Genomic DNA, 115,343 nt, shown 5'->3' with positions numbered 1-115,343 from the left:
CGCTGAGCACCAGGTATCCCTGCTGCGCTCGGTGCTGGATGAGAAGCTGCCGTACTTCGGTATCTGCTTCGGCAACCAGATCCTGGGCCGCGCCCTGGGCTTTGGCACCTACAAACTCCGCTACGGCCACCGTGGCATCAACCAGCCCGTCATGGACCGTCGCACCGGCAAGGTGGAAATTACCTCGCAAAACCACGGCTTTGCCGTTGATGCTCCGATGAACGGTGCCACGGTCGCCCCTGAAGAGCGTTACGGCCGGGTTGAAGTCAGCCACGTGTCGTTGAACGACGACGTCGTTGAAGGACTCGCCTGCCTCGACATCCCCGCGTTCTCGGTCCAGTACCACCCCGAGGCTGCAGCGGGCCCGCACGATGCCGCCTACCTCTTTGACCGTTTCATCGACCTCATGGCCGACACCAAGTCCAAGGCTAAAGCCGCCACGTCCACCGACTCCAAGACTGAGGACAAGAAGTAATGCCCAAGCGTACAGATCTCAAGAGTGTCCTCGTCATTGGTTCCGGCCCGATCGTCATCGGCCAAGCTGCCGAGTTCGACTACTCCGGTACCCAGGCCTTGCGGGTCCTCAAGGAGGAAGGCCTCCGCGTCATCCTGGTGAACTCCAACCCGGCCACCATCATGACGGACCCCGAGTTCGCTGATGCCACCTACGTGGAACCCATCACGCCTGAGGTGGTGGAGAAGATCATCGCCAAGGAGCGTCCGGACGCCATCCTGCCCACCCTTGGTGGCCAGACTGCCCTGAACACCGCCATTGCGTTGGACAAGAACGGTGTCCTGGAGAAGTACAACGTGGAACTCATTGGTGCGAACATTGCCGCCATTGAGCTCGGCGAAGACCGTGAGAAGTTCAAGGGTGTGGTGGAGCGTTGTGGCGCAGAGTCCGCCCGCAGCCACATTATCCACACCATGGACGAGGCCTTCGCTGCTGCCGAGGACCTCGGCTACCCCATGGTGGTCCGGCCTTCCTTCACCATGGGTGGCCTTGGTTCAGGTCTGGCCTACAACGAGGACGACCTCCGCCGCATCGTCGGCCAGGGCCTCCAGTACAGCCCCACCACGGAGGTATTGCTTGAAGAGAGCATCCTCGGTTGGAAGGAATACGAGCTTGAGATGATGCGCGACAAGAACGACAACGTCGTTGTTGTGTGTTCCATCGAGAACTTCGATCCCGTGGGCGTCCACACCGGCGACTCCATCACCGTTGCTCCCGCCCTGACGCTGACCGACCGTGAATACCAGAAGCTGCGCGACGTCTCCATTGCTGTCATCCGTGAAGTTGGCGTGGACACCGGTGGTTGCAACATCCAGTTCGCCATCGACCCCGCCACGGGCCGTGTAGTGGTCATCGAGATGAACCCGCGCGTCTCGCGTTCGTCCGCACTGGCATCCAAGGCCACCGGCTTCGCCATCGCCAAGATCGCCACCAAGCTGTCCCTCGGCTACACGCTGGATGAGATCCCCAACGACATCACCCAGAAGACCCCGGCCTCCTTCGAGCCGACCCTGGACTACGTAGTGGTCAAGGTCCCGCGTTTCGCTTTCGAGAAATTCCCGGCAGCCGACAACACGCTGACCACCACCATGAAGTCCGTCGGTGAAGCAATGGCCATGGGCCGCAACTTCACCGAGGCACTGCAGAAGGCCCTCCGCTCCCTGGAGCAGAAGGGCTCTCAGCTGGACTTCAGCTCCGTGCCGGAGTACGAAGTGGCTGAGCTGATCGAGAAGGCCAAGCGTCCCACCACGGACCGCCTGCACCAGGTGCAGCGTGCGCTCCTCGGCGGGGCCAGCGTCGAGGACGTCTTCGAAGCAACCAAGATCGACCCCTGGTTCCTTGACCAGCTGCAGCTGCTCAATGAGACGGCCCAGGAGATCCGCAAGGCAGGCGTGCTGACGGAGGAAATGCTGCGCAACGCCAAGCGCCACGGGTTCTCCGATGAGCAAATCGGTGCCCTGACGCACAACAACGAGGCCGTGGTCCGCGGAGTCCGTCAGGCTTTGGGTATCCGTCCGGTCTACAAGACGGTGGACACCTGCGCCGCGGAGTTCGCCGCCTACACCCCTTACCACTACTCTTCCTACGACGAAGAGGACGAGGTAGGCCTGCACGCCAAGCCGTCCGTCATCATCCTCGGCTCGGGTCCCAACCGCATCGGCCAGGGCATCGAGTTCGACTACTCCTGCGTGCACGCTTCCATGGCACTGCGCAAGGCCGGCTACGAGACCGTCATGGTCAACTGCAACCCTGAGACTGTGTCCACGGACTACGACGTCTCCACGCGCCTCTACTTTGAACCGCTGACCCTTGAGGACGTCCTGGAGGTCATCGCGGCCGAGGAACGCACCGGCGGCGTCATGGGCGTCTTCGTGCAGCTCGGTGGCCAGACCCCGCTGAAGCTGGCACAGCAGCTCGCCGACGCCGGCGTGCCCATCCTGGGTACTTCGCCGGAAGCAATCGACCTCGCCGAACACCGTGGTGCTTTCGCCCGCGTGCTGGACGAAGCCGGACTGACCTCCCCGAAGAACGGCACCGCCGTGTCCTTCGAGGACGCCAAGAAGATCGCCGACGAAATCGGCTACCCCGTGCTGGTACGTCCGTCGTACGTCCTGGGCGGCCGCGGCATGGAAATCGTCTATGACGAAGCCAACCTCTCGCGCTACATCGCCAACGCTACGGAAATCACCCCGGACCACCCGGTGCTGATCGACCGCTTCCTCGAGGACGCCGTCGAAATCGACGTCGACGCACTCTTCGACGGCACTGACATGTACCTTGGCGGCATCATGGAACACATCGAAGAAGCCGGCATCCATTCCGGTGACTCCGCGTGCGTCCTGCCCCCGATCACCCTGGGCAACAACGTGATCGAGCGTGTCCGCACCGCTACCCGTGCCATCGCGGAGGGTGTGGGCGTTCGCGGCCTCATCAACATCCAGTTCGCCCTGGCCTCGGACGTCCTGTACGTCCTTGAAGCCAACCCGCGCGCCTCCCGCACGGTTCCGTTTGTCTCCAAGGCAACGGGCGTGCAGATGGCCAAGGCCGCAGCCCTGATCGGTACCGGTGTCACCATCAACCAGCTCCGCGGCGCCTACAAGATGCTGCCGGAGACCGGCGATGGGTCCACGCTGCCCTTGGACGCCCCGGTTGCCGTCAAGGAAGCCGTGCTTCCGTTCAGCCGCTTCCGCACCCCTGAAGGCAAGGTAGTTGACTCCCTGCTCGGCCCGGAAATGCGCTCCACGGGTGAAGTCATGGGTATCGACAAGCACTTCGATACCGCTTTCGCCAAGAGCCAGGCTGCCGCGAACAACGCGCTGCCCACCGAAGGCAAGATCTTCGTTTCGGTGGCCAACCGTGACAAGCGTTCGGTGATCATGGGCGTCAAGCGCCTCTCGGACCTCGGTTTCGAGATTGTTTCCACCGGCGGAACGGCCGACGTCCTGCGCCGCAACGGCATCCAGGCGACTCCTGTGCGCAAGGTGGCCGAGGGCAGCAGCGCCGAAGGTGAAGGCACCATCGCGGACCTCGTGATCGCCGGTGAAATCGACATGGTCTTCAACACGCCGTCCGGCGGCGAAGCACGCAGCGACGGCTACGAACTCCGTGCCGCCGCCACGTCCATCGGCATTCCCTGCATCACCACGGTCGCAGAATTCAACGCAGCGGTGCAGGCCATCGAGGCTCTGCGCACCTACGAGTGGTCCGTGACCAGCCTGCAGGAGCACGCGGCCAACCTGGCAGCAGCAGTGGAAGCAGCCAATGCCTGAGTCTGCTGCACCACGGCAAGAGCAGCAGCCGGCCCGGGAGTCCTTTGGCTCCCGGCTGGCTGCGGCCATGGCCGCGCGCGGTCCGCTCTGCGTCGGGATCGATCCCCACCCGCAGCTCTTGGCTGAATGGGGATTGAACGACGACGTCGCCGGACTGGAACGCTTCTCCCTGACGGTGGTGGAAGCGGTGGCTTCCCTCGCTGCCGCGGTCAAGCCGCAGGTGGCGCTCTACGAGCGTCACGGCTCCGCCGGCATGGCCGTCCTGGAGCGCACGCTTGCCGCTTCCTCGGAAGCAGGCGTGCTCAGCATTGCCGACGCCAAGCGTGGGGACATTGGGTCCACCATGGCGGCGTATGCCGACGCATGGTTGCGTGATGGTTCGTCCTTGGCCGCTGACTCAGTGACCCTCAGCCCGTACCTTGGCTTTGAATCACTGCGTCCGGCGCTGGAGCTGGCTGCACAGTACGGCAGGGGAGTGTTCGTGCTTGCTTTGACGTCGAACCCTGAAGGGAAGTCGGTCCAGCACGTTGGCGGAAGCGATTCGGTGGCCCGCAGGATTGTGGCCGCCGCTGCAGCCGAGAACCAGCGGTACCAGGGCACTCTTGGTTCCGTGGGTTTGGTTGTGGGCGCCACGATTGGCTCGGCGCTTGAGGATCTGGACATCGATCTGGGCCCGGTCCGCGGCGCTGTCCTCGCCCCGGGGCTCGGCGCCCAGGGAGCTACCCCTGCAGACCTTCGTGCGACGTTTGGTGCTGCCTATCCCTCGGTCCTGGCTACCTCCAGCCGGGGCATCCTGGCCGCAGGTCCCTCGGTGGCAGGCCTTCGTGCCGCAACCGAAGAGACGTTGGCCGGGCTTCGCCAGGAGTAAGTTGCCTGGCCTCATTGCGCAACAGCGCCCCTGCCGGTAGGTTCAGGATCAGTCCGCGTGATCTGGATCACAATCGCGATCTGACAGGGGTTTGGCAGTGGGCCTTAAAGAGCTGACACCACAGGAGCGTTCCGATGCGCTGGAGAAGGCCGCCAAGGCGAGGGCAGTCCGTGCCGCCGCCAAGGAACGGCTCAAGCGCGGCGAGGTGAGTATTGCAGAGCTGATCTCGTCCGGGACCACGGACGAGGCTATTGCGCGCATGCGCGTGGTGGAACTCCTGGAGGCCCTGCCGGGCATTGGCCCCGTCAGGGCGGCCGGGATCATGGCGGAGATAGGCATCGCCGGATCCCGGCGCATCAGGGGCCTGGGAATTCACCAGGCCCGGGCGCTGGTAGATTTTATGGATACCCAGCAAAGCGTTTGACGCATCTCCCCGAAGGAATCCGTGAGCAAGAAACCCGGACTGACTGTCCTTGCAGGCCCCACTGCCGTTGGCAAGGGAACCGTATCCACCTACATCAGGGACAACTATCCGGAGGTCTGGCTCTCGGTCTCGGCAACCACCCGGGCCGCGCGTCCGGGTGAACAGGATGGCGTTCACTACTTCTTCAAGTCCGCCGAGGAGTTTGACTCCTTGGTGGCGGACGGTGAATTGCTGGAGTGGGCTGTGGTGCATGGACAGAACCGCTACGGGACGCTCCGCAGCACTGTCAACGCTGCCATCGCCGAAGGGAAGTCCGTCCTTCTGGAGATTGACCTGCAAGGCGCACGCCAGGTCAAGGAGGCTGTTCCGGACGCGAATTTTGTGTTCCTGGCGCCGCCCACGTGGGACGAAATGGTCCGCCGCCTGGTGGGTCGCGGCACGGAAACTCCCGGGGAACAGCAGCGCAGGCTGGAAACCGCTAAACTGGAACTTGCTGCTGAACCGGAGTTTGACCACACCGTCATCAATGACGACGTTCGCCGGGCAGCGGACGAGCTTGTTTCACTCATGGGGCTTACCCCGCACCAGCGCTAAGCGCTTGCATTTGTTGGCCCGCTAAAATTTGGAGAATTCGTGTCCACGAACCTTGAAGGCATCATCAACCCGCCGATCGATTCGCTGCTTGAGGCTGCTGATTCCAAGTACGGCCTGGTCATCTTCGGCGCCAAGCGTGCCCGCCAGATCAACGCCTACTACGCCCAGCTCCACGAGGGCCTGTTTGAGTACGTTGGCCCGCTGGTTGACACCAAGCTGAACGAGAAGTCGCTGTCCATCGCCCTGCGCGAGATCAACGAAGGCCTTTTGGTTTCCACGCCGATCGAGCCTGCAGAATAAGTACAGACTGCCTGTTGACGGAGGTCACGTGCGCATAGTCCTCGGAGTCGGGGGAGGGATTGCAGCCTACAAGGTTGCATCGCTCCTCCGGCTTTTTACTGAAGTCGGCCACAAGGTCACGGTCATCCCCACGGAAGCGGCCACACGGTTTGTTGGCGTCGCTACGTGGGAGGCCCTTTCGGGCAACCCCGTGAGCAACAGCGTCTTCGACGACGTCGAGAAGGTCAACCATGTGCGTTTGGGCCATGAAGCTGACCTGATCGTGGTTGCGCCCGCCACGGCGGACCTCCTTGCCAAGGCTGCAACAGGACAAGCGGGCGACCTCCTCACCAATACGCTGCTCATGGCCCACGGGCCGGTGCTCTTCGCTCCGGCCATGCACACGGAGATGTGGCAGCACGCAGCAACCCAGGCGAACGTAGAGACGTTGCGCGGCCGCGGCGTGACAGTGCTCGAGCCAGCCTCCGGCCGCCTCACCGGATCTGATTCGGGCCCTGGCCGCTTGCCGGAGCCGGAGGCGATTTTCACGGCCGCCATGGCTTTGGCTGAGGTGGCGGACGGCGCCAAGGCTACGCCCGCCGCGGAGCAGCCGCTGGCAGGCCGGATCGTGACGATCTCGGCCGGGGGCACCAGGGAGGCTCTGGACCCGGTCCGCTTCCTGGGCAACCGCTCGTCCGGCAAGCAGGGTGCTGCCCTGGCTGCCGCAGCTCTGGCTGCCGGGGCTGCCGTACGGTTCCTGGCCGCGCACATGGACGTCGAGCCGCCTGCCGGCGTCGAGCTTGTCCGCGTTGAGTCGGCGTTGGAACTGCGCGAGGCCGCGCTGAAAGCGGCAGTGGATTCCGACGTCGTCATCATGGCCGCCGCCGTGGCGGATTTCCGTCCGGCCGAGGTCTCGGACACCAAGATCAAGAAGGTCGACGGCGAGGATGCGCCAGTGGTGCGGTTGATCCGCAACCCTGACATCCTGCATGAGCTCGTGGAACGCCGCAACGCCGAGGGCGGCCGGCAACTGATTGTCGGTTTCGCTGCCGAAACAGGCGACGCCCAAGGTGACGTCCTGGAACATGCAACGGCCAAGCTCAAGCGCAAGGGCTGCGACCTCCTGGTAGTTAATCAGGTGGGCATTGGCCGCGTGTTCGGCCAGGACGACAATTCCGTGGTGATTCTCTCCGGTCACGGAGCCGAACCGCAGTCGGCCGCCGGCTCCAAGGCCGATGTCGCCGCTGCAGTGGTTGATCGTGTGGGCGCTGAGCTCACAAGGGTCTTCCCGGCGTTGTAACTGAGCCCACACCCGAATTCTTAGCATAGGGACACAGGGCAGATGCCGCCGTCCCGCAACCCAGTAAGGTGGTCGAGTGACTTTACCGCTGCACCATGAACACCATGGCACCCCGTCCAAGCTCCGGCTCTTCACTTCCGAGTCGGTCACCGAAGGGCACCCGGACAAGATCTGCGACCAAATCAGCGACGCCATCCTGGACGCGCTGCTGGCCGCTGATCCTGAGTCCCGCGTGGCCGTTGAAACCATGGCCACCACCGGCCTGGTGCACGTGGCTGGTGAGGTCACTACTGACGCCTACGTAGAGATCCCGCAGATTGTCCGTGAGACCATCCTCGGCATTGGATACGACTCTTCCGCCAACGGCTTCGACGGAGCCCGTTGTGGCGTCTCGGTGTCCATCGGCCAGCAGTCCAACGACATCGCCGGCGGAGTGTTCAACTCCCTTGAGGCCCGCGAGGGCCGCCAGGAGGACGACTACGATCTCCAGGGCGCAGGCGACCAAGGCATCATGTTCGGCTACGCCAGCGATGAGACGGCCTCGTACATGCCCACGCCCATCTGGCTTGCCCACCGCTTGTCCGAACGGCTCACCGAAGTCCGCAAGAACGGCGAATTGGCCTACCTCCGCCCTGACGGCAAGACGCAGGTCACCGTAGGTTACGACGGCGACCGCCCGGTTTCCGTTGAAACAGTGGTGATCTCCAGCCAGCACGCCGAGGAAGCAAGCCTCGAGCAGCTCCGGGCCGATCTCGCCAGCTACGTGATCGACCCCGTCCTCGCGGCGTCAAGCCTGGACCTCTCGCGCACGGCCAACATCCTGAACCCGGCCGGTGCCTTCGTCATCGGCGGCCCGGTAGGCGATGCTGGCCTCACCGGACGCAAGATCATTGTGGACACCTATGGTGGGTTCTCCCGACACGGCGGTGGCGCCTTCTCCGGCAAGGACCCATCCAAGGTTGATCGTTCAGCTGCCTACGCCGTGCGGTGGGTTGCCAAGAACGTGGTGGCCGCCGGACTTGCCAAGCGCGCCGAAATCCAGATTGCCTACGCCATTGGCCAGGCCCGCCCCGTCGGAACCTACGTTGAAACCTTCGGCACCGAGACCGTGGACCCGGCCCGTATCAGCGAAGCCATCGACGAACTCTTTGACCTGCGTCCGCGGGCCATCATCGATGCCTTGGACCTCAAGCGGCCCATCTACGCCAAGACGGCAGCCCACGGCCACTTCGGCCGGGACGAGCCTGACTTCACGTGGGAACGGCTTGATCGGGTGGCGGACCTGAAGGAATACTTCAACGCCTGATCCCACTGACGGTTGGCTTGAACCAGTCGTGTCATTCCGGACGTTGCTGTTTTGTCAGTGGCCCATGATTGGCTGGTGCCAGAGAGATGCCCGCAGCGGGTCAATCCCGCTGCGGGCATTCCAGGTTAAGAATGCGTGGTTGTTTTCCGCCGAGAGTTGGAGGTGAAGTGCATGGCAGGACACGAGGCCCAGCCGTCGTTGCTTCAACCCTCGCTGCTGCAGGGTTTTCCGGATCGTCCGCCGGTCAATGGTCCACCCCTTGCTCCTGGGAATCCCGTGGCGCGGGTGGTGCTCGAATCGTCCCTGCCGCACTTGGACCGGCCCTTCGACTACAGCGTTCCAGCCGATCTGGCCGAGGTCGCTGTGCCCGGCGTCCGGGTGAAGGTCAAGTTCAATGGTCAGGAACTCAACGGCTACGTCATTGAGCGGCGTGCAGACTCCGATGCTGCGGCGCCGCTCAGTCTCCTGCACAAAGTGGTGTCACCGGTTGCTGTCCTGACCCCGGAGGTCACGGAATTGGCCGGCACCGTCGCAGCCAGGTACGCCGGAACGTTGAGCGATGTCCTGAGGACCGCCGTGCCGCCAAGGGTTGCCAAAGTGGAGAAGGAACTGCTGGCGGGAGAACTGGATTCCGGCGTCGAGCTCAAACCGTTGACGGATGCCCACGCCTGGGGTTTGTACTCCAACGGGGCAGCGTATCTGCAGCATCTTGCCAGCGGCGGTTCGCCGAAGGCTGTCCTCACCGCCCTTCAGGGGTTTGGTCCCAGCGGCTGGCCCGCTCTGGTCGCTTCAGCTGTTGCCACGGTCAGGTCCTCGGGACGCGGCGCCGTGGTGGTGGTGCCCGACTACCGCGATCTTGAACAACTCGAGGATGCGCTGGCCAAGGTTCTGCCCTCCACTGACATTGCGCGGCTGACCGCAGATGACGGCCAGACACCCCGCTACAGAAGCTTTCTGCGCCTGCTCAGCGGCGCCGCCGGAGTGGCCATCGGTACCCGATCCGCGGCCTATGCACCCATTCGGGATCTGGGCCTGGTGGTGTGCTGGGATGACGGCGACGATCTCCACATCGACCAACGGGCCCCCTACGCGCACACCCGGGAGGTTCTGCTGCTCCGCGCTGAGCAGGAGAATGCAGCGTGCCTCATGGCCTCCCACAGCCGCAGTACAGAACTCCAGCGCCTCGTTGAGATGCAGTGGGCGGTAGCGATTGAAGCACCACGAACCGTCGTCCGATCCACGGTTCCGCGTGTCCTGAATACCGCTGACAGTTTTGAGCAGGAACGTGACCCTCTGGCGCGGATCGCCCGTTTGCCCGGTGCGGCCTGGCGTGCGGCCAAGGACGGACTGGAACGTGGCCCGGTCCTGGTCCAGGTTGCACGGGCCGGCTATGCTCCCTCGCTGGTCTGTGAGACCTGCCGGGAACTGGCTCGCTGCAACACCTGCCAAGGCCCTTTGGCGGTATCCAGTGGCACTGCCACACCTGCATGCCGTTGGTGCTCCACACCGGCTCCCCAATGGCGTTGCACGCATTGCAGTGGAACCCGGCTGCGCAGGGGAGCCACGGGTGTCATGCGGACAGCCGAGGAACTGGGGCGGGCGTTCCCGGGCAAAGCCGTGGTGACGTCCTCCGGCGAGCACATCAAGGCAAGTGTGCCGGACTCACCTGCGCTGGTCGTGGCGACTGTGGGAGCCGAGCCGGTAGCGCACAACGGCTATGCTGCGGCCCTGCTGCTGGATGGCAACTCGCTGCTCCGGCGGGAGAACCTGCGGGCGGGGGAGGATACTGTTCGCCGATGGTTCAATGCTGCCTCCCTCGTGAAGCCGGCAAGCCAAGGCGGGCTCGTGGTGATTACCGCGGACGATACCGCCGCCACAGGGGCACTGTTGCGGTGGGATGCGTCGGGGTACGCGTCACGTGAGCTGGCCCTGCGGAAGGAACTTCAGCTACCCCCGGCTGTCAGGGTGGCCTCAGTAACCGGGACCAGGGCTGACGTCGGTCATTTCGCGGATGCTTTTGAAGCCACGGCCACGTCAGCCTCGGGCACCAAACTCCGCAGGGCCGGTCCTGCCCCTGTGCAACTGTACTCAGGGGCCTCCCCACGCCCTGAAAACGAGGCCGATGGTGACGTCCGGACGTTGTATTTCATTCCCTATGGCGACGCTGCGGAGGCAACCCGTGCCCTCCGGGCAGTGAAGGCCGCCAGCGCCGCCAAGCGCACGTCAGGTCCGGTGCAGCTTCGCCTGGATGGTGTGGACGTCCTCTAAGGCAGGAGACTAGGACCCGCGCTTCCGCAGGGAAACCACTTCTTCAGCTGCGGCGAGCAGTTGCCGAGCCGATTCGTCCCAGTTGAATTCCGACGCCCGCTCTACGGACCTGCGGGAGCGCTGCTGCCACAGCTCGTCGTTGCCCAGGCCGGTGACAGCATCTGCGAATTCCGAGGGCGACTCCGGGCTGACGTAGCTGACAGCGTCGCCGCCCACCTCGCGGAAGATGGGGATGTCGCTGGCGATCACAGGAGTACCCAAGGCCATCGCTTCTACCAAGGGCAGGCCGTATCCCTCCGCACGGGAAAGGCTGATCAGCGCAGTTGCCCTCACCAAGAGGTCGTCGTACTCGGCGTCGGTGACGCCGTTGTGGAACTGTACTTTGGCTCCGGCGGGAACCAATGCCTCCAGTTCAGCCTTTCGCTGCGGTGTGATCCGGCTGAGCAGGTGCAGGGTGAAATCGGGCAAGCGGGCCATCCCGCGGATCATGGTTTCTACGTTCTTATAAGGCATGAACGAGCCCATATAGAGCAGTGTCTTGTCCGCGCCTGTTGCAGGGTCCCGGGGTATTTGTCCGGGTTGTGGGGCATTTCCCACAATCCGCACCGGCCGTTTGGTAAGCGCGTACTTGGCCATGAGGGCTTCCGTGGTACGGCTGATCGTGGCAACAATGTCCGCCCGGTTCAGCAGGAGCCGCTGGGGCCAGAAGGCCTTGTGGTACAGCCTCCAGAGCACACGGACCGGTGGCGGGAGGAATCCCGGGGGAGTCGGGTGTTCGTAGTAAATGAGGTCATGGAGGGTGAGCACAAGTCCGTACCGCCGCCCAAAGGTTCCCATGGTTTGCATGGGACAGACCACAACATCAGCATTCAGGGGGTTGACCTTGCGGGCCACGAACAGCTCCAGCGGCGACAGCGGACTGTTGACCATGACGTAGGGTACATCGGGCAATAGTGCCAGTTGGCGCTTGTCGCTGATCAGCATGGTGACATCCGCGATCTTGGATGTGGCCGCTATGAGGCTTGAACCATAGCGGCTGATGCCATCGTGGTGGTCCGTTCTGGTAAAGCGGGCGTCGATGACAATTTTCACGCGGGATGTTCCTCCAGGAAGCTGCGAATGGCTGCGGCCGCCGTCACCGGCGTTTCGTAGTGGATCAGATGTCCGACGCCGGGAATGACTTCCAGCGTTGCGTCAGGAAGGCGCTCCATGAGTTTGTGCTGGTTGGGGAGTGTGGCGATTTCGTCTTTTTCCCCCGCCACCAGGAGGACGGGGAGGCGGAGCTTTTCGGCGACGTCGGCGACGTTTCCGGAAACCGACGCCTTGAAGGATTCCAGCAGGCTTTTCCTGTCGGCGAAGGCACTGAAGTAGGCGTCGTGCTGGCCGTGGATAAAGCGGCGTAGGTCCTTGTCCTTGGTTTTGGCCATGGTGATGCTCATGATCCGGACAATTGCACGGTTGCGAAGCACCGCCAACCCCAGGCGGCGGGGGAGCTTCGCCGATACTTGGTAGTACAGCACAGCCAGCTTGGTCATGATCCCCTTAGGGCCTTCCAAAGCCGGTGCTGCAATGGGATTGACCAAAATCAAGGGGTAGATGGTGCCGGGATGCGTGGCGGCAAAGTGGCTGGCAACGATTGATCCAAAGGAATGGCCCAGCAGCACAGTCCTGGGCCCAAGCTCCAGCGCGGACATGAAGCTGGAGATGAACTTTCCGTAGTGTTCAACGCTGTGTTCACCATTCACGAACGGCTCTGAGCTTCCGAAGGCCGGCAGGTCCGGCATGATGATCCGCATTTCCGGGAGTTGGTCGGCCACCCGGAGCAACCCGTGGTGGTCCCCCCGGAATCCGTGGATTACCAGGATGGTACGGGTCTTGGGGGAGACGGTGACCGGTTCGTAGGTCCAATACGCCACGTTGCTGCCGTCAACATCAACGTCCGAAGCTGCAGTCCGCCCTGGAAGGGCTTCGCTGAAGAACTTGCCAGGGGCCTGCGTTCCTTCGGGGGAGTTCGCGGTGTCCACTTTTTCCATGCAGCTGTTCCTAATTCACGTTGTCCGGGTGCGACCCGGTTCGATGGTGCCGCTCAAGCCCTGCGATGCCGTCCATGTCGGTGGCGTCGAGGTCGAAATCGAAAACGGCGAAGTTCTCTTTGATACGGCCTGCAGAGCTTGCTTTCGGGATGACCAGGTTCCCCAACTGAAGATGCCAGCGGAGAATAACCTGCGCCGGAGTCCTGCCGTACTTCTCGGCCAGCCGGATGATGGCCGGATCTGCCAGTACCTGCCCTCTGCCCAGTGGGCTCCACGCCTCAGTGCGTATACCAAGTTGTTCGTGCAAGGTGCGCAGCCTGGTCTGCTGCAACCAGGGGTGCAGTTCTATTTGGTTGACGGCCGGGACTACTTCCGCCTTCTGCATCAAATCCTCAAGGTGGCCGGGCTGGAAGTTGGATACACCGATAGCCCGGATTTTGCCTTCCCTGTACAAGGTCTCCATGGCTTTCCACGTCTCCACCAACAGTCCTCGTCCGGGACAGGGCCAGTGAATAAGGTAAAGATCCACGTAGTCGAGGCCAAGGTTTGCCATGGAGGCGTCGAAAGCGCGGAGCGTGGCATCGTATCCATGGTCATCGTTCCAGACCTTCGTGGTCACAAACAGGTCCTCGCGGGCCAAAGCATGGACCGACTCGCCCGACCCGCCGGTAGCCCTGTTGGCTTCCGCGGCATCTCCTACAGCGCCGCCCAACGCCCGGCCAAGTCCCAGTTCGTTGCCATACATTGCGGCCGTATCAAAACGGCGGTAGCCCTCACCCAACGCCGTGGACACCAGGGCTTCAGCGTCGTGCGGGGGAACTTTGTAGAGTCCAAAACCCAGGCGTTCCATTTGTACGCCATTGTTCAATGTCTGCCGGGCAGGGGATCTCATAGCAAAGACTCTACCCATTCCTTGCACGAATGATTCAGGAGTGGCCATTGAAACTGACAAGTCGCCGGGCCGAGGCTTCATCCAAAATCAGGTCCGTGGCCAGTCCAGCGGCCAGAGCCCCTTGGAGCCCGTTGATTTTAGATGCGCCCGAGACCACGCAAATCCGGCGCCGTACCTGCCTCAATTGTTCATGGCTGGGACCCGTGGACCTTGCATTGAGGGTGATGCCGTTCGAGGAACCGTCACTCCTGAAGAAGACGGTGGCGACGTCGCCCACCACGTCATCTGCCGCCAGCATGGTGAGGTCGTGTTCATCGAGGTAGCCGCCGGCATACACATGGCTGGGATAGTCCGAATCCACTGAGCCGACGCCGAAGATGGCGATGCTCATGCGTGCCTGCAGATCAAGGATGCGTTGAACGCTGCGCTCATTCCACATGGCCGTCTTGGTGGATGCATGATCAAAGAAAGCCGGAACAGGGAACTGTTCAACCCTTGCGCCGTAGGCGCTGCCGAAGCGGCGCATGATGTCGCTGGCGTACGTGATGCCGGTGGTTTGCATGTTCCCGGCACCGTTCAGTTGGACCACGATGCTGTCATGGGTGACCTTGCGGGTGAGGTGACGGCTGACGGCGCTGAGGGTGGCGCCCCAGGCAACGCCGATGATGGCATTCGAATCAACCAACGGCCCAATGGTGCGGGCCGCCTGCATGGCTACGCGGTCCAGGGTCTCCGCCTCGTTGAGCGTGTCCAACACGGGAACCACGTGTACGTCCACCCCGTACTGGTTCCGGATCTGGCTTTCCAGTTCGGGGCCGGTGTCAAAAGGGCTCCTGATCTGGACCTGGACCAAGCCGGTTTCGCGTGCCGAGGACAGCAGCCGGGACACCGTGGACCGGGAAGTTCTCAGCTCCCGGGCGATTGCGTCCATGGTCAGGTCTTGGAGGTAATACATCTGTGCAGCCCGGAGCGCATCCGAGTGACGTGATCGTGCCATCTCATTTCCTTCCTGCACGTTTGTGCAAATAGCTTGACTCCATTTTCCACCTTCGCAAGATTAGTGGTGAACGGTGCAGCAGCGAGTGGCGCGGCGCACGAACCAAGCCCAAGGGAGCAGTTTTGGGACACAACAGGATTTCCGGTACCTCACAGCACACACAGCGCGACTCCGTCGTTGCACTGCAGGAGCGGCCCTCGGCCAAGGTACTTATCATCGGCGGCGGCATCAACGGCGTCGGAACGTTCCGCGACCTGGCCCTGCAGGGTGTGGATGTGGCACTTGTTGAACGCGGCGACTACTGCCAAGGTGCCAGTGGTGCTTCCTCGCACATGATCCACGGCGGCATCCGCTACCTCGAAAACGGCGAGTTCCGCCTCGTCCAGGAATCCGTGGTTGAGCGTAACCGGCTCCTGCGCATTGCACCGCACTACGTCAAGCCGCTGCAGACCACCATCCCCATCTTCAGCACCTTCTCCGGAATCCTCTCCGCACCCATGCGTTTCCTCACGCACAAGCAGGGCAAGCCCAAGGAACGCGGCGCATTCCTCATCAAGGTTGGCCTGAGCATGTACGACTTCTTCTCCCGTGACGGCGGAAGCGTGCCCCGCCACCAGTTCCGTGGAAGGACCCGGGCCCTGGCCGAGCTTCCCAAGCTGCACTCGGGGATCAAGTACGCGGCAACCTACTTCGATGCCTCGGTGCACAACCCCGAACGCCTGACCCTCGATGTCCTCCAGGATGGCGAGAAGGCAGGCCTTGGCGGCGGACTTCCCGGTGGAAGCGCCCGCGCCAGCAACTACGTCTCACTGGTTTCCATGGGCGCGGACGGGGTTCTCCTCCGCGATGAACTGACCGGCAAGGAGTTCGAATTCCAGGCGGACGTCATCGTCAACACCACTGGCGCCTGGGTGGATCTCACCAACCAGGCCATGGGCGCCGTCAGCAAGTACATGGGCGGAACCAAGGGCTCCCACATCGTCCTTGACCACCCGGAACTTCTTGCCGCCTGCAACGGCAGGGAAATCTTCTTCGAACACACCGACGGCCGCATCGTCCTCATCTACCCGATGGGCGACCGCGTCCTGGTAGGTACCACCGACGTCGACGCGGACATGTCCCAAGACGCCGTGTGCACGGAAGAAGAGATCGACTACTTCTTCGACCTGGTAGGTCATGTGTTCCCCACCATCAAAGTGGAGCGGGAGCAGATCGTCTACAGCTTCGCCGGCGTCCGTCCGTTGCCCCGCCACGACGAAACCCAGCCGGGCTTCGTCTCCAGGGACTACCGGATCGAGCGCAGCGTCCGCACAGGCGATGGTGCGGTAGCCACGCCAGGCGGTAAGGCCGCCGTCGTACTCAGCTTGGTAGGCGGCAAGTGGACAACGTTCCGCGCACTGGCCGAGCACATGACCAACGACGTCCTGCGTGAACTCGGCATGGAACGCAAAGTCTCGACGGCGAAGCTCGCCATCGGCGRCGGTGCCGGCTTCCCTGCCACTGAACAGGGCGAACAGGAATGGATCAAGAAGCACATGGGTCCGGGCCTGGACGCTGACCGGGTTGCCGGCCTGCTGACCAGGTACGGTACGCGGGCTGACGCGGTGATCGCGTACCTCAATGCGGGGCATGACCAGCCGTTGCGGTCCACGCGTGAACTCAGCGTCCGTGAGTTGGCATTCATGGCCGAGCATGAGCAGATCGGGCACCTGGTGGATGTCCTCATCCGCAGGACGTCCCTGGCGTTCTGTGGCTTGGTCACCGGCGAGCTGCTGAATGAGATTGCCGCCGCTTTGGCCGAACCGCTCGGGTGGGATGCTGCTGCCCGTGAAGCAGAAATCCGCCACGCCCAGGAAGTACTGCAGCGGTTCCACAAGGTTGACGTGCACAGTCTCGTAGCCTGAGCCCAAGCAGCGGAAAAAGCTTGACCGTCCCAACGTGCGGCAGGGGCGGAATGGGGTAGGTGGGCCCGACAGGGGACCACCACACCGGGACGGTTCCGGAGATCGGAACCGTCCCAAACGGCCTCTTCACCCGCGAGGGGGCTGATAACAGAAAAATGAGGAGTCAAAGATGTCTCTTGGAATTGTTTTCCTTTCCGAAGTATTCGGAACCATGATGCTGACCCTGTTGGGTTGCGGCGTCGTGGCAAACGTTGCGCTCAAAGGCACCAAGGGCAACAACGCTGGATTCTTGATGGTGACGTGGGGCTGGGGCATTGCGGTCTTCGCGGGCGTTTTCGTGGCTGCAAAGTCCGGTGCGCACCTGAACCCGGCCGTGACGTTGGGCCTGCTGGTCAATCAGAAAGCAGAATACGCCCCCGGCGTTCCCGTGGATTTCGCGTCCACCCTGACCTACTTCGGCGCTGAGCTGCTGGGCGCCTTCCTGGGCGCGGTTGTCTGCTGGCTCGCTTACAAGCAGCACTTCGATGAAGAACCCCTGGCAGCCAATAAGCTGGGTACTTTCTCCACCGGTCCCGCCATCCGTTCCACCCCGTGGAACCTCGTCACAGAGATCATCGGCACGTTCGTCCTGGTCTTCGTCATCCTGACCTTCGGCGGCACCCCCTCGGGACTCGGCCCGCTGGCCGTGGCACTGCTCGTTGTGGGTATCGGCGTTTCCCTCGGTGGCCCCACCGGTTACGCCATCAACCCTGCGCGTGACCTCGGCCCCCGCATCGCCCACGCCCTCCTCCCCATCAAGGGCAAGGGCAGCAGCGACTGGGCTTACTCCTGGATTCCCGTTGTTGGACCGCTGGTTGGCGGCGCACTTGCCGGCATCGTGGCCCTCTGGGTGCCCGACATCATGCCTGCGATCGCCGGCTGATCCTGTCCGTACTCCACCGCACACACCCTCAATCATTACTGAGTAACCACACCACCGAGACAAGGACGTCACCATGAATCAATACGTCATCGCCATTGATCAGGGCACCACCAGCTCCCGCGCCATCGTGTTCGACCACTCCGGCAACATCGTTTCCACCGGCCAGATGGAACACGAGCAGATCTTCCCGCAGGCTGGCTGGGTTGAGCACAACCCCGCCGAAATCTGGAACAACACCCGGGAAGTCATTGCCTCCGCCCTGTCCAAGGCGAACCTGACGCGGCACGACATCGCCGCCGTCGGAATCACCAACCAGCGTGAAACTGCTGTCGTTTGGGACAAGAACACCGGTGAGGCTGTCTACAACGCCATTGTCTGGCAGGACACCCGAACCCAGCCGATCGTGGACCAGTTGGCCCAGGATGGCGGGCTCGAACGCTTCAAGCAGAAGGTGGGCCTGCCATTGGCCACCTACTTCTCCGGTACCAAGATCAAGTGGATCCTGGACAACGTCGACGGCGCCCGCGAACGTGCGGAAGCCGGCGACCTCCTGTTCGGCAACACCGACGCCTGGGTTCTGTGGAACCTGACCGGCGGTGTGGACGGCGGCGTCCACGTCACCGACGTCACCAACGCCTCCCGCACCCTCTTCATGGACCTCGAGACGCTCCAATGGGACCAGGAAATCCTGGACGTCTTTGGCGTTCCGTCCTCCATGATGCCGGCCATCAAGTCCTCCTCCGAGGTCTACGGCCAGGTCCACACCTCGCAGCTCCTTCGCGAAACTCCGGTAGCAGGCATTCTGGGCGACCAGCAGGCCGCTACCTTCGGCCAGGCAGCCTTCCAGGCCGGAGAAGCAAAAAACACCTACGGCACAGGCTGCTTCCTGATCTTCAACACTGGCGAGGAAATTGTTCACTCCAAGAACGGCCTCCTCACCACGCTGGGATACAAACTGGGCGACGCCAAACCGCACTACGCCCTGGAAGGTTCCATTGCGGTCACCGGTTCCTTGATCCAGTGGCTCCGCGACAACCTGGGCATGATCAGTTCCGCTCCCGAAGTTGAGGAGTTGGCTGCGGGTGTCAAGGACAACGGTGGCGTCTACATCGTCCCCGCCTTCTCAGGCCTGTTCGCACCGTACTGGCGAGCGGACGCCCGTGGCGCCATCGTCGGCCTGACCCGTTTCGCCAACAAGGGCCACATTGCCCGCGCCGCGCTCGAAGCAACTGCCTTCCAGACCCGCGAGGTGCTGGACGCCGTCAACGCAGACTCGGGTGTCCCGCTCACCGAGCTGAAGGTCGACGGCGGCATGGTCGCCAACGAGGCTCTCATGCAGTTCCAGGCAGACATCCTGGGCGTACCGGTGGTCCGTCCCAAGGTGGTGGAAACAACGGCTCTCGGTGCTGCCTACGCAGCGGGCTTGGCTGTCGGATTCTGGAAGGACCTGGGCGAGCTCAGCGCCAACTGGAACGAAGACAAGCGCTGGGAACCGCAACTGCCGGCAGAAGAGCAGGAGCGTCAGTTGCGGCTTTGGAAGAAGGCTGTCACCAAATCCATGGATTGGGTCGACGAGGACGTTAAGTAAGACCAGCGACAAGACGCCTTAGCTGTTATGGGGGCCCCGCCCGCTACGCGGACGCCCGAAGCCGCTCCCGGGCCCCCATAACAGCACGGCGTCATTGAGCCGGTCTTCTGTAAGCCAAGCGCTGCGCCGCCAACCATGAGTTGTCGGTGAGTGGATGGATGAACGTGCGCTATTGTAGATCTATGCGTGCGATCCTTCTGCTTAGCTAGCCGCCCGGCTTTTATTAGCCGTGCGGCCGCCCCTCCATTGTTGAGGGGCTTTTGTGTGTCCGGGGCTATCCGGGACCGCAGCAGGAGGCAAAACCGCCATCGAAGAACAGAAGAGGGCAGCAGTGAGCGTTCAGCCGGAGACAGAGACCGGAACAGCACAGACAGCCGCAGCTGAAGCGCCTGAAGAGGGCGTCTACAGCTTCGCTGCGATGGAAGCCAAGTGGCCGCAGGTCTGGGAAGACCTCAAAGTCTTCACGCCTGTCGACGACGGTTCGCGGGAACGCCGCTACGTGCTGGACATGTTCCCCTACCCTTCCGGCGACCTCCACATGGGCCACGCCGAAGCATTCGCGATGGGCGACGTGGTGGCGCGCTACCTGCGCCAGAAGGGCTTCGACGTCCTGCACCCCATTGGTTGGGACTCTTTCGGCCTCCCTGCTGAGAACGCTGCGATCAAGCGCAATGCGCACCCCAGCGAGTGGACCTACGCGAACATCGACACCCAGGCGGCGTCGTTCAAGCGGTATGCCATCTCCGCCGACTGGTCCCGGCGCATTCACACCTCGGATCCCGAGTATTACCGGTGGACCCAGTGGCTGTTCAAGCGTTTCTACGAGCGTGGCCTGGCCTACCGCAAGGATTCGCCGGTCAACTGGTGCCCCAAGGACCTCACCGTCCTGGCGAACGAACAGGTTGTCAACGGCGCCTGTGAACGCTGCGGCACGCCCGTCACCAAGAAGTCGCTGAATCAGTGGTACTTCAAGATCACCGACTACGCAGACCGCTTGCTCGAAGACATGGACCAGCTGCAAGGCCACTGGCCCGAGCGTGTTCTGGCCATGCAACGGAACTGGATCGGCCGCTCTGAAGGCGCGCACGTGCGATTCGTCATCGAAGCGACCGAAGAGCGTGCCGAGCGCGAAGTCACAGTGTTCACCACGCGTCCGGACACTCTCTATGGCGCAACCTTCTTCGTTGTTGCAGCGGATGCACATCTGGCATTGGACCTGGTGACTCCGGAACAGCACGACGAACTCATGGCGTACCGCGAGAAGGTCAAGGCGCTCTCCGAAATTGAGCGCCAGTCCACCGAACGCGAGAAGACCGGCGTCTTCACCGGCCGTTACGCCATCAACCCGCTCAACGGCGAGAAACTCCCGGTATGGGCCGCTGACTACGTGCTGGCCGACTACGGCACGGGCGCCATCATGGCCGTGCCTGCGCATGACCAGCGTGACCTCGACTTCGCCAAGGCCTTCAACCTGCCCGTCCGGGAAGTGTTGGAAACAGGCGCCGAAGACCCCGCAGAGACTGGCGTGGCCACTGCCGGCGAAGGCACACTGAAGAACTCCGGTGACCTGGATGGCTTGTCCAAGTCCGAAGGAATTCCCGCCGCGATCGATATCCTCGAGAAGCTCGGTACCGGCGAGAAATTCGTCAACTTCCGGCTGCGTGACTGGTTGCTGAGCCGCCAGCGTTTCTGGGGTACGCCCATCCCCATCATCCACTGCGGCGAATGCGGCGAAGTGCCCGTCCCCGATGACCAGTTGCCCGTCAGGTTGCCCGATAACCTGCGCGGTGAGGCGTTGTCGCCTAAGGGAACCTCCCCGTTGGCCGCCGCCGTCGAGTGGGTCAACGTGGAGTGCCCCAATTGTGGCCGGGCCGCCCAGCGCGACACCGACACCATGGACACCTTTGTGGACTCGTCCTGGTACTTCCTGCGCTTCGTGTCCCCGGACTACACCGAAGGTCCTTTCGATCCCGAAAAGATCAATAACTGGATGCCCGTGGGCCAGTACGTTGGGGGCGTGGAGCATGCCATCCTGCACCTGCTCTACGCGCGCTTCTTCACCAAAGTCATCAAGGACATCGGCCTGATCGAAGCCAACGAGCCCTTCTCGGCACTGCTCAACCAGGGCCAGGTGCTCAACGGCGGCAAAGCCATGAGCAAGTCCCTCGGCAACGGCGTGGACCTCGGCGAGCAGTTGGACAAATTCGGCGTCGACGCCGTACGCCTCACCATGGTCTTTGCCTCCCCACCGGAAGACGACGTCGACTGGGCGGACGTTTCGCCGTCGGGGTCTGCCAAGTTCCTGGCCCGGGCCTGGCGGCTTGGCCAGGACGTCAGCAGCGAGCCGGGCGTGGATCCGGCTACTGGCGACCGCGCCCTGCGCACTGTCACGCACAAGACCATCGCCGATGCCGCGGGCCTGTTGGACAACAACAAGTTCAACGTTGTGGTGGCCCGCCTGATGGAGTTGGTGAACGCGACCCGCAAGACCATTGATTCTGGTGCAGGTGCCGCAGATCCCGCCGTACGCGAAGCGGTGGAAGCCGTTGCGGTCATCCTGAGCCTCTTCGCTCCGTACACAGCCGAGGACCTGTGGAACACGCTGGGCCACCCTGCCTCGGTAGCGAATGCAGGCTGGCCGAAGCACGACGAAGCATTGCTGGTGCAGGACACCGTCACCGCTGTGGTTCAGGTCCAGGGCAAGGTTCGCGATCGCTTGGAAGTCTCGCCGGACATCACTGAGGACGCTTTGCGTGAACTCGCGCTGGCCTCGGAAAACGTCCAGCGTGCCATGGACGGTCGCGGCATCCGCACCGTGATCGTGCGGGCACCTAAACTGGTGAACATCGTCCCCGCCTAGCAGGGACCGTGCGGCCGCCGGCACTGTGCCGGCGGCCGGCCATCATCTTTGGAGGTTGCGTGCCTGAGCGAGAACCACCCGCATGGATATGGCTCAAGGAAAGAGTGGCGCGCCTCAGGCAGCCCACGGCTCCGGTTCCAGCAGGTGACGTGCCGCTGGCGGCCGTCGTCAAGACAGCCGTCGTCACTGATTCGGCGGCCGCGCTTCCCACGGACTGGGTCTCGGCCTTCACCGCCGACGGACGGCTTGCAGTTGTTCCCATGCCGGTCATGGTGGGGAACGAAATTTACGGCGAAGGCGAAGACGACATCACCCAAACGTTGTCGCTGGCCCTGGCCTCGGGTGCCTCGGTGAAAACGTCCCGGCCCTCACCCGGGCAATTTGAGCAGGCCTACCTCGCGGCTCAGCGTCGCGGTTTCGAGTCGGTGGTGTCCATCCACATTTCGTCCGAGCTCTCCGGGACCGCCGATGCTGCCCGGCTGGCTGCAGCCCGCGTCGGCATTCCGGTGGAAGTGGTGGACTCCCGCACGGTGGGCATGGCGCTGGGCATGGGGGTCCAAAGTGCGGTGGTAGCCGCAGCCGATGGGCAAGAGGCTGCAGAAGTCCGCGGTTTTGCCGAGCGGCGCATGGAGCGCACCAAGGTCTACTTCTACGTGCCCAGCCTTGAACAGCTACGCCGTGGCGGGCGCATCGGTGCCGCAGCATCGCTGTTGGGTACAGTCCTGGCTATCAAGCCCATCCTGGCGGTCGACGGCGGCAAGATCGTTCCGCTGGAAAAGGTCCGGTCCGCCGTACGCGCCGTGGCTCGCTTGGAGGAGATCGTTGCAGCGGATGTTGCTTCCCGCCCGGTCGGACAGCAACGTTTGGCAGTTCACCACTTCGGCAACCAGATGGAGGCTGAAGCCCTGGCCGCCCGGCTGAACGAGAAGTGTCCGGACTGCCCGCCACCCCAAATCAGTGCCTTGCCTGCCGTTCTGGCGGCGCATGCCGGTCTGGGCGTTCTGGCAGTCATTGTGGGGGAAAGCAGCACGCCAACGGACTGATCATCCGGCCCTTTATCCACATAGCCCATCTGACATGGACTGGCCCCGCGGCGCCGGCAATAGGCTCAGTTCATGCCACGCTGGAACCGGGATGCGTCCCCAGATGCCGCAGCGCAGGCAGCACGGCAGCGCTTTACCTCCCGTTTGGCCGGAGACACCCGGACACCTCCACTGTTGGAGTTACCGGACAACTATCCCTCCGATCCAGTGGGCGAGGAGGGAGAGCCTGGTGAGTTCGTGCACGGGTCCCGGCTTCGATGGAGGGCCCCGTGGCGCGTAGCGATACTGCTGGCATTAGTAGGGGCAGGCCTCATCGCGTGGCATTTATGGCAGTCTTCCCTGGGCCAGCCAACATCAGAACCGTTGGATCCGTCCACGTCTGTTGGCCCCGTTGTTCCGGATTCGTCAGAATCGCCGCGGCCAGCGGGGTCGGAAGCTCAAGGAAGCCTGCTTGTTCATGTAGCGGGGGCCGTGCAGAAGCCCGGTGTCGTTTCGTTGCCGCTCGGTAGTCGCGTCTTTCAAGCCATTGATGCGGCAGGAGGTGCAGCGCCAAACGCTGAACTCGGCGGTCTGAACCTTGCCGAGGTGCTCAGCGATGGAGCCAAGGTGGTCGTTCCAGTAGCGGGGGAGGCCCCGCAAGCCGCCCCGTCTGCGCCTGCCGGCAGTACTGGCACTGGCAGTTCCAGCGGCGGGGCCGCGAAGGTAAACATCAACACTGCCACCTTGGAGGAGTTGGGGACGTTGCCCAGGGTGGGGCCAGTGACCGCCCAGCGAATTCTGGACTGGCGGAAAGAGCACGGACCGTTCGCATCGGTGGACGAACTGGATGCCATTGACGGGATTGGGCCCAAGCTCATGGAGTCCCTCCAAGACCTTGTGACGGTGCAGGGTGGCTGAGTCCGTCGGAGGTCCGGAAGCAGGAAGACGCATAGACCTGAGACTCGTACCTGTGGCGGTGGTGACGTGGTCTGCAGCGCTGGCAGGTGGCTTCGTTGATGGGGTCTGGTCCTCTGTGTTGGCGGTCGCACTGGGCTTGTTTGGCGGGGTGTTCCTCATTATGGGGCATCGCCAAAGGCCGTCCGGGGTACGGCCCAGAACAATGTTCGCCACCCTCGCCCTCGCTTGTGTCCTGGGGGCCGCTGTTGCGGTTCAATGCGCTGTCATCGCCGGCAACCGTGAGAACGGACCACTGGCCCCGGCGATGGCCGCCGATGAGGGGGTCGTCGTCCACATACTCATCACGGGCAGCCCGGCAGCGGCACCCTCACCCGGGCATTCAAGTGACAACAGGTGGGTAGTGGATGCGAGCCTGATCGGCCTCACGTCCAAGGGAAACGTGGTGCGTGGAACTGCCGACCTCGTTGTGACGGGCGGTGCTGCCTGGCAGAATGTGCGGGCGGGGCAGAGCGTCAGAACAACCGGAACGCTGAAACAGGTGCGGGAGGGGCAACCGGAGTCTGCGCTCCTGAGCGCTTCCTCGGACCCCGTTGTTACCGGCTCTGGTTTCGATATCCGACAAACAGCGGCCGACGTGCGGAAAGGGTTTGTCACCGCTGCCCGCTGGTTGCCTGCGGACGCATCCGGGCTGCTCCCTGGAATGGTGACAGGCGACACCAGTGCGCTGCCGGAAAGCTTGGAAACGGCAATGAAGACCACTGGAATGACTCACTTGACGGCCGTCTCGGGGGCCAATTGCAGCCTCATTCTGGGTGGCTTCATTTTGTTGGCACGGTGCTTCCGGTGGGCGCGCCCGGCAGCTGGGGCATTTGCTGCGTGCGGCCTGTTGGCGTTTGTCATCATGGTGGGGCCGGACCCAAGCGTCTTACGGGCGGCAGTAATGGGGACAGTGGGGCTGGCTGCCCTGACGGGTGGGCTGCGTGGACGGTCCTTGTCCTTCCTCTGCCTCGCCACAACCATCCTGCTGCTGTTGGACCCGGCCATGGCGGCCAACGTGGGATTTCTCCTCTCGGTTCTGGCGACGCTTGGAATTGTGCTGCTTGCGGCGCGCATTGCGTCATGGATCCCTGCCCGGGTGCCACGGTGGTTGGCTGCCGGGGTTGCCGTGCCGTTGTCTGCGCAGTTGCTGTGTGGTCCGGTGATCGTGGCACTTCAGCCACAGTTCACGACGTTCGCGCTTATTGCCAACGTGGCGGCGGGTCCTTTGGTGGCTCCGGTGACTATTTTTGGGACGATCGCCGTGCCTCTGGCCACAGCTCTGCCCTGGCTCGCGGTGGTGCCCATCGCCGTTGCGGGGATCTGCGCTGGATTGGTTGCGGGAGTGGCACGGTTTTTTTCCGGATTACCAGGAGCTGCTCTGGCGTGGGCCGAGGGGCCGGTTGGAATGGCGGCCATGGTGCTCTCCTCGGTGGTGACACTCCTGGCCGTATGGATGGCGCTGCACCCGGCGCGTGTGAGGCGACACGTCATGAGACTGCATGGCGCCGTGATGGTGCTCCTCCATCGCTGGTTGGCGCCCCGGGACCGTGGGCTATCGAGGGCGGCGCCGCAAGGGTTCATGCATTCGCGTCGGAGAGGGGCCTCGTGGAGGCTGCTACGGAGCAACAGGGCCCAGCAACTACACTGCCGCCGCTGTCCTGAGCCGGGTCGGGCCGGAACCGACTGTGGCTCTACTTCGGGGTGTCAATCGCGCTGAGTACAGTACTGAATCTCCCCCAGCCTTGTTGGGCATCGCTCGCTCACTGAACGCCACCCACTACCAAACATGGCAGACTTGAACCCTGCAACGAAACGTCCGGAAGGAACCACCAGTGGCTGCTGCCCAAAACACCCGGGCCAAGAGCGTCGCGGCGAACACTGTCAGTTGGCGGGATGCGGCACCGGCCGCCGTCGTCCTGATCATGGGACCGGAAGAGTACCTCGGTATCCGGGCAATGGACGGCATCCGTAGCCACGTGCGAAGCACTACCCCTGACGTCGAGCTCAGCCGGCTGAACGCGGGCTCCTACGAGTCCGGTTCGTTGGCGATGACGGTCACGCCATCCCTCTTCGGTGAGGGCAAGCTCATTGAGGTCGAGGGCCTCGAGGCCATGAATGATGCTTTTCTGGCCGATGGACTGGCCTACCTCCAGCATCCGGACCAGGACGTTGTGCTTGTCTTACGTCATGCCGGGGGAGTTCGTGGCAAGAAGCTGCTCGATGCCGTGAAGTCCGCCGGCTGGCCTGTCATTGATTGCCAACCGTTGAAGAAGGACTCTGACAAGACCGCGTTTGTCGTCTCCGAATTCAGGGCCGGTGGGCGCCGCATTGAGGGCGACGCTGTTCAGGCACTGGTGAACGCAGTTGGCGCGAACCTTTCCGAACTTGCAGCAGCGTGCAACCAACTCATCGCTGATGCCACTACTGCCGTGACGGCGGAAACCGTGGAACGCTACTACGGCGGCCGGGTCGAAGCTACGGCGTTCAAAGTGGCGGATGCTGCGATGGCTGGTAATGGGCCGGTTGCACTTTCCACGTTGAGGCATGCCCTGGCCACTGGGGTGGATCCGGTTCCCCTGGTTGCGGCGCTGGCGGCCAAGCTGCGGACGTTGGCCAAAGTTGCCGGGGCCAATGGTTCTCCAGCCACCATTGCCAAGAATCTGGGAATGCAGCCGTGGCTTGTTGAGCAGGCGCAGCGGGATGTCCGGCGATGGACTCCCGAGGGCCTGATCCGTTCCATCCAGGTCATCGCAGAAGCTGACGCGCAGGTGAAGGGTGAGTCGCGGGACCCTGTTTACGCTGTGGAGCACGCGGTGACTGTCATTGCCATGTCAGCCAGTCGACGCTGAAGCCAGCAGGCAGCGGCCTTGCCGCCGCCCATACCGCCGCTTAAACCCAAAGGCCGGCACCCGTTGGGTGCCGGCCTTTTGATCAGCTCAGTCGAACTGGAAAAACCTTAGAGTGCGTTGACCTTCTTGGAGATCGCCGACTTGCGGTTTGCAGCGTTGTTCTTGTGAATAACGCCCTTGCTGACAGCCTTGTCCAGCTTACGGCTGGCAGCAACAAGTGCAGTTCCAGCAGCATCCTTGTCAGCAGACTCAACGGCGGTGGCAACGGCGCGGATGGCCGTCTTCAGCTCCGACTTGACTGCGTTGTTACGCAGGCGAGCCTTCTCGTTGGTGAGGATGCGCTTCTTCTGGGACTTGATATTAGCCACGTATGAACTCTCTTTTTAATGCGGAAATGGTCTAGAGGGTTTTCAGGTTGGCCATCGACTGAGCGGCGTGGGGATGCCTATGGCAGCCAACCATGTGTGGCCGTCGACCTGCACGGACACACAGCTATAAAGGATAGCAGAAAGTCGGGGCTCTTACAGAACTGGGCTCTCGTCCGGCTATTGCCGTGCTTGGAGGGCGCGGGCTACCTCCCGGAATTTCGACTTTCCCAGGATGGCGCCTTCGCGCCGGATCGCACCAGGATCCAGCCGGATAATCCGAACAACGTTGATTTCGCTGGGCCTGCCTTGCCGATCCCAGGAGCCGGTTCCTATATCAACGAACTCGTCAGCCCGCGCACCATTGTCATGGTCTTTGGATGTCAACATGAGGCCCAAAAGCCACTCGCGGTCCCGGCCCACCAAGAGTACCGGCCGGTCCTTACCTTGTGTGTGGTCTTCTTCGTAGGGGACCCAGCTCCAGACAATCTCGCCGGGATCAGGCTGGCCATCGGGCTTGGGGGAGTAGCTGACCTTGATCGAAACGCGAAAGTCGCCCGGGTAAGCACCTGGCTGACGTACGACGTCGGGCCGCCGGGTTTGCGTCCTGCGGTCACCTGCCGGGGTGGCTGCCTTGGTGCCGTTGCCACCAAGGGCTTTGAATGATCGCAGGATGAGTTTGCCCAAAGGGCGCAAGTCGAAAGCCATGTGACAACGCTACAGCTGCGTGGAGTTGACGGCTGAGGGGCAATGTACGGCGAAGCGCCGGTTCATGGGAGACTAGAGGATCAGATGCGCGGCGTGTTCCGGCTGGCCTATGCCCGGTTCCAGGAATTGCCGTGCGAGTGTCGACAGTAAGGATCCGCGTGTCTCCCATGGCCCGCACCGCACCGGTGCCCGCCGCAACAGATCCGGCCATCATCCGGAACTTCTGCATCATTGCCCACATCGACCACGGTAAATCGACCTTGGCCGACCGCATGCTGCAGTACACCGGCGTCGTTAGCAAACGCGACATGAAAGCCCAGTATCTGGACCGCATGGATATCGAACGTGAGCGCGGTATCACCATCAAGTCCCAGGCTGTCCGCATGCCGTGGGAACTCGATGGCAACAGCTACGCACTGAACATGATCGATACTCCCGGCCACGTTGACTTCACCTATGAGGTTTCCCGCTCGCTCGCCGCTTGTGAAGGCGCTGTGCTGCTGGTCGATGCGGCCCAGGGCATTGAGGCACAAACCCTTGCCAACCTGTACCTGGCAATGGAAAACAACCTCACCATCATTCCTGTGCTGAACAAGATCGACCTCCCGGCCGCCCAGCCTGAGAAGTACGCGGCAGAGCTTGCCAACCTCATTGGCGGCGACCCCGAGGACGTGCTCAAGGTCTCCGGTAAAACCGGTGTGGGTGTTGAGGCTCTGCTGGACAAAATTGTCCGCGACCTTCCTGCCCCTGTTGGCGATCCCAATGCGCCGGCACGCGCCATGATTTTCGACTCCGTCTATGACACGTACCGCGGCGTGGTTACCTACGTCCGCGTGGTGGACGGCATGCTCCACCCCCGCGAACGCATCCAGATGATGTCCACCCGTGCAACGCACGAGCTCCTGGAGATTGGTGTCAGCTCTCCGGAGCCCACTCCTTCCAAGGGCTTGGGCGTCGGCGAGGTGGGGTACCTGATCACCGGCGTGAAGGACGTTCGTCAGTCGAAGGTTGGCGATACTGTCACCAACCTGGCCAAGCCTGCCTCGGAGTCGCTCAGCGGCTACGCCGACGCCAAGCCGATGGTCTTCTCCGGTCTCTACCCGCTGGACGGAACGGACTACCCTGTCCTCCGCGACGCCCTCGAAAAGCTGATGCTTAACGATGCCGCTCTGGTTTACGAGCCCGAGACGTCCGCAGCACTGGGCTTCGGATTCCGCGTCGGGTTCCTCGGTTTGCTGCACCTGGAAATTACCCGTGAGCGCCTCGAACGTGAGTACAACCTGGACCTGATCTCGACGGCTCCTAACGTCGAATACGAGGTGACACTGGAGGACAAGAAGGTCATCCACGTCACGAACCCCAGCGAGTACCCCACGGGCAAGATCTCCGAGGTCCGCGAGCCCATGGTTTCCGCCACCATCCTGGCTCCCAACGAGTTTGTTGGATCCATCATGGAACTGTGCCAGAGCCGCCGTGGCCAAATGCGCGGCATGGACTACCTCTCCGAGGACCGCGTGGAGCTCCGTTACTGGATCCCTTTGGCGGAAATTGTGTTCGACTTCTTCGACCTCCTGAAGTCCAAAACCCGTGGCTACGCTTCGCTGGATTGGAAAGCAGACGGCGAGCAGGTTGCAGACCTCGTCAAGGTGGACATCCTGCTGCAGGGTGAACAAGTGGATGCCTTCAGTGCCATCACCCACCGCGACAAGGCCTACGCCTACGGCGTGATGATGACCGGCAAGCTCCGTGAGCTCATCCCGAGGCAGCAGTTCGAGGTGCCCATCCAGGCAGCCATCGGATCGCGCATCATTGCCCGTGAGAGCATCCGGGCCATCCGCAAGGACGTTCTTGCCAAGTGCTACGGCGGTGACATCACCCGTAAGCGCAAACTGCTGGAAAAGCAGAAGGAAGGCAAGAAGCGCATGAAGATGGTGGGTCGCGTGGAGGTTCCCCAGGAAGCATTCATCGCAGCCCTGACCACCGACGAGTCCAAGGACAAGGCCAAGAAGTAAATGCCCAGCGTCCTACCTTTGGGCGATCCGGCACCTGCGGACGGAGTACTTCCCCCGCAGGTGCTGGACGGCGTGGAGCACCGTAACTTCGGGCTCTACGTCCATATCCCGTTTTGTGCCGTTCGCTGCGGCTACTGTGACTTCAATACCTACACGGCGACCGAGCTTGGCGGCGGGGCCTCCCAGGATGCCTACGCCACAACCGCGGTGTCCGAGCTCGACTTTGCGGCGCTGGCATTGGATGCCTCCGGGCTGCCCCGACGGCGCATGAGTACAGTCTTCTTTGGAGGCGGTACGCCCACGCTCCTCCCCGCGGAAGACCTGGCACGAATCCTGCGGGCCGCCGTGGACCACTGGGGACTTGAGCCCGGCGCCGAGGTCACCACCGAAGCCAATCCCGATTCCGTCACCCCCGAGTCCCTGAAAGTGCTGGCTGACGCCGGATTCACCAGGGTTTCCTTCGGCATGCAATCGGCCGTCCCGCACGTTCTGAAGGTCTTGGACCGCACCCACACCCCCAGTCGAGTGCCGCTTGTGGTCCAGTGGGCCCGTGAGGCCGGACTCGCGGTGAGCCTGGACCTCATTTACGGTACGCCGGGGGAGTCCATGGCGGACTGGCGGTTATCCCTTGAGACAGCACTGTCCTACGAGCCCGATCACATCAGCGCCTACGCATTGATCGTGGAAGATGGCACCAAGCTGGCGGCCCAGATCCGCCGCGGTGAAGTGCCCGGAATTGACGACGACGATCACGCGGCCAAATACGAATTGGCCGATTCGTTGATCTCCGAAGCTGGTTTGAACTGGTACGAGGTCAGCAACTGGTCCCGGACATCCGATCAAGCGTGCCGGCACAATCTGGCCTACTGGCGGGGCGATGACTGGTGGGGCGTCGGCCCCGGTGCGCACTCCCACGTAGGAGGTGTCCGGTGGTGGAACGTCAAGCACCCCACAGCGTACGCAGGACGGTTGGGCGCAGGAAGCTCACCGGCGGCGGGCCGGGAAACCCTGGACGCCGAAACCCGGGAAGTCGAGCGCATCATGCTGGAAGCACGGCTCGGTACAGGCCTTGAAGTGGATGCTTTGGACGCGTTTGGCCGCCATGCAATGGCAGGGCTGATCGCCGACCAACTGGTTGATCCTGCGCAGGCGTTCAAAGGCCGGCTGATCCTTACGCTGAAGGGCCGGCTGCTGGCTGACGCCGTAGTCCGGAGGATTCTCCCCGACTAACCACACGTCCGCTTGAAAAGCGGGGGGAGGGTTACTTGATCCAGCGCAGGTTGAGCTTGTAGCGGTGCGGCTGGCCGTGGTTGACGCGGATTCCGGCCGAGACAGAGAAGCATGTCAGGGCTACCCAGATGCCAGTGGCGATCACGGCAAAGACGTTGCCTACTACCGGCAGCAGAACCAGGATGTTGGCCAGAACCGCAGCGATGGTGGGAGGCAGCGTAAAGTTCAGTGCTTCCTTGGATTCCTGTGCCGTGAAAGGTCCGCGGTCACGGAAGATCAAGTAGATCAGGAGCGATGGCAGGCATCCCAGAATGCCGCCAAAGTGTGCCAAGGTAGCCCACTGCCTGTCCTCGCTGGCGGTCAGTGGCAGCGCATTTGCAGGCGCGCCATGGTACTGGGGCTGGCCTGCGGCGCTGCCCGGTTCTTCAGGAGCGTTCTCTGCCACGGTGTGTTCCCTTTGCTGTAAAGATGGTGCGGTGTTGCTGTCCCAGAATACCGGCCCCGGCAGGCTTCCCGGGACAAGCGCCACGATGACACGTCAGTTGCTGCTGCTTTGAGGGCAATGGTCAGGGAACTGTGAGGAAATCGATGACTTCCTCCACGCGGCCCAGCAGCGAAGCTTCGAGGTCGGCGTAGCTGCGAACCGCTCCGAGAAGCCGTTGCCAGCCCAGTCCTATGTCCTCCGCGGTCTCGTGGGGCCACCCGAAGGCGGTAAGAATCCCGGTCTTCCAGTCGGTGCCGCGGGGCACGGACGGCCAAGCCTCAATTCCCAGGACTTTGGGCCTGATGGCCTGCCAGACATCGATATAGGGGTGTCCGACGATCAGGACATTTCCCGCGGCTCCAGGCACAGTCATGGCATCAGCTGCGATGCGGGACTCTTTGGAGCCGGCCACGAGGTGGTCCACCAGGATGCCGAGGCGCCGGCCGGGACCGGGGTTGAAGGCGGATATTACCGACTTGAGGTCATCGACTCCGTGCAGGGGCTCCACCACAATGCCCTCGACGCGGAGATCGTCGCCCCAGACTTTCTCGACGAGTTCGGCGTCGTGTTTTCCTTCCACCCAAATGCGGCTGGCTTTGGCCACCTGGGCGCGTTGACCTTGAACCTTCACCGAACCTGATGCCGTGCGCCCCGCCTGAACGGCCGGCGTCGGTTGCCGTGGGGCCGGGGGCATCAACCGGATGGGCTGCCCCTCGAGCAGGAAGCCAAATCCGAGTTGGAACGACTTCGTCTTCCCCCGTCTGTCCTCAAGGGACACAATGTGCATGCCGCCGGTTTTCTCGACCCGGGTGACTTCGCCCACCCAGCCTGACTGGACGTCTTCGAGGACCATCCCGCGTTGGACGGCAACCTCCGGCAGTTGCCGTTTGGCCGGAGCTGACAGATCCTGCGGACCCCACGTGTCGAAAGCCAAGGAGTTCCTACCTTTGTGCTGGGTTGTATAGTGCAGTGCTGATTTGCGCTGGGTTGGGACGGGAAAGTTCAATGCTAGCAACGGGGTGGCTCATACTAGACTGGTTAGCACTTGGGCATGTTGAGTGCTAAGTGGACCCGGTCCCAGAGACCACGGCAGTCGTCAGGAGGTGGAGCAATGAGTGAGCCGCGCAAGTTGGAAGTGCTGCGTGCCATCGTTGAAGATTACGTGCATTCTCGGGAGCCTGTTGGATCGAAGGCCCTTGTTGAACGGCACCATCTCGGTGTTTCAAGCGCCACCATCCGTAACGACATGGCCGTTTTGGAAGAAGAAGGCCTCATTGCAGCGCCGCACACCAGTGCCGGTCGTATTCCCACCGACAAGGGCTATCGCCTGTTCGTCGATCGCATCTCCCAGGTCAAGCCCCTTTCGGCCGCCGAGCGGCGGGCCATCCATTCGTTGCTTGAAGGCCCTGATGATGTCGACGACATCCTGGAGCGCACCGTAAGGCTCCTGTCGCAACTGACCAACCAGGTCGCCGTCGTGCAGTATCCACACTCGAACCGCGCTCTGGTACGGCACGTTGAGTTCGTCCTGTTGGCGCCACAACAGGTTTTGGTGGTGCTGATTGCCGATACCGGCAGCGTCGGCCAGAAGGTCATCGATGCTGGTTCGGACGTGGGCGACGACGCTTTGATGCGACTGAGATCCCGCTTCCTGGGCAGCATCGCAGGGACACAACTGGCCCTGTTGCCGCAGGTGCTTCCGTCGGTGATTGCCCTGTGCCCGCCGGAGCTTCGGGGACTGGCCCACACATTGGCCAACGGGCTGCAGGCCCTGAGTGACAACAGCCGCGAAGAACGCATCCTCATGGCCGGTACGGCCAACCTCGCCAGGTCCAACGTGGACTTCCCCTTGAGCATTGGCCCGGTGCTGGAAGCTCTTGAGGAACAAGTTGTCATGCTCCGGTTGTTATCAGACATGGGGGATGACCCCCGTGGCGTCACCGTGAGTATCGGCCGGGAAAATCCCTACGACGGATTGGCAGAAGCTTCCGTTGTCGCCACCGGGTACGGCTCCGGCGCCAAGGTGGGGATTCTGGGGCCAACCCGCATGGATTATCCAACGACCATGGCCGCAGTCCGGGCCGTGGCCCGTTACCTTTCACGCATTCTTGGCGGCTGAAGGCCGTCCCGAAGAAACATCCGCAGTACAACAAGGAAGAGATACCGACTTTGAGCAGCCACTATGACGTTTTGGGAGTCTCGCCGGAAGCCACCGGGGAAGAGATCAAAAAGGCGTACCGCAAGTTGGCGCGGAAACTCCACCCGGACGTAAACCCAGGTGAAGATGTCGCGGAACAGTTCAAGGCCGTGACCCATGCTTATGAGGTCCTGTCCGATCCCCAGAAGCGCCGCGTCTACGATGCCACCGGCAACGAGAATGGAACGGACAACGGGTTTGGTGGCGGATATTCCGGCCAGGGCTTCGCGTTCCAGGACATTTTCGATACGTTCTTTGGTGGTGGCGGCGGTCACGGTGGGCCGGCCTCCCGTGTGCGACGCGGCCAGGACGCACTCATCAGCGTCCGCATCGACCTTAAGGACGCCGTTTTCGGTGTCAACAAGAAGCTTGAAGTGGACACGGCCGTGACCTGCCCCACCTGTGACGGCAGCTGCTGCCGCCCGGGCACCCATCCGGAACGTTGTGACATCTGTGGTGGCAGTGGCCAGGTCCAGCGGGCTGTCCGCTCCATCCTCGGCCAAGTTATGACTGCCGCCCCTTGCGGTTCCTGTGAGGGCTTCGGCACGGTCATCAAGGACCCCTGCAATGAGTGCAACGGCCAAGGCCGCATCCGCAGCCGTCGTTCGCTGACCATCAAGGTTCCTGCCGGTGTTGCCACCGGTACTCGCATCCAGTTGTCCGGCCAGGGTGAAGCAGGGCCCGCAGGCGGCCCGTCCGGCGACCTCTACGTGGAGATCCGTGTCAACAACGATTCCATGTTCATGCGCGAAGGCGACGACCTCCACGCCACCCTCAGCGTGCCCATGACGGCCGCGGCGCTGGGTACGGAGTTGCAGCTGGATACCTTCGACGGCGCACAGGACATTGACGTGAAGGCCGGAACCCAGTCAGGCGAGATCATCACCCTCCGGGGCCTGGGTGTCACGCACCTGCGTGGTTACGGCCGCGGCGACCTCAAGGTACACCTCCACGTTGAAACGCCGAGCAAGCTGGATCCGGCGCAGGAAGAATTGTTGCAGCAGCTCGCCAAGCTTCGCGGGGAGCAGTTCACCGAAGGAAAGCTCGTGGCCAGCGGCGGGATGTTCGCCAAGCTTCGGGACAAGCTCGGTAACCTGTAGCGGTGAGCAACCCCGTTTTCTTCACCTCGGCCGGCAGCCTTGGCGATGTCGGCGCCGGCGGTACCTTCGTGCTGGAAGGTCCGGAAGCGCGGCACGCGGTTACGGTCAAGCGACTTGTGGTGGGAGAGCCAGTCGACATAGCCGATGGGGCCGGCGCGCGGTTGACCGGCACGGTCGCCGAGGCCGGGCCCGCGGGCCTGATTGTCACTGCCTCCGACGTTGTCTTTGAAGACCTGCCGGACGTCCGCTTGGTGCTGGTCCAGGCCCTGGCCAAGGGCGACCGTGACGAACTTGCCATCGAGACAGCCACGGAACTCGGAATTGATGCTGTGCTTCCGTGGCAGTCGGAGCGTTCCATTGTTCGATGGAAGGGCGATCGCGCCGCAAAGGCCCACGCCAAGTGGGAGTCCGTGGTCACCGCTGCCGCCAAGCAGGCCCGGCGGGCGTGGATTCCTGAGGTGAGGTCCATGGTGGACACTGGGTCCTTGGCGAACGCTGTTGCCCAAGCTGACCTTGCCATCATCCTGCATGAAGACGCGAAGAATCCCTTGCGGACCGTCCTTGAGGAGTTGGCGGCAGCGGCAACCAACGCCAGCGCTCCCCGCGAGGTGCTGCTGATTGTGGGCCCCGAAGGCGGGATCTCACCCCGCGAAGTAACGCGGCTTAGTGATGCCGGCGCCGTGACGGCACTCTTGGGGCACCATGTCTTGAGGTCCTCGACGGCAGGACCGGCCGCCGTCGTTCTTGCCAGCGACATCCTGGGACGCTGGTAGGAGCGGCCTTGGGCCGCATCCGGCCCCGGGCAGCTACCCGACCCTGAACAGGCGGGTGTCGGTGCTGGTCGCGATGGCGTTGCCCGCGTTGTCTACTTGGGAGACGCGTACCTCGTACTGGCCGGCTTTCAACGTGGCACCAAAGGTGAACAGGCCATACTGCCCGGGTTCGCCGGTGGCTTGCGTTTGGCCCGTGAGAAGGCTGGCCTTTTCGCCCTTGCCGTTGTCCTGCAGGACCTGCCAGGCGATGGGCTTGGAGCTGTCAGTGCTTCGACCGTTGAACTTGACCAGTCCGGTGGGCAGGGTGGTGTCTTCCTGCGGATCGATGATCCAGAGCGGGGCAACCAGGGAAGCGTCGCGCGTCATTGGTTCCCCCAGCTGCACTTGCCCGAACGCCATATAGTCCTTGTGGCCATCGACCAGGATGACTACTTGGATCTGCTGGCCTGAATTGATGAGCCCTGAGGACGAGGCTGCGGCGGTCGCCGTGTAGACGAGTTGCTGCACTGCCCGCTGCGCCATGCCGGCGTCCAGGTTCGAGTTGAAAGCATCGCGGGAAATATCGACTGTGATGACGTTTTTGCCCGAAATGGAGGTGGCCAGGCTGGCGGGTTCCTGCCAGGGTGTGAAGAAGTCATGATCCAACGGCTTTTCCGCCATCATGATCCTCAGCGCTGTGGTCACAGGATTTCCGTCGCCGGAGATATCCCTGAACTCGCGGTAGAGGTAGACCTCTTCCTTGCTCCGTCCAATCCAGTAGACCGGGATCTTGGTGGAGGCCTGGGTGGTTTCGAGCGGGGCGTTGCTGGCCGGGGCTTCCTGGACGGTCAGCGGCGGCGGAGTGGAGGTGGCCTGGGTGCCACCGCCGTTGGCGATGCAACCGGTCAGGAGGAGGACAGCGAGCATAGCCGGCACGGCAACAGCGGACTTGGTCCGCTTGTTCGCGCCATGAACGTTGCTGGCTGTTTTCTTGATGGTTTTCCTGTCCTGCCCTGCATGGTTTGGCAGCCATTTGTTGGCTGGCGTGCGGGGTTCAGTTTCCACCCGCTATGCCAGCTTGGCACATCGTCGACGGCGGTCGGCCGGGTTTCCGGGGGAGGCCGCCAACTGAAACATGATTGATACCGGCTTGATGCCGAGTTGAGACAAAATGTCCGTACCGGCCCCGGGTGCCCAATGAGGCTGCCGGGAGAGGTCCATCAAAGGCCGGGCTGGCGTAGGATTGAAGACATTCCGGCATGAACGCGGGCAGTGTAAGCCCGCAGCTAATGTCGAATCGATGGCGTTATTATCGACCAACCGGAGGAGAAAAGGCCTGAGGGCCAGCACTATGAGTGAATCTTTGAACGGGCGGCTCAGGACCGGAAACGGCAACCAGCCGCCCAACGAGTTCCCGCACACTTTACCGGGCACGCGCACGGAAGTCGTCACCTTCGACAACTCCGACCAGATGGTTCACTCGTTGGGCAGCCATGACGAAGCCTTGAGGTACATCGAGGAACAGTTCCAGGACGTCAACTTCCATGTCCGCGGCAACGAGCTCTCCATGACCGGGCCATCCACCGTCATCCCCCGCGTCATGCGCCTCCTCGAGGAAGTCCGCGGGTTGGTGGCAAAGGGGACTGTGGTGACGCCGGACGTCCTCCAGCAGCTGGTCTCCCTGCTCAGGGCCCAGTCGGTGCAGAATCCTGCTGATGTGCTGACCCACAACATCCTGTCCAGCCGTGGCAAGACCATCCGTCCGAAGACACTTAACCAGAAGAACTACGTGGATGCCATCGACGCAAACACGGTGATTTTCGGTATCGGTCCAGCTGGCACGGGCAAGACCTACCTGGCCATGGCCAAGGCCGTGCAGGCACTGCAGATGAAGGAAGTCAGCAGGATTATTCTGACGCGGCCTGCTGTGGAGGCAGGGGAGCGGCTGGGGTTCCTGCCCGGTACATTGAGCGACAAGATCGATCCGTACCTTCGACCGCTCTATGACGCCCTCCACGACATGATGGATCCGGAATCCATCCCACGGCTGATGGCTGCGGGCACCATTGAGGTGGCGCCTTTGGCATACATGCGCGGACGCACGCTCAATGACGCCTTCATCATTCTTGATGAAGCGCAGAACACCACACCCGAACAGATGAAGATGTTCCTGACCCGCCTCGGCTTTGGTTCAAAAATGGTGGTCACCGGCGACGTCACCCAGATCGACCTTCCGCTGGGCGCGACGTCGGGCCTTCGGATTGTCCGGGAAATCCTGACCGGCATAGACGACGTCAATTTCTCTATTCTTGAGGCGGCCGACGTCGTTCGGCATCGCCTGGTGGCCGACATCGTATCCGCCTACAGCACTTGGGATGACGCGCATCGCAAAGACGCGTCAGGCACACATTACAAACGTGGAGAACGTCAATGAGTATTGAAGTCAACAACGAGTCCGGTGTGGCGGTGGACGAAGCCCAGCTGGTGACGTTGTCCCGCTTCATCTTCGAACGGCTCTACATCCATCCGCAGGCGGAGCTTTCCATTCTCCTGGTCGATGAACCCGCCATGGAGAAGCTCCACATCGAACTGATGGATGAGCCCGGGGCCACTGACGTCCTGTCTGTTCCCATGGACGAGCTCACGCCAGGCACCCCGGGCAAGCCAACCCCGCAGGGAATGCTGGGCGACATCGCCATCTGCCCCCAGGTAGCCGAAGTGCAGGCCCGCAACGCAGGTCACCCCACCCAGGATGAGATGCTGCTCCTGACAACCCATGGCATCCTCCACCTTCTGGGATTCGACCACGCCGAACCCGAGGAAAAAGAAGAGATGTTCGGTTTGCAGCGCGAACTGCTGTCTGAATTCCTGGGCAAGGATGCCCCCATGGAGACCATGCAGTGACCTGGATCATCCTGGTCGGCATGGCGCTGGTTTTCCTCAGCTTTGTCGCCTTGTTGACGGCTGCTGAGGCCGCGTTCAATTTCCTTCCCCGGCATGAGGCCGAACAATCCATTGTCCGCAGCAAGGGCAAAGCCCTGAGCGGGATCCTCAAAGCTCCCATTGCCCACATGCGCGCCCTGCGTTTCTGGCGTGTGTGGTTCGAGATGGCCGCTGCAGTAGCTGTGGCGGTGGTGCTGCACAGTTTGCTCGACAACGTCTGGCTCGCCGGGCTTGCTGCTACAGGCATCATGGCCGTCATCGGATTCGTCCTGGTGGGTGTGTCGCCGCGGCAGCTGGGGAGGGCGCATTCCGGCCCCGTTGTTCGCTTCACGGCTCCGCTGATCCGCTTCCTCTGCTGGGTTCTCGGCCCCATCCCCGGGTGGCTCGTGGCCCTTGGCCAGGCAGTGGCTCCTGGCGCCCCCAGCGGTGACGATGCATTCGTCAGCGAGGAAGAGTTCCGGGAATTCGTGGACCGCGCCGCCGAGTCGGACATGATCGAGGACAATGAGGCTGAACTCATCCATTCGGTCTTCGACTTCGGCGACACGTTGGTCCGTTCCGTCATGGTTCCCCGCACAGACATTGTCAGCATCGGTACCGGCTCGGACCTCGAGACGGCCATGGGCCTCTTCCTGCGGTCGGGCTATTCCAGGATTCCGGTCATCGGGGAGAACACGGACCAGATCCGTGGAATCCTTTATTTGAAGGATGTCGCCGCCGCCATGCATCGAGGCGAACCCGGACTGCAGGCACACGACGTCGACTCCCTCGCCCGGGACGTCCGGTACGTCCCTGAATCCAAGCTCGTAAGTGACCTTCTCAGGGAACTGCAGCAGGAATCCACCCACGTGGCGATCGTGATCGATGAGTACGGTGGTACTGCCGGACTGGTGACCCTTGAGGACCTGATCGAGGAGATCGTGGGCGAGATCGTGGATGAATACGATGCCGCCGCAGAAGAAGCAGTGGACCTTGGCGACGGCACTTTCCGGGTCAGCGCCCGTATGAGCATCGACGACCTCGGTGAATTGTTCGACATTGACCTCGACGACGACGAGGTGGACACCGTGGGCGGCCTCCTCGCCAAAGCCCTGGGCCAGGTCCCGATTGTCGGCAGCTCAGTTGACGTGGATGGAATATCACTCAGGGCGGATAGGCTTGAGGGTCGCCGAAACAGGGTCAGCCACATCATTGCGGCAGCCATGCCAAAGGAAGACACTGACTTTGAAGACCTACTCGATGACGCCGACTCAACGCAACAGGGAGTTCCACGTGAGCAAGCAAAATAAGAAATTCGATGCCGATAATGACTTCGGTGGCTTCCACGCAGGCTTCTCTGTGCTGGTGGGTCGGCCCAATGCGGGCAAGTCGACACTGACCAATGCCTTGGTTGGCCAGAAGGTGGCCATCACCTCGGCCAAGCCGCAGACCACGCGGCACACGATCCGTGGCATCGTCCACCGCGAGGATGCGCAACTGATCCTCGTGGACACTCCTGGTTTGCACAGGCCGCGTACGTTGCTGGGTAAGCGGCTCAATGATCTCGTAGCCGATACCTTGTCCGAAGTGGACGCCATTGGATTCTGCTTGCCGGCGAACGAGAAGATCGGCCCCGGCGACAAATACATCGCAGCTCAACTGGCGGCCGTGGGTAGAAAGCCGATCGTTGCCCTCGTGACCAAAACCGACCTTGTTGACCGCCAGGCCCTGACCGAGCAATTGCTCGCTGTCGCTGCCTTGGGACGCGATGTCCTGGGCGAGCAGGGCTGGGCCGACATCGTCCCCGTTTCAGCGGCCGACGGCTTCCAGGTCTCCACTGTCGCGGACGTATTGATAAGCCACATGCCGTCCTCGCCCCCGCTGTACCCGGACGGTGAACTGACGGACGAGCCCGAGGCCGTCATGATTGCGGAACTTATCCGGGAGGCTGCCCTGGAAGGTGTCCGCGACGAACTTCCCCACTCGCTGGCCGTGGTGGTCGAAGAAATCGTTCCCCGTGAAGGTCGAACCGAGGACAACCCTCTCCTGGACGTTCGGGTCAACCTTTATGTCGAGCGACCCTCACAGAAGGCCATCATCATCGGCAAGGGTGGAAGCCGGCTGCGTGAAGTCGGTACCAACGCACGGAAGGGCATCGAGACCCTCCTGGGCACTCGAATCTACCTGGATCTGCACGTCAAGGTGGCCAAGGACTGGCAGCGGGATCCCAAACAATTGGTCAAACTCGGGTTCTAACGGGCAAGACACGTCCCGGCATCGTAGAGGTGCGATAAGGAACTTCCCAGATTCGGCAACTATGATGGCGGGAATCCACGTGTTTGAGGAAAGGTAAACCGAATAGTGCGACGTCGTGACGCCCGCCCGCAGGGCACCGGCACCGCTGGCCCCGTTGCGGGTCGCCATGGAGAGGATGCCGACGGCACTCCCCGCCACATGAAGGCACGCAAGGGACTCCCGCTGTGGCTGAAGATTGTTACCGGCGTTGTCTCCGTTGCCCTGGTTGCAGGCGTTGCCTTTGCCGCCTTTTGGTTCATCCGGCTGCAAAACAACATCACCAAGGCTCCGTTGAGTGCAGGGGAAAACCGTGACAGCGGTGAAGCCCTGGCCAATGACAAGTCCGACCGCCTGCAAATCCTCATCCTTGGTTCTGACACCCGTGACGGAAAAAACTCGGACTACGGCAGCACGGAAGACTCCACTGGCTACGGTCATTCGGACGTCATGATGCTGCTGGATATTTCCGCAGACAACAAGCGTGTGAGTGTCATGAGCTTCCCGCGTGACCTGCTGGTGGACGTGCCGCAATGCACCGACCGGACCAACAACCAGACGTTCCCCGCCCGCAGCGGTGTCATGATCAACGAGGCCATGGCTGAGGCGGGTATTGGCTGCGCTGTCGACACTGTCAACAAATTGACCGGCCTGGAAATCGACCACTTCATGATGGCGGACTTCAATGCCGTCAAGGAGTTGTCACACGCTGTTGGCGGCGTAAACGTGTGTGTCAGTGATCCCGTCTTTGACCCGGACTCCCGTCTTCGCCTGCCCAAGGGTGATTCCCTGGTTGAAGGCGAACAAGCCTTGGCCTTCCTGCGGACGCGCCACGCATTCGGTGATGGCGGCGATCTCGGCCGCATCAAGGGACAACAGGCTTTCCTCTCGTCCCTGACCAGGAAGCTCAAAGACGAAGGAACGTTGGGCAACCCGCAGAGGCTCCTGCAGATCGCCGACGTCGTCACCCAGAACCTCACCGTTGATGAGGGTCTGGCGTCCGTTCCATCGCTGTTGACCATCGGCGGGCGATTGAAGGACATTGACGTTTCCAAGGTGGCGTTCGTGGCCGTTCCTACCCAGGCAGCAGCAGTTGATCCGAACAGGCTGGAGCTTGTGGAGCCGCAGTCCTCACAGCTTTTTGCAGCTTTGCGGGCCGACCTTGACCTGACAACACCCGGGGCCACGTCGTCGCCCGGGGCCACTGAAACTCCTGCACCCCAACCCACAGCATCGACTCCTGCGGTCCCCGCCTACGACAAAGCGATCCAGCCGGTGGCAGTCGCGAATGGGAGCGGAGTAGCAGCGCGGGCCCAAGAGATCATGACGGTTCTGACAGGCGGTGGCTTCACCCAGGCGGTTTCCTATTTGGCGAACCCTGTTGACCAGACGGTGATCTACTACGGGGCCGGCTTCGCCGACGTCGCTGCGGACGTCGCTGCGCTCTACGGTATTCCGGCGGCCCAGGTGCAGCAGGCTCCCGGCGTGGCGGGTGTTCAGCTGTATGTTGGTACTGATTTTGGCACCGGCACTTCCTACGGAGCCACCTCTGTGCCCTCGGACGTCGTCAACCAGACCGCCAAAGACGCCGTCTGCCAACAAGTGAATCCGTTGTACATCGACCAATAGTCGGTACCTAGACCAGCAGCGGGCTGCGAGGCAGCCATGCACGGAAGGGGCCGGGCCAGTTCTTCATGAACTGACCCGGCCTCATCTTTCCGGTACTACCAGATGCTGACGCGGTCTCCGGATTCCATCCACATTCCATCCGCTGCGCTGATAGCAAATGCTTCATGGAAAGCATCAAGGTTGCGGGCAATGGCGTTGGTGCGGAACTCGTTGGGGGAGTGCGGATCGGTGGCCAGCCGTCGGATCGCCTCTTCGCGGCGGATCACTTGGCGCCAGCCGGCCGCCCACGACATGAAGAAGCGTTGCTGGCCAGTGAAGCCGTCGATCTCCTCAGGCTCCGTGCCATCCAGGCTGAGGAGGTAGGCCTTGTAGGCGATGGTCAGGCCGCCGAGGTCGCCGATGTTCTCGCCGAGGGTGAGTTTGCCGTTCACCTTGTGGTCGGGCGCCGCGTAGGGGGAGAGGGCGTCGTATTGTGCCACCAACTTGGCCGTGAGGGTTTCGAACGCGGTCCGGTCCTCTTCAGTCCACCAGTTGCGCAATGCCCCGCTTCCGTCGAACTGCGATCCTTGGTCGTCGAAGCCGTGGCCGATCTCGTGGCCGATGACGGCACCGATTCCGCCATAATTCACAGCGTCATCAGCATCTGCAGTGAAGAAGGGTGGCTGGAGAATTGCGGCCGGAAAGACGATCTCATTCAGCATGGGGTGATAGTAGGCATTGACCGTCTGGGGTGTCATGAGCCATTTGTTGAGGTCAACCGGTTTGCCGATCTCGTCCAGGTGACGATCGACATCAGCGTCATGCGCGCGCTCCACGTTGCCCAACAGATCTGATGGATCGATGTCCACGGCGGAGTAGTCGATCCATTTTTCCGGGAAGCCAATCTTGGGGCGGAAGGCCTCCAGCTTCTTGAGCGCTTCCTTCTTGGTTTCCTCACCCATCCACTCCAGGGAGGAGATGCTGTCACGGTATGCCTCGATCAGATTGGCGACGAGCGTCTCCATCCTTTCTTTGTGGCCCGCGGGGAAGTGTCGCTCCACGTAGATTTGTCCGACGGCTTCGCCAAGTGCCGCTTCGACAACGGCAACTCCACGCTTCCAGCGCTCCTTGTTCTGTGGCGTGCCGCTGAGTCTAGTGCCGTAGAAATCGAAGTTGGTGGTCACGAAATCAGACGAGAGGTACGGGGCAGCAGAGCTCAGGACCCTGAGTGTCAACCATTCCTTCCACGTTCCCAACGGCTCGGACTCCAGCAGGCCTGCAGCGCCGGCGAAGAAGTCCGGGGTGCTGACCACGATCTCGTTTCGCTTTGCAGGGTCCACGCGGGCGGCCTGGAACCAGGTGTCCAGCAGGGGGAACAGCTCCGATGCTTCCTCTGCCGACTTGAGGTTGTAGGTCTTCTGGGGATTCCGCAGCGTGACGTTGTCCCAGTGGTGCGCAGCCAAAGCAGTTTCGAGAGCGACGATGCGCGTTGAAGCTGCTTCGGCGTCCTGGATGCCGGCGAGGGCGAGCAGCTTGGCAATGTACTGGCTGTAGGCCGTCACGGTGCCGGCAAACTTTTCTTCCCTGTAGTAGGACTCGTCCGGTAGTCCAAGTCCGCCCTGCCCGATGTACAGGAGGATGCGCTCGGGGTTACCGGCATCAGGGGCCGGATAGATGGAGAAGAGCCCGGACACATCGGAGCGGAACAGGCGGCCGATCAGGGCAGCCAGTTCCTGGGTTGATCCCACCGCGTGGACTTCCCCGAGCCGGCCTCGGATGGGGTCGGCTCCTTTGGCCTCTGCTGCGGCCTCATCCATGAAGCTCGCGTAGAGTCCACCTACCTGCTGCTCGACGCCGGTTGCCGACTCTCCTTTGCCTGCAGCTTCTTCGATAATCGCTTTGACGGCCAACTCCGCTCCGTCCCGCAAAGCGGTGAACGTGCCTTCCAGCGGCCTGTCGTCAGGAATGGTTGTGCTGTTGAGCCACGCGCCGTTGACGTGTTGGTAGAGGTCGTCCTGGGGCCGGACGCTGTGATCGATGTTCGAAAGAGTGATCCCCGACTGTGGCACTGTGGCTCCTTGTGTGGCCGCAGCAGCCGGCGTTGCCACCGTCGCTGCGTCTGCATAGTGGACGTTGCATGAGGTGTTGCACTGTCATCATACGCATCGTGTTACTGTGATTTTGTGCGTACGGCGATGCTTCTTCTTAGCTGCCGCGGCGGGGCCTGAAAGCTATCTGAAGCTGGGCCATCCTCGCCGCGGAGTTCCGTTGTGTCCGGCTAAGCTTTCATATAGTTCTTAGAGAAAAGGCCACACGTCATGCGTAATGCACAAAAGCCCTCCGGTATGCCGATTCACCGCTACCTGCCGTTCCAGGACCAGATCACCGTAGAAGTTCCTGACCGCACGTGGCCGGACAAGGTCATCACCAAGGCCCCGCGTTGGTGCGCGGTTGACCTGCGCGATGGAAACCAGGCCCTGATCGACCCCATGAGCCCGGCACGTAAGCTGAAGATGTTCCAGTTGCTCGTGAAAATGGGGTACAAGGAAATTGAAGTCGGATTCCCTTCGGCATCCCAGACCGACTTCGACTTCGTCCGCCAGCTCATTGAGGGCGGCCACATCCCTGACGACGTCAGCATCCAGGTCCTGACCCAGGCACGTGAGCACCTGATCGAGCGAACGTACGAGTCCCTGGTGGGTGCCAAGCAGGCGATCGTCCACCTGTACAACTCCACCTCTGTGTTGCAAAGGCGTGTGGTCTTCAACCAGGACGAAGACGGAATCCTGGATATCGCGTTGCAGGGTGCCCGCCTGTGCAAGAAGTACGAAGAGACACTCGAAGATACCCACATCACCTATGAATACTCGCCGGAGTCCTTCACGGGAACCGAGCTCGAGTACGCGGCCCGCGTCTGCAACGCCATTGCCGATGTCTTTGAGGCATCTGCCGACAACCAGGTCATCATCAACCTGCCGGCCACTGTGGAGATGGCAACTCCGAACGTCTACGCCGACTCCATCGAGTGGATGCACCGTAACCTGCACCCCCGCGAGGGCATCATCATTTCCCTGCACCCACACAACGACCGCGGCACGGGCGTGGCTGCTGCCGAACTCGGTTACCTGGCCGGTGCTGACCGGATTGAAGGTTGCTTGTTCGGCAACGGAGAGCGCACCGGCAATGTGGACCTCGTAACGCTGGGGTTGAACATGTTCGTGCAGGGCGTGGACCCCATGATCGACTTCTCCGATATCGATGAAGTCCGCCGCACGGTGGAGTACTGCAACCAGTTGCCGGTTCCGGAGCGTTCGCCGTACGGTGGCGACCTCGTTTTCACGGCGTTTTCCGGTTCGCACCAGGACGCCATCAAGAAGGGTTTCGAAGCCCTGGAAAAGGACGCTGCTGCGGCCGGCACCTCGGTGGACGACTTCACCTGGCAGGTTCCTTACCTGCCCGTCGATCCAAAGGACCTCGGCCGCAGCTATGAAGCCGTGATCCGGGTCAACTCGCAATCAGGCAAGGGCGGGGTTGCCTACCTGCTGAAGAACGAGCACAATTTGGACCTGCCCCGCCGGGCACAGATTGAGTTTTCCGGAGTCATCCAGCGTCGCACCGACGCTGTGGGCGGCGAGGTCAGCGGTGCCCAGCTGTGGCAGGTCTTCCAGGATGAGTACCTGCCGTCCGACGAAGAGCAGGCACAGTGGGGTCGCTACGCGCTGGGCAGTGTAAGCACTGAGACTGACGAGTCCGGCGCCATGACCATGAATGCCAACCTGCGGATCGACGGCGTGGAGGTTCGGCGGACCGGGCACGGCAACGGTCCCATCGCTGCACTGTTGGACATCCTGCACCACGACGGCGTTGACGTCCGTGTGCTTGATTACAGCGAGCATGCCCTGTCCGAGGGCGGCAGTGCCAGCGCTGCAGCCTACGTCGAATGTGCCGTCGGCGAGCGGGTCCTGTGGGGCGTGGGGATTGACCCCAGCACCACCACATCATCCCTCAAGGCCCTGATTTCGGCCGTGAACCGTGCCGTGCGGGACGCCCGGGCCTAAGGTATCTGCCGTGTGGTGACGGGAAATACCGTCACCACACGGTCCGGCGGTCACCGCGCGGTCCAGTCATAGTGCGAAGATTAGTTGTGGCCAATCCGTCGTTTGCAGCACGGTCCTACAGGGACGATGCCGTGGTGCTCCGTACCCACAAGCTGGGCGAAGCGGATCGCATCATCACTCTCCTGACCAAGCACCACGGTCAAGTTCGGGCCGTCGCCAAGGGCGTGCGCAGGACCAGCAGCCGTTTCGGCGCTCGTCTGGAGCCGTTCATGGTGGCGGATTTGCAGCTTGTATCCGGGCGGACGCTGGACATCGTGACACAGGCTGTGGCCAAGGGCGCCTATGGAAGCAGCATTGCCGCAGACTATGGCAGGTTCACCGTGGCCGCTGCCATGACGGAGACCGCCGAAAAACTGACGGACGCCGATACCGAGTCCGGGACCGCCCACTACAACCTGCTGGTGGGCGCCTTGGCCGCCTTGAGCCGTTCAGACCATCCACCGGAACTTATCCTGGACTCCTATTTGCTGCGGGCTTTGGCCACCGGAGGTTGGGCCCCGAGTTTCACCGATTGCGCCCGGTGTGGCCGTCCGGGGCCCCACACGGCCTTTGCCGCTCCTGTTGGCGGCATGGTGTGCAGCGACTGCCGTCCTCCGGGTTCACCAGCGCCGGCCGCGGAGACAGTGGTTCTTCTCGGTGCATTACTGACAGGCAATTGGGGCGTGGCGGATGCATCGGATGCCCGGCATCGGCGTGAAGCCGCAGGACTGGTTGCCACCTACCTGCAATGGCATTTGGAACGGGCGCTGAAATCACTCAAACACGTGGAGCGAAGCTGACAGTGGCACTTGGTAAGAAAAGCAAGACAACACCGGCCAGGACGGCGCCGGTCATAGCGCCCTACGGGCACCCCTCCGGTGCAGTGCCGCCTGGTATTCCCAGTGAACTTATTCCGCAGCACGTGGCAATCGTCATGGACGGGAACGGGCGATGGGCAAACCAGCGGGGACTTCCCCGCATCGAGGGGCATAAGGCCGGCGAGCCTGCCTTGCTTGATGTGATGGCGGGGGCGATTGAACTGGGAATCAAGTACGTCAGCGTCTATGCCTTTTCAACGGAGAACTGGCGCCGATCGCCCGAAGAGATCCGCTTTCTCATGGGATTTAACAAGGATGTACTACGACGCCAGCGGAACCAATTGGATGAGTGGGGCGTGCGCATCCGCTGGGCAGGAAGGCGCCCGCGGCTTTGGGGTTCTGTCATCAAGGAACTTGAAGAAGCCGAGGAATACACGAAAGCCAACGACACGTGCACGTTGACCATGTGTGTTAACTACGGCGGCCGAGCCGAGATCGCCGACGCAGTCTCTGCCATTGCCCACGATGTCGCCGAAGGGCGTTTGAAACCCGGAGCGGTATCCGAGAAAACCATCCAGAGGTACCTGGATGAGCCAGACCTCCCGGATGTAGACCTTTTTCTTCGCAGTTCGGGTGAGCAGCGGCTCTCCAATTTCCTGCTGTGGCAGTCCGCGTATGCGGAGTTCGTCTTCATGGACACGCTGTGGCCGGATGTCGACAGGCGGACGCTGTGGGACGCCGTCGAGATCTATGCCAAGCGCGACAGGCGCTACGGAGGGGCCGTGGACGCGGCTGCCACCGGCAAATAGCACGCCCCGGCTACATCAGTAAGGGTAGGCAGCGAGCCATACCGCTACATCGCGATACGCCTGTTGACGGACGGTGCGCCGTGAGAGAAAGACATCATGAAGCGCACCTGGATACCGGAAGACGGCGGTGCGGCGGGCTAATCCAAGGGCCCTCCGCGAGGTTTCCTCAACGTCGATGACCGCGTCGGCCCGCATCAGGTCAGCGGTCCACTCCGCCTGGATCCGTGTCCTCCCGGACAACAGCACAAGGACGGGCGCATCGATGGTGAGCTTGCGTTCCACCGCAGCGTGCCCGGCCAGGACGGCTTTGGTCCACCCTGCGCGGATGGGGAATGAAGCCCGCGGACGCCATAGGGGATCCAGCATCCACTCGCCATGTGCCGCATTGCTGACGCTCTCCCAGTAGGCCGGCATCTCAGGAAAGCGGAAGGGGCGCTTGGGGTCCGTACGTGCAAAGGGTTCCACCAGGTGCATGGCGATGCTGCGGACGAGGCTGCTGCCCTGAAGCTCCAGCCATGGGGAATTCAGGACCAACGTGCCCAACCGGCCCGGGTTGCGATCGGCCCAGAGCGCCGCGATCAAACCTCCCAGGGAATGGGCCAGCATGTGGATGGTCGGCGCAGTGGTGTTGCCGGTCCGTGCAGCCACGTCCCGTTCAATCTCCACCAGCGAAGCTGCCAGGTCTTCGTCGTAGGCGTTGAGGTCCGTAATGTAGCCGGGTGTCTGTCCAGGCAGCAGGCTGCGGCCGAATTTCCGGAGGTCCACTGCGTAGAAGTGAAAACCCGACGCCGTGAGGTACTCAGCCAATTCGGTCTGCAGGAAGTAGTCGGCCCAACCATGCAGGTAGAGGACAACCCTGGGCGCCCCACCTGGATCGGCCGGGACCGCACGGCGTCTTCTCTTGGTGAAGGACGACAGGAAGTCAAGAATGCCATTCTGGGTGGCTTGCGGCGCAGGTGGAGCGTACCGGATGAGTGTGGCGTGGACAGGACCTTCTTCGTCAGGCTTGAGCGGCAGGTCCATGCATTCGTAGCCATGACCCAGGACGTCGCGTCGCCACTCGGTTCCAAGTCCCTCCGTGGTGTTCATATGTCCCCCTCCTGCCGCTCTGCCGGCACATCGTTGTGCATGAACCCCTTGATCCACCGCGCAAGCCGCGCATAGGCGTCTTTGCGCACTGCCGGTGCGGAGAGGAAGACGTCGTGGAGGCCGCCGTCGATGCGTTCCAGAGTGACGCTCCGGCCCAGCGCCATGGCTCGGAGGGCAATAACTCCAACATCCAGCACGGCATCCGAACGGCGCATGGACTCCTGCCACACCATGCCATTGGCGCTGGCCGAAGACATCAGGACGAGGACAGGCACATCGAGGTTCAGCCCGCGGGCAACCTGGGAATGCCCGGCAAATACGGCACTGAGCCACCCGGCCCGGACCGGGAAAGCCAGCGGTGGACGATAATTTTCGTCCAACGCCCATTCACCCTCCGCAGTACTGCTGATGCTGCGGAAGTAGAAACCCCGCTCCGGCAGTTTCAGGACGGTTTCCGGCCTGAACTTTGCGATGGGAGCCACCATGGCCTGCGCAGCCCGCCGCACCAATGAACTGCCGTGCATTTCCAACCACGGGCTGTCGAGAATGAGGAATTGGATGGATTCGGGGTGGCGGCTCGCCCATAGTGCGGCCACCAGCCCACCGGTGGAGTGGCCCATCAGGGTCACGCTGCCTTCCGGCGACGGCGCTGTGTGGTTCCGGATGATGCCCAGCGCCTGGTTGATCTCGGCGTCATAATCCGTCAGGTTTGCCACGTAGCCGCCGGGCATGTCCGTCTTCAGGCTTCGTCCGTGGTTGTGCATATCCAGGGCGTAAAAATCGTAGCCCTGCCCTGCCCAGAACCTGGCAAGTTCGGTGTTGAAGAAGTAGTCGCTCCACCCGTGCAGAAACAGGACGGCGCCGTAGCGCCTGGGAGCACCCCGGGGATCGTTTTGCTCTGCCCGATGGCGGATCAGGGTGGCGTGGCGGGTCACGCCGTCGGGTCCTGTGGCATCTACGCCGCAGGATTGGAAGTCAGTACCCAGGATGTCAGCCGTCCACTCCATGGCCCTAGCTTAGACACTGGCGGCGGCGTCCCGCCCGGCGGCCCTCCCGGTGAAAAGGCAGCCCCCAAGGAACGTCCCTTCCAAGGCCCTGTAACCGTGGATGCCACCACCGCCGAATCCGGCGGCCTCGCCAGCGGCAAAAAGGCCGGAGATGGGCTGGCCATCGGTGTCCAGGACCCGTGACCGCAGATCAGTTGCGAGCCCGCCCAGGCTTTTCCGGGTCAGCACGGAAAGCCGAATGGCTATCAAAGGGCCGTGGGCTGGGTCTGTGAGGCGATGCGGCGGGGCCACACGCATCAGCTTGTCGGTGGCGAACCGACGGGCAGCCCTGATGGCGGCAAGCTGGGGGTCCTTCCCAAGGCCGCTTTCCACCTGCCGGTCGCGGGCCTGGATCAGTGATTCAAGTGCTCCGGCCTCGATCAAAGAGGTGCCAACCAAATGGTTCATCCGGGCAGCGAGCTCACCAGGCGAGGATGCCTGGAGGAAGTCCACGCCCTGATCCAGGAAGCGTTGGACGGGCGTGTCGCCTGTGGGACGCAGGCGCGAAGCGAGCAGCCGGACATCCTTTCCCGTGAGATCCGGGTTCTGCTCGGAGCCGGAGAGGGCGAGTTCCTTCAGTGCGATGGTTCGATTCAAGACAAACCACGAGTAGCCATGTCCCGTCCCCACGATGTGGCGCAGTGCGCCCAACGAATCAAAGCCGGGGAAGAGCGGCGCCGGCAGCTGGCGGCCTTGGGCATCGAGCCACAGGGACGAAGGCCCCGGGAGGATGCGGATTCCATGGGCGGGCCAGACGGGATCGTAGTTGTGGATTCCTTCGGGGTAATGCCACATGCGGTCACCATTGACCACTGCAGCTCCCACAGCCTCAACTGCCGGAAGGAACTCGCCGTCAACGGATGCCGGCACGCCGCTGAGCATGCTCTCAGGTGCTGTACCGCCAGGCCATTGGCGGCGCACCTTTTCGTGATTGCCGCCTATGCCGCCCGTGGTCACCACCACAGCGCCGGCGTTGGCCGTGAAAGTACCAGCCGGCCGCCGTGCGGAGGGCTGGCCCCGCACCGCCGTCGACTCTTCAAGAATCTCGCCCGTGACGCCCGTGACGTGCCCCGCCGTCATGTCCAGGGACAGGGCCTTGTGCCTGAAGTGCAGGCTGACGCGGCCGGCGCGGACGCCTTCCATGACCTTGGCGAGGAACGGTTCCACCAATGCCGGCCCCGTTCCCCAGGCGACATGGAAGCGGGGGACGGTGTTGCCATGTCCCTGGGCTCCGTAACCGCCGCGTTCTGCCCACTGAACCAAGGGAAAGATCCCCACGCCAAGGCTCTTCAGCCAAGCCCGCTTCTCTCCGGACGCGAAATGGACATAGGCCTCGGCCCACTCACGGGCGTTGCTGTCATGGGATCTATCAAACGCAGCCGAGGCGAGCCAATCGGACAAGGCAAGGTCAGCACTGTCCCTGACCCCAAGCCGCCGTTGCTCAGGAGTGTCCACCATGAAAAGGCCGCCGAAGGACCAATGCGCCTGGCCGCCCACTGAAGCTTCGGGCTCCTGGTCCAGCACGGCCACCGGACTTACCTGCGGCATATGCCGTAGCTGCGGACACCAGGCCTGCTAGACCCGCGCCCACCACCACGACGTCGGCGGTGACGTCGTTATGGACCCGGCCCCCATGATCTGCATCACTATTTGTCCGCGGCATGCGTACATGCTGGCGGCATGACTGGTCACGGGTTTGGCGAGTCGTCCCTCAACCGCAAAACTAGGACTATGCGTGTTTACCCCACATTCTTCAAGCTGGCCTTCTCCTGGATGGATGCCGAAAAGGCACACAAGATCGGCTTCCAGGGGATCCGGGCGGCCCATCGCTCGGGTGCCGGCCGGGTCCTGGCCCGCCTGACGGCCCCTGACGCTTCGCTTCGGACTGAGGCGTTGGGCCTGACCTTCCCGTCGCCGTTCGGCCTGGCAGCAGGCTTCGATAAGGAAGGCCACGGCATCGAGGCCCTGGCCGAACTCGGCTTTGGCCACGTAGAGGTTGGTACCATCACCGGCCAGGCGCAGCCAGGCAACGAGAAGCCCCGGTTGTTCCGTCTGATTGAGGACCGTGCGGTGGTTAACCGTATGGGATTCAACAACGACGGCGCAGCAGCCGTTGCACCCCGGCTCAAGTCAGCGCGGGCTGCTCTGCAGAGGAAGCACCCGGACGTCCGACCCGTCATCGGCGTCAACATCGGCAAGACCAAAGTGGTTGAGCTCGACGACGCCACTGAGGATTACCTCGTGAGTGCACGAAGCCTGGCCCCCGCGGCAGACTACCTTGTGGTCAACGTCAGCTCTCCCAACACGCCCGGTCTTCGCTTGCTGCAGAACGTGGAAACCCTGCGGCCGCTGTTGCGGGCAGTGGGTGACGCCGCGGATGAAGCCGCCGGACGGCATATTCCGCTGCTGGTCAAGATTGCGCCGGACCTGTCCAACGACGACATCGACGACGTCGCCCGGCTGGCGCTGGACCTGAAGCTTGACGGGATCATCGCCACCAACACCACCATTTCCCGGGAGGGACTCGTTTCGGACGCCACCAAGGTGGCCTCGTTGGGTGCCGGTGGATTGTCAGGAGCACCCCTCAAGCAGCGGTCGCTGGAAGTCTTGCGCAGGCTCAAGGACGCCGTGGGTGACCAGTTGGTGCTCATCGCGGTAGGAGGAGTGGAGACTGCCTCGGATGTCCACGAGCGCCTGGAAGCGGGCGCAACACTGGTCCAGGGCTACACAGCTTTCCTGTACGAGGGCCCCTTCTGGGCTTCCAATATCAACAAGGGCCTCGCGAAGATCCGTAAGAAGGCGCGCTAAGCCCAGCCGCCCTGAAGATCAGGCATCCACAAAGAAGACCCCGGACCAATGGTCCGGGGTCTTCCCGTCGATGAAGGGGTGGGAGCGCTTAGGACGGGTACTGTCCGCGCTTCACCTGCGGCTTGGGCAGGCGGAGCTTCCGGAACTGAAGGGCGCGCATGCAGCCGTACCAAATGGAGCCGCGTTCTACCTCGCCGAATTTCTCGGTGAGGCGTTTCCTGAGCTTGCGGGAAAGGATGAAGACGTCAACGAAGACAGCCAGGAACATGATCCAGAATCCAATGAGGACGTAGCTGATGCCGGCGCTTGTGGGCGGAATGATCAGGGAAATCACCACGAACAGCAAGGCGCCGAACATGAGGTATTCACCCAAGCTGAACCGTGCGTCCACGTAATCACGGGTGTAGCGCTTCTGGGGGCCCTTGTCACGGAGGGGCAGGAATTTTTCGTCACCCGTATCCAACGCCTGCCGCATTTTCTGCCGCTGGTCCTGGATGGCTACCCGCTCCGCAGCCTTGGAGGCTTTGCGGTCATTGGGAACCAGCGGGCGCTTGCGGGCTGCTTCCTGGTCTTTCCGCTTGGGAGTGGGGGTGCCCTTTCCAGCACCGGGCTCCGTGGCGGTGGCGTAGGCCTGGTCTACTACTGATTGAGCGCTGGGCTCTTCCTTTTTGCGTCCGAACACCCCTACAGAATACCCCTCGCTGAGGTGGCGTACGTTACGTGGACCGCAGGCGGGGACCGACGACGGGTGGCCGTGCCTGCCGAGGACGCCCAAACCCCGGCGGTAAAGTGTGGCCATGACTTCAGCACATGCGGAGATCCCGCAGAACAAGCAAGGGCACGCCGGCAATACTCCCGTGGAGGCACTTTCCGGAGCAGTCAACGATTCCTTCGACACCACCTTGGAATCCCTTAAGAACCTCGTCGGCATTCCGGGCATAGCGTGGGCAAGTTTCGACCCCAACGAACTGGACCGCAGCGCCGAAGCGGTCGCTGCACTGGTCAAGGCCACAGGTATGGAAGACGTCCGGATATTGCGGTGCGACAAAGCCGACGGTACTCCCGGTGGTCCTGCCGTCGTCGCGCGCCGTCCTGCCGAGGACGGCAAGCCGACCATTTTGCTGTACGCCCACCACGATGTTCAGCCGCCGGGGGACAGGAGCCTCTGGAACTCCGAGCCTTTCGTGGCTGAGGAACGCGACGGCCGACTGTACGGCCGCGGCGCGGCCGACGACAAGGCAGGAATCATGGCGCACCTGGCCGCCTACAGCGCCGTGACGAAAGTTCTGGGTGACGGGTTCGGGCTCGGCGTCACCTTCTTCTTCGAAGGTGAGGAAGAAGCAGGCTCGCCCACATTCCGGACCTTCCTGGAGGAACATCAGGAGCTCTTGCGGGCGGACGTCATTGTGGTTGCCGACTCCAGCAACTGGAAAGTCGGCGTTCCGGCCCTGACCACCAGCCTTCGGGGACTCGTTGACGGGACCTTCGAGGTGCGTGTCCTGGACCATGCGGTCCACTCCGGCATGTTTGGTGGACCTGTGCTGGATGCTCCCACCCTGCTGTCACGGCTTATCGCGACGCTGCATGACGACGACGGCAACGTCGCGGTTGCGGGCCTGGTGGCCCGCGACGACGTGGCCGTGGACCTGGCCGAAGAGGACTACCGCGCAGACGCTTCAGTACTGGACGGCGTGAAGCTCGCCGGCAGCGGGACCATCGCCTCCCGGCTCTGGACCAAGCCTGCACTGTCCATCATCGGCATGGATGTCCCGTCCGTCGATGTTGCATCCAACACGCTGATTCCGGCCGCCAGGGCTAAGTTCAGCATGCGGTTGGCCCCTGGCCAGGACCCCGGGGCCGCAATGGATGCCCTCAAGGCACACGTCGAATCACATGCACCGTTTGGCGCCCGAGTGACGTTTACGCCGGGGGAGCGCGGCAACGCTTTTTCCACCGATACGTCCTCGGCGGCTGCAAAGGTAGCTCTTTGGGCGCTTGGTGAATCATGGGGCGTACAACCCGTGGAAATGGGAATCGGCGGTTCGATTCCGTTCATCGCGGACCTCATGGAGGTGTATCCGGACGTTCACATCCTGGTGACCGGAGTGGAAGACCCTGATTCCCGCGCCCACAGTGCCAACGAATCACTGCACATCGGAGACTTCCGGCATGCGGTGCTTGCCGAAGCGCTGATGCTGGCCCGGCTCAATGGTGAAGGACTCAACGGCTAGCAGCAGTTTGTTCCTTGGGGGCGCGCCTCGTTCCTTGGGGCGCGCCGGGAACAACCAAATGCTGTCCGTGGTTACGTAGGGAGTTATAGCTAAGCGTCTGCGCGACGTAGCATTAGGTATAACCCGTATGTAATTGGGTAAGGGCAGGCAGCGTTCCGGCGCCGCCGCCAGGAGCTTCATAAGAAGGTAGGCCAATGAGCACTGCAACCAACGAAAACAGCACCGGAGAACAGCTCGTCGCCAACGACGAACTGGCCACGCACGAGGTCAATCTGACCGACGTCGCCGCAGGCAAGGTCCGCAGCCTCCTGGAACAGGAAGGGCGCACCGACCTTCGGCTGCGCGTTGCAGTCCAGCCTGGAGGTTGCTCCGGACTGATCTACCAGCTCTACTTCGACGAGCGACTGCTTGATGGGGATGCTGTACGCGACTATGACGGCGTTGAAGTCGTCGTCGACAAGATGAGCGTTCCCTACCTCAGCGGTGCCAGCATCGACTTCGAGGACACCATTTCGAAGCAGGGCTTCACCATCGACAACCCGAATGCCGGCGGGTCTTGCGCCTGCGGCGATTCGTTCCACTGATGTGAGCCATCGCCGCATGTCGGCGCCACTTCGGGTGGGTTTAAAACCATTCGGAGCCACGGCGCTGACATGTGCGCGAAAACCGCTTGATAGCGGTAAGCTCTACATCGGGTAGTAAAACTTTTAGTGTGCCCGGTGAGCCTTCGGCCTGCCGGGAGACAGCAACAAGAGGAAGGGCCGTCTGTGAGTTCGCAGAACCGAACCGGCAGCCGACGCATAAAGATCACATCGATCACTGGCTTGGCACTAGCCGGCGCGTTGGTTTTGACCGGATGTTCACCAGAGGTAGAGAAGGGTTGGCTGCCAACAGAGCGCGGCACGACCAACCACACTGACCGGATCATGGACCTCTGGGTCAACTCATGGATCGCCGCCTTGGCAGTCGGTATCATCACGTGGGGCCTTCTGGTCTGGTGCATCATCGCTTACCGTCGCCGCAAGGGCACCACGGGATTCCCCAAGCAGCTCAGCTACAACCTGCCGCTTGAGGTCTTCTACTTGACCATTCCGCTGTTCATGGTGCTGGTGTTCTTCTACTTCACCGACCAGGACCAGCGTGCGATCGATGACCGCTCGCAGCCGGCCGACGTCGTTGTTGACGTCCGCGGCAAGCAGTGGGCCTGGGACTTCAACTACAAAAAGGGCGAGGTCATCAATGAAGACCTCCACGAGGCCGGCGTTCAGGCCCACCTGACTGGCAATGAAGTCAACAAGGAACTGCTTCCCACCCTGTACTTGCCGGTTGGCAAGTCCGTGGACCTGGAGCTGAACTCCCGCGACGTCATCCACTCATTCTGGGTTCCCGCCTTCCTCCAGAAGCGCGACATGATCCCCGGCAAGACGAACTACATCAGGTTCACCCCCACGAAGGAGGGCACCTTCGATGGCAAGTGTGCCGAACTCTGCGGTGAATACCACTCCGAAATGCTTTTCCGCGTCAAGGTTGTCTCCGAGTCTGAATTCCAGGCCCACATGGACAAGCTTCGCCAGGAAGGCAACACGGGCCTCCTCGGTGCGGAATACGACCGCAACCCGAACCTGAACGAAACCAAGTAAGGGGAGCGACGTGGCTACGTACACTCAATCCGCACCGGGGGTCCTAGAAGCTCCCGTAGTTCCTAAATCCAAGGGGCGCATCGTCGTCAACTGGATTACCTCCACCGACCACAAGACCATCGGGTACATGTACCTGATCGCGTCCTTCGTGTTCTTCTGCCTCGGTGGCGTCATGGCGCTGCTCATCCGCGCTGAATTGTTCGAACCCGGTATGCAGATTCTGCAGACCAAAGAGCAGTACAACCAGATGTTCACGATGCACGGCACCGTGATGCTCCTGATGTTCGCTACTCCGCTGTTTGCCGGCTTCGCGAACGTCATCATGCCGTTGCAGATCGGCGCCCCCGATGTCGCGTTCCCGCGTCTGAACGCCTTGGCTTTCTGGTTCTTCCTCTTCGGTTCAACCATCGCCGTCTCGGGCTTCATCACCCCGCAGGGTGCTGCTTCCTTCGGCTGGTTCGCCTACGCGCCGTTGTCGAACACGACATTCAGTCCTGGTGTCGGTGGTGACCTATGGGTCTTCGGCCTTGCCCTCTCCGGGTTCGGAACCATCCTTGGCGCCGTCAACTTCATCACCACCATCATCTGCATGCGTGCACCGGGCATGACCATGTGGCGTATGCCGATCTTCACCTGGAACACGCTGGTCACGGCAATCCTTGTCCTGATGGCCTTCCCGCCGCTGGCAGCTGCCCTGTTCGCCCTTGGTGCCGACCGACGCTTTGGTGCCCACATCTTCGACCCCGAGAACGGCGGTGCAGTCCTGTGGCAGCACCTGTTCTGGTTCTTCGGACACCCCGAGGTGTACATCATTGCGCTGCCGTTCTTCGGCATTGTCTCGGAGATCTTCCCGGTCTTCAGCCGCAAGCCGATCTTCGGTTACAAGGGTCTGGTCTACGCAACCATCGCCATCGCTGCGTTGTCCGTCACCGTGTGGGCGCACCACATGTACGTGACCGGTTCGGTGCTGCTGCCGTTCTTCGCCTTCATGACCATGTTGATCGCAGTGCCCACCGGTGTGAAGTTCTTCAACTGGATCGGCACCCTGTGGCAGGGGTCCATTACGTTCGAAACGCCCATGCTGTGGAGCATCGGCTTCCTGGTGACGTTCCTCTTCGGTGGTCTTACTGGCATCATCCTGGCCTCACCGCCGCTTGACTTCCACGTTTCCGACTCCTACTTCGTGGTGGCACACTTCCACTACGTGGTGTTCGGTACCGTCGTGTTCGCTATGTTCGCGGGATTCTACTTCTGGTGGCCCAAGTGGACAGGCAAGATGCTCAACGAGCGCCTGGGCAAGATTCACTTCTGGCTCCTGTTCCTCGGCTTCCACGGCACCTTCCTGATCCAGCACTGGTTGGGTGTCGAGGGTATGCCGCGTCGTTACGCCGACTACATGCCGCAGGATAACTTCACGTGGATGAACCAGTTCTCCACTATCTCTTCCTTCGTCCTGGGTGCTTCACTGCTGCCGTTCTTCTGGAACGTCTACATCACGTGGCGCAGCAACAAGAAGGTAGAAGTAGATGACCCGTGGGGCTTCGGCGCTTCGCTGGAATGGGCAACATCCTGCCCGCCGCCACGTCACAACTTCACTTCCTTGCCGCGTATCCGTTCGGAGCGCCCGGCGCTGGACCTGCACCACCCTGAGTTGGCCCAGGTCCACACTGCCGAGGCCCCGTCGCCTGCAGCAGCTGTTTTGGGTAACGCCGACCAGAAGGACGTCAGCAAGTGAAAATCGAATCGTGGCTCTTTGGAGCCGGAGTCTTCTTCTTCGTCCCCGTGGCCATTGCCTACGGATTCCTGACTGAATGGTCGGAGTGGGTTGGTGTCCTGGGCATCCTCCTGGTCGGTGGCTTGGCCGGCATGATCGGCGCATACCTGGGGTTCACTGGCAAACGGATTGGTCTTCGTCCCGAGGACCGTCCGGATGCCGAGGTCCACGAGGGCGCCGGCGAGCAGGGGCACTTCAGCCCTTGGAGCTGGTGGCCGCTGGTTCTCGGGCTGGCCTGTGCCGGTGGATTCCTTGGTCTCGCCATTGGCTTCTGGGTGACCTACGTCGCCGGCGGCCTCGCCCTCGTGGCGTTGGTTGGCTGGGTCTTTGAGTACAGCCGTGGCGACCACGCGCACTAGCAACTAGCACCTAACATGCGAAATGGGCCCCACCTTCTGGTGGGGCCCATTTCTTTTGCCTGATAACAGACTCAGCGGGCTTCTGTGGCCCCCAGGAGGGCCGAAAGAGCGGCCAAGGCAGTCTCGGCTCCGGAAACGGTTTGTCCGCCGAGCAGCGCGTCCGGAGCCACTTCCAGGAACACTTCGCAGCCGTGTCCGAAATCCTCGGTCATTACTTCCAGCAGGGAACGCGCATCTACAGGTTGTCCGTCCTGCTTGCGGATGGTGACCGGCAGACCGGTGTCTGTGACGGCTCGGACGAACACTGCTGCCGCCCGTGCGTGCAACCCGATTTCCGCGGCAACGACGGCTCTCTGCTCCGGCAACCCAGCTCCCTTGGTAGTCGACGGATCAACCGTCGGAAAATAGTCCATACAAGCGTAGCTTCCAAGGCCTTACTGCTCCACATGAACCCCTAGTGGTCTAGACCTGAAGGGCCACTGAATTATCCTTGAAGCATGAATCAATTGCTGGAACGCCGCAGTGCCTGAGGCGGCAAGCATTGCCGGCGAGATCGACCGCGCCAGTGGCACGCCGATTTACGTCCAACTCCGGGAGATCCTAAGGGCCTTCATTGCCCAATCCTGCCCGCCAGGTTCGGCGCTCCCCTCGGAGCGGGATTTGTCGGACCGCTTCGGTCTGGCCCGGATGACAGTGCGCCAGGCCATAGACGCCTTGGTTGGCGAGGAGGTCATTGAGCGTGTTGTAGGGCTGGGGACTTTTGTGAGGAAGCCCAAGTTGGATCTTCAAGTGAAACTCACGTCCTACAGCGAAGAGATGCAGCGCCGAGGCATGGTCCCGGCCGCAAAGGTCCTCAGCTTCGAACAGATTGCGGCGAGTGCATTCCTGGCCAGGGAGCTCCAGCTGGAGGAAGGCACGCCCTTGGTCCGGTTCAGGCGGCTGTTGCTGGCCGACAATGAGCCCATGAGCGTTGATGAGAACTTCATCCCGGCCCACCGCGTCCCCGGCCTGTTGGATGAAGCGCCGCCCACATCCCTCTACAACGTCCTTAGCGAACGCTTCGGCTTGGTGATGGAGTGGGGCGAGGACATGATTGAGGCCACCGCAGCGTCTCCCTCCACAGCCCGGCTGCTCAACGTCGACGTCGGTGCCCCATTGCTTAAGATCCAACGCCACGCCTTCGTGGCACGTGCCATGGTGGACTACTCCGTTTCCTACTATCGAGCTGACCGCTACAAGCTGTGGGTGCCTCTGCAACGTCCAGGAGTGAGGCCCACCCGCAACTACTCTTCGGGGTACCGCACTCAGCCGTAGCACCCGCTGACGGGCACCCCGGTACCCCGGTACGTCGAGTGCGTCAGTGCAGTGGAATGCTCAGGTGGTAATGGTTCTGGCACCTGAAGGGCGCTGGAACATAAAGTAGGGGCCCGGTCCAATGGACCGGGCCCCTACTTTATGAGAGTTCTAAGCGCTAGTGGCTCAGGCTCTTCTGGTCTTCGCCTGCTTCAATGGCTTCATGGTGGCCATGTGCGTGGGCGGCTTCGAGTTCGGCAGGTGTTGCCGGAGCAACACGGTCCTCGAAGAACCACCTGGAAAGTGCCGCGCGGCGCTTTTCCTTGCCGGTGACAACACCGTGTTCGTTCGGCTCGGCCGGCAGGGGAGCCGGTGATTCGAAGCCAACGAGCTTGTAGCGCTTGTACTCATCCAGCGGAGCGTGGACCTCGATGAACTCACCGTGGGGGAGACGGACAATACGTCCCGTTTCCCGGCCGTGCAGGGCAATCTCGCGGTCCTTGCGCTGGAGGGCGAGTGCTATGCGCTTGGTCACGATGAATGCGATGACCGGGCCGATGAAGAACAGCGTGCGCAGCCAGTAGGTCACATCGTTGAGTGAGACGTGGAAGTGGGTGGCGATGAGGTCGGAGCCGGCGGCTGCCCACATCACGCAGTACCAAGTAAATCCTGCTACACCGATTGCTGTGCGGGTTGGCACGTTGCGGGGACGGTCGAGAACGTGGTGTTCGCGGTTGTCCTTGGTGATCCAGCGTTCGATCCACGGGTACATGAACAGGACTGTAAAGATGATGCCTGCGGGTACCAGGGCCGGCAGCAGGACATTCAGCGTCAGCACACGGCCGAAGATGACCCATTCAAAGTGGAAGTCATTGATGACACCCGGCATGAGACGCAATGCGCCATCCACGAAGCCGATGTACCAGTCAGGCTGGGTACCAGCGGACACCGGCGAGGGATCGTAGGGGCCGTAGTTCCAGATCGGGTTGATCGTGAACGCAGCCGCCATGAGAGCCAGGACGCCGAAGACGATGAAGAAGAATCCGCCGGCTTTGGCAGCATAAACCGGGCCGAGCGGGTAGCCGACAACGTTTCCGTCGTTACGTCCCGGGCCGGGGTACTGGGTGTGCTTGTGCACGACCACCATGAAGAGGTGGATCACGATCATCAGAAGAATGAGCGCGGGGACCAGCAGGATGTGCAGCACATACAGGCGGCCGATGATGGCTGTACCCGGGAATTCTCCTCCGAAGAGGAAGAACGAGATGTAGGTTCCGATCACCGGGATGGACTTGATAACGCCGTCGATGATGCGCAGGCCGTTGCCGGAGAGCAGGTCATCGGGGAGTGAGTATCCAGTGAAGCCGGCCGCCATCGCCAGGATGAGCAGCACGCCGCCCACTACCCAGTTCATTTCGCGCGGCTTGCGGAAAGCACCCGTGAAGAAGACACGCAGCATGTGGACGCCCAAGGAGGCCACGAAGAGCAGGGCTGCCCAGTGGTGAACCTGGCGCATGAACAGACCGCCACGAACATCAAAGGAGATGTTCAGCGACGAGCTGTAGGCAACGGACATTTCGACGTTGTACAGCGGTGTGTACGAACCCTGGTAGTGGGTTTCCGCCATCGACGGATCGAAGAAGAAGGTCAGGAAGGTGCCTGACATCAGCAAGATGACGAAGGAGTAAAGCGCCACCTCACCGAACATGAACGACCAGTGGTCGGGGAAGACCTTCCGGCCGAACTCACGCAGGATGCCGGAGCCACCCACGCGCTCGTCCACGAAGTTGGTGAAACTACCAACCTTTGTCTTCGGAACGAAGGGGGCTTCAGCTGTTGATGAGGCGCTCATGCTCGTCACGCTCCCAGTAACTCGGTCCTACAGGTTCTCTGAAGTCGCTGGTCGCGACGAGGTAGCCCTCTGCATCAACTGCAATCGGCAGCTGGGGGAGCGGACGGCTGGCCGGTCCAAAGATGACCTTGCACTCCTGCGTAAGGTCAAACGTGGACTGGTGGCACGGGCACAGAAGGTGGTGCGTCTGCTGCTCGTAAAGAGCAACGGGGCAGCCAACGTGCGTGCAGATCTTGGAGTAAGCAACGATTCCGTTGTAGCTCCAGTTTTCACGGCCCTCTGAGGGGTGCAGCGAGTTTGGATCCAGGCGCATGAGCAGGACGACGGCTTTGGCCTTTTCGTTCAGCTTGCCTTCGTGGAGCTCGTTGAGACCTTCGGGAATGACGTGGAAGGCGGAACCGATGGTGACATCGGAGGCCTTGATGGGAGTGCCATCGGGGTCGCGGGTCAAGCGCTTGAGCTTGCCGCCCTCAGGAGCCCACATGGTGTGTGCCAGAGCATCGTCAGGACGCGGGCCCAAATCGCCGAAGATGGCGAGAGCGGGGAGCGGGGCAAGCGCAACGGCACCAAGAAGGGTGTTGCGGATCAACGGGCGGCGCTTGATGCCGGTTTCTTCGACGATGTCGTCGACGATCCGGACAGCAGCCTGGCGATCCTCTTCGGTACGGATGGCGTGGCGCTCTTCAGACACTTCGTGATCGGGCATCAGGGCCTTGGCCCAGTGCACGATGCCGGTGCCGATGCCAAGCATTGCGAAAGCCGTGCCGAGCCCCAGAAGGAGGTTCTGCGTGCGGATTGTCGCAATGGTGGTGTCGTCGCCCAGGTCGATGGCGAAGTACGCCACCAGGAAGACCAGCGTGCCAATGACGGAGGTGCCAAACAGAATGGCTACCTGACGCTCGGCTCGCTTTGCGGCTACCGGGTCCGTGTCAGCCAGGCGCAAACGATGCGGAGGGAGTCCAGGATCCTGGAACTTCTCCACCTCATTCTGACCAGCCGTAGCTACGGTGCCCGAGTGGTTCGGACTGCCGTCACTATGGTTGCCCATAATTCGCCTCATCCTTCTCTCGTTGTCTCGGCCGGGGCCGAGTTATTTGCAGTTTCAAACTGCTGACTGTGCAGCAGAAGTTTTGTTGTGTCCGGATCAGGACGTGCGGGACGTCAACCAGATGGTGAATGCGATGATGACACCCAAGCCGGCTACCCAGACAAAGAGGCCTTCAGACACCGGGCCGAGTGCTCCCAAGTCCGCGCCACCGGGTGAACCGTTGGCTTCGATGGTCTTCAGGAAGGTGATGATGTCGCGCTTGTCTTCAGGAGTGACGTTGGAATCACTGAAGACAGGCATGTTCTGCGGTCCAGTCACCATGGCCTCGTAGATGTGCTCGGCGCTGACACCGGCCAGTGCGGGAGCAAACTTGCCGCGGGTCAGTGCGCCGCCGGCAGCGGCTGCGTTGTGGCACATGGCGCAGTTGACTCGGAAGAGTTCGCCACCGTTGGCGGCATCTCCCTTGCCGTCGAGGAGGTGTTCCTCGGGGATGGCCGGGCCTGCTCCGAGGGAAGCAACGTAAGCGGACAGTTGCTTGGTCTGCTCTGCGTTGAACTGGGCGGGCTTCTGCTGGGCCTGCGGTCCGCTCATCTGCATGGGCATACGACCGGTACCAACCTGGAAGTCAACAGCTGCAGCGCCCACGCCGACCAGCGAGGGGCCGTCCTGGGTTCCGGACGCACCCATGCCGTGGCAGGTGGCGCAGTTGGCGGCAAAGAGCTTGCCGCCTTCTTCTACGTCACTGGCGCTGAAGCTGGTGGTGTCGGCCTTGGCCTGGTTGACAGTTGTGGCAACGGCGTACAGCCCACCAGTGAGGAGGAGGCCCATCAACAGCAGCGCAATGGCTGCCAGTGGGTGACGTCGCTTCTGCGATAGTGCCTTCACGTGGTGGTTCCTTTATTCGATCCTGCGTCGGCTCCGCGAGCCGCTTCTTGAAATTCTGCCTCTTGTAGAAAAAGAGTCAAAGCCGGGCTTACTTGAGGACGTAGATGACCAGGAAAAGGCCGATCCACACAACGTCGACAAAGTGCCAGTAGTACGAGGTGACGATCGCCGACGTCGCTTCAAAGTGCCCGAACTTCTTGGCAGCGAAAGCGCGGCCGATGATGAACAGGAAGGCGATCAGACCGCCAATGACGTGCAGGCCGTGGAAGCCGGTGGTCATGTAGAAGGCGGAGCCGTAGGCGTTGGAGGACAGGGACACGTGCTCGGAGACGAGCATGGCGTATTCCGTGGTCTGTCCGGCTACGAAGAAGGCACCCATGATGAAGGTGAGGACAAACCATTCGGACATGCCCCAGCGGGTGAATTGGAGCGGGCGGCCGGTACGGCGCGGTTCGAGCCGCTCGGCGGCAAAAACGCCCATCTGGCAAGTAAACGAACTTGCCACAAGGACGATCGTGTTGACGAGCGCAAACGGGAAGTTGAGCTTGGCCGTCTCCTCGGCCCACATCAGTCCGGATGTGGAGCGCAGGGTGAAGTACATGGCAAAGAGGCCGGCGAAGAACATCAACTCACTGGACAGCCAAACAACGGTTCCAACAGAAACCAGGTTGGGGCGGTTCAGCGTCGGGTGCGCCGGGGTACTGGGGGCATGGGTCGCAGATGTCACAAGGACATTATGTCTGTAAAAGTCCAGAGTTCCCAATGCAAACCACCGATTCGGGAGACTTTTTCTACAAAGACGCGAAATCGCGCGGAAAAGTTCCCGGCTCCGTTCACATTGGTCATCGGCGTGGCAGGGTCGATAGCATCAGTGGGTGACTTCTCCGGCATCGGCACCTGCAGCCAGCAATACCTGGCCAGGGCTCATCTCAGCACTGATCAATGGCGACGACCTTGCGGTGGGCAATACAGAGTGGGCCATGAACACCATCATGTCCGGCGAAGCCACTCCTGCGCAGATTGCCGGGTTCCTGGTTGCCCTCCGGGCCAAGGGCGAAACGGTGGAAGAGTTGGCCGGCTTGGTTCAAGCCATGGTCCAGCACGCCAATCCGATCGGCATCTCCGGGGAGAAGCTCGACATCGTAGGGACAGGTGGGGACCGGCTCAACACCGTGAATATCTCCACCATGGCGGCGCTTGTTGCGGCCGGCGCCGGCGCCAAAGTTGTCAAGCACGGAAACAGGGCAGCTTCATCGACCTCCGGTTCGGCGGACGTTTTGGAGGCCTTGGGCGTGCGCCTGGACCTCTCGATCGAGCAAGTGGCCCGGAACGCTGAAGAGGCAGGTATCACCTTCTGCTTCGCGCAGGTTTTCCACCCATCGTTCCGGCATACGGCCGTACCCCGCCGGGAATTGGCCGTTCCCACGGCCTTCAACTTCCTGGGCCCCCTGACCAATCCGGCTCACGTACAGTCCTCGGCTGTGGGCGTCGCCAATGTCCGGATGGCGCCCTTGGTGGCCGGCGTGCTGGCCCATCGTGGCAGCCGCGGCCTGGTGTTCCGTGGAGACGACGGACTCGATGAGCTCACGCCCACGGGACCGTCCACAGTCTGGGAAATCAGGAACGGCGCAGTCTCCGAGCAGGTGTTTTCTCCGGCCGAGCTTGGTATCGGGCCCTCTACGGTGGCGGATCTCCGCGGAGGTGACGCTGCGGCCAACGCACGGGTTGTCCGCGAGATTCTCGAGGGAAAGACCGGCCCGGTGCGGGACGCCGTCCTCCTCAATGCCGCTGCAGGTCTGGTGTCCTTTGACCTGGCCGCCGAGGGAAGCCTGACCGAGCGCATGCGCGCAGCGTTCGCCCGGGCGGCCGAGTCGGTTGACTCGGGGAAAGCCGCCGAAGTCCTCGCTAAATGGACGGATCTCAGCCGGAGCGAAGCGTAGGAAAGGTGCTCGTTTACTCGAAGCCGAGCGCGAACGCCGCATCAAGGTCGTGCTGCGAATAGGCCCGGAAGGCAATGTGGGTGGTGGTATGGACCACTGAACCCACCTTCGACAACTTGTCGGCGATGACGTCGGCCAACTCTTCGTGCTTGGTCACCCTGGCTACCGCTATGAGGTCCCATTCACCGGTGACCGAATAGACCTCACTGATGCCTTGAATAGCAGAGATCTGCTCTGCGGTCTCCGGGATGCGTGACGCATCTGTCTTGATCAGGACGAAAGCGGTGATCACGTGGGGCCTTTCCGAAAAAAGCATCATTGCGGACTGTTTCAGCCTAGTGCATCGGCAGGGGACAGGCCCTGTTCAAACGCGGCGTTGCCGCCTCCGGGACGCGTGTAACCAGAGCGTGGCTACGGCCCGGTAGCCGAGCAGGAAAATTCCGAGGGTGATCAACGCGACCACCACGAATGGCAGGACCACCGTTTGGCCTGTGACACCGCGGAGCAGCATTCCCACCAGTACTGCGCCGATCCAGACGAGGACCCCCGTTGGCCATACAGCAAAGGGTGCGCGCCAGGCGCGCGTTGCCAGCCAGGCAAGGGCTGCTCCGGTCAGGAAGGGCCACGCCGTGATGAAGGCGCCGGAGACTATGTCTCCGCGGGCGTGCGCGTCCCTGCCAATGGCAGCGAACACAAGAATCAACAGAACGTCCGCGATGGCTATGGGTATCCACAGTCGTGATGGTGAAGGCATGCATCTGACACTATCGGGGGTGTCACTCCGACGCGAAGTCGCTTTCGCATGAGTGGAGCGTTGTGTGTGGCGGCTCACAGTACTAGCGTCTGTCTGGGGAGCAGGGCTTCCCCCGATCGCTGAGGAGTGCTTCATGCAGAGGATTTCCACCTGTTTATGGTTCGACGGCCAGGCGGCCGAGGCAGCAGAGTTCTACACATCGATTTTTGATAAATCCTCCATAGGACAAATTATGCCCGGGCCTGACGGCCAAGCACTGACCGTTGAATTCGAGATCGATGGCCGGCCGTTCATGGGCCTCAATGGTGGACCGGCCCACAAGTTCAATGAGGCCGTCTCCCTGATGGTGAACTGCGGTTCCCAGGATGAGGTGGACCGTTACTGGGAGGCTCTCCTCGCCGGGGGTGAGGAGAGCATGTGCGGGTGGCTGAGGGACAAGTTTGGGTTGTCGTGGCAGATTGTCCCCACAGCCATGTCTGCCCTTTTGGGTGGCCCGGATCCCGACGGGTCACGGCGAGCCATGGAGGCCATGATGCAGATGCGGAAACTGGACATCAACGTACTTCAAAGGGCGTACGACGGCGGCTGATGACTTGAGGAGCAGGCGCCAACTGCCGCTGTTGGCCCGGCCCCTCAGTGACGAACGCAACACAGCGACGAACCAAACACCATCCAGAAGGAGACCGACCAATGACCACCCGCCTCAATCCGTACATCTCATTTCGGGACAATGCCCGCGATGCCATGACCTTTTATGAATCTGTTTTTGGCGGTGACCTGAACATCAGCACTTTCGGCGACTACCAGGCGGGCGAGGACCAGGCGGAGGCCGGGAAGGTCATGCATGCCATGCTGGAAACGCCGGGTGGATTGACGCTCATGGCTGCTGACACCCCCAACGGCATGCCGTACAACCCCGGCGATAACGTATCTGTCTCTCTCAGCGGCGAAGCCGCGGACGAAAGTGAACTCCGTGGCTACTGGGACAAGCTGGTGGACGGCGGTACCGTTACCGTACCGCTTGAAACGGCACCTTGGGGCGATACCTTCGGAATGTGCGTTGACAGGTTCGGCATTGCGTGGCTCGTGAACATCGCCGGCGCGCAACAAGGGGAGCAGCCCTCGGAATAGCGCCACAAGATGTTGATGAATGCCCCGCCCCTTCAGCGGGGGTGGGGCATTCGCTGGTTAAGTCAGCTCGTCCGCTTGCCGCTGGGATCAAGCCGATGACCCATGTGTTTCGGGGTGCGCAGGACTATGGATCGATCCATGATCTCGGCAAAAGGCAGTCTCTCGCCCAGTTGCCGCTCCAGCACCGTCATGTCCTCGACCCGGCGCAGCCATACGGACATGATGATGGAGTACATGCCTCCAGTGGTCGTGACCAGGCGGACCTCCTCCAGGCCCGACAATCTCCGCGCCACCACTTCCACCTTGGTGGCCGGTACCCGCATGAAGTACCAGACGCACACCGGCCACGGCGTGTAGGACCGGGCAACCTCCAGCCGCAAAACCAGGCGCTCCTCGGCGATCACCGTCGACACGGCGTTCCTTGCTTTCGCCGGACTGATGTCCAGCACCCCGGAAATCTTCGCTATCGAGGCCCGGCCATCCGCCCTGAGCAGAGAGGCAAGGTGTTTCTCGTGCTCGGCGGTTATACCGCGGCCTGTCGACGCGGGCTGCGGCAGGTTGCGTTCCAGCAGCCGTGCTTCGTCACCTTGAAGTGACCGCAGCCGCCACTGTTTTGCGTCGGTCAACAGTTTGATGGACCGGTGCGTGCGCGTGCTCCGAATTCCTTCCACGGTGCAAAGCCGCTCAAGAAGGAAGTGGCCCAAGTCAGCCTCTGTGCGGCACAAGACGGTGACCACCAGATCCCTGCCACCTGCCGTCTGGTCGATGGACAAGACTTCCTGGTCACCAGCAAGTTCTTCAGTCGCTCTAAGGATGCTTGCCGGTGCGCAGTCGATTTCCACGATGGCTCCGGAATATCTGGTCCCCGTGCCCTGATAGGACGTGACCCACGCCAAGCCGGCCTCTCTCAGAACTTTCCATCGCCGGGCAAGAGTCACGGCGTCGGCGCCGACAATAGGCGCCAGCGCAGCCCATGGTGCCCGGGGGCGTATCTGGAGGGCATGGAGCAGGCGAAGGTCCCGCTCGTCAAGGTCGTAATCCTGCATGGATCCCTTACTTCTATTCACAAACCTGCATTGTGAGCGTATTCAATCATTGACTGCCTAGTTTTTGGGGCGCCCCACACCCAATTTCGAAAGGCAGAAATGTCGCATCAATCCACAACACCGGCAGTCCAACCCCCCACATCGGGTGTTGGGACTCCCGCCGGGCGGGGTGGGCGGTTAAAGGCGACAGCAGCGAAGCCACACCGCGGTGATCCGAATGATGTCCTGTTGGTTGACCTGGTTCGCCAGGGGGACCTGGCGGCCTTCAGTGAGCTGTACCGAAGCCATTTAACGGTGGCGGGCTACGTAGCGCGTGCTGAAATGGACAACTCCAGCGACGCGGAAGATGTGGTCGCGGAGGCTTTCGCCTCGGTGTTGGAGGCCTTACTGGCAGGCAAGGGGCCCCGGGAGTCCTTTCAGGCGTATCTGACCACTACCGTCCGGCGGATGGCGCATCGCAGGAACATCCGAAGCCGACGGACTGCCACCTTGGGCTATGGCAGCGTTATGGATGCTCTGGTCCTCGATGAAAACTCAACGATCAAGGCCTTTGAGGCAACGATATTGATGCGTGCCTTCCGTTCGTTGCCGGTGCGGTGGCAGGCCGTGCTGTGGTGTGTCGAAGTTGAGGGTCTGAAGCCGGCGGCCACAGGGCGTGTCATGGAACTGAGCCCTAACGGAGTTTCCTCATTGCTTATCAGGGCGAGGGAGGGCCTGCGTCAGGCATACCTCCAGGAACATGTGGGCCGGACGCCCGACAGTCCGTGCACTGACTTCTCCCGGCATTTCGGCAAGTTCGTTCGAGACGCAGTGCGGAAGGCTGCGCGGCAACGCATTGCCCACCATCTGGCCGGCTGCCCCCGTTGTGCCGACGCGGTTGCTTACCTCAAAGAGATCGATGAAGCCATGACTGAGCGGCCCAGAAGCGATGCTGCGTCGGTGACCTGAGGCAGGGGACTGACCGGTACCTTGCACGCATTCAACCCAGTTTGTTAGTATGTCAGGACAAACTATTGAAGGGTTCGATATGCCACTGGTTCGAATTGATGTTATCGCTGGCAGGAGCCCGGAAGTTCTGGGCGGTATCAGCCGAAGCATCCATGATGCGATTCTTGCTGAGTACGGTATCCCTGAGCGCGACTACTTCCATATCGTTACGGAGCATGCCGCGGGCCAGATTTTCGCCCAGGACGCCGGGCTGGGTTTTGAGCGGACGTCGAACGTCGTCATGATTCAGATCTTCACCCAGGGAGGGCGGAGCCAGGAGGCGAAGCAGTCCCTTTATGCCGCGATTGCCGCCCGGCTGGGTGAGGTCGGGATCGCTGGCGAGGATGTGTTCCTTGGGTATGTGGAGAACACTGCAAGCGACTGGTCTTTTGGCTTTGGCCGCGCCCAGTATGTGACGGGCGAATTGTCGGTTCCCCGAAAGTAGCCCCTGCCGCCACTCTCAGCGGCGTCGCGCCCAAACCCCGCGGCGCGCGTCTTCCCGAAAGCCTTTCATGGCGACTAGGTTTCGTTGTAAATATGTCAGTACAAACCTTTGACAGGACATTGATTCTGGTGCAGAGTAGTCATGTGGCCCCGCTCACTGAGGGGTGGCAAGGCATTGGGGCCCAGCGCTCAAAGGTTCAGAGTTCACAAGAGAAAGGTCAACGATCATCGTGACCCACGAACTGCTTACGATCGGGCGCATCAGCGTTGATATCTACCCGAACGACATTGGGGTGGACCTGGAGGACGTGACGTCGTTCGGCAAATACCTTGGAGGTTCGCCCTCCAACGTGGCCGTTTCTGCCGCTCGTCATGGTCGCCGCACGGGAATCATTACCCGCACCGGGGACGACGCGTTCGGCAACTACCTCCACCGGGAACTGCGCAAGTTCAACGTGGACGATTCTTTTGTCTCCCCGGTCAAGGAGTACCCCACGGCCGTGACTTTCTGCGCGATCAAGCCGCCGGAAGACTTCCCCCTGTACTTTTATGGTCGTTTTCCCACCGCCCCGGATCTGCAGATCAGGGCTGAAGACCTCGATCTTGTGGCCATCCGTGACGCAGGGATCTTCTGGTCCACGGTCACCGGCCTTTGCCAGGAACCGAGCCGCAGCGCCCACATCAAAGCGCACGAAGCCCGTCCCCGTACCGAACTCAAGGATGGCCAATTCACCATCCTGGATCTGGACTACCGTCCTATGTTTTGGGCTTCCGAAGAGGAGGCGCGTGGGGAGATTGCGAAAGTTCTCCCGCACGTGACTGTGGCGATCGGCAACGACAAGGAATGCGCTGTCGCTGTGGGGGAGGGAACTCCTGATGAGCAGGCGGACCGCCTGCTGGCTGCCGGCGTCGAAATTGCTGTCGTGAAGCTCGGGCCCGAAGGTGTCATGGCCAAGACCCGTACCGAACGCGTGGTTTCCGCCCCGGTCCCCGTGGAAACCGTCAATGGCCTGGGTGCCGGCGATTCCTTCGGCGGCGCTTTCTGTCACGGTTTGTTGTCGGGGTGGCCGCTTTCCGAGGTGCTGGACTACGCCAACGCCTCCGGTGCGATCGTCGCTTCCCGCCTATCCTGCGCCGATGCAATGCCGACGCCGGATGAGGTCACCTCGCTGCTGGCAGAGCGTGGCAGGCCTGTGCCCGGTGCTGCACTTACGGCGTCCACTCTTGCTGAAGGAGCAGTGCGATGAGCCTGAATGATGACCCCCGCCGGTATGAGCACTTGAGCCGGGTCCGGTTGGAAGATCCGGAGGCGGTAGCACGGGCAGCCGCCACCCGGCGCAGGCATCCAGGACTGAAGCATGGTACGCAGAACTTTATCGTTGCAGCGGACCACCCGGCCCGCGGCGCACTGTCCGTTGGTTCGCAGCCGATGGCCATGGCTGATCGCAGGGACCTTCTGGATCGTTTGCAGATTGCTTTGTCGAATCCGGCCGTTGACGGCATTCTGGCCTCGCCGGACATCATGGATGACCTCCTGCTCCTGGGTGCCCTCGAAGGCAAGCTCGTCTTCGGTTCCATGAACCGCGGCGGCCTGGCCGGACTGGTCAATGAATTCGACGACCGCTTCACCGGACACACCGCGGCCGCCTTGGATGCGCTCGGTGCGGACGGCGGAAAAATGCTGACGCGCATCTGCTTGGGCGATCCGGACACCGTGGCCACCCTGGAGTCAACGGCCAAGGCCATCGACTCCTTGGCTGAACGCAAACTCATTGCCATGGTGGAGCCCTTCCTCTCGGTGCGTGACTCGCATGGCAAAGTGCGCAACGACCTCCGCGCGGACGCGGTTATCAAATCGGTTGGCATCGCCGAAGGCTTGGGTTCGACCAGCGCTTATACCTGGATGAAACTGCCTGTGGTGGAAGAGATGGAACGTGTCATGGCCTCCACCACGCTTCCCACCGTATTGCTGGGCGGAGACCCTGCCGGGACGCAGGACGAGATCTTCGCCAGCTGGCAGGCAGCCCTGGCACTGCCCGGCGTTCAGGGACTCACCGTTGGGCGGACACTTCTTTACCCGGCCGACGGCGACGTGGCCGGTGCCGTGGCGACGGCCGCCTCGCTGCTGAACCATACGGCGCCTACGGCGACCGTTTCAGGAGATCGAGGCTTGTCAGAACGTATTCCAGTGAAAGTATCGGAGTAGCTAGCAATGGGTACAGCAACCCGTCGGATGACCGTGGCGCAGGCCGTGGTCGAGTTCCTTTCCAAGCAGTACACCGTGGACTCCATCAATGGGGTGGAGTACCGTGAGCGGTTGATTCCGGGTACCTTCGGCATTTTCGGTCACGGCAATGTGGCCGGCGTCGGCCAGGCGCTCAAGCAATACCAGGCCGTGGACCCTACGATCATGCCGTACTACCAGGGCCGCAATGAGCAAGCCCAGGTACATCAGGCCGTTGGGTACGCCCGGCACACACGCCGTCGCCAGACGTTCGCCATCAGCACCTCCATCGGTCCGGGCTCCTCGAACCTGCTCACCGGTGCGGCCCTGGCCACCACCAACCGCTTGCCCGTGTTGCTGTTGCCAAGCGACACGTTCGCCACCCGCGCCGCTGACCCCGTGCTCCAGCAGCTGGAACTCCCGTACGCGTATGACATCACCGTCAACGATGCGTTCCGCCCGTTGTCCAGGTTCTTCGACCGGGTGTCCCGTCCGGAGCAGCTGTTCTCCGCGTTCCACCACGGACTGCGGGTCCTGACGGACCCGGCCGAGACCGGCGCTGTGACCATTTCGCTGCCGCAGGATGTCCAGGCCGAGGCCCTCGACGTTCCCGAAGAGTTCCTGGCCGAGCGGGAGTGGCGGATCCGCCGACCCGAGGCCGAGGACGACGACATTCGCCGCGCCGTGGAGGCCATCCGCGCCGCCAAGCGCCCGCTGATCATCGCGGGCGGTGGCGTCCTCTACGCCTACGCCAACGACGAGCTCGCCAGGTTCGCTGAGCTGACAGGCATCCCGGTAGGCAACACGCAGGCAGGCGTCGGCGTCCTGCCGTGGGACCACAAGTTCTCCCTCGGTGCCGTCGGTTCAACCGGTACGACGGCGGCCAACGCCATCGCTGCGGAAGCGGACCTCATCATCGGGATCGGCACGCGGTACGAGGACTTCACCACCGCGTCCCGCACGGCGTTCCAGAACCCCGACGTGCGCTTCGTGAACATCAACGTCGCCCCTATCGATGCTTACAAGCACGGCACCACACTGCCGATCGTCGCCGACGCCCGCAAGGCACTGGTGAAGCTCAACCAGGCGCTGGGCGGTTACCGCGTCGGCGCTGACCTCGAACAGAAGGTCGAAGCCGAGAAGAAGCGCTGGAACGCGATCGTAAACGAGGCTTTCGAGACCCGCTACACTCCGCTGCCGGCCCAGAACGAGATCATCGGCGCGACCAACAAGGCCATGGATGACCAGGATGTGGTGATCTGCGCCGCGGGATCGCTCCCCGGTGACCTGCACAAGATGTGGCGCGTCCGCGACCCCTTCGGATACCACGTGGAATACGCCTACTCCTGCATGGGCTACGAAATCCCCGGCGGCCTGGGCGTCAAGCGCGCAGCCCTGGCCGAAGCCGCCGGTGGCGGCGTCGACAGGGATGTCGTTGTCATGGTGGGGGACGGCTCCTACCTGATGATGCACACCGAACTGGTCACCGCCGTCGCCGAACGCATCAAGCTGATTGTGGTCCTCATCCAGAATCACGGCTACGCCTCCATCGGTTCGCTCTCCGAATCCCTCGGTTCGCAGCGCTTCGGCACGCAGTACCGTGTGCTGGACAAGGAGCAGCACAGCTTCGACGCCGGCGAGAACCTTCCCATCGACCTCGCCACCAACGCCGAATCCCTCGGTGCGAGAGTCATCCGGATCGAACCGGGGGAGCACGTCATCGAAGCCCTCGGCGCTGCCATCAAGGAAGCCAAAGCCGCTCCGGAAACCGGGCCGATCGTCATCCACGTCGAGTCCGATCCTCTGCTGGACGCACCGAGCTCCGAGTCCTGGTGGGACGTTCCCGTCTCGCAGGTCTCCGACCTCGAATCCACCCAGCAGGCATACAAGACGTATACCGACCATAAGAACCGCCAGCGCAAACTGCTCGGCTAGAAACCCAAAGACCAAAAAGGAAGTCCGCACATGTCGACGACGACCACACTGACCACCATTCACCACTTCATCAACGGTGCTGAAACCACCGGCGAGGGCCACCGCACCCAGCCCGTGTACAACCCCGCCACCGGCCAGGTTTCGGCTGAACTTCGCCTGGCCAATGAGGCTGACCTGAACACCACCGTCGCTGCCGCGAAGGAGGCGGCCGTGTCCTGGGGTGATTTTTCCCTGGCCAAGCGCACTGCGGTGTTGTTCAAGTTCCGTGAGCTCGTCGCAGCTCACGTGGACGACCTCGCCGAGCTGATCACCGCCGAGCACGGCAAGGTCCTCTCCGACGCCAAGGGCGAGATCGGCCGCGGCCTGGAAGTCATCGAGTTCGCCTGCGGAATCCCGCAGCTGCTCAAGGGCGACTACTCCGACCAGGTGTCCACCGGCATCGATGTCTTCTCGTTCCGCGAACCCCTGGGCGTCGTGGCAGGTATCACCCCGTTCAACTTCCCGGTCATGGTGCCCCTGTGGATGGCGCCAATGGCCATCGCCACGGGCAACGCCTTCATCCTTAAGCCCTCCGAGCGTGACCCGTCCGCGCCGATGCTCCTGGCCAAGCTCTGGAAGCAGGCCGGCCTGCCCGACGGCGTGTTCCAAGTCCTGCACGGCGGCAAGGAAACCGTCGACGGGCTCCTGACCCACCCCGACGTGGACGGCATCTCCTTCGTCGGGTCCACCCCGATCGCCCAGTACGTCCACGAGACCGCCACCAAGCACGGCAAACGCGTCCAAGCCCTGGGCGGGGCAAAGAACCACGCCATCGTGATGCCCGACGCCGACCTGGACAACGCAGCAGACCACCTCGCTGCTGCCGCTTTCGGCTCTGCGGGAGAGCGCTGCATGGCCATCTCCGTCGCCGTTGCCGTGGGGGACGCTGCGGACCTGATCGTGAAGAAGGTTCAAGAACGCGCCTTGGCTGTGAAGGTCAAGAACGGGACCGAACCCGACGCCGAAATGGGTCCGGTCATCACCCCGGCCTCCAAGGAACGGATCGTCAAGATCGTCACGGAAGCTGAAACCGCCGGCGCGGCCATGGTGGTTGACGGCCGCGACCTCGTGGTCCCCGGCCACGAGGACGGCTTCTGGGTAGGCCCCACGGTGATCGACCACGTCAAGACCGAAATGACCGCCTACACCGAAGAAATCTTCGGCCCCGTCCTGGTCGTCGTCCGCGTCGCCGACCTCGAAGAAGGCATCGCGTTGATCAACTCCAACCCCTACGGCAACGGCACCGCGATCTTCACCTCCTCAGGTGCCGCGGCACGGAAGTTCCAGCGCTCGGTCACTGTGGGCATGGTCGGCATCAATGTGCCCCTGCCCGTCCCGGTGGCGTACCACTCCTTCGGCGGCTGGAAGAACTCCCTCTTCGGCGACAAGCACATCTATGGCCCCGAGGGCGTCTCCTTCTACACCCGCGGCAAAGTCATCACCTCACGCTGGCCCGAACCCACCCACGCCTCCGGCGCCTCCTACAACTTCCCCTCCAACTAAATCCGTCCCCACCGCCGCAAAGGAAGACAACGCCGTCATGACTGATGTCGAGAACAAGCTGATCATCGGCACCGCCCCCGATTCCTGGGGCGTCTGGTTCGCAGATGACCCCCAGCAGACCCCATGGGAGCGATTCCTGGATGAAGTAGCGGAGTCCGGCTACAAGTGGATTGAACTGGGGCCGTATGGCTACTTGCCCAATGACCCCACCCGGCTGGCTGAGGAACTGAAGCAGCGCGACCTCAAAGTCACGGCGGGTACGGTATTCACGGCGTTCCACCGCGGTGCGAGGCAGTACGACGAAGCGTGGGAGCCGGCCCGCAAGGTGGCCGAACTCACTGCTGCCATGGGCGGTGAACACATCGTGGTCATCCCCGCGATGTGGCGCGACGATGTTACTGGCGAAGCTGTGGAGAACGGCGAACTCACGGACGAGCAATGGGCTGACCTGTTCGCAGGCCACAACCGCATGGGCAAGGTCCTCTTGGAGGACTTCGGGCTGCACCAACAGTTCCACTCGCACGCGGACTCCCACGTTGGTGCCCAGCAGGACATCGAGACCCTTCTTGCTGCCACGGATCCGCGGTACCTGAACCTCTGCCTGGACACTGGGCACGCGGAGTACTGCGGCGCGTCCAGCCTGGAACTCATCAAGAACTACCCGGACCGCATCGGATACCTGCATTTGAAACAGATCAATCCTGAGGTCCTGGCCGAGGTCAACGAAAAGAACATGACCTGGGCAGCCGCCAACTTGGCCGGTGTCATGACAGAGCCGCCGAACGGCCTCCCTGATTTGCGCGCCGTCATCGAAGCCGTCGAAGCCCTCGACCGGCCGATCTTCGGCATCGTGGAACAAGACATGTACCCGGTAGCCTTCGACGTACCCATGCCGATCGCCAAGCGAACCCGCAATTATTTGCTGTCCTGCGGATCCCGTACCAGGGTCCAGTAACACTGCCAGCAACAGCCATCCAGAAGAACTTCACGAAGGACAAAAACAGTGACCAAGATTCTCCGCGTTGCCGTCGTCGGTGCGGGCCGCATGGGTGCGGACCACATCAAGCGCCTCAGCACCCGCATCCACGGGGCTGAAGTTGCCGCCGTCGTCGATGTTGACCTTGCCCGGGCGCAGGCCGCCATCGAGGGCATCGATGGCGCCGTCGCGCTGTCCAGCGCCGATGAGGCGCTGAACAACGGCGACGTGAACGCCGTCCTGATCGCGACCCCCGGCTTCCTCCACGAGGAAATCCTGTACAAGGCCCTGGAGAAAGACTTCCCGATTCTCTGTGAGAAGCCCCTGACGCCGGACGCCGAAAGTGCGTGGAAGGTTGTCCAGGCTGAGCAGGCTTTGGGCCACAAGCGCATCCAAGTGGGTTTCATGCGCCGCTTCGACGCCGAGTACTCGGCATTGGGCGCCATCATCCGCAACAGCGAATTGGGGGAACTGTTGATGCTGCACCACCAGCATCGCAACCCGAGCACACCTGCGGGCTTCACCAACGAGATGCTGATCAACGACTCCGTGGTCCACGAGTTCGACGCGATCCGCTACTTCACTGGTGAGGAAATCACCTCCGTGCAGGTCCGTCTGGGTAAGCCGACCCGCAATGCACCGAACGGCCAGCATGACCCCCAGCATGTACTGCTTGAAACCGAGACCGGGGTGTTGGCCGACGTCGAAATCTATGTCAACGCAAAGTTCGGCTACCAGGTGGCCACCCAGGCGTCCTTCGAAGACGGGATCGTCAGCATCGGTGGCGACAACGGCCCCTACGTTCAAAGCGCGGGCAAGTGGGGCGGCAACGTCACGCCCGGCTTTGAGGACCGGTTTGGGGCAGCGTACGACGTCGAGGTGCAGGCTTGGGTGGACGCCGCCCTTCGCGGTGACATCGGCGGTCCGACCGCCTGGGACGGTTATGCCACCGCTGCCTGCTGCGAGGCAGGCGTCGAGGCCCAGAAGTCCGGCGAAAAGGTCAAAGTCCAGCTGAACACCAAACCGGATCTTTACAAGTAGGGGGATGGGCCATGAAAATCGCACTTGATCCCACGCCGTTCCACCACAGCCACAGCTTGTTGGAGTTCCCCCGGGTAGCTGCAGACCTTGGCTACAAGTACCTGCAGATGACACCGCACGCGGACCTCATCCCGTTCTTCAACCACCCCAAGGCGGATGACGAACTGGTGGCCAAGCTGAAAGCAGCGTGTAAGGACGCCGGCGTCGAAATCGCCTCTGTCCTGCCCGTTCTTCGTTGGTCGGGGCCGGACGAGGATGCCCGGGAGGCAGCCGTTCGCTATTGGAAGCGTGCCATCCAGATCGCGGTTGACTTGGGCGTCCAGACCATGAACACCGAGTTCAGCGGCCGTCCGGAGAAGGCCGAGGAATCAGAGCGCGCGTTCTACCGCTCCATGGAAGAGCTGTTGCCGATCATTGAACGCGAAGACATGGACGTGCTCATAGATCCGCACCCTGATGACTTCGTGGAAGACGGGCTGGCGGCCCTGCGCGTCATCCGGGGCGTCAACTCGCCGAACATCGGGATGGTTTACGTTGCTTCGCACAGTTTCCACATGGGAAACAAGCCGTTGGAGATCATGCGGGCGGCAGGGGACAAGCTTCGCCTGGTGCACGTCTCCGACACCATGAACCACCACGCCTCCCACGGCCTCCGCTACATCACCAACCCGCCCGGCAATGCCGTCCGTGTCCACCAGCACCTCAAGATCGGCGATGGTGACGTGAACTGGGAGGAGTTCTTTGGTGGTCTGAAGGAGATCGGATTCCTGGACAAGGAGAACACCGTGATGGTCTCGTCAGTCTTCGCCGAGGATGAGAACGCGGAAGATGTTTCCCGCTACCAGCTCAAGACAATGGTGGACTATGTTGCCCGGACAAACTAAGGGGCGGTAGCGAGAAAAGGAAACCATGACCAAGTCTTCTTCCATCGAGACCGAAACTGGTCGGCCAGCTGTCCCTCCCACCTTTCCCGGGAAGACCAGCAAGCCTTCTGATCCAAAGAAATTCCTCCGCAAGGTAGCGCTGTTCTCCACGTTCGGCGGACTGCTGTTCGGCTATGACACCGGCGTGATCAATGGTGCCTTACCGTTCATGCAGAAGGACCTCGGCCTGACTCCGCTGACCGAGGGTCTTGTCACCTCAACGCTGCTGTTCGGCGCAGCATTCGGGGCGATCAGCGCCGGACGGCTGTCTGACCGGTTTGGACGGCGCAAGACGATCATGGGCCTGGCCCTGATCTTCGCCTTTGCCACCGTGGGTTGCTCCCTGGCGCCAAGCACAGAGCTCCTGGTCCTTGCCCGTACAGTCCTGGGTCTCGCCGTCGGCGGTGCCTCGGTCATCGTTCCCGTATATCTGGCCGAGATGTCGCCGGCTGCCCAGCGCGGCAGGATCGTCACCCAGAACGAACTCATGATCGTCACCGGCCAGTTCCTGGCCTTTACCTCCAATGCGGTGCTGGGAAACCTGTTCCCTGAAGAGATGCACGTGTGGCGCTGGATGCTGGTGATTGCCACGGTTCCCGCCGTGATTCTGTGGTTCGGTATGCTCGTCCTGCCGGAGAGCCCACGCTGGCTGGCGTCAGCCGGTCGATTCGGCGAAGTCCTGGAAGTGCTGCGCTCCACACGGAGTGCAGGGGATGTCGGGGCTGAGTTTGACGAAGTACGCCAAGCGGCCAGGGAGGACTATCAGTCCAAGCTCGGCACGTTCAAGGATCTCGCCGTGCCTTGGATACGCAGGATCTTCGTGGTCGGCCTTGGCATGGCCATCATCAACCAGATCAGCGGCGTCAATGCCATCATGTATTACGGGACCACCATTTTGTCCTCCTCAGGTTTCGGGGACCAAGGGGCCCTGATTGCCAACGTCCTCAACGGCATGACGTCCGTGGCAGCCGTCATCGTAGGCATGTACTTGATGACGCGGGTGCGCCGGAAACCCATGCTCATTGTGGGGTTGATTGGGACCGCGTCATCACTGACGGCCATTGCGCTCATTTCCCTTGCCTTGCCGGAGAGTACATTGCGTGGCTACCTGGTGTTGCTGTTCATGGTGACGTTCCTTGCTTCCATGCAGGGATGTATTGGAACCGTGACATGGCTGACCATGTCCGAGATCTTCCCCATGCACGTCCGTGGCATCGGCATGGGTATCTGCGTCTTTGTGTTGTGGATGATCAACTTCCTGATCGGATTCTTCTTCCCGCAGTTGGTCTCGCTGATGGGAGTCTCCGCGACATTCTTCATCTTTGTGGCGCTGCAGCTGTGTGCCATTGTGTGGGTCAAGCGCACTGTTCCGGAGACCAAAGGCAAGTCTCTTGAGGAACTGGAGCACCTTTTCAAAGAGAAGGCCGGAGCCACCGGCTGACTGGCAGAATCACTTCCCTCCGAGGCTGTGCTTGTTGATAACCATGCAGAAAACGCCCGACGCCGGCAGGCATCGGGCGTTTTCTGCGCCTGGAGCAGGGCCCCTTCAGAGTGCAATGACAACATTCTCCAGCGCGCTGCGGCGGGCCGCGTCCAGGACTTCGAGGGTATGGATCCCTTCAGACGCCGGAACGGGTTGGGGGCCTTCGCCCCGGATTGCCCTCGCGAACTCTGTGTAGAAGCCGGCGTAGTTTCCCTGCGCGGACGGGACAAGCCCACGCCGGCCCCTGCGGGACAGTGTTCCCCAATTCTCCTGTGCGTCGATGCCCCACGATCCGGGATCCGTTGCCGGCCTGAGTCCCTGCATCAAGGCATCGGCTTGAACATCGGATCCCGAGGCGATGTAGTTGCCCTCGCTGCCGTAGGCGCGTAGTTCCCGAGTGGTGGAGTGGTTCAGCTTACTGGCGGACACGGTGGAGACTGCTCCCGAGGCATGGGTCATGGTGACAAAGAAGCCGCAGTCCGTTCGCTCCCCGAACCGGTCAGTCCAGTCGAGGGTCGCGTGCACGTGGCCCACCGGCCCCAGCAGCCACAGCATCTGGTCCACCAAATGGCTGCCCAGGTCCCTGAGAAGTCCGCCGCTGGTACCAACTTCCAAGCTGTCTGCGTTGTCCTGGTCCATGATGGAATGCACGCGCCATAGCTCTCCCAGCTCGCCTGATGCCAACACCTTGGCGAGCGTCAGGATGTCCGAATCCCGGCGGCGGTTATGGAAAACGTTCAAGACGACGTCTGCTTGCGTTGCCGCTTCTGCCAGTTCGCGCGCGGCGTCGGCGGTAGGGGCGAATGGCTTGTCAGCCACAACATGGACGCCCGAACGAATGGCCTCCATCACCAGGTCATAGCGGGTGTGCGGTGGGGTGGTGATGGTGACGGCATCCACGCCGGCGGCGAGGAGCCCGCTAAGGCTCGCGTAGGTGGGCAGCCCCGGAAAGTCCGACTCGACAGATGCCTGGGTTGCCTCCGAACGGGCTACAACCCCCACCAGCTCGATGCCTTCGGCTGCTTCAATGAACGGAGCGTGGAAGTACTTGCCCCCTGCTCCGTATCCGACGATGCCAATGCGCATATCTTTCCTCCTGATGATGTAGTGGGTAAAAGAGAGGGGGACGGCGCGTTGGCGCCGTCCCCTCAGAGTCGGGATGTCATACCCGACGATTCATTGTTGTTTAGGCTTGGGCAGGCTTCAAAGATGCTGAAAGAGCCGAATCTGCGTCCAGCAGGACCTGGGCTGCCACCTGCAATCCTTCGATCCGGCCGAGGGAGACGTCTTCATGCTCGATGTTGACCAGCATCTCCGGGTCCACCTCATGCAGTGCGCGGAGGAACTCTGTCCAGAACCCAGTGTCGTGTCCCCGGCCCAGGGCCACGAAGTCCCAGGCGGAGTTCTTCGGCCATTCGTTGGCCCACTCGTCCCCGCCGAGGTTGGTGCGGTTTTCGTCTGCGGAAAGCCGGCGGAAGCTGTTGTCCAGTACGCCATAGAGTGCAGCATTCTCCGTGTTGACCCGGACATCCTTGGCGGCTGCCTGGAACACCAGCGTGCCGAGTTCGCGGACTACAGCGACCGGGTCCATCTGCTGCCAGAACAGGTGGGAAGCGTCCAGCTCAACACCTACGTGCGTGGCGCCCGTGAGCTCGATCAGTTTGTAGACGTCCGCGGTGTTGAAGACGATGTTCTGCGGGTGAAGCTCCAATGCCACCTTCACCCCATGGTCCGCAGCAAGGCGGTCGGTTTCCTTCCAGAATTCCGCGGCTACCCCCCACTGATAGTCCAGCACGTCCAGTGCTGCGGAATTCCAAGCATTGACCACCCAGTTGACCGTCGTGGCTCCGGGCTCGCCACCGGGCAGACCGGACATGGTCACCACACGGTTCTGTCCCAGGCGTTGGGCCAAGCGGATGGAGCGGCGGATGTCTTCGGCATGCTTCTCACCGATTTCGCGCTTGGGGTGCAGCGGGTTGCCGTTGCAATTCAAGCCTGCAATGGAAACGCCGGTACCCTCGAAAATTCCGAGGTAATCGTCGCGGGCGGCATCGCTCTGGAGGATCTCGTCAAAAGTTGGGACGTGCACGGCAGGCAGGAAGCCGCCGGTGTTGATCTCAATTCCCGTGAGACCCAGATCCGCAATGACCTTCAAAGCCTCCGGCAGCGGACGGTCGTGGAGAATCGCGTTGTAGACGCCGAGCTTCATAGCTGGATCTTCTTTCCGTTGTTCAGGGCCGATTCGGTGACGGCGCCGAGGAGTTCCATGTTGCGTACGCCGTCGTCGAACGTGGCGCAGCGGGGCAGTGATTCTTCATCGCTCAGACCTGCCACTTCTTCGAGGAACGCGCGGGCCTGGTAACCGAACGCGTCGTTCTGGCCGAAGCCGACCTCCGGAGCGTCCATGGCCAGTCCGCCAGTGATGTAGGGGTGGCCAGGACCGAGGATGACCTGGCGATAGCCATTCTCGCTGCCGGACCCGTCGTTGAGGAACAGTTGGATTTCGCTGGGGCGGCGCTGGTCGAACTTTGCTGCGCCGTTTTCGCAGAAGACCTCAAACTGGAGGCTGTTGGCGTGGCCTGCGGCGACGCGGGAGACTTCGAAGCTGCCGGCGCCGTTGGCGAACTCTGCGTTGAAGGCTGCGTAGTCGTCGTTCTCGACAGCCTCGAAGGTGTCGCTGACGGCTACGTGGTCATGACCCATGACGGCGCTCAGCGGTAGGGGCCGCTTGTCGATCGCGGTGGTCAGGCGGCCGCCGCTGATGGATTTGATGTCGCCGCACAGGAATTCGGAGACATAGGTCAGGTGGCTTCCGACGTCGGCCAGCGCGCCGGAACCGGGGCCGCCCTTATAGCGCCAGCTCATGGGGGCGGACGGGCTGAAGCCGTAATCGGTCCAGTACCGGCCGCTGAAGTGCAGGACGTTGCCAAGAACGCCGTTCTGAATGAGGTCCCGGATGTAGGCAATGCCCGGGGTGCGGCGGAAGGTGAAGCCGATTCGGGCCAGGTTTCCGCGGCCTTCGGCAGCGTGCGCAGCTTCGGCCATGGCGCGTGCGTCCTCCAACGAATCGCTAAGGGGCTTCTCGCACAACACATGCTTGCCAGCGGCCAGGAGGCCTTCAACTACCTCGCGGTGGAGTGAGTTGGCAATGACCACGCTGACTACGTCGATATCGTCGGCTTCGGCGATAGCCTGCCACGAGGTGTCATGCCGCTCGTAGCCAAAGCGGCGCGCAGCGAGCGAGCCGAATTCGGCGTTGACGTCACCAATGGAAACCAATCGGATCTGCGGCAGCACCGGGCTGTAGAGGGTAGACGCTGTCCGGTAGGCCGCCGCGTGGGCCTTACCGGCCATACCTGCGCCGATAACCGCGACACCAAGGCTGTCAGCCATGATTTCTCCTTTGAAATTCAGCCGCGGCGGGGAGGCTCAACGGCATTTTGTAGCGCTACAATTTTGTATGCTGACTTTGAGCGTAGCTATGTCTATATGTCCTGTCAATCATCGTCTGATCGACGACCACGCCCGTGGGGGGTATGCCTCATGAATCCACGCATTCCCCAGGCGCGACGACCAACTATTTACGATGTCGCAAAGTCGGCAGGCGTCTCGCCGTCGTTGGTTTCGCTGGTCCTGCAGAATCCTGACCGGGTCAGTGACAAGCGCCGCGAGGCGGTCCGGAATGCCATTGCGGAGCTGGGATACCGCCCCAGTCGGGCGGCGACCACGCTCGCGAGCAACCGGACCAAAAGTATCGGGCTCGTCATCGATGACTATCGCAACCTCTGGTTCGTTGACCTGCTGCGCGGTATGGAATCCATCCTGACGGAGCCGGGCTTCCAAGTCATGCTCGCTGACTCGCGTCCGGGTGAAGACCGCATCAAGGAGGCTGCCGATGGCTTGCTTGCGATGCACGTTGATGGGTTGGTCATCGCGGCGGAACCTGGGGCAGGCGTGCTGGGCGGCACGGTGGTTCCCACGGTCGTGGCCGGGTGGCGTCATGGCGTGCCGGCGGAGGTAAGCCTGATAACCAACGACGACGACGGTGGCGGCGCCATGGCCGCGGACCACCTTCTGCGCCTCGGGCACCGCAGCGTCGGACACCTTTCGGGATCGGGTGGTGCCGCTGCCCACAGAAGGGCAGGTTTTCAGGGGCGCGCCCGGCAGGCCGGTATGGATCTGGTGGTTGCGGGGGAGGAGGGAGGTACTTCGGAAGAGGACGGCTACGCTTCCGCGTGCTGGCTTTTAGACCATCATCCTGGCATTACGGCGATTTTCGCTGCCAACGACACTATGGCGCTGGGCGCCCTCGGCGCCATAAAGTCCCGCGGCCTGGCGGTGCCGGAGGATATTTCGTTGGTCGGTTACGACAATTCATCCTTGGCAAAGTCGCGCTTTTTGGAGCTGACGTCCGTGGATAACCGCAGCGACCTGGTGGGCATGGAGGTGGCGCGGGTGCTGCTGGATCGAATCCAGGGCCACGCCCCGGGCCCCCACAGAAAATTGATCGATCCTGCCTTGGTTGTCAGGGGAACAACTGCTGTACCGTCCGTCAGGCATTGAGATTTGGGTCCGCCACGTCCAAACATACTAATGTCAGGACAAACTATTGACATTCGTGAGCCAAGTCACCATGATCAAACGTAGACGGTGCTCCGGAGGCTGCAAGGTGGCGGCCCGGGCCTGGGATCAAAGGAGATTATGGTGACTGGTTTTTCGTGGCGCAAAGCAGCACTGGTAGCGGCAGTTGTGCCGATGGTGGCTCTGAGTGCTTGTTCGAGTGGCGGCGGGAGGGCTCCCGAGGCTGGTTCCGCCGGTGGGGGAGGCCAGGTGGCCACCACGGAGCGGATGAAGATTGCGTTGATTGCCCACGCACCCGCGGGTGACACTTTCTGGGACACCGTACGGAAGGGTGCCGAGGAAGCCGCGGCGAAGGACAATGTGGAGCTGCTGTACACCTCCGATCCGGAGGCCGGCCGGCAGGCGCAGCTCATTGAACAGGCCGTGGATCAAAAGGTGGACGGCATCGCCGTAACGCTTGCCACCCCGGATGCACTCAAAGATGCACTGAAGAAGGCAACGGACGCCGGCATTCCGATCGTCAGTTTCAATGCCGGCGAGGCGGCCTCCGCGCAGCTTGGGGCGTTTACGCACTTCGGTTCAAATGAAAAGCTCGCCGGCGAGGCAGTGGGTACGCGCCTGGCAGAGGGCGGCTACAAACACCCGGTATGCGTGATCCAGGCGCAAGGGCACGTCGGACTGGAAGCCCGGTGCGCAGGTGTTAAGGCTAAAGTCCCAGGGACGGAGATCCTCTACGTCAACGGAGCCGATATGACATCGGTGGAGTCTACGGCCACCGCAAAACTGCAGGCCTCCAAGGATGCCGACGTCATCATCGGCCTCGGTGCTCCCATCACACTGACGCTGTTGAAATCAGTCAGCACGGCCGGGAGTTCGGCAAAGGTGGCGAGCTTCGATCTCAATAAGGAACTCGCCCAAAAGGTTGCCGATGGCAGTGTCCTGTTCACTGTCGACCAGCAGCCGTGGCTCCAGGGCTACGGAGCCGTGGATGCTCTGTGGCAGAACAAGCGCGGCGGCTTCAAGGTCGGTGGCGGCCAGTCAGTGCTCACCGGGCCGGCCATCGTTGATCAGTCCAACGCTGCCGACGTCTTGAAGTTCGCTGAACAGGGTATCCGCTAACAGCCAGTTGGCCGGGCCGGCCCCGCGGCCGGCCCGGCAACAAGGAGAATTATTATGACCATCACTCAAAAGCTCACTCCTCCCGCCCTTGATGAGCGGGTCGCACGCCGCAGCCCATTGCAAAAGATGCTCGGGCGGCCCGAGGTTGGTGCCCTCGTCGGCGCCATCGTACTTTTTATCTTCTTTGCTTTGGTCTCCCCGACGTTCACCCAACCCAACGCCCTCGCCACCGTGCTGTATGGAAGCTCAACCATCGGAATCATGGCGGTTGGAGTCTCACTTCTGATGATCGGTGGAGAGTTCGACCTCTCCACAGGTGTCGCTGTGATCTCTTCGGCCCTGACTGCCTCGATGTTCAGCTGGTACTTCAGCACTAACGTCTGGGTCGGTGTGATCCTGGCCTTGCTGGTTTCACTGGCCATCGGTTTCATCAACGGGTGGATCCTCATGAAGACCAAGCTCCCGAGCTTCATCGTCACCCTCGCAACGTTCCTGATGCTGACCGGCCTGAACCTGGGTTTGACCCGGCTGATAGGTGGCTCCGTCTCCTCACCATCCATCTCGAACATGGACGGCTTCGACACCGCACGTGGGGTCTTCGCCTCGTCGGTGAACATCGCGGGCATCGACGTCAAGATCACAGTTTTCATCTGGATCGCCCTCGTAGCGGTCGCCACCTGGGTTCTCATGCGGACCCGGGTAGGGAACTGGATCTTCGCAGTTGGAGGTGACGCGAATGCCGCCCGGGCTGTTGGTGTCCCGGTCAAGGCCACCAAGATTGGTCTGTTCATGGGCGTTGGCTTCTGCGGTTGGATCCTGGGCATGCACAACCTCTTCGCCTTCGACACGGTGCAGTCCGGCGAAGGCGTGGGCAATGAGTTTCTCTACATCATCGCCGCAGTCATCGGAGGGTGCCTTCTCACAGGTGGCTACGGTTCAGCGGTGGGTGGCGCTATCGGCGCGTTTATCTTCGGCATGGCCAACAAGGGGATTGTGTACGCACAGTGGAACCCGGACTGGTTCAAGTTCTTCCTGGGCCTGATGCTGTTGCTCGCCACCATCGTCAACCTCATCGTCAAGCGCCGCGCGGAACTCAAGTAAGGGGCCAAGGAAATGAATGCCAAAGCAATCGACCAGGAAACACTGCTTAAGAACGAAAGCGACCCCCTGACCCACACACCCGTGCACCTTCTCTCCCTGGAAGGAGTGGGCAAACATTACGGCAACATCATCGCGCTGAGCGACGTCACCATGGCCGTGGACAACGGCCGTGTGACCTGCGTACTGGGCGATAACGGCGCGGGCAAGTCAACGCTGATCAAAATCATCGCCGGCCTCCACCAGCATGACGAAGGCCAGCTCAACATCATGGGGGAGGAACGAAAGTTTGGTTCCCCCCGTGATGCCTTGGATGCGGGTATCGCAACGGTGTACCAAGACCTTGCAGTGGTTCCGTTGATGCCGATCTGGCGGAACTTCTTTCTTGGCTCGGAGCTCACCAAGGGCTTCGGACCGTTCAAGAGCATGGATGTTGAACAGATGAAGGCCATCACGCTCAAGGAACTGGCCGAGATGGGCATTGACCTGCGCGATGTGGAGCAGCCTATTGGTCAGCTTTCCGGCGGTGAACGCCAGTGTGTCGCGATTGCCCGTGCCGTGTACTTTGGCGCGAAAGTCCTCATTCTGGACGAGCCCACTGCGGCGTTGGGCGTCAAACAGTCAGGTGTGGTGCTGCGCTACATCCTCCAGGCCCGCGACCGCGGCCTCGGCGTCATCTTCATCACCCACAACCCGCACCACGCCTTCCCCGTGGGTGATCGGTTCCTGCTGCTCAAACGCGGCAAATCGATTGGCTACTACGACAAGAAGGACATCACCCTGGACGAGTTGACTGCTCAGATGGCCGGCGGTGCAGAGCTTGCCGAACTCGCCCACGAGCTGGAGCAGTTGGGTGGCCATGGCGACGTCGTCGAAGCGGTCAAGGCCGAGGTAGCCGACGTCGACGATACCGTGAACGCCGGTGGCCCGAAACACGCCTGACGCGAGCCGGTGGCGGGGTGTTCCGGAGCTTGTTCCGGAGCACCCCGCGTCGCTGTGCACTCCATCCAGGCGGGTCTCACGTCACACATCAGAAGGGAAAACCATGCCGATCCGGGTAGGCGTCATCGGCGCCGGAATCATGGGCGCGGACCATATCAGGAACCTCTCCACCACCATCGGCGGAGCCGAAGTCACTTTTGTGGCAGATCTCGACGCCCAACGCGCCGCCGCGGCGGCGCCGGCTTCCGCACGCGTCACTACGGACCCGTCAGAACTGATCAACTCCAGTGTGGTGGACGCCGTGGTGGTTGCCTCGCACGATTCCACGCATGCCGGTTTGGTTTTGGAGTGCTTCGAGGCGATGACCCCGGTGCTGTGCGAGAAGCCGCTGGCACCAACAATGTTGGAAAGTCTGGAAGTCGTGGCTGCCGACGCCGACATGGTTGCCGCAACGGGAAGCTCGCTTCTTTCCCTTGGTTTCATGAGGCGCTTTGACCCGGGCTACGTGGCACTCCGGAAAACCGTGCAGGAGAGGTTGCAGGGGGAGCCCCTGGTGGTTCATTGCATCAGCCGCAATGCTTCCGCAGCACCCGGAACCACCTCGGAATCCGCCATTACCAATTCGGCCATTCACGAGCTGGATATCATTCCCTGGCTCTTGGACTCGCGCATTGCGGAAGTTTCGTGGCAGGCAGGAAAAAGCACCCGAAACGCAGGAGACGGGCTGCAGGATCCGTCGTTCATGACACTTCGTACCGCAGATGGAACACTCACCACGCTGGAGCTCTTTCTCAATGCCCGGTATGGCTACACCACCCGCTGCGAGGTGGTCTCCGAGCTGGGAACCACGGCGTTGCAGGACACCTCCCTGCTCGGAATCGAGCAGGACGGAACAAAGCAGCGGGTCATCCCGCCTGACTGGCGCCCCCGTTTCGCCGACGCGTACCGGATCCAGTTGCAGGCCTGGATCTCCGCACTTGCCAACGGAGAGAAGCCGCCATTGGCGGGCGCGCAGGAAGGACTCAACGCTGCCCTCGTTGCGCAGGCAATGATCCAATCACTGCACAGCAACGGCGCCTCGACGAAAGTCAGCTACTCATGATGCATGCTTTGCTCCCGCAGTCCCGCGTTCCGGAATCCCGGGATGCTCCGGCCCTTCGCTGGGGCATCATGGGACCGGGGTGGATCGCCGAACGGTTCGCAGAATCTGTCCTGGCGCATACCGGGCAGGTGATAACCGCCGTCGGATCCCGTTCGCTGAGCCGGTCGAAAGCCTTTGCGGAGTCATTCAACGTACCTGCCGCCTATGGCAGCTATGAGGAACTCTCCGCCGCTCCGGACGTGGACATTGTCTACGTGTGCACGCCCCACACCGCGCATTACGCATCAGCGGTGTTGGCGATCGACGCCGGAAAGCACGTACTGATCGAAAAGCCCCTTGGGCTCAATGCCCACCAGGCGAGGGACATTGCTTCGCGGGCAGGAGCCGCGGGAGTGTTTGCCGCCGAAGCCATGTGGACCTTCTTCCTGCCGAAATTCGATGTGATCAGGCAACTCCTGGAGGCAGGAACGCTCGGTACCGTCACTACCGTTGTTGCCGAGTATGGTGAGCACTTCGATCCCTCCCACCGCATCTTCAATCCCGAATTGGCCGGAGGCCCCCTTCTTGACCTCGGCACGTACCCGCTGGCGCTGGTCACGGAGGTGTTGGGCAGTCCGCTCCGGCTTCATGCACTGGGGCAGCCCCACGAGACAGGGGTTAATGCTCAATTGTCAGCCATCATGATCTTCGACGGGGGTGCGCAGGCAACCGTGAACACCCACCTGCACAATTTAACGCCCACCGCAGCATCGATTGTTGGTACGAAGGCCACTCTGGTGATTGAAGGCCCCTTCAACATGCCTGGCGCGTTCGAGGTCAGATTTCCCGAGGGGACCCGACTTCGTTACGACGAAGCAGCAGCCGGCCATTTTGAAGGCTTGCACTACGAGGCAGCAGCCGTGGCCCGCACCATTGCCGAAGGTGGCCTGCAGGCGAGCCAAAGAAGGCTCGCAGATTCCATTCGCACACTTGAAGTCGCTGACGAGATCCGCCTCCAGCTGGGAATCGTGTTCCCTGGCGAAGGCGACGTGCCGGCTCAGCCCACCCCGATCCTGTAGCAGTACTTTCCCGGAAGGAACATCATGAAAGACATCATTCTCGGCCTGGTCGGCGTGGGACGCATCGGCGTCATGCACGCGAACAACATCACTGCGTTGAACGCAGGCCTTGGCAACAAAGGTGTCACGGTCCGGCTTCGCCTCACTGACGTGGCCGCTGACCACGCGAGGGCGGTCGCGGCGGACCTCGGCGCTGAATTTGTGCCGACGGTCGCGGACCTTATCTCCTCCGGTGTGGACGGCCTGGTCATAGCAACTGGAACAGGGACACACCCCGAGCTTATTCGGGCCGGAGTGGACGCTGGCATTCCGGTCTTTTGCGAGAAGCCGGTGGCAATGAACGTCGCTGACGCGCTTCCGGTGCTGGACTACGTCAGGGACAACAACGGCGTGGTGCAGATCGGCCATCAACGCCGGTTCGACGCAGGCTACCTCGAAGCACAACGCGCCTATCAGGCCGGAGAACTGGGGTGGATCCATTCGTTGCGTGCCGTTACCTGCGATATGACGCCGCCGCCCGTGGAGTTCCTGGCGACATCCGGCGGTCTGTTCCGCGACTGCTCGGTCCACGATTTCGACATCCTCCGCTGGCTGACAGGCCGGGAAATTGTTGAGGTGTATGCGAAGGGATCAAACAACGGTGATCCGGCCATTGGCGATGTGGGCGACGTCGACACGGCACTGGCTGTTGTCACTTTCGACGACGGCACCATGGGAACGGTCTCGGCAAGCCGCTACAACGGGGCAGGCCACGACGTCCGCCTGGAGATCCAGGGTTCCAAGAATTCAGTCATGGTGGGCCTGGACCCGGAGACCGCCATGGTTTCGGCTGAACCGGGTGTCACCTTCCCGGCAGGGAATCCGCATCAGACCTTTGCCGAGCGCTTTGACCAGGCATACCGCTCCGAAATGGCGGCATTCGTTGAGTTGATTCTGGGCGAGCGGGAGAACCCGTGTACGCCGGAAGATGCCGTGGCAGCATCCCGGGTGGCAGACGCGGCCCAGGAATCGCTGGTCACCGGAGCACCGGTTAAGGTGGCTTTGACAGTCACGTTCTGACGAACAAAAAAGCCTCCTCCAGGATCCAACGGATTCAGGAGGAGGCTTTCTTTTCGCAGCGAAAGGCCACCGGCCGGATCAAACCCCGAACGGAAGCCGCGGGTCGATGTCCTGGCCGTCCCAGCTCTGCCGAACCCAGCCGTGGTGGGGGTCGTCGCTGATGAGCCATTCGCGGACCGGTCCGGGGCCAGCCATCACGTTGAGGTAGTACATGTCATAGCCCGGAGCAGCCATGGCGGGGCCATGCCAGCCGTAGGGGACCAGGACTACGTCACCTGTGCGGACTTCTGCCGAAACATCGATGGGGCGCTCATCAGAGGCATATACCCGCTGGTAGCCAATGGCATCCGCGTCGGAGGGAGCGCCGGAGCCGGCGGCAACCTGGGTCTCGAAATAGTAGATCTCCTCGAGGTGCGTTTCTCCGTCCTTCTCCTCGTCATGCTTATGCGGGGGATAGGAGGACCAGTTGCCGGCGGGGGTGATGACCTCGCAGACAATAAAACGGTCTGCTTCCAGAGCTGCGGGTGTCCCGAAATTGTGGACTTGCCGTGAGCAATTGCCGGCCCCACGCAATTCAACCGGCGTCTCAGCAGCCATAACCAGCCGCGTTGGGTAGGAGGCTTGTGCCGGGGCGGTGGCGACGGCGACGCGGCCGCCGTCGGACGAACTGATGGTGACTGCTTTGCCTATGCCTGAATACAAGACGTCACTGGGCCCGTTGAATACGGATGGTCGTCCCGCAAGGGGGTGTTCGACGCCGTCCACCGTGACAGTGAACGATCCATTGAGGGGAACCACAATCCGTTCCTCACTGTCCGCCGGAAGTTCGACGGCGGTGCCCGCGGTGAGGGTGGCGACCTTCAGGCCCGTATGGGCCCAGCCGTCCACCACCGTTGCGGAGTCGGAGGTTCCGAGTGAAATATCCCAGTCGCCGTCGGCGGCAGTGCCCAGGGGGTAGACCCAATTGGTCATGGCAGGGGAGTCCTTTGCGTTTAGCGCTGTACGAGAGTCATTTCAAAGCTGTAGGAGTCGGCGCGGTAGACGTGATGGCCGGTTTCGACCCGTCGTCCGGTGTCGTCCACTGCGGTACGTTCCATGGTGACCAAAGCAGAGTTGACGTCGGTTTCCAGAAGGGGTGCCTGATAGTCATTGGCAATCATGGCGCCGATGCGCTGCGTGGCCAGGCGGAAGTTCACTCCGCCTCTGCGCAAAATCGAGTAGAGGCCCTCTGCCGCAAGCATGGCTTCGTCCATGGTGGCGATGTCGTCGCGGACCCAGTTCTCCATCAGCGCCAACGGCTTTCCGCCCACTTTGCGCAGGCGGGTGAAGTGGTAGACCTTGGAACCGGCCGGGAGTTGCAGAGTTGCCAGAGTTGGCGCGTCAGCCTCCATGTGGGAGAAGCTCAGTACTTCCGTAGTGGGTTTCTTGCCATTGTTCGTGAGGTCGTCAAACAGGCTTGAGAGCTCCAGCGGCCGGCGGACCTGGCTGGAGACCACCTGGGTCCCTACGCCCCGTTTGCGGACCAGAAGGCCGGAACGGACCAGTTCATCCATGGCTTTACGCATGGTGGGCCGGGACAAGTTGAGCTGCGCTGCGAGATCGATTTCGTTATCCAACCGGCTTCCGGGCTCCAGGAGGCCGCTGTGGATCGCGGCTTCGATGCCTTGGACAACCTGATGGTAAAGGGGTACGGGGGAGGATCGGTCGATGTTCAGACCAAGTTGATTCGCCACTGAATGTTCCCCGCGTTCCCGGCTCACCTCCGCTCCGCCACTACGTACGACGAGCCGAGTATGTCACCCTTTGTTCTTTTGATAGGACATGCCTTCGTTTTTTCGATACTAGCAGGACTGCAGCAAGGGTCAAGTGCGGCGAAGACGGCCATTTCCTCTAACAAGGGCTGGCGCGCCATGTCCTGACGTCAGCCCAGCGCTGGCCGCATTGGTTCGAAGTTTGCTGCGAACTGAAGAGAGGTGTGGGGTCAAGCCGCGATGCTGTTGGGTGTGGACGATCGGGGAGGACCCCAAGACACTTACTTTACATAATGTAGATTATCGGCGTTATTACCAAGCGTCGGGAAGGGGGTACGTCCAAGCCTCATCGCACTCAGCTCCCCAAGCGTGCGGCCGCGTTCTTTTGGATTTCCGCGGCCTTGGCTGAGTAGTCGGCAATGATGCGCAATTCCTCGTCGCTGTAGCCCTCAAGCAAGGCTGTTAGTCCATTCATGAAGTCGACAAAATATGGCGTTGCGGCAGTAACTTGATCGCCGACCAGCTCTATCAGGACCTTCCGCTTATCCTCGTCATGTCTGACCCTGCGGGCTATTCCCTTGCTTTCCAGGCGCTGCATGAGCCCGGTCACCGAGGCTGGCGCCAGGCCCGAGTGCTGGCCGAATTCTCCAGCCGTCATGGGTCCAAGCCGCAGCAGGATGTCTATGGCTTTGCCTTCCGTTGCGGACAATCCGCGGAGTTCGGAGAGCTTTGTGTGGAACATGACGGCCGCCGTCGAGAGCTCCCTTCCGGAGGCGTAAACAGCTTCGAGCAGGGCCTTTCGGGCGTCCAGGTCGTTGTCTGACTGCATTCACCGAGGCTAGCAAGATATTTCGTGATTCCGAAAGGATTGACCACCCAGAGTCATGGCTATATATTTCGTTTGACCGAACGAAATATATCTGGAGGCCTTGATGCTGAACTGCATGATCGTTGGTGCCGGTATTGCGGGACTCTCAAGTGGGATAGCGATGCACAAGGCCGGTCATCGTCATCTTCGAGGCCTACGGAGAGCCGTCGGATGGCATCGGCGGGTTCCTGACCGTGGCCGTCAACGGTTTCGATGCCCTGGACACTCTTGGGCTCAAAGCCGCGGCGGGCCATTTGGGTTTCAGCACTCCCCTGATGTCCATGTACTTGGGAAGCAACGGTAAACACCTCGTTGACTTCGACTACGGAGGGTCTTTGCCTGACGGCACCACCGCCCGGACCATGACTCGATCCGAGCTGTACAGCATGCTGCGGCAAGAAGTGGGCCGGCGGGGCATCCGCATCGAGTACGGCAAGCGGTTGACCGAAGTGGAGGAAATGCCCGACGGCGTAAGGGCCGGTTTCCACGACGGAACCACTGCGCATGGAGACATCGTGGTTGGTGCCGATGGCCTCCACTCACGGGTCAGAACGCTGATTTACCCCGAATCACCGGAACCAAGGAACATTCCGTTGCTCAACACGGGCGGCATCGTCCCTGCGGGAGTTCTGCCGCCTGGCCTGTTGGACGTCGAAGCCGGGCGGATGAAGATGGTTTTCGGCAAGCGCTGCTTCTATTGCTACATGCAGGATCCCGACGGCCGGACCTGGTGGTTTGCCAACCCCCTGCAACGGACCTCTGAAGATCCCGCCACCTTGGACGCCGAGGCCCGAAAGGCGTGGTTGACCAAGCTCGTCGGCGGGGACCGCACCATCATGGCAGCCATCATCACCGCAACGGATGACATCATCAGGCCCTACACCACCTCGGATTTCCCCAGCATTCCGCGCTGGCAGCGCGGGAGGCTTGTTCTGGTGGGTGATGCCGCCCACGCAGCTTCGCCGTCGTCGGGGCAGGGCGCATCCATGGCAATCGAAGACGCAGTCACACTGGGTCGTTCGCTCCAAGGGCTGGAGTCGGTGTCAATACCGGAGGCGCTGGCGCGATATGAGAACGAACGCCGCACGCGGGCGGAAGCGGTCGTGGAATGGGGCCGCAGGAATGCGGCGCCGAAGATCCGCGGCCAGTTCAAGCGCGTTTTCGAGGACCTGGTCCTGCCTGCGGTCTTCCGCGGCATTGCCCGCAAGTCGGAGGACAACTTCGACTGGGTGTATCGGCATCACATTGAGTGGGACACTGCGACTTCAGGCGTCCACTGAGCGGAAAGATGTCAGGAAGATGGCCGCAACGGAACTGCGGGCCGGGCATGGACTATGCCGACCCGCAGCGCTTGGAGTTGTCAGGCGCCCACGTAAGCGGCCAAGTGCTTGCCCGTCAGCGTCGACTTCCCGGCCACAAGCTCAGCCGGCGTTCCGGCGAAAACGATCGTGCCGCCGTCGTGCCCGGCCCCTGGACCCAGGTCGATAATCCAGTCAGCGTGCGCCATCACAGCTTGGTGGTGCTCGATCACAATGACTGATTTGCCCGACTTGACCAGGCGATCCAGCATTCCCAGCAGGTTCTGTACATCGGCCAGGTGCAGACCGGTGGTCGGCTCGTCCAGGATGTAGATCTCACCCTTTTCGGACATCTGGGTGGCCAGCTTCAGCCGTTGGCGCTCACCGCCGGACAAAGTTGTCAGCGGCTGACCAAGGGTCAGATAGCCGAGGCCAACATCCGCCAAACGGTCCAGGATCTTGTGGGCCGCCGGCGTTTTGGCTTCACCTTCCTTGAAGAAGACTTCGGCTTCATCCACAGACATTGCAAGCACTTCTGCAATATTGCGGTCCCCCAGCTTGTATTCAAGAACTGAGGCCTGAAATCGCTTTCCATCGCATTCCTCGCAGGTGGACTCCACGGTCGCCATGACTCCGAGGTCCGTGTAGATGACACCGGCGCCATTACAGGTAGGGCATGCACCTTCCGAGTTTGAGCTGAACAACGCCGGCTTCACACCGTTTGCCTTCGCAAAGGCTTTACGGACGGGTTCCAGAAGTCCGGTGTAGGTGGCGGGGTTGCTCCTGCGCGAGCCGCGGATGGCGCCTTGGTCGATCACCAACACGCCCTCACGCGTCGCCACCGAACCATGGATCAGTGAGCTTTTGCCAGAACCTGCCACGCCGGTGAGGACGCAGAGAACCCCCAAGGGGATATCGACGTCGACATTTTTGAGGTTGTTCGTTGAGGCTCCCCGTATCTCCAGCCGGCCGGAAGCGGAACGCACAGAATCCTTGATCGAAGCACGATCGTCCAAGTGTCGCCCGGTGATGGTGTCGCTCCCCCGCAAACCCTCCAGATTTCCCTCGTAACAGACGGAGCCTCCGCCGGTTCCTGCGCCGGGGCCAAGGTCAACCACGTGGTCGGCGATCGCGATCGTTTCGGGCTTGTGCTCCACCACCAGCACGGTGTTGCCCTTGTCCCGCAATTGCAGCAACAGCTGGTTCATCCGTTCGATGTCGTGCGGATGGAGTCCGATGGTGGGTTCGTCAAAAACATAGGTCACGTCAGTGAGGGAGGATCCCAGGTGCCGGATCATCTTGGTACGCTGCGCCTCTCCCCCGGACAGTGTGCCGGCAGGCCGGTCGAGCGAGAGATAGCCGAGGCCGATCTCCGCGAAAGAATCCAAAAGGTGCTGGAGTCCTTTCAGGAGGGGCGCCACCGAGGGCTCATGGAGTTCACGGATCCAGCCGGCGAGGTCGCTGATCTGCATGGTGCAGACATCGGCAATGCTCTTGCCGTTGATCTTGGAAGACCGCGCTTCGGGGCTCAACCTGGTGCCCTCGCACTCCGGGCACGTAGTGAACGTGATGGCCCGCTCAACGAAGGCGCGAATGTGGGGCTGCAAGGCGTCCACGTCCTTGCTGAGCATCGACTTCTGGATCTTGGGGATGACGCCTTCGTAAGTGAGGTTGATGCCCTCCACCTTGATTTTGGTGGGCTCACGGTACAGGAGGTCGTGGAGTTCCTTCTTGGTGAACTTGGCGATGGGCTTGTCCATATTGAAGAACCCGGAACCGCTGAAGATCCGTCCATACCAACCATCCATGGTGTAACCGGGAATGGTGAGCGCGCCCTCGCTGAGCGACTTGGTGTCGTCGTAGAGTGCTGTGAGATCGAAGTCGTTGACGGACCCCATGCCTTCACAGCGTGAACACATACCGCCCAAGCGGTTGAACGTTGCTTTCTCTGTCTTGGTTTTGCCCTCGCCGCGCTCTACTGTGATGGCTCCACTGGCCTTCACCGTGGGGACGTTGAAAGAGTAGGCGTTGGGTGAACCGATGTGCGGCTGGCCGAGGCGGCTGAAGAGGATCCGCAGCATGGCGTTGGCGTCCGTGGCGGTGCCAACTGTTGAACGGGGGTTGGAGCCCATGCGCTCCTGGTCAACGATGATCGCCGTCGTGAGGCCTTCCAACACGTCCACGTCGGGGCGGGCCAGCGAGGGCATGAAGCCCTGGACGAAAGCGCTGTATGTTTCGTTGATCATGCGCTGCGACTCTGCAGCGATCGTGGCGAAAACCAAGGAGCTCTTTCCTGAGCCGGAGACACCCGTGAACACCGTGAGCCGGCGCTTGGGAATCTCGATGCTGACGTCCTTCAGGTTGTTCTCCCGCGCACCCTGGACCCTGATGAGATCGTGGGTGTCTGCGACATGCGACTCGGGAAACTCCGTGTCAGTGCTCGCGGCAATAGTCATCATTTCTCCATCTGTGGGGCGGCGCTGCCCAACAGTCCCCCGTCGGCGTCGCCTGGCTATCCGTGACCAACCTCGGTCAGTAAGTTCGATTCTGCCATTGTCTTCCACCGTTTACTCGCTAAGAATGAAGCATGCCGGTATACGTGAGGTCCCTTGAAACCGCAGTTCCGCCAACAATCCTCGTCCAGCAGCAGGCCCGCGAAGTCTTCGCCTCCCAACCAGGCCTGACACGATTGGGAACGCGCCTGGTCACCACCTGTTTCGACTCAGCAGCAATCGACACCCGCTACACGGCCGTTGCCGAACTCAGCCTTGATGCCCACCCGGAGAATCCAAAGTTTTTCGACCCCGAAACCAACAGGGTCCTCAGCCCCAGCACCAAGGTGCGCAACGAAATTTTCGCTACCGAAGCCACCAAGCTGTTTGTGGAGGCCGGAAAGACGGCGGTTGCCCAAGCTTCCGGTATCGACCTCGATGACATTACCCACGTCATCACAGTGTCCTGTACGGGCTTTTTCAACCCGGGCCCCGATTACAAGGTTGTCAGGGCCTTGGGCCTGAACCCTGCCGTTCAGCGCTACCACCTGGGTTTCATGGGTTGCTACGCCGCGTTTCCTGCCCTCAAAGCCGCCAAGCAGTTCTGTGTTGCCGATCCCGAGGCGGTAGTCCTGGTGATCTGTGTTGAACTCTGTTCCCTTCACGTCCGCACGTCCAACGATCCCGACACCATCATGGGTTCAGCCATCTTCGGTGATGGTGCCGCGGCCGCCATCGTGACGGCACGGGAACCAGAAGGCCCTGAACCGGTTATCAGGCTGGATCACTTCGAAACGGTTCTTACCCCTGTCGGCGAGGAAGCCATGGCCTGGAATATCGGCGACGAAGGATTTGAAATGGTGCTGGGCTCCTACGTTCCCCACATCATCGAGGAACACATCACGGGCGCACTTGAACCACTCCTCGCCAGGGAGCCGGAGCTGGCCGGACTCCCTTACCGGGACATCACCCATTGGGCCATTCATCCGGGCGGCCGCAGCATCCTGGACAAGGTGGAGTCCAGGCTGGAACTGACCCAGGAGCAGTTGATTCCGGCTCGGGAGACGCTGCGTGAATACGGCAACATGAGCAGCGCCACGGTGCTCTTCGTCCTGAAGTACATGCTGGGCCAGGCCGCCACCGAACGCGAGGAACGGATCTGTTCCATGGCGTTCGGGCCGGGCCTGACGGTGGAGACGGGCCTCTTCACGCTGGTCTCCCCCGATCTGTGAGTCCTTGGGGGTCCCTTCAGAAGAGGGATCTGTCGTCCGTGGAGGAGATGGACAAGGCTGACTGCGACCCCGATCGCCTCACCCGGACCTATGCCAGGTTTCTGGTGGTCAACAGGCTTCTGTCGAGGTGGCACAGTACCTACCGCCACAGGATCAGGCCGGTGTTGGCTGCCAAGGGTGCAGCGTCGCTTCTGGACATTGGATGCGGCAGCGGTGACGTGGCACGGAGTCTCGCCGGGTGGGCCCGGAAGGATGGCTTCAGCCTCGCGGTGACTGCGATCGATCCCGATGCCAGGGCTTTTGCCTTTGCCTCGAAGGTTCCCGCGATGGAGGGTGTCACGTACCGTCAAGCACACAGTTCCGAGCTCGTAGCAGAAGGGTTGGTTTTCGATTTCGTCATCTCCAACCACATCCTTCACCACCTGGATGCCGGGCAAATCGCCGGTGTCCTCCGCGATTCTGAGGCGCTCAGCGGCGGCCTCGTGCTCCACAACGACCTCAAACGCAGTAACCTCTCCTACCTGCTGTTCATGGTCGGCTTCTGGCCCTTGGGCGTGGGCTCCTACATCTGGGGTGACGGCTTGGTGTCCATCAAACGCAGCTACACAGCCCCGGAACTGGAATCCACCGTTCCGGAGGGCTGGCGGGTCGAGGCAAACGGCCCATGGCACCACCTGCTGGTCCATAAGGAGCGCACGGCCTTTGATCCAAGGGCAGAAAATGTTTGACGTTGTGATCGTCGGTGCCGGACCCGTGGGACTGTTCATGGGAGCCCTGTTGCTTCAACGGGGGCATCAGGTGCGGATCCTGGAACGGAGGTCCAGCCGGAGTGACAGTTCGCGGGCCATCGGTATCCATCCGCCGGCGTTGTCGAAACTGGCCCGCGCCGGGGTTGCCGAAGAGTTGGTTGCCGCCGGCGTCCATATCCACCGGGGCGTTGCCTACAGCCAGGGGCGCATGGTTGCCAGGCTGGCGTTCGACGGCGACCCCGAGTTCCCGTTCATCCTTGCGGTACCGCAGACGGTCACCGAAAAGGTCCTGGAGAGGACCGTCATGGATTTGGACTCCGCGGCGATCGTCCGCGGCGCGGATGTCCAGGAAGTGGTGGATGACTTCAGGTCCGTCCGTGTCGCGGCGGATTCAGCCGCCGGCAGCCTCGAGTTCCGCGCGCGGTTGGTGGTGGCCGCTGATGGGGCGCACTCCGCGATCCGCCAAAGGATTTTGCCGCATTTGCCGCCACGGAGCTATCCGGACTGCTACATCATGGGCGATTTCGCTGATGCCACCCTTCACGGCACGGATGCCGTCCTCTATCTGGAACCGGCCGGGATTGTGGAGTCGTTTCCGCTGCCGGGCGGGGTACGCAGATGGGTGGTGAGGATGGGGTCACCGGACAAGGGCACGACGGCGGCCGGGCTGGCTGAGCTGATCGGCGCCAGAACGGGCGAAGTGCCGGACGCCCGGAGCAACACCATGCTGAGTGCCTTCGAGGTGCGGTCCCGGCTTGCGGCACGAATGGTCCACGGCCGGGTGGTGTTGCTCGGCGATGCCGCCCATGAAATCAGCCCGATCGGTGGTCAAGGCATGAATCTGGGCTGGTTGGACGCTGCGGCACTCGCACCCATCATGGATGCTTCATTGGGTGGGGCCGACGTAGGGCGGCTGCTGGAGCACTTCGAGAGGTCCCGCAGAAAGGCAGCCCAACGCGCTTCGCGTCAGGCCGGGCTCAACATGGCGCTGGGCAGGCCGTTGCCATCGTCGGTCATGGAAGCCCGGAACAGGTTCTTCGCCGGCGTGCTCGGGCTTCCTTCGATAGCAGGGCTGGTGGAACGGCGCTTCACCATGCGTTAGCTATCCGGCGTCGTGTAGTAGCAGTCGTACGTATCCTGGCTGACGATCAGCCCGTCCCGCAGCTCAAAGACCGCTGTGCTCCTGGCCCTGATGGTATCGCCACGGTCCCAGTGCGGCAGGTCAAGGAGCAGCGTGGCGGACCAGTTCATCTCGAGGACCACGCGGTCACCTTCGCTGGTGCTGCGGACTACCTCGAATCGCTGATCGGCAACAATGTCCTTGCTGTGGTCGGCGCCGGCCAGAGTGTCCTGCAGGTTCCTTGTGGAACCAGTTTTGGACAAGGCGTGGGGCCACTCAGTGAGTTGAAAGTCCTCGGCAAGGTAAGGCCGCAGCTCAGCAGCTCCACCGCCGGCTTCAACAGTTCTGACGAACCCGAGTACACGGTCCAAAGAAGATGAATCGGTCATTCGTCGAGCCTAGCCCAACGCAACGCACACCCGTGGCGATAGGCTCGTGCCATGAACCATCAACCTCATCACGAGGCCGCGAGCCCAGCCACGGACTTGAACCCCACCCAGATCCGGGACGCTGTCCGCAGATTGCTCGATGCGGAAGAACTTCCCCCGATCGTCCAGGCCGGACACCCCGTGCTGCGCCAACTCGCTGCACCGTACGATGGCCAGCTGGACGATGTTGAACTGATGGCCTTGGTGGATCGGATGCGCGGGGTTATGCATGACGCTCCCGGCGTCGGGTTGGCTGCTCCCCAGCTGGGCATCCCCCTGCAGCTGGCCGTGCTGGAGGATCAGTACGATCTCGACCCCGCATCCGCCGCGGTGCGGCATCGGGAGCATATGGAGTTTTTCGCCATAGTGAACCCGCAGTGCCGTCCGCTGGGGGTGGAGACGGCCTCCTTCTATGAGGGCTGCCTGTCCGTCAACGGTTACCAGGCAGTGGTGACCCGTCACCGGAATGTAGAGCTGAGCTACGCTACAACCGCGGGTGAGCCTGTCGAGGAATGGTTCTCAGGCTGGCAGGCGCGCATTGTGCAACACGAGACGGACCACCTCCTCGGCACGCTGTACCTGGACCGTGCCGAAATCAGGTCGTTGTCCAGCAATGCGGAGCACTCAGCCCGGTGGGCTTCGCCTGAGATCGAGGATGCACGCCGGAGCCTGGGTTTCCTGCGCTGACGGCCCACCCCAGGCTAAGCGGACCCCTAAGCCTCCACGTGATTCGATGCAGTAGGCAGGTACCGGGCCCACCAGCCAAGGATGTGGTCAAAGCGCTGCCTCCGGTGGTGCGGCGTCCCGGATCTGGACAATTCGTGGTCCTCGCCCGGGAACACCAACAAAGCGGTGTCAACTCCCCGGGCCTTCAGGTGTGAGTAGTAGCGCTGCCCTTGTTCGATGGGGCATCGAAGGTCGTTTTCGCTGTGCACCACCAGCGTTGGGGTTTCGACCGCACCTACAACTGCCATGGGACTCTGGGCCGTCATCTGCTCAGGAGTGCCACCGGTGTACTCACTGCCGAAAAACCAGCCAATATCAGAGGACCCCGCGAAGCTGACCGGGTCCAGGAAGCCGCGTTCCACGATCGCAGCTTTGAAGCGGTGATCGTGGGCGATGGTCCAGGCGGTCAGGTAACCCCCGTAGGAACCACCCATGATGCCCACCCGGTCCTTGTCCAGCACCGCGCTATGGGCGGCCAGGGCCGCGTCCAGGAACGCCAGCACGTCCTGCATGTCCACAGTTCCCATGCGCTCCTTGAGGGCGCGGCCGTGCGTTTGGCCGTAACCGGCTGAGCCACGCGGATTGCACATCACCACTGCGTATCCAGCAGCAGCGTAAACCTGCGCTTCATCGAAGAATGATCCGGTGTACTGGGCGAACGGACCACCGTGGATGGACAGCAACACCGGATGCGGTCCGGGACCGTCCGGCAGGACCAGCCAGCCATGCACCGGATGCCCATCAGAGGATGTGGCCTCGAAATCCAAGGGTTCACTGACCCGCGAATTGTTCCTGAGTGCGGCTGAGAAATCGGTCAGCAAGCGCAGCTCCCCGCGTACCAAGGAAGCGACGTCGCCCACGGTTGATGCGTCGGAGAGACTCACAGCGATCTCACCGTTGGCGGCAACCGTTGCACCAATGACCACCCTGGCACCATGAACCAGCGGCATGATCTCGCCATCGGCGGGAACGTCAAGCAGTTCAACGCTGCCCAGGGCCGTGTTCAGGACAAGCACGCTGGCAGGTCCGCTCGGTTCCAAAGGCCCTGAAACGTCCAGGTGTTCTCCATCCGTCAGGGCTGCTGCTTCTCCCCCTCCAACCGGCATGACGTGGAGGACGCCGTTTCGGGCAACGAAGTCCTTGCCTGTCATCCCCAGATCCTGGGCGGTATAGAAGAGCCAGCGTCCGTCCAAGGAGGCGCGGACGCCGGTGACGGTTTGAAGACCGGCGTTGGATGGTTCGACGACGGACGGCTCACCTCCGCCGGCGTCCACCCTGTAAACAGAGGTGACAAGATCGTCGTCGTGCCCTTCATGCAGCGCAGCCACGAAATAGAGCTGCGAGCCGTCGGCAGAAAAGCACGGGGACTCATGGTCTGAATCGCCGAACGTCAATTGCTTGGCCGCTGGAATGCCGGGCGCCGCAGGTGCCGGCTGTTCGTGGGCCGCCCGCCCGCGGGGCGCTACTGCAGGCTCACCGCCCAACTCCGGAACCTCAACAACGAAGAGATGCTGGCGCTGATCGGAGGTGTAACCCAGACCGTTCATTCTGTACTGGTTCGCTGTGAGCAGTCGGGCATCCTCGCCGCCGGAGGTCACACCGTCCACCGTTCCGTAACGCCCTTGTTCCGGGACGCGGGCCAGGAAAGCAATCCGGTGCGAATCGGGTGCCCACACGAAGCCCGCCACTCCAGTGTGCTGATCCGTGATCCGTTGCGGTTCGCCGCCGGCAGCCTCCACGACGAACAGTTGCGGCTTGCCGTCGGGATCGCTCCTGAGGAAAGCCAAGACGAGGCCGTCGGGTGAGAAGGCCGGCGAACTGTCCTTGAAACCGCGCGTAATTCGGCGCGGGTGCTTGGTGATGTCCATGGGGACCGTCCACAACTGGCCAACATAAGTGTCAGCGTCAAAATCGGGCCTGGTGACAGAAACCACCGCCTTGGTCCCGTCCGGGTGGATGGCAGGGGCGGACACGGAGTTCAGCAGGGGCAGTTGCTCGGGTTTCACGAGGGTGAGCCTAGCCCGGGAGCCCGGTGCGCGGCACCTGACACTCCGTCCAGCCGTAGGATTGAAGCCATGTTGTCCGACGCCGTCGCTGCCCTCCGTTGTCCCCTGTGCCAAGGGGCGCTCCAGCTGAGGGAAGATCCGCAGAGGACGCTGGCCTGCGGGTCCGGGCACCTTTTCGACTCCGCCAAACAGGGTTACTTCAACTTATTGACGGGCAAAGGCACAGTCTTTGAAGCCGACACTGCCGACATGGTGGCTGCACGTCACCGATTCCTGGACGCAGGCCACTATTCTGCTTTGGCCGCCGCAGTCGCAGAAGAAGCGGCAGGGGCGCTCGGCTTTCCCGGCGCGGTGGTGCTGGATGCCGGCACCGGCACCGGGCACTATCTCCATTCAGTGATCGAAGAATCCGGGGCTGCGGCAATCGGCCTGGACATCTCCAAGTTCGCGCTCCGCAGGGCGGCCCGGCTTAACCCCCAGGCGGCAAACCTCGTGTGGGACATTTGGCGTCCATTGCCGGTGGCCGACAATTCGGTGGACGTGGTCATGGTGGTCTTTGCCCCGCGCAACCCAGCCGAGTTTGCGAGGGTCATCCGCCCCGGCGGCAAACTGATCGTGGTGACACCCAGACCGGGCCATCTTGCCGAGGTTGCTGCCAGGACGGGAATGCTGGGCATCGAGGAGGGCAAAGAGGAACGCTTGGTTGAGACCATGAAGGGGTATTTCAGTCCCACTGCGGTGTACGGCCTGGACGTGCCTTTGGAGCTGACCGCCCCGCAAATGGGCGACCTCGCGTACATGGGTCCCGCCGGCCACCATCTCCGGGACCAGGGACCAGTGGACGATCCCGCCGGTACCGTGGCCACCACGGCGAAATTCCGGAGCAACGTGTTTACCGTGTCCTGACGTGGGACTGCGCATCGGGCTAGGATGGAAGAACAGCGACTGTGATCCCGCACGCGGGATCCGGGACCAAGGGGGAAATGATGTTCGAATGGCTCGGCGAGAATTGGTGGGCGCTCTGGCTCACGGTCTTCCTCGCGTTCGCAGTGGTGGAAATGCTCACCCTGGACCTCTTCTTCATCATGCTGGGCGGAGGAGCCCTCGCCGGGCTGGTAGCTGATTTTGCCGGCGCGGATTTCTGGCTTCAAATCGTCATTTTCTGCGTGGTTTCCCTCCTCATGATCGCCTTCGTGCGGCCCGTCGCGCTGAAGCACCTGCACAAGGGTCCCGAAGAACAGCGGTCCAACATCGACCGGCTGATTGGCCAGCCGGCTCTCGTCATCGAAGCCGTGAGCGGCACCAGTGGACTCGTCAAAATCGGCGGCGACGTCTGGAGCGCCCGCAGCACCGCCGGAGTCATCGATGCCGGAGCCACAGTTCAGGTCACCAAAATCGACGGCGCGACGGCGGTAGTCACCTCGCCTGCCGAAAACAGCCCGCGCTGACAACGCGCCTTGAACTCACGCGGTTCGGCAACGTGGCCGGACCGCCGCATCAAACCACGCAATTGGGGAACGAAGGAGATGTATGGACGGCTTAGGAGGAACAGCAGCAGCAATTGTGCTGATTGTTCTCGTTATTTTTGTCATCATAGTGTTGGTCCGCTCGGTCAGGATCATCCCGCAGGCCCGCGCCGGCGTCGTTGAACGGCTCGGCAAATACCAACGCACGCTGAACCCGGGCCTGACCATCCTGATCCCGTTCGTTGATCGGCTCCTGCCGCTCCTCGACCTCCGCGAACAAGTGGTGTCCTTCCCGCCGCAGCCGGTCATCACTGAGGACAACCTGGTGGTCTCGATCGACACCGTGGTCTACTTCCAGGTCACTGACCCCCGGGCGGCTACGTATGAGATCGCCAACTACATCCAGGCAGTCGAGCAACTGACAACCACCACGCTCCGTAACGTGGTGGGCGGGCTGAACCTCGAAGAAGCGCTCACATCGCGCGATCAGATCAATGGTCAACTCCGTGGCGTCCTTGACGAAGCCACGGGCCGTTGGGGAATCCGTGTCTCGCGCGTGGAGTTGAAGGCGATTGATCCGCCCCACTCCATCCAGGACTCGATGGAAAAGCAGATGCGCGCAGAGCGGGATCGTCGTGCGGCCATTCTGACCGCCGAAGGTACCAAGCAGTCGCAAATCCTCACTGCCGAAGGCCAGCGCCAGGCGGCCATTCTCGCAGCTGAGGGTGATGCAAAGGCAGCCATCCTCCGCGCCGACGGTGAAGCCCAAGCCATCCAGAAGGTCTTCGATGCCATTCACAAGGGCAACCCGGACCAGAAGCTTCTTGCTTACCAGTATTTGCAGACCCTCCCGAAGATCGCCGAAGGAAGCTCGAACAAACTCTGGATCATTCCCAGCGAAGTCGGCGAGGCGCTCAAAGGCATCGGCGGCGCCCTCGGCGGGAACAACGGGGACTCCCCCGTTGGCCTCTTGGGCGGCAACGACGACAGCAAGGCTTCCGCTCCCACAGCGTCCGCGGAGCACGCAAGGCCTGCTGAATAACCAAAGGTTACGGCGCTACGAGCGGTCAGCCACTGCGGCTGGCCGCTCGTTGCGTGTCGCGGCTTTTGAGTACTAGGAGATGTTCCGCGTATAATGGGATATTTGTCCGGCTGGTTCAGCGTGGATGGAACATAAAAGCTTGGCCAGGCGTTGCAATTAGTGATGCAAGGTGTGCAGAAGTAGTCCGTAAGGATCGTGAAAACGGCTTACGGCCAGCGCGGGGTTCCTGCTCCGCGTACAGACAGAGGGAGTAATCATGAGCGATCGCAGCCTGCGGGGTATGCGTCTTGGCGCCCAAAGCATGGAAACCGAATCCGGCGTTGAACCGGCACCGCGCCAGCGGGTCGAGTACCGTTGCGAGGACGGCGAACAGGTCTTCGTGACCTTCTCCTCCGAGGCCGAGATTCCCCCGGTCTGGGTTTCCAAGACCGGCAAGGAAGCTCTTCTGGTTGATGGCGAGCGTCCTGTGGACGCCAACGAGAAAGCCGTCCGTACCCACTGGGACATGCTGCTGGAACGCCGCAGCCTGCCTGAGCTGGAGCAGATCCTGGAGGATCGTTTGAACATTCTGCGTGAGCGCCGTGGAGAGCGCCGCTCCGCTTAGTCTGCAACCCAGACAAGAAAAAATAGACAAGAAAGGCCGGGCCTGGTTCCCTTGGGAACCAGGCCCGGCCTTTCTGTTGGAGAAACTACTTGTCTATTGGAGGACTACTTTGCCGTGGCAGGCGACTTGCGGGTGAGCTTTGCCCAGCGAGCGGCCAGTCCCCACCTGGTGACGTTGATCATGGCTTCCACCACGATGTTGCCGCTCATCTTGGATGCACCAAGCTCCCGCTCCACAAAGGTAATGGGGCGTTCCTCGATGCGCAGGCCAAGCTTGGCCACCCGCCATGCGAGGTCCACCTGAAAGCCGTAGCCAACCGACTCGACTTCATCCAGGTTCAGGGCCTCCAAGGTGCTGCGCTTGAAGGCGCGGTAGCCGCCGGTGACGTCCTTCATCTTCACGCCGAGCATGATGCGGGCATAGGTGCTGCCGATACGTGAAATGGCTTGGCGGTAGAGCGGCCAGTTGACCACGCTGCCACCGGGGACCCAGCGTGAGCCCATGGCGAGGTCGGCTCCGTCCTTGACGGCATCCAGCAGCAACGGCAACTGTTCCGGCTTGTGCGAACCGTCGGCGTCCATTTCCACCAAGACGTCGTACCCTGCGGCGAGCCCCCACTTGAAGCCGGCGATGTAGGCCGCACCAAGGCCCTCCTTGCCCTTGCGATGCAGCACGTGAACCTGGTGGTCCGTGGCAGCAAACTCATCGGCAAGCTGTCCGGTACCATCAGGGCTGTTGTCGTCAACCACCAAAACATCGGACTCGGGAACTGCTGCGCGCAGCCGCCCCAAGGTTACCGGGAGCGATTCGAGCTCGTTGTAGGTGGGAATGATCGTCAGGACACGCAAGAAGAGGCCTTTCCTTGATGGAGCGGTCAGTGTGCCGGGCCAGCCGTGGCGGCTGGCATTCTGGCGCAACTCTCCATTATAGGACGCCGCGGCGCACTCCTTGGGCGGCTGTGGCCTGGGACACAGGCGGAGGTGCCGGAGGCCGCATGCCGCGGGCAGGTCCACAAGCCCAGGTCCAGTAGCGCCGGGCAACTGAGTCCCGAACGAACTGTTTTCTGGGTCGCTGCGGACCTGCCCACCTGTTTGCCGCCACCATGAATGTCCTCCGGTCGCGACCGGACCGTCAAACCGTGGCTTTCGCCCCCGGGCTGATCATCCGTTGAGCCTCAATGCTACGGACTCCCCCCACGCTGTCAACCGGCCGGTGACCTGCGGATCCTGGCATCGACCCAGTTCAGCAGGGCAATCGAGGACCGGAAATTGATTCCCCTAAACCCGGAGCGACTCGTGGGCGAACAGCTCCTGTCCCTCACGGACAGTCTGCAAGCACCGGGGGTCGCTGCCGGTATCCAGTGCAGGCAACAGCGGTGTCCGGGCCCGGGGATCCGTGCTCCAGGACTGGACGCGGCTGTCTGCCACCTGGACCATCAGCTCCTCGACTTCCCACACAGCGAAACTGGCGGGTGCACCAGGCACCAGTTGGCCCATCAGGGGGTTGCGGTGCTTCGCGGCACGCCAGCCGGCGCGGGTATGTCCCAGGAACGCAGCCCTGGCGGATATCCGTTGTTCCGGGTTGCTGTGTTCCAGGCAGGCGCGAACGCTGGACCATGGCCGCAAGGGCGTGACAGGACTGTCGCTGCCAAAGGCGATGGGGACACCGCTCGCGTAGAAGGATGCAAAGGGGTTCATAACCTTGCTTCGACCTCCAAGACGCTGCTCGTAGAGCCCGCCTGGAGCGCCCCACGCGGCGTCGAAGCCAGGTTGCACGCTGACAGTGATGGAGTACTTGGCCAGTTTGTCGATGGCGGACTGATCGGCCAGTTCAACGTGCTCCAGTCGGTGGCCCGCGGCCCGGATCCGCTGCTCCCCTACCTCAGCTGCGGCAACGTCCAAGGCTTCAAGAACAGCGGCGAGGCCGGCGTCGCCAATGACATGGAAGCCCGCCTGGATGCCCAGCCGGGAAGTCGCAACAAGGTGTCTGGCTGCATCATCGACCGGGAGGTACAAGCTGCCGCGGTTCCCGGGCGCATCGGAATAGTCATCCAAGAGGGCAGCTGTTCGGGAACCAAGCGAACCGTCGACGTTAAGGTCTCCGGCGAGGCCCAGGACCTTGGTCCCCAGACCGCCCAGAATTTCCTCGGCGTGTTCAACAGACGAGGCCAGCTCTCCCCAGTACGGAAGCACTTCAGGGCTGCCGCCGAGGTCGTTCCACGACGCTGCCAGGCGCAGGTCGTCCGGGCCGCAGATGTGGGGTGCTGACATTTCGGCCATTGCCACATAGCCATGGGACGCCGCTTCCCTGAGGGCGCGTTCCTGGAGTCCACGACGCTCCGCTTCGGGGAACTGCCTGACCGTCAGGCGCGCTGCAGTATGCGCTGCACGCACCACCCGTGCACCGCCGGAGAACCCGTCCACCCCTTTCAGCCCGGCAGCTGCGGCCAGAGATGAAGAAATCAGGGCTGAGTGGACATCAATGCGGGAGAGGTAGACCTGCCGTCCAGCCCCTGCGCGATCGAGTTCTTCGATGGTGGGCAGCGAGGAGTCGCTCCACGCTGTCTCATCCCAACCGTGCCCCACAATGGTGCCGTTGCCAGCGGCGGTGGCAACGGCGTCGAGCAATTCCTTGGCTGAACGCACTGTGGCAAGGTCCACGCCGGAAAGGGCAAGGCCTGTTTCCGTGAGGTGCGCATGCGAGTCCACAAAACCGGGTGCAAGGAGGGCGCCGCGGAGATCGATGATCTCCATGGACGAGTCAGCAATGGACGTGGCGGCCTGCTCGGAGCCCACCCAGACGACGGTATCGCCGTCCACCACCATGGCGGTGGCAAAAGGGTCAGCGGCCGTATAGATGGAACCGTTGCGGTACATGGTGACCTTGCGGTCCCCTGCAGGGCGGTGTTGGCCGGCTGGCACGCCTGGCTGGTTCATGCGTTGTGCTCCTTGAGCGTTGAAAACAGTCAATCAGTGAGGTGCGGCGCTAAGCCACCGTGGAGTAGGCAACAACTCCGCGGCGAACCAGTTCGATGGCCTCGCGGCAGATCCGTGCCGCTCTGGGGTCAAGTTGCGGGATCTTGGCCAATTGGTCAAGGAGGTCCACTACCTGTTTGGCCCAGCGGACAAAGTCACCGGCAGCGAGGTCGGTACCGCTCAGGACATCTTGAAGATGGCGGCCCTTGGCCCACTTGTACATGGGCCACATCAGTCCAAGTTCCGGCTCGCCCGTCAATGGGAGTCTGTGGTGTTCCTCGGTGTCCTCCAGCTGGGACCATTCGCGGATGACGATATCCACGGCGGACTCCAACGAAACACTGGGCATCTTGGGCCGCAGGCCGCGGTCTTCGCGTTTGGCTTGGTAGACAAGCGTGCTGGCCAAAGACGCCAACTCGGCGGCATCGAGATCATTCAGGGCCCCGCGCCGGACCGACTGGGAAATAAGCAGATCCTTCTCGCCATAGATCCGGCGAAGCCGCTGCCCGTCGACGCTGATGGTGACGTGGCCGGCGTCGTTCGTCTCCAGGTAGCCATACACGGAGAGCACATCACAGACGCGGTCGAACGTTTTGGCGATGGTGTTGGTGCGGCTCTGGATCTGGCGGACCAGTCCATCGGTTTCCTTACGCAACTTCCACCAGCGCTCCGACCACCGGGCGTGGTCTTCCCGTTCGCTGCAGCCGTGGCAGGGGTGGGCCCGGAGCGCGCGCCTCAGATCAGTGATCTTCTTTTCCTGGTCCGGAAGGCGTGCCCCCAGGCCGAAGTCTTCGTGCCTGCTGTTGCGGCGGCTGTGCGGTGCATCTTCACTGATGGCGTGGCGCATGGAGGAGGCGAGGTCGCGGCGCGCCTTGGGCACCTTGGCATTGAAGGACTTGGGTATGCGGATCCGCGTCACGGGCGAGACCGGTCCCTCGAGGTCGTGCACGCCGATCCGGCGGAGCTGGTTATCCGAGGTAAGCACCGATGGCCGGGGTTCACGGGCATTCGGATCCACTTCGAGAACAACCGCATGGCCGGCCAGCCTGCCGCTGAAGATGCTGATGACATCGCCGGGGATCAGGCGGGCCAGGGAGTCGGCGACGTGGGACTTGCGGGCACGCTGATGGTCGCGGGCCGCGAAATTCTCTGCGTCGCTCAGCTCGCGGCGGAGTTTTGCGTACTCGGTGAAGTCACCCAGATGGCATTGCATGGATTTGGCGTAACCAGCCAGAGACTCTTCGCGCCCCCGCACCTGCCGGGCAATACCGACCACTGAGCGGTCTGCCTGGAACTGCGCGAAAGAGGACTCCAAAATTTCGCGGGCGCGAACACGGCCAAACTGGGCAATCAGGTTGATGCTCATGTTGTAAGTGGGCCGGAAGCTGGAGTTCAAGGGGTACGTGCGCCGTGAAGCCAAACCTGCCACAGCCGCGGGGTCGGTCCCCGGCTGCCACAGCACCACGGCATGGCCTTCGACGTCGATGCCCCGGCGTCCTGCCCGGCCCGTCAGCTGGGTGTACTCCCCCGCCGTGATGTTGACATGGGCTTCACCGTTGAACTTTTCCAGTTTCTCCAGCACGACGCAGCGGGCCGGCATGTTGACGCCCAGGGCCAGCGTTTCAGTGGCGAAGACGGCCTTGACCAAGCCATCGGCAAAGAGCTTCTCAACCACTTCCTTAAAGGTGGGCAGCATGCCTGCATGGTGGGCGGCAAAGCCCCTGACCAGTCCGTCGCGCCAGCCCCAGAAACCGAGCACATCGAGATCGTCCGCAGGAATTTCGTGACTGGCTTCGTCCACGCGCTGGGCGATGATCTGTTGTTCACGCTCCGTTGTCAGCCATAGCCCGGATGCTGCACACTGCGCGACGGCAGCGTCACAGCCGGCCCTGGAGAAAATAAACGTAATGGCCGGCAGCAGATCCTGGCGCCTGAGGCTCTCAATGACCTGGGGCCGGCTTGCCTTGCGAACCGGGCTGCGCTGTTCTGACTGCTGGCGTTCATCGCGATATCGGTCCTGACGACGGCGGCTGCGTCCCCCGTGGCCAAAGCGGCCGCTCATGTTCATGCGGCTCTCGGAACGGGCCATGGCCAGGAGATCCGGATTAACCTCAAACTCCGGCCCGGTAACAGCCTGCTGGACTTTGGCGGCGGAGGAACGCTTGGCATGGACGGTCCGCCGATCCGTGGGGGCGGGTTCGCTGGCTACCTCGGCGGCCTCGGAAATATCCGGCACCTCAGTCTCGGGTGCGCCGGTGGCCTGCGGGGCAATTTCATCAAAGGTGGTGTCGCCGGCGAAGAGATCAACTATTTCGCGGCCCACCATGACGTGCTGCCACAACGGCACGGGCCGGTGTTCGGAGACAATGACATCGGTATCGCCCCGGACAGTGTCCAGCCAGGCGCCAAACTCTTCAGCATTGGAAACGGTGGCACTGAGTGAAGCCACCTGGACCTCGCTGGGCAAATGGATGATGACTTCTTCCCAGACTGCACCGCGGAAGCGGTCGGCCAGGTAGTGGACCTCGTCCATCACCACAAACCCCAGGTCGCCCAAGGTCTCCGAGTCTGCGTAGAGCATGTTCCGCAGGACTTCGGTGGTCATGACCACCACAGGAGCGTCGCCGTTGATGGTGGTGTCGCCTGTCAGCAAGCCAACGTTCGCAGCGCCGTATTTTGATGCCAGTTCCGAGAACTTCTGGTTGCTCAGCGCCTTGATGGGCGTGGTGTAGAAAGCCTTGAGGCCACGCTCAAGGGCAAGGTAGATCGCGAACTCACCCACGATGGTCTTGCCTGCGCCCGTGGGTGCTGCCACCAGGACGCCACGGCCCTCCTGAAGGGACCTGCATGCCTCGCGTTGGAAGTCGTCCAGGTCAAAATCCAAGGAGCGGGCGAAAGCGCCCAGATAGGTTTTCGACTCAGCAGCCCGCTGGGCTGCAGCCTGGTAGTTCTCTGATGGTGATGGAGACCCGGAAATGGAGGACATGCATCAAGCCTAGTGGCCCACGGTCTAGAGATTCTCCAGATCGGTTGCCGGGGTGGCGATGTCTGCCGTGGCTTCAGTCTCAGCTGCCTTCTTGATGGCTCGGCGCTCACGGCGACGGTCGTTAAGGACGCAGACTCCAATGGCCGCAAAGAACAGGAGCAGCATGGGTGCTGCCAGATAGAACATGCTCATGGCGTCAGCGCCAGGAGCGGCCATCGCAGCAAACAAGCAGACCAGGAAGATGGTAATGCGCCAACTTTTGATGAGTTGCTTGCCCTTGACGATCCCGGCGAGGTTCAGCCCAACGAGCACCACGGGTACCAGGAAGGCGATGCCGAACGCCAGCAGAAGCCTCAGGACAAACGCCAGGTAGATCTCGGCGCTGATGAAGTTTGACCCACCTTCGGGAGTGAAGTCGGTCAGCACGCGAACGGCGTTGGGCAGCACCAGCCAGGCGAGGAGCACTCCGCCGATGAACAGGGGTACGGCTGCTGCCACGAAGGACAGCGCCAAGCGCCGCTCCTTCTTGTGCAGCCCGGGCACAATGAAGGCCCAGAGCTGGTAGATCCATACGGGACTTGCGAGGAGCACGCCAAGGAAGACCGAGACCTGGACCATCAGGTCAAATGAGCTGGCCACGCCATCAAAGTTCAGGGTGGCGGCGCGCCCCTCCTTCTCGTTGAGGTCCTTGATCGGTTTGATCAGGGCCTCCAGAAGTGGCTGGTAGACGATGAAGCCCACCACGGTGCCCAGGATGATGCCGATTGCAGCCTTGAAGAGCCGGTTCTTCAGTTCCTTGAGGTGGTCAAGGAGCGCCATCCGGGCTTCGGGGTTGGCCTTGCGCCCCTTCGTTTCTACCACTTCTCTTTAGACGCGGTTGGAGGGCGGAACGTCAGTCTCGCCGTTGTTCTTGGCCTTGGCGTCCGGGTGGCCTACTACCTTGCCTTCAACGGCGTCGGAAGCGTCCTGGGAGTCCTTCGTTTCGGAAGAACCGTCCTTCTTCATTTCCCGGACTTCAGACTTGAAAATGCGCATCGACTGCCCAATGCTGCGCGCCATGGACGGCAGCTTCGGCGCTGCGAAGAGCACCAGAGCCAGGACGATGATGATGATGAGATGCCAGCCTTCGAGCCTCATGTGGGGAGGTCCTTTCCTTTTGGATACATCCTACGTCTATCTGAATTCAATGTCGTGCAGGGATTGGGGTTGACCCCGTTCTGCTTTGCGCTTGACGCGCCTCTGGCGACGAACTTCCTGGCGGAAGGCTTTGGCCGTCAGGTAATCATGACGCATCTGATCCGGTGAGGCAAAAATTGCGGACCCCGGCTCGGGGCGGTCTTCCGCGGTTTCAACGTCGGAGGTTTCGGCCGCAGGTGAAAGGTTGCTGAAACGTTTACCCCCGTCGCCCAGTTCATGAACAGTTGACATGAATTTTCTGAACAGGCGATACCCCAGCGTCAGGTGAAGCAGCAACGACAGGGCTATGAGCGCGATCCACAACAGGATCCAGAACCACCAAGGCATCTGAGTAGTCTAGCCAGCCGCGCCGTCGGACGGAGAGTCGTACTGCTGCACGGCCAAGTTAAGCCATGCCCTGGTTTGCTCGCGCAGGGCCTCAGGGTCCACGATCCGGACCGAACCGCCGTGCTGGGAGACGAACATCGGCAGCCACTCCGCCGTGCCAAACCGCACCTCGGCGAGGATGCCGCCGTCGGACAGTTGCGCCGTGCGCTCCGCGTAATAGTCATCCGCCAGCCCCAAACCCTGCCTTGTCAGGTGGATCACTACCAGGACGTCATCATCGCTGGGCGTAAACAAGCGGGCAGGGAAGTCCTGCCCGGCAGTGGCTGTGCCTGAGGCAGGGCGTCCGTTCGGTTCGACGATTTCCACCCTGTCCAGGCGGAAGTTCCTGATCCCGGCCTTGCTGTGGCAATACGCCTCGAAGTACCA

Annotated in this window: 103 protein-coding genes and 1 pseudogene (2 of these 104 running past the window's edge); 66 read left to right on the top strand and 38 right to left on the bottom strand. The window is 62.0% G+C overall.

Annotation, left to right across the window (positions count from 1 at the left end):
* The 9 genes from carA to AB4Y77_RS05335 all read left to right on the top strand — a co-directional run.
* Positions 1–475, top strand: the final stretch of a protein-coding gene (gene carA / locus AB4Y77_RS05375) for a glutamine-hydrolyzing carbamoyl-phosphate synthase small subunit (protein WP_442013177.1). The gene continues 773 nt to the left of window position 1, outside the view; the window shows 475 of its 1,248 coding nt (coding positions 774–1,248); its start codon lies beyond the left edge, outside the window; it ends in the stop codon at positions 473–475.
* Positions 475–3,783, top strand: coding sequence for a carbamoyl-phosphate synthase large subunit (gene carB, locus AB4Y77_RS05370; protein ID WP_311212940.1), 3,309 nt, complete (start codon positions 475–477; stop codon positions 3,781–3,783). The genes carA and carB overlap by 1 nt, the downstream gene beginning before the upstream one ends.
* A complete protein-coding gene (gene pyrF / locus AB4Y77_RS05365; protein WP_311212939.1) occupies positions 3,776–4,651 on the top strand; it encodes an orotidine-5'-phosphate decarboxylase in 876 nt (291 codons plus the stop codon). The genes carB and pyrF overlap by 8 nt, the downstream gene beginning before the upstream one ends.
* Positions 4,652–4,748: 97 nt before the next feature.
* A complete protein-coding gene (gene mihF, locus AB4Y77_RS05360) occupies positions 4,749–5,075 on the top strand; it encodes an integration host factor, actinobacterial type (protein WP_024816819.1) in 327 nt (108 codons plus the stop codon).
* A gap of 21 nt (positions 5,076–5,096) precedes the next feature.
* Positions 5,097–5,669 carry a guanylate kinase gene (gmk, locus tag AB4Y77_RS05355; RefSeq protein WP_442013176.1) on the top strand — a complete coding sequence of 191 codons (573 nt, stop codon included), beginning with the start codon at positions 5,097–5,099 and terminating at the stop codon, positions 5,667–5,669.
* Between the two features lie 39 nt (positions 5,670–5,708).
* Positions 5,709–5,969 carry a DNA-directed RNA polymerase subunit omega gene (gene rpoZ, locus AB4Y77_RS05350; RefSeq protein ID WP_017197559.1) on the top strand — a complete coding sequence of 87 codons (261 nt, stop codon included), beginning with the start codon at positions 5,709–5,711 and terminating at the stop codon, positions 5,967–5,969.
* A gap of 28 nt (positions 5,970–5,997) precedes the next feature.
* Positions 5,998–7,248 carry a bifunctional phosphopantothenoylcysteine decarboxylase/phosphopantothenate--cysteine ligase CoaBC gene (gene coaBC, locus AB4Y77_RS05345; RefSeq protein ID WP_442013175.1) on the top strand — a complete coding sequence of 417 codons (1,251 nt, stop codon included), beginning with the start codon at positions 5,998–6,000 and terminating at the stop codon, positions 7,246–7,248.
* Positions 7,249–7,324: 76 nt separating this feature from the next.
* Positions 7,325–8,554 carry a methionine adenosyltransferase gene (gene metK, locus AB4Y77_RS05340; protein ID WP_442013174.1) on the top strand — a complete coding sequence of 410 codons (1,230 nt, stop codon included), beginning with the start codon at positions 7,325–7,327 and terminating at the stop codon, positions 8,552–8,554.
* 171 nt (positions 8,555–8,725) lie between these two features.
* On the top strand, positions 8,726–10,822 hold the full coding sequence (locus AB4Y77_RS05335; RefSeq protein ID WP_311212936.1) for a primosomal protein N': 2,097 nt from the start codon (positions 8,726–8,728) through the stop codon (positions 10,820–10,822).
* A 9-nt stretch (positions 10,823–10,831) separates the two neighbouring features.
* On the opposite strand, the gene AB4Y77_RS05330 is transcribed toward AB4Y77_RS05335, so the two are convergent.
* The 4 genes from AB4Y77_RS05330 to AB4Y77_RS05315 are packed head-to-tail and all read right to left on the bottom strand — an operon-like array spanning position 10,832 to position 14,744.
* The gene (locus AB4Y77_RS05330) at positions 10,832–11,914 is read right to left on the bottom strand and encodes a glycosyltransferase family 4 protein (protein ID WP_442013173.1); all 1,083 of its coding nucleotides are present in this window, start codon (positions 11,912–11,914) and stop codon (positions 10,832–10,834) included.
* Positions 11,911–12,855: an alpha/beta fold hydrolase gene (locus AB4Y77_RS05325; protein WP_311212934.1), complete on the bottom strand. Its 945-nt coding sequence runs from the start codon at positions 12,853–12,855 to the stop codon at positions 11,911–11,913. The genes AB4Y77_RS05330 and AB4Y77_RS05325 overlap by 4 nt, the downstream gene beginning before the upstream one ends.
* A 10-nt stretch (positions 12,856–12,865) precedes the next feature.
* Complete coding sequence (locus AB4Y77_RS05320; RefSeq protein WP_311212933.1) at positions 12,866–13,747, bottom strand: aldo/keto reductase; 882 nt, start codon at positions 13,745–13,747, stop codon at positions 12,866–12,868.
* 34 nt (positions 13,748–13,781) lie between these two features.
* Positions 13,782–14,744, bottom strand: a complete 963-nt coding sequence (locus AB4Y77_RS05315) for a sugar-binding transcriptional regulator (RefSeq protein WP_311212932.1) — start codon at positions 14,742–14,744, stop codon at positions 13,782–13,784.
* Positions 14,745–14,866: 122 nt separating this feature from the next.
* On the opposite strand from AB4Y77_RS05315, the gene AB4Y77_RS05310 reads away from it, so the two are divergent.
* The 8 genes from AB4Y77_RS05310 to holA all read left to right on the top strand — a co-directional run bounded on the left by AB4Y77_RS05310 (position 14,867) and on the right by holA (position 26,846).
* Positions 14,867–16,648 carry a glycerol-3-phosphate dehydrogenase/oxidase gene (locus AB4Y77_RS05310; RefSeq protein ID WP_442013172.1) on the top strand — a complete coding sequence of 594 codons (1,782 nt, stop codon included), beginning with the start codon at positions 14,867–14,869 and terminating at the stop codon, positions 16,646–16,648.
* Positions 16,649–16,817: 169 nt separating this feature from the next.
* Positions 16,818–17,570, top strand: coding sequence for an MIP/aquaporin family protein (locus tag AB4Y77_RS05305; RefSeq protein WP_311212930.1), 753 nt, complete (start codon positions 16,818–16,820; stop codon positions 17,568–17,570).
* A gap of 73 nt (positions 17,571–17,643) precedes the next feature.
* The gene (gene glpK, locus AB4Y77_RS05300; protein WP_311212929.1) at positions 17,644–19,158 is read left to right on the top strand and encodes a glycerol kinase GlpK; all 1,515 of its coding nucleotides are present in this window, start codon (positions 17,644–17,646) and stop codon (positions 19,156–19,158) included.
* A gap of 331 nt (positions 19,159–19,489) precedes the next feature.
* The gene (gene leuS, locus AB4Y77_RS05295) at positions 19,490–22,018 is read left to right on the top strand and encodes a leucine--tRNA ligase (RefSeq protein ID WP_442013171.1); all 2,529 of its coding nucleotides are present in this window, start codon (positions 19,490–19,492) and stop codon (positions 22,016–22,018) included.
* Positions 22,019–22,026: 8 nt separating this feature from the next.
* Positions 22,027–23,061, top strand: a complete 1,035-nt coding sequence (locus tag AB4Y77_RS05290) for a DegV family protein (protein WP_442013170.1) — start codon at positions 22,027–22,029, stop codon at positions 23,059–23,061.
* Positions 23,062–23,424: 363 nt separating this feature from the next.
* Complete coding sequence (locus AB4Y77_RS05285; protein ID WP_442013204.1) at positions 23,425–23,958, top strand: helix-hairpin-helix domain-containing protein; 534 nt, start codon at positions 23,425–23,427, stop codon at positions 23,956–23,958.
* A gap of 202 nt (positions 23,959–24,160) precedes the next feature.
* Entirely contained in the window at positions 24,161–25,714 is a 1,554-nt protein-coding gene (locus AB4Y77_RS05280) for a ComEC/Rec2 family competence protein (protein ID WP_442013169.1), read from the top strand.
* A gap of 115 nt (positions 25,715–25,829) precedes the next feature.
* Positions 25,830–26,846 carry a DNA polymerase III subunit delta gene (gene holA, locus AB4Y77_RS05275; RefSeq protein ID WP_311212925.1) on the top strand — a complete coding sequence of 339 codons (1,017 nt, stop codon included), beginning with the start codon at positions 25,830–25,832 and terminating at the stop codon, positions 26,844–26,846.
* Between the two features lie 107 nt (positions 26,847–26,953).
* Here the strand turns inward: holA and rpsT are convergent, their stop codons facing one another.
* Together rpsT and AB4Y77_RS05265 are read right to left on the bottom strand one after the other, a co-directional pair.
* Positions 26,954–27,214: a 30S ribosomal protein S20 gene (gene rpsT, locus AB4Y77_RS05270; protein ID WP_231342946.1), complete on the bottom strand. Its 261-nt coding sequence runs from the start codon at positions 27,212–27,214 to the stop codon at positions 26,954–26,956.
* Between the two features lie 177 nt (positions 27,215–27,391).
* Positions 27,392–27,919, bottom strand: a complete 528-nt coding sequence (locus AB4Y77_RS05265) for a type II toxin-antitoxin system PemK/MazF family toxin (RefSeq protein WP_442013168.1) — start codon at positions 27,917–27,919, stop codon at positions 27,392–27,394.
* Positions 27,920–28,077: 158 nt separating this feature from the next.
* Between AB4Y77_RS05265 and lepA the strand changes: the two genes are divergently transcribed.
* Complete coding sequence (gene lepA / locus AB4Y77_RS05260) at positions 28,078–29,931, top strand: translation elongation factor 4 (RefSeq protein WP_024816799.1); 1,854 nt, start codon at positions 28,078–28,080, stop codon at positions 29,929–29,931.
* Complete coding sequence (gene hemW / locus AB4Y77_RS05255; RefSeq protein WP_442013167.1) at positions 29,932–31,161, top strand: radical SAM family heme chaperone HemW; 1,230 nt, start codon at positions 29,932–29,934, stop codon at positions 31,159–31,161. It begins immediately after the preceding gene.
* Between the two features lie 31 nt (positions 31,162–31,192).
* On the opposite strand, the gene AB4Y77_RS05250 is transcribed toward hemW, so the two are convergent.
* Together AB4Y77_RS05250 and AB4Y77_RS05245 are read right to left on the bottom strand one after the other, a co-directional pair.
* Entirely contained in the window at positions 31,193–31,606 is a 414-nt protein-coding gene (locus AB4Y77_RS05250) for a DUF4870 domain-containing protein (RefSeq protein WP_311212922.1), read from the bottom strand.
* Positions 31,607–31,727: 121 nt separating this feature from the next.
* Positions 31,728–32,579 (bottom strand): DUF3097 domain-containing protein, encoded by an 852-nt coding sequence (locus AB4Y77_RS05245; RefSeq protein WP_311212921.1) that lies wholly within the window; start codon positions 32,577–32,579, stop codon positions 31,728–31,730.
* Positions 32,580–32,756: 177 nt separating this feature from the next.
* Here AB4Y77_RS05245 and hrcA point away from each other — a divergent pair, with 177 nt between their 5' ends.
* Genes hrcA through AB4Y77_RS05230 form a run of 3 tightly spaced genes read left to right on the top strand, consistent with a single transcriptional unit; the run spans position 32,757 to position 35,715 of the window.
* Complete coding sequence (gene hrcA, locus AB4Y77_RS05240; protein WP_311212920.1) at positions 32,757–33,764, top strand: heat-inducible transcriptional repressor HrcA; 1,008 nt, start codon at positions 32,757–32,759, stop codon at positions 33,762–33,764.
* Between the two features lie 50 nt (positions 33,765–33,814).
* Positions 33,815–34,942, top strand: coding sequence for a molecular chaperone DnaJ (gene dnaJ, locus AB4Y77_RS05235; protein ID WP_207593638.1), 1,128 nt, complete (start codon positions 33,815–33,817; stop codon positions 34,940–34,942).
* Between the two features lie 2 nt (positions 34,943–34,944).
* On the top strand, positions 34,945–35,715 hold the full coding sequence (locus AB4Y77_RS05230) for a 16S rRNA (uracil(1498)-N(3))-methyltransferase (RefSeq protein WP_442013166.1): 771 nt from the start codon (positions 34,945–34,947) through the stop codon (positions 35,713–35,715).
* A gap of 33 nt (positions 35,716–35,748) precedes the next feature.
* Here AB4Y77_RS05230 and AB4Y77_RS05225 read toward each other — a convergent pair whose 3' ends face one another.
* Positions 35,749–36,621 (bottom strand): GerMN domain-containing protein, encoded by an 873-nt coding sequence (locus AB4Y77_RS05225; RefSeq protein WP_311213069.1) that lies wholly within the window; start codon positions 36,619–36,621, stop codon positions 35,749–35,751.
* A gap of 424 nt (positions 36,622–37,045) precedes the next feature.
* Between AB4Y77_RS05225 and AB4Y77_RS05220 the strand changes: the two genes are divergently transcribed.
* From AB4Y77_RS05220 to AB4Y77_RS05200, 5 genes are all read left to right on the top strand, one after another.
* The gene (locus AB4Y77_RS05220) at positions 37,046–38,128 is read left to right on the top strand and encodes a PhoH family protein (protein ID WP_311212917.1); all 1,083 of its coding nucleotides are present in this window, start codon (positions 37,046–37,048) and stop codon (positions 38,126–38,128) included.
* Positions 38,125–38,598 (top strand): rRNA maturation RNase YbeY, encoded by a 474-nt coding sequence (gene ybeY, locus AB4Y77_RS05215; RefSeq protein ID WP_442013165.1) that lies wholly within the window; start codon positions 38,125–38,127, stop codon positions 38,596–38,598. Before AB4Y77_RS05220 ends, ybeY begins: the two co-directional genes overlap by 4 nt.
* The gene (locus AB4Y77_RS05210; protein ID WP_089595198.1) at positions 38,595–39,926 is read left to right on the top strand and encodes a hemolysin family protein; all 1,332 of its coding nucleotides are present in this window, start codon (positions 38,595–38,597) and stop codon (positions 39,924–39,926) included. The genes ybeY and AB4Y77_RS05210 overlap by 4 nt, the downstream gene beginning before the upstream one ends.
* Positions 39,910–40,872: a GTPase Era gene (era, locus tag AB4Y77_RS05205; RefSeq protein ID WP_089595197.1), complete on the top strand. Its 963-nt coding sequence runs from the start codon at positions 39,910–39,912 to the stop codon at positions 40,870–40,872. The genes AB4Y77_RS05210 and era overlap by 17 nt, the downstream gene beginning before the upstream one ends.
* 105 nt (positions 40,873–40,977) lie before the next feature.
* Complete coding sequence (locus tag AB4Y77_RS05200; RefSeq protein WP_442013164.1) at positions 40,978–42,537, top strand: LCP family protein; 1,560 nt, start codon at positions 40,978–40,980, stop codon at positions 42,535–42,537.
* 95 nt (positions 42,538–42,632) lie between these two features.
* Here AB4Y77_RS05200 and AB4Y77_RS05195 read toward each other — a convergent pair whose 3' ends face one another.
* Positions 42,633–44,585 (bottom strand): M13 family metallopeptidase, encoded by a 1,953-nt coding sequence (locus AB4Y77_RS05195; RefSeq protein ID WP_442013163.1) that lies wholly within the window; start codon positions 44,583–44,585, stop codon positions 42,633–42,635.
* Between the two features lie 249 nt (positions 44,586–44,834).
* Here AB4Y77_RS05195 and leuA point away from each other — a divergent pair, with 249 nt between their 5' ends.
* The 3 genes from leuA to AB4Y77_RS05180 all read left to right on the top strand — a co-directional run bounded on the left by leuA (position 44,835) and on the right by AB4Y77_RS05180 (position 48,240).
* A complete protein-coding gene (leuA, locus tag AB4Y77_RS05190) occupies positions 44,835–46,574 on the top strand; it encodes a 2-isopropylmalate synthase (RefSeq protein WP_089595194.1) in 1,740 nt (579 codons plus the stop codon).
* Positions 46,575–46,660: 86 nt separating this feature from the next.
* Positions 46,661–47,413 carry a DNA repair protein RecO gene (gene recO / locus AB4Y77_RS05185; RefSeq protein ID WP_442013162.1) on the top strand — a complete coding sequence of 251 codons (753 nt, stop codon included), beginning with the start codon at positions 46,661–46,663 and terminating at the stop codon, positions 47,411–47,413.
* A 2-nt stretch (positions 47,414–47,415) separates the two neighbouring features.
* On the top strand, positions 47,416–48,240 hold the full coding sequence (locus AB4Y77_RS05180; protein ID WP_442013161.1) for an isoprenyl transferase: 825 nt from the start codon (positions 47,416–47,418) through the stop codon (positions 48,238–48,240).
* Positions 48,241–48,255: 15 nt separating this feature from the next.
* On the opposite strand, the gene AB4Y77_RS05175 is transcribed toward AB4Y77_RS05180, so the two are convergent.
* From AB4Y77_RS05175 to AB4Y77_RS05165, 3 genes and pseudogenes are all read right to left on the bottom strand, one after another.
* The gene (locus AB4Y77_RS05175) at positions 48,256–49,329 is read right to left on the bottom strand and encodes an alpha/beta hydrolase (RefSeq protein ID WP_442013160.1); all 1,074 of its coding nucleotides are present in this window, start codon (positions 49,327–49,329) and stop codon (positions 48,256–48,258) included.
* Positions 49,326–50,336 (bottom strand): alpha/beta hydrolase, encoded by a 1,011-nt coding sequence (locus AB4Y77_RS05170; RefSeq protein ID WP_442013159.1) that lies wholly within the window; start codon positions 50,334–50,336, stop codon positions 49,326–49,328. The genes AB4Y77_RS05175 and AB4Y77_RS05170 overlap by 4 nt, the downstream gene beginning before the upstream one ends.
* A 9-nt stretch (positions 50,337–50,345) precedes the next feature.
* Positions 50,346–52,038 (bottom strand): annotated as a pseudogene (locus tag AB4Y77_RS05165) (FAD-binding dehydrogenase).
* A gap of 68 nt (positions 52,039–52,106) precedes the next feature.
* On the opposite strand from AB4Y77_RS05165, the gene AB4Y77_RS05160 reads away from it, so the two are divergent.
* Positions 52,107–53,183 (top strand): quinone-dependent dihydroorotate dehydrogenase, encoded by a 1,077-nt coding sequence (locus AB4Y77_RS05160; protein WP_442013158.1) that lies wholly within the window; start codon positions 52,107–52,109, stop codon positions 53,181–53,183.
* 88 nt (positions 53,184–53,271) lie between these two features.
* Here AB4Y77_RS05160 and AB4Y77_RS05155 read toward each other — a convergent pair whose 3' ends face one another.
* Complete coding sequence (locus tag AB4Y77_RS05155; RefSeq protein ID WP_311213068.1) at positions 53,272–53,865, bottom strand: DUF3043 domain-containing protein; 594 nt, start codon at positions 53,863–53,865, stop codon at positions 53,272–53,274.
* Positions 53,866–53,980: 115 nt separating this feature from the next.
* On the opposite strand from AB4Y77_RS05155, the gene AB4Y77_RS05150 reads away from it, so the two are divergent.
* The 5 genes from AB4Y77_RS05150 (at position 53,981) to AB4Y77_RS05130 (ending at position 59,187) form a co-directional block, all read left to right on the top strand.
* Entirely contained in the window at positions 53,981–55,414 is a 1,434-nt protein-coding gene (locus tag AB4Y77_RS05150; protein ID WP_442013157.1) for a dipeptidase, read from the top strand.
* A gap of 194 nt (positions 55,415–55,608) precedes the next feature.
* Positions 55,609–55,998: a HesB/IscA family protein gene (locus AB4Y77_RS05145; RefSeq protein ID WP_026540757.1), complete on the top strand. Its 390-nt coding sequence runs from the start codon at positions 55,609–55,611 to the stop codon at positions 55,996–55,998.
* Between the two features lie 183 nt (positions 55,999–56,181).
* Positions 56,182–57,054, top strand: coding sequence for an aa3-type cytochrome oxidase subunit II (gene ctaC, locus AB4Y77_RS05140; RefSeq protein ID WP_089595186.1), 873 nt, complete (start codon positions 56,182–56,184; stop codon positions 57,052–57,054).
* Positions 57,055–57,064: 10 nt separating this feature from the next.
* Positions 57,065–58,789: an aa3-type cytochrome oxidase subunit I gene (gene ctaD, locus AB4Y77_RS05135; protein WP_089595185.1), complete on the top strand. Its 1,725-nt coding sequence runs from the start codon at positions 57,065–57,067 to the stop codon at positions 58,787–58,789.
* A complete protein-coding gene (locus AB4Y77_RS05130) occupies positions 58,786–59,187 on the top strand; it encodes a cytochrome c oxidase subunit 4 (protein ID WP_231342844.1) in 402 nt (133 codons plus the stop codon). The genes ctaD and AB4Y77_RS05130 overlap by 4 nt, the downstream gene beginning before the upstream one ends.
* A gap of 71 nt (positions 59,188–59,258) precedes the next feature.
* Here the strand turns inward: AB4Y77_RS05130 and AB4Y77_RS05125 are convergent, their stop codons facing one another.
* On the bottom strand, positions 59,259–59,552 hold the full coding sequence (locus tag AB4Y77_RS05125) for an HPr family phosphocarrier protein (protein ID WP_442013156.1): 294 nt from the start codon (positions 59,550–59,552) through the stop codon (positions 59,259–59,261).
* 157 nt (positions 59,553–59,709) lie between these two features.
* On the opposite strand from AB4Y77_RS05125, the gene AB4Y77_RS05120 reads away from it, so the two are divergent.
* A complete protein-coding gene (locus AB4Y77_RS05120; RefSeq protein WP_311212905.1) occupies positions 59,710–60,501 on the top strand; it encodes a GntR family transcriptional regulator in 792 nt (263 codons plus the stop codon).
* 157 nt (positions 60,502–60,658) lie between these two features.
* On the opposite strand, the gene qcrB is transcribed toward AB4Y77_RS05120, so the two are convergent.
* From qcrB to ctaE, 4 genes are all read right to left on the bottom strand, one after another.
* The gene (gene qcrB / locus AB4Y77_RS05115; protein WP_442013155.1) at positions 60,659–62,332 is read right to left on the bottom strand and encodes a cytochrome bc1 complex cytochrome b subunit; all 1,674 of its coding nucleotides are present in this window, start codon (positions 62,330–62,332) and stop codon (positions 60,659–60,661) included.
* Positions 62,310–63,380, bottom strand: a complete 1,071-nt coding sequence (gene qcrA / locus AB4Y77_RS05110; protein ID WP_310204608.1) for a cytochrome bc1 complex Rieske iron-sulfur subunit — start codon at positions 63,378–63,380, stop codon at positions 62,310–62,312. Before qcrA ends, qcrB begins: the two co-directional genes overlap by 23 nt.
* Before the next feature lie 96 nt (positions 63,381–63,476).
* Positions 63,477–64,265 (bottom strand): cytochrome bc1 complex diheme cytochrome c subunit, encoded by a 789-nt coding sequence (gene qcrC / locus AB4Y77_RS05105; RefSeq protein ID WP_311212903.1) that lies wholly within the window; start codon positions 64,263–64,265, stop codon positions 63,477–63,479.
* An 88-nt stretch (positions 64,266–64,353) separates the two neighbouring features.
* Positions 64,354–64,992 (bottom strand): aa3-type cytochrome oxidase subunit III, encoded by a 639-nt coding sequence (gene ctaE / locus AB4Y77_RS05100; protein WP_035760670.1) that lies wholly within the window; start codon positions 64,990–64,992, stop codon positions 64,354–64,356.
* Between the two features lie 148 nt (positions 64,993–65,140).
* Here ctaE and trpD point away from each other — a divergent pair, with 148 nt between their 5' ends.
* Positions 65,141–66,205, top strand: a complete 1,065-nt coding sequence (trpD, locus tag AB4Y77_RS05095) for an anthranilate phosphoribosyltransferase (protein WP_311212902.1) — start codon at positions 65,141–65,143, stop codon at positions 66,203–66,205.
* Positions 66,206–66,218: 13 nt separating this feature from the next.
* On the opposite strand, the gene AB4Y77_RS05090 is transcribed toward trpD, so the two are convergent.
* Positions 66,219–66,497 (bottom strand): Lrp/AsnC family transcriptional regulator, encoded by a 279-nt coding sequence (locus AB4Y77_RS05090; protein ID WP_026540747.1) that lies wholly within the window; start codon positions 66,495–66,497, stop codon positions 66,219–66,221.
* Positions 66,498–66,569: 72 nt separating this feature from the next.
* Complete coding sequence (locus AB4Y77_RS05085; protein ID WP_311212901.1) at positions 66,570–66,959, bottom strand: DUF3054 domain-containing protein; 390 nt, start codon at positions 66,957–66,959, stop codon at positions 66,570–66,572.
* A gap of 133 nt (positions 66,960–67,092) precedes the next feature.
* On the opposite strand from AB4Y77_RS05085, the gene AB4Y77_RS05080 reads away from it, so the two are divergent.
* Together AB4Y77_RS05080 and AB4Y77_RS05075 are read left to right on the top strand one after the other, a co-directional pair.
* Positions 67,093–67,548, top strand: coding sequence for a VOC family protein (locus tag AB4Y77_RS05080; RefSeq protein ID WP_311212900.1), 456 nt, complete (start codon positions 67,093–67,095; stop codon positions 67,546–67,548).
* Between the two features lie 101 nt (positions 67,549–67,649).
* On the top strand, positions 67,650–68,090 hold the full coding sequence (locus AB4Y77_RS05075) for a VOC family protein (RefSeq protein WP_311212899.1): 441 nt from the start codon (positions 67,650–67,652) through the stop codon (positions 68,088–68,090).
* Positions 68,091–68,152: 62 nt separating this feature from the next.
* On the opposite strand, the gene AB4Y77_RS05070 is transcribed toward AB4Y77_RS05075, so the two are convergent.
* Entirely contained in the window at positions 68,153–69,136 is a 984-nt protein-coding gene (locus AB4Y77_RS05070) for an Lrp/AsnC family transcriptional regulator (RefSeq protein WP_311212898.1), read from the bottom strand.
* Between the two features lie 228 nt (positions 69,137–69,364).
* Here AB4Y77_RS05070 and AB4Y77_RS05065 point away from each other — a divergent pair, with 228 nt between their 5' ends.
* The 10 genes from AB4Y77_RS05065 (at position 69,365) to AB4Y77_RS05020 (ending at position 80,649) form a co-directional block, all read left to right on the top strand.
* Entirely contained in the window at positions 69,365–70,084 is a 720-nt protein-coding gene (locus AB4Y77_RS05065; protein ID WP_442013154.1) for a sigma-70 family RNA polymerase sigma factor, read from the top strand.
* A gap of 79 nt (positions 70,085–70,163) precedes the next feature.
* Positions 70,164–70,568: a tautomerase family protein gene (locus AB4Y77_RS05060; RefSeq protein WP_311212896.1), complete on the top strand. Its 405-nt coding sequence runs from the start codon at positions 70,164–70,166 to the stop codon at positions 70,566–70,568.
* Positions 70,569–70,797: 229 nt separating this feature from the next.
* Positions 70,798–71,814 (top strand): 5-dehydro-2-deoxygluconokinase, encoded by a 1,017-nt coding sequence (gene iolC, locus AB4Y77_RS05055; RefSeq protein WP_442013153.1) that lies wholly within the window; start codon positions 70,798–70,800, stop codon positions 71,812–71,814.
* Entirely contained in the window at positions 71,811–72,773 is a 963-nt protein-coding gene (locus AB4Y77_RS05050) for a Cgl0159 family (beta/alpha)8-fold protein (RefSeq protein ID WP_311212894.1), read from the top strand. The genes iolC and AB4Y77_RS05050 overlap by 4 nt, the downstream gene beginning before the upstream one ends.
* Before the next feature lie 6 nt (positions 72,774–72,779).
* On the top strand, positions 72,780–74,726 hold the full coding sequence (gene iolD, locus AB4Y77_RS05045; RefSeq protein WP_442013152.1) for a 3D-(3,5/4)-trihydroxycyclohexane-1,2-dione acylhydrolase (decyclizing): 1,947 nt from the start codon (positions 72,780–72,782) through the stop codon (positions 74,724–74,726).
* Between the two features lie 30 nt (positions 74,727–74,756).
* Entirely contained in the window at positions 74,757–76,268 is a 1,512-nt protein-coding gene (locus AB4Y77_RS05040; protein ID WP_442013151.1) for a CoA-acylating methylmalonate-semialdehyde dehydrogenase, read from the top strand.
* Positions 76,269–76,305: 37 nt separating this feature from the next.
* Positions 76,306–77,223: a sugar phosphate isomerase/epimerase family protein gene (locus AB4Y77_RS05035; RefSeq protein WP_442013150.1), complete on the top strand. Its 918-nt coding sequence runs from the start codon at positions 76,306–76,308 to the stop codon at positions 77,221–77,223.
* 48 nt (positions 77,224–77,271) lie between these two features.
* Entirely contained in the window at positions 77,272–78,285 is a 1,014-nt protein-coding gene (locus AB4Y77_RS05030; protein WP_442013149.1) for a Gfo/Idh/MocA family protein, read from the top strand.
* A gap of 11 nt (positions 78,286–78,296) precedes the next feature.
* Positions 78,297–79,169 (top strand): sugar phosphate isomerase/epimerase family protein, encoded by an 873-nt coding sequence (locus tag AB4Y77_RS05025; RefSeq protein WP_442013148.1) that lies wholly within the window; start codon positions 78,297–78,299, stop codon positions 79,167–79,169.
* 25 nt (positions 79,170–79,194) lie between these two features.
* The gene (locus AB4Y77_RS05020; protein ID WP_442013147.1) at positions 79,195–80,649 is read left to right on the top strand and encodes a sugar porter family MFS transporter; all 1,455 of its coding nucleotides are present in this window, start codon (positions 79,195–79,197) and stop codon (positions 80,647–80,649) included.
* A 105-nt stretch (positions 80,650–80,754) separates the two neighbouring features.
* Here the strand turns inward: AB4Y77_RS05020 and AB4Y77_RS05015 are convergent, their stop codons facing one another.
* From AB4Y77_RS05015 to AB4Y77_RS05005, 3 genes are all read right to left on the bottom strand, one after another.
* Complete coding sequence (locus AB4Y77_RS05015; RefSeq protein ID WP_442013146.1) at positions 80,755–81,777, bottom strand: Gfo/Idh/MocA family protein; 1,023 nt, start codon at positions 81,775–81,777, stop codon at positions 80,755–80,757.
* A 100-nt stretch (positions 81,778–81,877) separates the two neighbouring features.
* The gene (locus AB4Y77_RS05010; protein ID WP_442013145.1) at positions 81,878–82,900 is read right to left on the bottom strand and encodes a sugar phosphate isomerase/epimerase family protein; all 1,023 of its coding nucleotides are present in this window, start codon (positions 82,898–82,900) and stop codon (positions 81,878–81,880) included.
* Complete coding sequence (locus AB4Y77_RS05005; RefSeq protein WP_442013144.1) at positions 82,897–84,084, bottom strand: Gfo/Idh/MocA family protein; 1,188 nt, start codon at positions 84,082–84,084, stop codon at positions 82,897–82,899. Before AB4Y77_RS05005 ends, AB4Y77_RS05010 begins: the two co-directional genes overlap by 4 nt.
* A 150-nt stretch (positions 84,085–84,234) precedes the next feature.
* Between AB4Y77_RS05005 and AB4Y77_RS05000 the strand changes: the two genes are divergently transcribed.
* From AB4Y77_RS05000 to AB4Y77_RS04970, 7 genes are all read left to right on the top strand, one after another.
* The gene (locus tag AB4Y77_RS05000) at positions 84,235–85,254 is read left to right on the top strand and encodes a LacI family DNA-binding transcriptional regulator (protein ID WP_442013143.1); all 1,020 of its coding nucleotides are present in this window, start codon (positions 84,235–84,237) and stop codon (positions 85,252–85,254) included.
* Positions 85,255–85,395: 141 nt separating this feature from the next.
* Positions 85,396–86,391, top strand: a complete 996-nt coding sequence (locus AB4Y77_RS04995; protein ID WP_442013203.1) for a substrate-binding domain-containing protein — start codon at positions 85,396–85,398, stop codon at positions 86,389–86,391.
* Positions 86,392–86,445: 54 nt separating this feature from the next.
* The gene (locus AB4Y77_RS04990; protein ID WP_311212883.1) at positions 86,446–87,492 is read left to right on the top strand and encodes an ABC transporter permease; all 1,047 of its coding nucleotides are present in this window, start codon (positions 86,446–86,448) and stop codon (positions 87,490–87,492) included.
* Between the two features lie 12 nt (positions 87,493–87,504).
* Complete coding sequence (locus AB4Y77_RS04985; RefSeq protein WP_442013142.1) at positions 87,505–88,431, top strand: ATP-binding cassette domain-containing protein; 927 nt, start codon at positions 87,505–87,507, stop codon at positions 88,429–88,431.
* A 103-nt stretch (positions 88,432–88,534) separates the two neighbouring features.
* Positions 88,535–89,533, top strand: coding sequence for a Gfo/Idh/MocA family oxidoreductase (locus AB4Y77_RS04980; RefSeq protein WP_442013141.1), 999 nt, complete (start codon positions 88,535–88,537; stop codon positions 89,531–89,533).
* On the top strand, positions 89,530–90,591 hold the full coding sequence (locus AB4Y77_RS04975; RefSeq protein WP_442013140.1) for a Gfo/Idh/MocA family protein: 1,062 nt from the start codon (positions 89,530–89,532) through the stop codon (positions 90,589–90,591). Before AB4Y77_RS04980 ends, AB4Y77_RS04975 begins: the two co-directional genes overlap by 4 nt.
* A 24-nt stretch (positions 90,592–90,615) precedes the next feature.
* Positions 90,616–91,650, top strand: coding sequence for a Gfo/Idh/MocA family oxidoreductase (locus tag AB4Y77_RS04970; protein WP_442013139.1), 1,035 nt, complete (start codon positions 90,616–90,618; stop codon positions 91,648–91,650).
* 78 nt (positions 91,651–91,728) lie between these two features.
* Here AB4Y77_RS04970 and iolB read toward each other — a convergent pair whose 3' ends face one another.
* From iolB to AB4Y77_RS04955, 3 genes are all read right to left on the bottom strand, one after another.
* Positions 91,729–92,622: a 5-deoxy-glucuronate isomerase gene (iolB, locus tag AB4Y77_RS04965; protein WP_442013138.1), complete on the bottom strand. Its 894-nt coding sequence runs from the start codon at positions 92,620–92,622 to the stop codon at positions 91,729–91,731.
* Positions 92,623–92,642: 20 nt separating this feature from the next.
* Positions 92,643–93,383: a GntR family transcriptional regulator gene (locus AB4Y77_RS04960; protein WP_311212877.1), complete on the bottom strand. Its 741-nt coding sequence runs from the start codon at positions 93,381–93,383 to the stop codon at positions 92,643–92,645.
* A 373-nt stretch (positions 93,384–93,756) separates the two neighbouring features.
* Positions 93,757–94,230 (bottom strand): MarR family transcriptional regulator, encoded by a 474-nt coding sequence (locus tag AB4Y77_RS04955; protein ID WP_442013137.1) that lies wholly within the window; start codon positions 94,228–94,230, stop codon positions 93,757–93,759.
* A gap of 233 nt (positions 94,231–94,463) precedes the next feature.
* Here AB4Y77_RS04955 and AB4Y77_RS04950 point away from each other — a divergent pair, with 233 nt between their 5' ends.
* Complete coding sequence (locus tag AB4Y77_RS04950; protein ID WP_442013136.1) at positions 94,464–95,549, top strand: FAD-dependent oxidoreductase; 1,086 nt, start codon at positions 94,464–94,466, stop codon at positions 95,547–95,549.
* An 80-nt stretch (positions 95,550–95,629) separates the two neighbouring features.
* Here the strand turns inward: AB4Y77_RS04950 and AB4Y77_RS04945 are convergent, their stop codons facing one another.
* A complete protein-coding gene (locus tag AB4Y77_RS04945) occupies positions 95,630–98,023 on the bottom strand; it encodes an ATP-binding cassette domain-containing protein (RefSeq protein ID WP_442013202.1) in 2,394 nt (797 codons plus the stop codon).
* 131 nt (positions 98,024–98,154) lie between these two features.
* Here AB4Y77_RS04945 and AB4Y77_RS04940 point away from each other — a divergent pair, with 131 nt between their 5' ends.
* From AB4Y77_RS04940 to AB4Y77_RS04930, 3 genes are read left to right on the top strand one after another with little or no spacing between them, the layout of a single operon-like run.
* Positions 98,155–99,291, top strand: coding sequence for a type III polyketide synthase (locus tag AB4Y77_RS04940; RefSeq protein ID WP_311213378.1), 1,137 nt, complete (start codon positions 98,155–98,157; stop codon positions 99,289–99,291).
* Positions 99,288–100,019 (top strand): class I SAM-dependent methyltransferase, encoded by a 732-nt coding sequence (locus AB4Y77_RS04935; RefSeq protein WP_311213377.1) that lies wholly within the window; start codon positions 99,288–99,290, stop codon positions 100,017–100,019. Before AB4Y77_RS04940 ends, AB4Y77_RS04935 begins: the two co-directional genes overlap by 4 nt.
* Positions 100,012–101,142, top strand: a complete 1,131-nt coding sequence (locus AB4Y77_RS04930; protein ID WP_442013135.1) for an FAD-dependent oxidoreductase — start codon at positions 100,012–100,014, stop codon at positions 101,140–101,142. The genes AB4Y77_RS04935 and AB4Y77_RS04930 overlap by 8 nt, the downstream gene beginning before the upstream one ends.
* On the opposite strand, the gene AB4Y77_RS04925 is transcribed toward AB4Y77_RS04930, so the two are convergent.
* Positions 101,139–101,549 (bottom strand): nuclear transport factor 2 family protein, encoded by a 411-nt coding sequence (locus AB4Y77_RS04925; RefSeq protein ID WP_311213375.1) that lies wholly within the window; start codon positions 101,547–101,549, stop codon positions 101,139–101,141. The two genes, AB4Y77_RS04930 and AB4Y77_RS04925, sit on opposite strands and share 4 nt — an antisense overlap.
* Before the next feature lie 51 nt (positions 101,550–101,600).
* Here AB4Y77_RS04925 and AB4Y77_RS04920 point away from each other — a divergent pair, with 51 nt between their 5' ends.
* Positions 101,601–102,275: a peptide deformylase gene (locus AB4Y77_RS04920; protein ID WP_442013134.1), complete on the top strand. Its 675-nt coding sequence runs from the start codon at positions 101,601–101,603 to the stop codon at positions 102,273–102,275.
* A 26-nt stretch (positions 102,276–102,301) separates the two neighbouring features.
* Here AB4Y77_RS04920 and AB4Y77_RS04915 read toward each other — a convergent pair whose 3' ends face one another.
* Entirely contained in the window at positions 102,302–104,320 is a 2,019-nt protein-coding gene (locus AB4Y77_RS04915; RefSeq protein WP_442013133.1) for a S9 family peptidase, read from the bottom strand.
* Between the two features lie 69 nt (positions 104,321–104,389).
* On the opposite strand from AB4Y77_RS04915, the gene AB4Y77_RS04910 reads away from it, so the two are divergent.
* The 4 genes from AB4Y77_RS04910 (at position 104,390) to AB4Y77_RS04895 (ending at position 107,432) form a co-directional block, all read left to right on the top strand.
* On the top strand, positions 104,390–105,226 hold the full coding sequence (locus tag AB4Y77_RS04910; RefSeq protein ID WP_442013132.1) for a methyltransferase domain-containing protein: 837 nt from the start codon (positions 104,390–104,392) through the stop codon (positions 105,224–105,226).
* A gap of 80 nt (positions 105,227–105,306) precedes the next feature.
* On the top strand, positions 105,307–105,768 hold the full coding sequence (locus AB4Y77_RS04905) for an NfeD family protein (protein ID WP_311213385.1): 462 nt from the start codon (positions 105,307–105,309) through the stop codon (positions 105,766–105,768).
* A gap of 82 nt (positions 105,769–105,850) precedes the next feature.
* Positions 105,851–106,828 carry an SPFH domain-containing protein gene (locus AB4Y77_RS04900; RefSeq protein WP_442013131.1) on the top strand — a complete coding sequence of 326 codons (978 nt, stop codon included), beginning with the start codon at positions 105,851–105,853 and terminating at the stop codon, positions 106,826–106,828.
* Between the two features lie 256 nt (positions 106,829–107,084).
* Positions 107,085–107,432: an RNA polymerase-binding protein RbpA gene (locus tag AB4Y77_RS04895; protein WP_011774875.1), complete on the top strand. Its 348-nt coding sequence runs from the start codon at positions 107,085–107,087 to the stop codon at positions 107,430–107,432.
* 104 nt (positions 107,433–107,536) lie between these two features.
* Here AB4Y77_RS04895 and AB4Y77_RS04890 read toward each other — a convergent pair whose 3' ends face one another.
* The 7 genes from AB4Y77_RS04890 to AB4Y77_RS04860 form a co-directional block, all read right to left on the bottom strand.
* Positions 107,537–108,280, bottom strand: coding sequence for a polyprenol monophosphomannose synthase (locus AB4Y77_RS04890; protein ID WP_311213370.1), 744 nt, complete (start codon positions 108,278–108,280; stop codon positions 107,537–107,539).
* 429 nt (positions 108,281–108,709) lie between these two features.
* Entirely contained in the window at positions 108,710–110,368 is a 1,659-nt protein-coding gene (locus AB4Y77_RS04885; RefSeq protein ID WP_442013130.1) for an amidohydrolase, read from the bottom strand.
* 49 nt (positions 110,369–110,417) lie between these two features.
* Positions 110,418–113,393, bottom strand: a complete 2,976-nt coding sequence (locus AB4Y77_RS04880) for a DEAD/DEAH box helicase (RefSeq protein ID WP_442013129.1) — start codon at positions 113,391–113,393, stop codon at positions 110,418–110,420.
* A 24-nt stretch (positions 113,394–113,417) separates the two neighbouring features.
* Positions 113,418–114,254 carry a twin-arginine translocase subunit TatC gene (gene tatC / locus AB4Y77_RS04875; protein WP_311213367.1) on the bottom strand — a complete coding sequence of 279 codons (837 nt, stop codon included), beginning with the start codon at positions 114,252–114,254 and terminating at the stop codon, positions 113,418–113,420.
* A gap of 6 nt (positions 114,255–114,260) precedes the next feature.
* Positions 114,261–114,530 (bottom strand): Sec-independent protein translocase subunit TatA, encoded by a 270-nt coding sequence (gene tatA, locus AB4Y77_RS04870; RefSeq protein ID WP_231340135.1) that lies wholly within the window; start codon positions 114,528–114,530, stop codon positions 114,261–114,263.
* A 36-nt stretch (positions 114,531–114,566) separates the two neighbouring features.
* Positions 114,567–114,917: a hypothetical protein gene (locus AB4Y77_RS04865; protein WP_442013128.1), complete on the bottom strand. Its 351-nt coding sequence runs from the start codon at positions 114,915–114,917 to the stop codon at positions 114,567–114,569.
* A 9-nt stretch (positions 114,918–114,926) separates the two neighbouring features.
* On the bottom strand, positions 114,927–115,343 hold the final stretch of the coding sequence (locus tag AB4Y77_RS04860) for a helix-turn-helix transcriptional regulator (RefSeq protein WP_442013127.1). 1,596 nt of this gene lie beyond the right edge of the window; only the last 417 of its 2,013 coding nucleotides appear in the window; its start codon lies beyond the right edge, outside the window — the gene reads right to left on this strand; its stop codon occupies positions 114,927–114,929.

It is taken from the genome of Paenarthrobacter sp. YAF11_1, assembly GCF_052113445.1.
In the GTDB taxonomy this organism is placed as follows: Bacteria; Actinomycetota; Actinomycetes; order Actinomycetales; family Micrococcaceae; genus Arthrobacter.
Note: the sequence above shows the minus strand (reverse complement) of the source record. Positions and strands in the feature narration are given on the sequence as shown.

Excerpts from the sequence above, each read along its gene's own strand:
- AB4Y77_RS05015 (WP_442013146.1), bottom strand. The coding sequence starts at position 81,777 with ATGCGCATTGGCATCGTCGGATACGGAGCAGGGGGCAAGTACTTCCAC.
- AB4Y77_RS04905 (WP_311213385.1), top strand. The coding sequence starts at position 105,307 with ATGTTCGAATGGCTCGGCGAGAATTGGTGGGCGCTCTGGCTCACGGTC.
- AB4Y77_RS05080 (WP_311212900.1), top strand. The coding sequence starts at position 67,093 with ATGCAGAGGATTTCCACCTGTTTATGGTTCGACGGCCAGGCGGCCGAG.
- hrcA (WP_311212920.1), top strand. The coding sequence starts at position 32,757 with ATGAGTGAGCCGCGCAAGTTGGAAGTGCTGCGTGCCATCGTTGAAGAT.
- AB4Y77_RS05025 (WP_442013148.1), top strand. The coding sequence starts at position 78,297 with ATGAAAATCGCACTTGATCCCACGCCGTTCCACCACAGCCACAGCTTG.
- AB4Y77_RS05225 (WP_311213069.1), bottom strand. The coding sequence starts at position 36,621 with ATGCTCGCTGTCCTCCTCCTGACCGGTTGCATCGCCAACGGCGGTGGC.
- AB4Y77_RS05035 (WP_442013150.1), top strand. The coding sequence starts at position 76,306 with ATGACTGATGTCGAGAACAAGCTGATCATCGGCACCGCCCCCGATTCC.
- AB4Y77_RS05010 (WP_442013145.1), bottom strand. The coding sequence starts at position 82,900 with ATGAAGCTCGGCGTCTACAACGCGATTCTCCACGACCGTCCGCTGCCG.
- qcrB (WP_442013155.1), bottom strand. The coding sequence starts at position 62,332 with ATGAGCGCCTCATCAACAGCTGAAGCCCCCTTCGTTCCGAAGACAAAG.
- AB4Y77_RS05150 (WP_442013157.1), top strand. The coding sequence starts at position 53,981 with ATGACTTCAGCACATGCGGAGATCCCGCAGAACAAGCAAGGGCACGCC.
- AB4Y77_RS05050 (WP_311212894.1), top strand. The coding sequence starts at position 71,811 with ATGAGCCTGAATGATGACCCCCGCCGGTATGAGCACTTGAGCCGGGTC.
- AB4Y77_RS04910 (WP_442013132.1), top strand. The coding sequence starts at position 104,390 with ATGTTGTCCGACGCCGTCGCTGCCCTCCGTTGTCCCCTGTGCCAAGGG.
- hemW (WP_442013167.1), top strand. The coding sequence starts at position 29,932 with ATGCCCAGCGTCCTACCTTTGGGCGATCCGGCACCTGCGGACGGAGTA.
- AB4Y77_RS04925 (WP_311213375.1), bottom strand. The coding sequence starts at position 101,549 with ATGACCGATTCATCTTCTTTGGACCGTGTACTCGGGTTCGTCAGAACT.
- AB4Y77_RS04900 (WP_442013131.1), top strand. The coding sequence starts at position 105,851 with ATGGACGGCTTAGGAGGAACAGCAGCAGCAATTGTGCTGATTGTTCTC.
- AB4Y77_RS05220 (WP_311212917.1), top strand. The coding sequence starts at position 37,046 with ATGAGTGAATCTTTGAACGGGCGGCTCAGGACCGGAAACGGCAACCAG.
- qcrA (WP_310204608.1), bottom strand. The coding sequence starts at position 63,380 with ATGGGCAACCATAGTGACGGCAGTCCGAACCACTCGGGCACCGTAGCT.
- AB4Y77_RS04930 (WP_442013135.1), top strand. The coding sequence starts at position 100,012 with ATGTTTGACGTTGTGATCGTCGGTGCCGGACCCGTGGGACTGTTCATG.
- iolD (WP_442013152.1), top strand. The coding sequence starts at position 72,780 with ATGGGTACAGCAACCCGTCGGATGACCGTGGCGCAGGCCGTGGTCGAG.
- iolB (WP_442013138.1), bottom strand. The coding sequence starts at position 92,622 with ATGACCAATTGGGTCTACCCCCTGGGCACTGCCGCCGACGGCGACTGG.
- AB4Y77_RS05335 (WP_311212936.1), top strand. The coding sequence starts at position 8,726 with ATGGCAGGACACGAGGCCCAGCCGTCGTTGCTTCAACCCTCGCTGCTG.
- AB4Y77_RS05020 (WP_442013147.1), top strand. The coding sequence starts at position 79,195 with ATGACCAAGTCTTCTTCCATCGAGACCGAAACTGGTCGGCCAGCTGTC.
- AB4Y77_RS05175 (WP_442013160.1), bottom strand. The coding sequence starts at position 49,329 with ATGAACACCACGGAGGGACTTGGAACCGAGTGGCGACGCGACGTCCTG.
- pyrF (WP_311212939.1), top strand. The coding sequence starts at position 3,776 with ATGCCTGAGTCTGCTGCACCACGGCAAGAGCAGCAGCCGGCCCGGGAG.
- AB4Y77_RS05160 (WP_442013158.1), top strand. The coding sequence starts at position 52,107 with ATGCGTGTTTACCCCACATTCTTCAAGCTGGCCTTCTCCTGGATGGAT.
- AB4Y77_RS04975 (WP_442013140.1), top strand. The coding sequence starts at position 89,530 with ATGATGCATGCTTTGCTCCCGCAGTCCCGCGTTCCGGAATCCCGGGAT.
- AB4Y77_RS05315 (WP_311212932.1), bottom strand. The coding sequence starts at position 14,744 with ATGGCACGATCACGTCACTCGGATGCGCTCCGGGCTGCACAGATGTAT.
- AB4Y77_RS05145 (WP_026540757.1), top strand. The coding sequence starts at position 55,609 with ATGAGCACTGCAACCAACGAAAACAGCACCGGAGAACAGCTCGTCGCC.
- AB4Y77_RS05305 (WP_311212930.1), top strand. The coding sequence starts at position 16,818 with ATGTCTCTTGGAATTGTTTTCCTTTCCGAAGTATTCGGAACCATGATG.
- AB4Y77_RS04990 (WP_311212883.1), top strand. The coding sequence starts at position 86,446 with ATGACCATCACTCAAAAGCTCACTCCTCCCGCCCTTGATGAGCGGGTC.
- AB4Y77_RS05265 (WP_442013168.1), bottom strand. The coding sequence starts at position 27,919 with ATGGCTTTCGACTTGCGCCCTTTGGGCAAACTCATCCTGCGATCATTC.
- AB4Y77_RS04940 (WP_311213378.1), top strand. The coding sequence starts at position 98,155 with ATGCCGGTATACGTGAGGTCCCTTGAAACCGCAGTTCCGCCAACAATC.
- AB4Y77_RS04885 (WP_442013130.1), bottom strand. The coding sequence starts at position 110,368 with ATGAACCAGCCAGGCGTGCCAGCCGGCCAACACCGCCCTGCAGGGGAC.
- AB4Y77_RS05040 (WP_442013151.1), top strand. The coding sequence starts at position 74,757 with ATGTCGACGACGACCACACTGACCACCATTCACCACTTCATCAACGGT.
- AB4Y77_RS04980 (WP_442013141.1), top strand. The coding sequence starts at position 88,535 with ATGCCGATCCGGGTAGGCGTCATCGGCGCCGGAATCATGGGCGCGGAC.
- AB4Y77_RS05320 (WP_311212933.1), bottom strand. The coding sequence starts at position 13,747 with ATGAGATCCCCTGCCCGGCAGACATTGAACAATGGCGTACAAATGGAA.
- AB4Y77_RS05280 (WP_442013169.1), top strand. The coding sequence starts at position 24,161 with ATGTTCGCCACCCTCGCCCTCGCTTGTGTCCTGGGGGCCGCTGTTGCG.
- ybeY (WP_442013165.1), top strand. The coding sequence starts at position 38,125 with ATGAGTATTGAAGTCAACAACGAGTCCGGTGTGGCGGTGGACGAAGCC.
- AB4Y77_RS05005 (WP_442013144.1), bottom strand. The coding sequence starts at position 84,084 with ATGGCTGACAGCCTTGGTGTCGCGGTTATCGGCGCAGGTATGGCCGGT.
- glpK (WP_311212929.1), top strand. The coding sequence starts at position 17,644 with ATGAATCAATACGTCATCGCCATTGATCAGGGCACCACCAGCTCCCGC.
- AB4Y77_RS04985 (WP_442013142.1), top strand. The coding sequence starts at position 87,505 with ATGAATGCCAAAGCAATCGACCAGGAAACACTGCTTAAGAACGAAAGC.
- AB4Y77_RS05060 (WP_311212896.1), top strand. The coding sequence starts at position 70,164 with ATGCCACTGGTTCGAATTGATGTTATCGCTGGCAGGAGCCCGGAAGTT.
- carB (WP_311212940.1), top strand. The coding sequence starts at position 475 with ATGCCCAAGCGTACAGATCTCAAGAGTGTCCTCGTCATTGGTTCCGGC.
- AB4Y77_RS05075 (WP_311212899.1), top strand. The coding sequence starts at position 67,650 with ATGACCACCCGCCTCAATCCGTACATCTCATTTCGGGACAATGCCCGC.
- AB4Y77_RS05070 (WP_311212898.1), bottom strand. The coding sequence starts at position 69,136 with ATGCAGGATTACGACCTTGACGAGCGGGACCTTCGCCTGCTCCATGCC.
- AB4Y77_RS04920 (WP_442013134.1), top strand. The coding sequence starts at position 101,601 with ATGAACCATCAACCTCATCACGAGGCCGCGAGCCCAGCCACGGACTTG.
- AB4Y77_RS04865 (WP_442013128.1), bottom strand. The coding sequence starts at position 114,917 with ATGCCTTGGTGGTTCTGGATCCTGTTGTGGATCGCGCTCATAGCCCTG.
- AB4Y77_RS04970 (WP_442013139.1), top strand. The coding sequence starts at position 90,616 with ATGAAAGACATCATTCTCGGCCTGGTCGGCGTGGGACGCATCGGCGTC.
- AB4Y77_RS05085 (WP_311212901.1), bottom strand. The coding sequence starts at position 66,959 with ATGCCTTCACCATCACGACTGTGGATACCCATAGCCATCGCGGACGTT.
- AB4Y77_RS04945 (WP_442013202.1), bottom strand. The coding sequence starts at position 98,023 with ATGACTATTGCCGCGAGCACTGACACGGAGTTTCCCGAGTCGCATGTC.
- AB4Y77_RS05000 (WP_442013143.1), top strand. The coding sequence starts at position 84,235 with ATGAATCCACGCATTCCCCAGGCGCGACGACCAACTATTTACGATGTC.
- AB4Y77_RS04895 (WP_011774875.1), top strand. The coding sequence starts at position 107,085 with ATGAGCGATCGCAGCCTGCGGGGTATGCGTCTTGGCGCCCAAAGCATG.
- AB4Y77_RS05325 (WP_311212934.1), bottom strand. The coding sequence starts at position 12,855 with ATGGAAAAAGTGGACACCGCGAACTCCCCCGAAGGAACGCAGGCCCCT.
- AB4Y77_RS04955 (WP_442013137.1), bottom strand. The coding sequence starts at position 94,230 with ATGCAGTCAGACAACGACCTGGACGCCCGAAAGGCCCTGCTCGAAGCT.
- AB4Y77_RS05170 (WP_442013159.1), bottom strand. The coding sequence starts at position 50,336 with ATGGAGTGGACGGCTGACATCCTGGGTACTGACTTCCAATCCTGCGGC.
- tatA (WP_231340135.1), bottom strand. The coding sequence starts at position 114,530 with ATGAGGCTCGAAGGCTGGCATCTCATCATCATCATCGTCCTGGCTCTG.
- leuA (WP_089595194.1), top strand. The coding sequence starts at position 44,835 with ATGCGTAATGCACAAAAGCCCTCCGGTATGCCGATTCACCGCTACCTG.
- AB4Y77_RS04880 (WP_442013129.1), bottom strand. The coding sequence starts at position 113,393 with ATGTCCTCCATTTCCGGGTCTCCATCACCATCAGAGAACTACCAGGCT.